This is a genomic window from Rhodovulum sp. YNF3179, from assembly GCF_050586465.1.
In the GTDB taxonomy this organism is placed as follows: Bacteria; Pseudomonadota; Alphaproteobacteria; order Rhodobacterales; family Rhodobacteraceae; genus CAJXYS01.
This window is the reverse complement of the sequence record NZ_JBOCEG010000003.1, coordinates 55,489-165,482: the sequence shown is the minus strand read 5'-3', so window position 1 is coordinate 165,482 and position 109,994 is coordinate 55,489. Positions and strand designations below refer to the sequence as shown.

Sequence of the window (109,994 nt, the reverse complement as noted above, 5' to 3'; positions counted from 1 at the left end):
CCGACGCTCTGCCTCGATCTGGCGCCAGCGCGCGACGTTGCGATTATGCTCGGCGAGCGTCTCGGCGAAGGCATGCCCGCCGCTGCCATCTGCCACGAAGTAGAAATAATCCGTCTGGGCCGGGTTCACCGCCGCCTCTATCGAGGCGCGGCCGGGATTGGCGATCGGTGTCGGCGGCAGCCCGTAGATCACGTAGGTGTTGTAGGGCGTGGCCCCGCGCAGCTCGCTCTGGCGCAGCCCGCGGCCCAGAACGCCCTCGCCCCCGGTAATGCCGTAGATCACCGTCGGGTCGGTCTGCAGCCGCATGCCGGCCTCCATCCGGTTGACGAAGACCGAGGCGACCTGGCGGCGCTCATAGGGCACGCCGGTCTCCTTCTCGATGATCGAGGCCAGGATCAGCGCCTCCTCGGGCGTGTCGACGGGCAGATCGGCCTGGCGCAGCGCCCAGACCTCTTCGAGGATGCGGTCCTGCGCGGCGCGCATGCGCGCGAGGATCTCCGCGCGGTCGGCCCCGCGGCGCACCTCGTAGGTCTCGGGCGCGAGCCGGCCCTCGGGGGGAACATCGGGCACCGCGCCGGACAGGAAATCGGCCTGGCGCAGCGCGTCGGTCACCTGCCAGCTGGTCGTGCCCGGCGCCACCGTGATCCGGTAGGCCACGGCGGCCCCCGAGCCTTCGACCGCGGCATAGGCCTCCGGCACCGGCTCGCCCGGCGCGAAGGCGGCCAGTTCCTCGGTCTCGCCGCTGCCCGGCGTGCGCTCGACCAGGCGCATCTCGATGTCGCCCACGCCGATCAGGTAGTTGGCGACATAGCGGAACCGCGACGCCCCGCCCTCGGTCAGGATCTCGAGGATCGCTTCCATCGAGGTGCCGGCCGGGATCTCGTAATTGCCGAATTTCAAATCTCCCGCCATGTCGGCATAATCGGCGCCGATGCGGAAGATGGGCCCGCTGGTGATCGCGCCGGCCTCCTCCAGGCGGCGCGACACCGCCTGCAGGCTGTCGCCGCGCTGCACCTCGAAGAAGATCGCCTGCTCCAGCGGCCCCGGGCCGGTGAATTGTCGCTGCCCCCAGGCGATCAGAACGCCGAGCGCGATAACCGCGACGATCAGCAGCGTGATCGCGTTCGAGGCGACGTTGCGCCACATCAGCCGTCGACCCGGCCCAGGACGAGCGAGGCGTTCGTGCCGCCGAAGCCGAAGGAGTTCGACAGCGCGATATCGATCTTGCGGTCCCGCGCGGCGTTGGGCGCGAGATCGATCGGCGTGTCGACCGCCGGGCTGTCGAGGTTCAGCGTCGGCGGCGCCACCTGGTCGCGGATCGCAAGGATCGAGAAGATCGCCTCGACCGCGCCGGCGGCCCCGAGCAGGTGGCCGATGGATGATTTGGTCGAGGTCATGGTCGCCTGTCCGGCGGCATCGCCGAGCAGCCGCTCCACCGCGCCGAGCTCGATCACGTCGGCCATGGTCGAGGTGCCATGGGCGTTGATGTAGTCGATATCGGCCGCGGTGATGCCGGCATGCGCCAGCGCCGCGCTCATCGAACGGTAGCCGCCCTCGCCATCCTCCGACGGGGCGGTGATGTGATAGGCATCCCCCGAGAGCCCGTAGCCCAGCACCTCGGCATAGATCGTCGCGCCGCGGGCCCTGGCGTGCTCGTATTCCTCCAGCACGACGACGCCCGCACCCTCGCCCATGACGAAGCCGTCGCGATCGGCGTCATAGGGCCGGCTGGCGGATTTCGGATCGTCCTTGCGCTTGGTCGAGAGCGCCTTGCAGGCGTTGAACCCGGCGATGCCGATCTCGCTGATCGGGCTTTCGGCGCCGCCCGCGACCATCACCTCGGCATCGCCGTAGCGGATGAGGCGCGCCGCGTCGCCGATGGCATGGGCCCCGGTCGAACAGGCGGTGACCACCGCGTGGTTCGGCCCCTTGAAGCCGTAGCGGATCGAGACCTGTCCCGAGGCCAGGTTGATGAGCGCGCCGGGAATGAAGAAGGGCGAGACCCGCCGCGGCCCGCGTTCCTTGAGCGCGATGGCGGTGTCGGCGATCGAGGACAACCCGCCGATTCCCGAACCGATCATGACCCCCGTGCGCAGCCGGCTTTCCTCGTCCTCGGGCGTCCAGCCGGCGTCCTTCACCGCCTGGTCGGCGGCCGCCATGGCATAGAGGATGAAATCGTCGACCTTGCGCCGTTCCTTGGGCTCCATCCAGTCGTCGGGATTGAACGTCCCGTCGCTGCCGTCGCCCTGCGGGATCTCGCAGGCGTAATCGGTCGCCAGGTGACCGGCGTCGAAGCGGGTGATGGTGCCTGCGCCGGACTCGCCCGCGAGCAGCCGTTTCCACGTTTCCTCGACGCCGCAGGCCAGCGGCGACACCATTCCCAGTCCGGTCACGACCACACGACGCATGTTTCTTCCTCGCTGCTCGACCTTCATCAGTCGGCGCCTCTGATACACGGCTTCGCGTCTCAGGGGCAAGGGCGCCGGGGCGGTCCGGGGCCGGTTTTCGCCGGCTCAGAGGAACTCCGCCGTCTCCTCGGGCTCGGGCTGCGCCATCTTCAAGGCGGTCTCGAGATCGACGGTCCGGTTGAAAAGCGCCCGCCCCAGCACCGCACCCGAGACGCCCGGCACGTATTTGAGCCGCGCCACGTCGTCGATACCGTGGATCACGCCGCTGGCGATCACCGGTGTCCGGCAGGCCGCGGCCAGCCCCGAGATCACCCCGATCGAGGCCTCGGTCCCCTCGATGTCGGTGTTGATGTCGGTGATCTTGATCGCCGCCAGCGGCGTCTGGGCAAAGCTCTCGATGAAAGCCTCGGGCGTGATCGCGCAGGACTGGGTCCAGCCCTCGACCATCAGCTTGCCATCCATGACGTCCACCGCCAGCACGATCTGGTCCGGGTAGTACTTGGCGAGCTCCTGCACCAGGGCCGGGTCCTGCACCGCGAGCGTGCCGATCACGACGCGCCCGGCGCCCTGCTCGATCCAGTCCTCGACCCGCTCGCGCGACCGGAAGCCACCGGCCAGTTGCACCGGGATGCCGGCGGCGCGGATGATCTCGATCACCAGCGCGCGGTTGCGGTCGTTCCCCGCGAGCGCGTCGAAATCGGTCAGCTGCATCCAGGACGCACCCGCCTGCGCAAACTCGCGCGCCTTCTCGACCGGATCCACATGCCAGATCTGGGGCTCGTCCAGACGGCCGCGGTAGAGGCTCACGCAGCGCCCGCCCTGAAGCTCGATCGTCGGGTAAAGTATCATTTCCGGACACCCTTGCAGCGGCGCCGCGCCCGGCCTGGCGGGCAAACGGCGCGATGTGACGTTCCGCCGGTCTTTCCCGGCGAGCGGACAATAATCCGGACCGAGCATAACCTATCGGGTGTCACCGACCAAAAACGGTCCTTGCGCGACCCCGCGGCACAACGAAAAACGGCGCCCCGGGGGGCGCCGTTTCCATCACCGCGAAGCGGTCGCGCTTACTGCGCGTCCTTGATGAACTTCACCGCGTCGCCGAAGGTCTGGATGGTCTCGGCCGCATCGTCCGGAATCTCGATGCCGAATTCCTCTTCGAAGGCCATGACCAGCTCGACGGTGTCGAGGCTGTCGGCCCCGAGGTCGTCGATGAAGGAGGCGTTTTCGCTCACCTTGTCCTCTTCGACACCCAGGTGCTCGACAACGATCTTCTTAACGCGATCTGCGATGTCGCTCATGTCTTAAATCCTCACATTCCTGCGGGAGGAATTCCCGTTCAGTTCTCGCTCGTGTGCCCGTTGCGGGCGGTTTGTTGCCCTTTGTGCAGGCGGCGGGTCACCGCAAAGCGTTTAAGCGCCCCCGGCAAAACTGCGCCGCCTATAGCACAAACGTTCCGCTTGGCAAACGGTTTCGACCCCAATTTCCGGCCGGGTCAGATCATCGCCATTCCGCCGTTCACATGCAGCGTCTGGCCGGTCACGTAACCCGCTTCCGGCGCCGCCAGGTAGAGCACGGCTGCGGCGATTTCCACCGGGTCGCCCATGCGCCCGGCGGGGATCTGGCCGAGGATCTTGTCCTTCTGGTCGTCGGTCAGCTTGTCGGTCATGGCCGTGGCGACGAAACCCGGCGCGACCGCGTTGACGGTGATGCCGCGGGTCGCGACCTCGTAGGCGAGCGACTTGGACATGCCGACCATGCCCGCCTTCGCGGCGGCGTAGTTGGCCTGGCCCGGATTGCCCGTCGCCCCGACCACGGACGAGATGTTCACGATCCGCCCCCAGCGCGCCTTCATCATGCCGCGCAGCACCCCGCGGCAGAGCCGCATCGCCGCGGTCAGGTTGACGTCGAGCACCGACTGCCATTCCTCGTCGGACATCCGCATGAACAGGTTGTCGCGGGTGATCCCGGCATTGTTGACCAGGATGTCCACCCCGCCCATCGCCGCGGCCGCCTGTTTCGGCAGCGCCGCGACTGCCTCGGGGTCGCCCAGGTTGCAGGGCAGCACATGGGCCCGGTCGCCCAGCCGGCCGGCCAACTCTTCGAGCGGCCCGGTCCGGGTGCCCGAAAGCCCCACCGTGGCGCCGGCGTCATGGAGCGCGGTGGCGATCGCCCCGCCGATCCCCCCGGAGGCCCCGGTGATCAGCGCGCTCTTTCCCGTCAGGTCGAACATGTTTGTGCCTCTCATTGCAGTGTCTCGGCCGCCGCGGCGGCCTCTTCGGGCGTGCCCACCGTGCGGGTGACGATCGCGCGGTCGATGCGCCTGATCATCGCCGACAGCGCCTTGCCCGCACCGATCTCCCAGGCCTCGGTCACGCCATGCGCGGCCATCCAGGCGACCGACTCGCGCCAGCGCACCGAATGCGTTACCTGCTGGATCAGCAGCGTGCGGATCTCGTCGGGGGCGGTGACGGCGGCGGCCGGAACATTGGCCACCAGCGCCACCTTGGGCGTCTCGATCGCGACCTCGGCCAGCGCGTCGGCCATGACGCGCGCCGCGGGCTCCATCAGACGGCAGTGGAAGGGGGCAGAGACCGGCAGCATCACCGCGCGCTTGGCGCCCGCCTCCTTGGCAAGCTCGGTGGCACGCTCGACCGCGGCTTTGCTGCCGGAGATCACCACCTGTGTCGGGTCGTTGTCGTTGGCGGCCTCGCAGACGGCGCCGGTCTCGCGGGCGGCAGCCTCGGCCACGTCCCGCGCACCGGCGAGGTCCAGCCCCAGCAGCGCCGCCATCGCCCCCTCGCCGACCGGCACGGCCTCCTGCATGGCGCGGCCCCGGATCCGCAGCAGCCGCGCGGTATCGGGCAGGCTGATCGCACCGGCCGCGCAGAGCGCCGAGTATTCGCCCAGCGAATGGCCCGCGACATAGTCGGCCGCGGTGACCGCGACGCCCTCGGCCCCGAGCGCGGCCATCGCCGCCATCGAGGTGGCCATCAGCGCCGGCTGCGCGTTCTGGGTCAGCGTCAGCGTCTCGGCATCGCCCTCCCAGATCAGCGCCGAGAGCTTCTCGCCCAGCGCCTCGTCGACCTCGTCGAACACGGCCCGCGCCTGCGGATAGGCCTCGGCCAGGGCCTTGCCCATGCCGATCGCCTGCGCCCCCTGCCCCGGAAATACGAATGCGCGCGACATCCACGCTCCTCCCGTTGATCCCTGTCCGGCGCATGACTAGCGCTGTCGGGCCGCGCCGTCTAGGCCGGGTGCGCCGGGGTCCGGTTGCATCGTGGGCTGAGCCGTGTATAAGGCCCCATCCTTCCGCAAAGGACATGAACCGCGATGCCTCTCGCGGGCGGGTGCGGAAGGTGGCAGACCCGCCCTTTGAAGCACGCTTGAAAAAGGAACCGACCATGCCGCTCTACGAGCATGTGGTTATCGCGCGTCAGGACATTTCCAACGCGCAGGCCGAGGGCCTTGCCGAGCATTTCGGCACCGTTCTGGCCGACAACGGCGGAAAGCTGATCGACAGCGAGTACTGGGGCCTCAAGACGATGGCCTACAAGATCAACAAGAACCGCAAGGGTCACTACAGCTTCATGCGCTCCGACGCCCCGGCGCCGGCCGTGCAGGAGATGGAGCGCCTGATGCGCCTGCATGACGACGTGATGCGCGTCATGACCATCAAGGTCGACGAACACGAGGAAGGCCCCTCGGTTCAGATGCAGAAGCGCGACGATCGCCGCCGTTGAGGAAAGGACACTAAGTCATGGCAGCAAGACCGTTTTTCCGTCGGCGCAAGGTATGCCCCTTCTCGGGCGAGAACGCGCCGAAGATCGACTACAAGGACACGAAGCTCCTGCAGCGCTACATCTCCGAGCGTGGCAAGATCGTGCCCTCCCGCATCACCGCCGTGTCGGCCAAGAAGCAGCGTGAACTCGCCCGTGCCATCAAGCGCGCGCGGTTCCTGGCGCTTCTGCCCTACGCCGTGAAATAAGGAGAAGAGACATGGACGTCATCCTTCTCGAACGCGTCGCCAAGCTGGGCCAGATGGGCGAGGTGGTCTCCGTCAAGGAAGGCTACGCGCGCAACTTCCTGCTGCCCCAGAAGAAGGCGCTGCGCGCCACCGAGGGCAACATCAAGGTCTTCGAGGCACAGAAGGCGCAGCTCGAGGCCCGCAACCTCGAGACCCGCAAGGAAGCCGAGAAGCTCGCCGAGCAGCTCGACGGCCAGCAGTTCGTGGTGATTCGGGCCGCCGCCGATTCCGGCGCGCTTTACGGCTCGGTCAGCACCCGCGACGCGGCCGATTCCGCCGCCGAGTCCGGCTTCACCGTGGCCCGCAGCCAGGTCGCGCTCGACCGCCCGATCAAGGAGCTGGGCCTGCACAAGGTGACCGTGACCCTGCACCCCGAGGTCGAGGTCGAAATCACCCTCAACGTCGCCCGCAGCCAGGACGAGGCCGAGCTTCAGGCCAAGGGCAAGACGATCCAGGAACTCGCCGCCGAGGAAGAGGCCGAGGCCGAGTTCGAGATCGCCGAGCTCTTCGAGGACATCGGCGCCTCGCAGCTCGACGAGCTGGAAGAAGGGGCCCAGGCCGAGACCGAGACCAGCGACGACGCCGCTGCCGAGGCGACCGGCGACGAGGACGAAGACAAGTCCTGACGCCCGCCCCGGGCCCCCGAGAGACAGGAACCGCGCCGGGCGACCGGCGCGGTTTTTTCGTGCAGCGGGGACGCCGCCGCCGGGCCTGCAGGACCTGCCGCACGCCCCCGCGCGCGGCGCCGGCTCAGTCGTCGGCCAGAAGCAGCTCGATCTTCCGGCGCATCGGCAGTTCCAGGTCGTTTTCCAGCAGCGAGCGGATCAGGACGACCTCGCCAAGGGTCAATGACCCGAAATTCGTGGTGTCGTATCCCTGCGCCTGCAGGTCGGCCTTCACCGTCCGGCGCAGCGAACTGTCCTCGGTACCGCCGGCCGGCACGGGCGGCGCCGCGGCCCCCAGCAGGATGGCCGCGACCAGAAGGGCGGCAAGGCTCCGGTGTCGCATGTCGATGTCCTTTCGGCGTGTGTCCCGGCCGCGACCCGCGCGCGCGGCCGGCGGTCCGGGTCAGCGCGTGGTGTCGCCCTCGTCCCCGTCCGCGGTGTCCTCAGCGCTGTCCCCGGCCTGTGGGCGGCTTTCCGACGACACGACCCAGGGCGTGTCGCGGTCATAGGTGTTCGGATCGCCCTTGGCCCGGATCTCGCCCGAGCTTGGAAAGGCCAGCCGCAGCCCGAAGGCGGCGACGAACCAGCCGACGGCCACGATGGCAGCGATCGCGACCGGGCCGAGGCCGAACGCCCAGGACAGCGCGGCGCCCAGCGCCAGGGCGAGCGAGAGTCCGAGGAAGATGAAGGCCGGCGACACGATCTCGAGCACCAGCGCGATCATGGCCAGGACCAGCAGAACGGCCCAGAGGCTCAGGCCATCGGGGCCGAAAAGACCGATGAGCGTCTCCATCAGCGATCCCTTTCCCAGGGGCCTTCACCCGCCCCGCCCGCCGAGTCGGGCGCGTCCGGGGACGGCCGCGGCGCGGCGGATGCGGGGGCGGTCTCGTCCTGCGGCGGCGCCTCGTCGACGTCGGCCACCTTGTTGGCCTTGGGCGTCGGGATGAGCCCGCTGAACTCCGTCAGCAGCGACGAGAGACCGGCCAGCGTGCCCGTGATGTCCGACGGGATCAGCACGGTCTTGGACGACTCCGACGCGCCGATCTTCTCCATCGCCTTGATCTGGCTGTTGATCAGCTCCAGCCGGATGGGGTGGTCGCCGGCCTCGGCGATCGCGGCCGACACGGTGCGCGTCGCGTCCGCCTCGGCATTGGCGCGCACGATCCGGGCCTCGGCTTCCTTCTGCGCCGTGTAGAGCTCCGCGTCGGCGGTCAGTTCGGCGGCGCGCTTTGCCCCCTCCGCCCGCGTGACGACCGCGCGGCGCTCGCGCTCGGCGTTGATCTGCATCTGCAGCGCGCGCTTGGTTTCCTCGTCGAAGGTCACGTCCACAAGTTCGGACCGGGTGATCTCGATGCCCCATTCCTGCGCCTGTTTCTCCAGCTCCTTCTCGAGGTTCTGGGACACCGACGCCCGGTCGTATTGCAGCGCGTCGAAGTCGATCTTGCCGATCTCGGCGCGCACGATTCCGGTGACGAGGCTCTGGATGGCCTGCTCGATGTTGGCGATGCGGTAGACGACCTGGTGCGAATGGGTCACCCGGAAGAACGTCGCGGCCGTGACCGAGATCGGCGCGTTGTCCTTGGTGATGGCGTCGATCGGGTATTCGGGCAGCTGGCGTTCGAGGATCGAGACCTTGTGGGCGACCTTGTCGACCCCGGGGATGATGACGTGAAAGCCGGATTTCAGCGTCAGCCGGTACTTGCCCAGTCGCTCGACGACCCATTCCTGGCTTTGCGGGACGATCTTCGTCGCCGCGAAGACGAAGACGATCACGAAGACGGCCAGCGCGCCGGTGAGAATCATGCCTTCCACGAGACACTCCCTTTTCAGGCGCCGGGTGCCCCGACGCGCGCCACCGCACGCACCCCCGCGAGACCGGCCCGTGGCCGCCGGCCCCTGCCGCCTATTGCTACTGCGCGCCCGGTGCGCTTGCAAGGGCCGGGCTGCGCCGGGGCCGGGCGCGCCACGCTGCCATCGGCTCTTGCCCCGCCCCGCGGCTTCGCCAATTCTACGCCCGCGAAGGAGGCCCCATGCCAGAGAGTTCCCAGAGACCTGCCGCCGCCCTGCCCGCCGTGCCGCTGCTGGTGGCGATGCAGGCCGCCGTCGCCGCCGCGAGCCTGGTGGTCGAGATCGTCGCCGGGCGGATGCTGGCGCCCTATGTGGGCATGTCGCTCTATACATGGACGGCCGTGATCGCGGTGGTGCTGGCGGGCTTTTCCGCCGGGCACTGGCTGGGCGGCCGGGTGGCCGAGCGCCCCGTGGGCGCCGCCCTCGCCGCCAATGGCTGGGCGATGGTCGCCGCCGCGCTGACCACGGCAGCGGCGGTCTTCGTGCTGCGCGCCGCCGCAGAGCCGGTGATCTCCGCGCTCGGGGCACCCGTCGCCGCGATCACGACGCTGACCATGGCGGTCTTCTTCCTGCCCTCCTTCTTCGCGGGCGTGCCCGCCCCGGTGCTGGCCCATATCGCGGCGCAGGCGGCGCCGGACCGCGCGGGCCGCGCGCTCGGCGCGATGTTCGCCGCCGGGGCGGTCGGGGCCATCCTCGGCACGCTCGCGGCGGGATTTCTCTTCATCTCGTGGCTGGGCTCGGTCGCGACGCTGGCGGTGGTGACCGCGGCCTATGTCGGGCTGGCGCTGCTCTCCTTCGTGCTGGCCGGGCGCGCGGGAAGGCGCGTGGCCCGCGCGCTGGCGGCGGTGCTGCTGCTGGCGCCGCTGGGCCTTGCCGGCGCGGGGCTGAGCCGCGCCGATCCCTGCACCCGCGAAAGCGATTATTTCTGCATCCGGGTGCTCGTCGTCTCGGGCGACCCGGCCGACCCGATCCGGCTGATGGTGCTGGACCACCTCGCCCACGGCATCTCGGCGCGCGCGGCGCCGGAGGTGCAGTTCACCGATCACGCGGCGATGCTGGACGCGCTGGCACGGGCGCGGATGGCCGGGCGCGACTTCAGCGCCTTCTTCATCGGCGGCGGCACCTATTCCATGCCGCGGGCCTGGGCACTGCGCGATCCCGCCCCCGCCGTCACCGTGGCCGAGATCGACCCGGCCGTGACCGCGGTCGCGCGCACGTCCTTCTGGTTCGACCCGGCAACCGCGCGCATCCTGCACAGCGACGCCCGCCGGGCGCTGGCCGCGGACCCGGCGCGCTACGACGTGGTGATCGGCGACGCCTTCACCGACATCGCCGTGCCGGCCCATCTCGTGACCGAGGAATTCTTCCGCCTTGTGCGGTCGCGGCTGACGGCGGACGGGGTCTACCTGATGAACGTGATCGACCACACCGACAACATGCGCGCGGTGGCCTCTATCCTGGCCACGCTGAACGCCGTCTTTCCCGAGGTGGAGGTCTGGACCGAGGCCGTGCCGGTCGCCGGGCCGACGCGCAAGGTCTTCATCCTGGCCGCCGGCGCCCGGCCGAGCACCGTCAGCGCGCTGAGCACGCGCGCGCCCGATCCGCTGCGTTTCGCCCGGCTCTCGGAGGACTGGGAGCGGCGGCTCCTGGCCGGCCACGAGGCCGTGCGGCTGACCGACGACTACGCGCCGATCGACCGGCTCATGCGCTGGACGGACTGAGGCTCACGCGAAGCGGGCGACGGTGACGCCCGCGCGTTCCAGCCGGGCGCGGATATGGCCGGCCATCGCCACCGCGCCCGCGCTGTCGCCATGCACGCAAACGGTCTGCGGCCGGACGGGAATGCGCTTGCCGTTGAGCGACACGACCGCCTGCTCGTCGATCATCCGCAGCACGTTGTCGGCGGCGATGTCGGCGTCGTGGATCATCGCCCCGGGCGTGCCGCGCGGCACCAGCGTGCCGTCGTCGGCATAGGCGCGATCCGCGAAGACCTCGGCCACGTAGGGCCCGCCATCGGCCTGGGCGGCGTGTTCGAATGCCGTGGCCGGCATCGCCACGACGGTCAGATCGGGGCCGGCCGCGCGGGTCGCGGCGACGAGCAGCTCCGCCATGGCGCGATCCTCGGTCGCCATGTTGTTGAGCGCGCCGTGAGGCTTCACATGGGTGACTTCCGCGCCCTCGGCCCGGGCGATCGCCTGCAGCGCCCCGATCTGGTAGAGCATCAGGGTCGTCAGTTCCTCGTCGCTCAGGCCGAGGATACGCCGCCGCCCGAACCCCTCGGCATCGCGGAAGCCCGGATGCGCGCCCACCGCCACGCCCTTCTCGCGGCAGAGCGCCACCGTGCGCCGCATCTCGACCGGGTCGCCGGCGTGAAAGCCGCAGGCGACATTGGCCGAGGTCACGATATCCAGCATCTCGGCGTCGCGCCCCATCCGCCAGGGACCGAAGCTCTCTCCGAGATCGGCGTTCAGGTCGATCGTGGTGCCGGCGGTCGTCATGCGCATGGTCCTTTCCTGGCGGTGGCGTGCCCTGCGGCCGCGGTCCGGCGGAGGTGACGCCGGCCGGCCGGGCGCGGACCAGATAACCGCGCGCCACGGCCGAGAACAAGCCCGTCTTAAGCCGTTGGAAATCCACCCGCGCTAGCACGGGGGGTACCGCCCCCGCAGGAGATCCACGCATGACGGACCAGGCCCCGACCGGCACCGCGCTCCAGACACGGCCCGCGACCGCGCCCCCGGCGCCCCGCCGCGCGGGCCCGCTCACGCGGCGCCAGAAGGCCGCCGTGATCGTGCGGCTGCTGATGGACGAGGGCGAGTTTGCGCCCTTCTCGCGGCTCGAGGCGCCGTTGCAGGCCGACCTGACCGCGGCGATGGCGTCGATGCGCTACGTGGACCGGGACACGCTGCGCGCCGTCGTTCGCGAGTTCCTGGCCGAGCTCGAGGGCATCGGCGTCAGCTTTCCCGGCGGCATCGACCGCGCGCTGGCGCTGCTCGAGGGCCATATCAGCGCCCAGGCCGCCGAGACGCTCCGCCAGGGCACGGGTGTGCCGCCGGACCCCTGGCGGCGGATCGCGACCCTACCGACCGAAGAGATCCTGCCGCTGCTCGACGGCGAAAGCGCGGCGGTGGTGGCGGTGGTTCTCTCGAAGCTCGCCACCGCCCGCGCCGCGGAGATCCTGGAACAGCTGGACGGCACCCGCGCCCGGGACATCGCGCTGGCCATGCCGGCCACGGCCGACACCGCGCCGGAGACCGTCGCGCGCATCGGCGCGACGCTGGTCCACAGGCTCGACACGCGCCCGGCGCGCGCCTTCGCCGCGGATCCCGCGGCACGGGTGGGCGCGATGCTGAACCTGACACCGGCGCGCACCCGGGACGCGCTCTTGGCCGGGATCGACAGCGCCGACCAGGATTTCGCCGAGTCGGTGCGCCGCGCGATCTTCACCTTCCGCGACATCCCCGCCCGCGTCGATCCCCGCGACGTGCCCAAGGCGCTGAAGGGGCTCGACCAGGACCTGCTGGTCACCGCGCTCGCCGCCGCGGGCACCGACGCCCCCGATGCCGCCGACTTCCTGCTCGACAATCTGTCCAAGCGCATGGCCGAGCAGCTGCGCGAGGCGGTGGAAGACCGCGCCCCGGTCAAGCGCCGCGAGGCCGACGCCGCCCACGCCGCCGTGGTCGAGGAAATCCGCCGTCTCGCCGAGGGCGGCGAAATCGACCTGATCACCAGCGAGGAAGAGGACGAGATCTGACCCCGTCAGGCCTGGCCGGATGACCCGGCCTCCGGCGCCGGGGCGTCGGTCTCGGGCGTCGGGGGGCTGGCGTGCCTTCGGCCCGGCGCCCCGATCTTCACCGCGCGGAATCCCCGCAGCTGCCCGAGCCGGCCCGCGAAGACCCCGGCGCGGCCGGGCGCCTCCAGCGCGATCGCGTCGATGGCGCCGGCCGGCAGGTCGATCCGGTCGCCGGGGCCGAGCGCCGCCAGCTTGTCGAGCGACATGTGGAACCGGTGCGCCACCGCCTCGAGCGCGAGCGGCGCCGTCGTCACCGCGTCGCCGAGCCGGCGTTCGGGTGCATCGCCGGCGGCGCGGGCCGCCGCGGCCGGGTCGACGGCGGCGGGCAGGCAGACCGTCAGCGTCCCCGCGCCGGCCGCGTCGCCCGGCTTCAGCGTCGCCACCAGCCGGCGGCAGGCGCCCGGCGGCATCCGGTCGCCCAGCGTCCCGGGCTCGGCACAGAAGCCGCCCGCGCGAAGCGCGGCATCCTCGGCCCGTCCGGTGGCGGCGGCGATCTCGTCGAGCAGCGCCGCCGCGTATCCGCCGAGGATCGCGGCATCGAGATCGGTGGGCGGTCGCGGCCCGGCGCCCCCGGCAGGCACGCGGCCGGTGACCTCGGTCTCGACCAGGGTCGCGGCCAGGCCGGGATCCAGCGCGATCACCCCGCAGGGCGCGCCCGCGGCATCCTCCAGCGTCAGGACCAGGCCGCCGGCCGGCAGATCCGCCAGCACCGCGGCCAGCTCCGCGGGCGCGAGCTCTGCCGCGGTGGGGATGGCCGCGCAGCGCAGGCCACGGCGCGCCGCGCGGGCCAGCGCACGGCGCAGCGCCTCCGTCCCGAGGCCGCCGGACGGCCCATCGCCGCCCGCCGGGGCCAGCTTGCGCCGCAGGATCGGTTCGTCTTGCTCGGCCATGTGCGGACGCGGCTCCTTTCTGGGTCCAGAACTGGCCGGCAATGTTTTAAAAAAGGTGTATCCCCGGCTCAGGCGGCGTGGCGGACGTGGCGCCGCGGCAGGGTCAGGCGGAAGGTCGTGCCGCTGCCCGCGTCGAGATAGGCGATGCTGCCGCCGAGATTGCGCATGATCTCGCGGCAGATCGCCAGGCCCAGCCCGGCACTGCCCGCGGCGGACTGGTCGGAAAGCCGGGCGAACTTCTCGAAGATGATGGATTGCTGCTTTTCCGGGATGCCCGAGCCGTTATCCTCGAAATCGACCTCGATCCGGTCGGCGGTGGTGCGGACCACGATCCGCAGCTCCGGCGCGGCGGCATCGCAGTATTTCCGGGCATTGCCGATCAGGTTGATGAAAACCTGTCGCAGGCGGTCGCAATCGGTGTAGATCGCCACGTTCTCGGCGCTGCGCTCGCGGCGAATGGCGAGCGGGCGTTCCGTGGCCATGGACGCGGTCGCGGTCACCGCACCGTCGAGGATCTCGGCCAGGTTTCCCGGCTCCTCGTGCAGCGTCACCTGGCCGTTTTCCAGCACGCTCAGGTCCAGCAGGTCATCGAGCAGCCGCGTCAGTCGCAGGCTCTCGTCATGGATGATCGAGGCATAGCGCTGGAACTGCGCCGGGCCCAGCTCGCGGGAATCGCGCAGGATCTCGGAGAAGGCCCGGATCGACGACATGGGCGTGCGCAGCTCGTGGCTGATCTGGCTGAGGAAGGCGTCTTTCTGGATGCTGATCTCGGTCAGCTTGTCGTTGGCCTCGCGCAGCTGCGCGGCGGTCTCGGACAGCTCGCGGCTCTTGGCTTCGAGCCGGCTGGAATACTCCATGATCTGCGCGGTCTCGTCGGCCACAGCCAGCAGGTCCTCGACCGAAACCGCGGCGCCGCCGGTGATCTGGCCGACCATCGCATGTGCCGCGGCCGCGCCGACCGATCCCGAGAGTTCGCGTTCGAGCCAGTCGATGAAATCCGGCGTCGGGTCCGGCAGGTTGCCCTCCTTGCCCTGTGCGCGCGCGGCTTCCTGGAAGAGCGCCTGCGCCTGGCGCGGGCCGAGGATGCGCTGCGCCATGACCGACAGATCCTCGGCCGCGGCCGAGCCGCCGACCCAGCCGCCCGGGCCGCTCGAATGCTGGAAGACGTTGACGAATTGCGCGCCCTGCAGCCGTTCCATCGGCGACGGGAAGCTCACCAGCGATATGCCGACGAACAACAGCGTGTTGACCCCGAGGCTCCAGATCATCGCGTGGACCAGCGGGTCGCCGGTGTCGAGCCCCAGCAGCGCGCGCGGGCGCAGCAGCCCGATGCCGAACGGCCCCTCGGCCAGGACGGCGGCCGGCATCAGCCAGGTGCCCTCGAAGCTTGGCAGGAAGAGCGTGTAGGCCCAGAGCCCGAAGCCCGTGACCAGCCCGGCCGCCGCCCCCTTGAGCGTCGCGCCGCGCCAGAAGATCCCGCCCAGAAGCGAGGGCAGCACCTGGGCCAGCCCGGCGAAGGAAATCAGCCCGATGGCGGCCAGCGCCTCGGTGCCGCCGGTGAAGCTGTAATAGGTGTAGCCGAGCAGCAGGATACCCGCGATGGAGAACCGCCTGGCCCGCAGCACCACCGTCCGCACGTCGCCCGAGAAGCTGGCGCCGCCCGTCCGCAGCCGCAGCCAGAGCGGCATCACGATATGGTTCGACACCATGGTCGAGACCGCGATGGCGGCCACGATCACCATCGAGGTGGCCGAGGAAAAGCCGCCGAGGAAGGCCAGCATCGCCAGGCCTTCCCGATCGAAGGCCAGCGGCAGGGTCAGCACGTAGAGATCCGGGTTCTCGCCCGCGGGCAGCGTCGAAAGCCCCACCACCGCGATCGGCAGCACGAAGAGGCTCATCAGGAAAAGATAGAGTGGAAACGCCCAGGACGCGGTGGCGAGATGGCGCTCGTCGGAATTCTCGACCACCGTCACCTGAAACATCCGCGGCAGCGTCAGCACGGCCGCCGCCGACAGGAAGATCAGCGGCGCCCAGCGCCCGCCCCCGCCCTGCCACTCGGCGATGGGCGAGGCGTCGATCCGGTCGAGGATGTCGCCCGCACCCCCGGCCACGCCCCAGACCACGAAGATGCCGACCGAGAGCAGCGCCACCAGCTTGACGACCGCCTCCACGGCGATGGCGGTCACCACGCCGTGGTGGCGTTCGTTGGCGTCGAGGTTGCGGGTCCCGAAGACGATGGTGAAGACGGTCAGGCCGGCCGCGACCCAGAAGGCGGTCGCGGTGCGGTCCGGCACCTGCCAGCCCTCGACCGCGGCGGCGGAAAAGACGTTGAAGCTCAGCGTGACCGACTGGAGTTGCAGCGCGATATAGGGCGTGGTGCCCACCACCGCGAGCAGCGTGACGATCACGGCCAGCAGGTTCGACTTGCCGTAGCGAGACGAGATCAGGTCGGCAATCGAGGTGATCCGCTGCGCCCGGCCGATGCGGACGAGCTTGCGCAGCAGCCACCACCAGCCGACGAAGACGATGGTCGGCCCGAGATAGATGGTCATGAACTCGAGACCCGACCGCGCCGCGTAGCCAACCGCACCGTAGAAGGTCCAGGCGGTGCAGTAGACCGACAGCGACAGCGTGTAGACCAGCGGCGAGCGCAGCCAGCCCAGCCGCCCGGCATCCGCGCGCCGTTCCGCGGCGAAGGCCACGAGGAAGAGAAAGATCACATAGCCGATGCAGACGGCGACGAGCAGGTCGAAGGGGACCATCAGTCCTCCGTCGGGCGGACGCCGCGCAGGCGCCGCGCGAGCAGCGCGGCGGCGAGGATCAGCAGGAACCAGACGCCGAAGAAATAGAGCCCGGCCGCGCGGGTCGATCCGGTCTCGCCCGGCCCGGTGCCGAGACCGACCAGCGGCATCACGAAGAGCACCGCGGCCATGACCGGCAGGATCAGCGCCGCGTCCTGCAGCCGGCGGCGGCGATAGCTGCGCCGCTCGAGGAACAGCGCCCTGCGCTGCGCGGCCCTCACGACGCCACCAGGTCCCGGACCGAGTCCAGGACCTCCTGGTTCGAGAACGGCTTGGTCATGAAGCGGCTGGCGCCGTAGGTCTCGGCCATCTCGCGGTCGCGGCTCTGTCCCTTGGCGGTCAGCAGCAGAACCGGCAGCGCGGCGGTGCCCTCGGCCGCGCGCAGGTCGCGCAGGATGTCGTAGCCGCTCCGGTTGGGCAGCATCACGTCGAGGATCACGATATCCGGCCCCTCGCGGTCGACGATGTCCACGGCGTCGGCCCCGTCCGAGTGGGTCGATACCGTCCAGCCATCGCGTTCCAGGATGAAGCGGATCGCCTCGATGATGTTCGGTTCGTCCTCGATCAGAAGGACATGTTTGCCCATCTGTCGCTCCCCCCTTCGTTTCGCGTTTTCTTGCTTGTTTTGGGGATCATAATGCCCGCTTTCGCAGCCGTGTCAAAATTCCTCTCGCAGGATCGACGGCTCGCGCCGCGCCACGCAGTCGGCGCGGGGACAGATGCGGCAGCTCGTGCCCACCGCGAAGACGGTTTCGCCCGGCGCCGGCGCGGCCTCGCCGGCGTCGAGAAACAGCATGCCGGCCTCCACCACCTGTGGCCCGCCGAACCCCGACGGGGCGACGGGCTGGCACATCGCATAGGCCAGGAAGCGGGTCTCGTCGGGGGTCTCCATCACCGCGCGCACCGGCGCCGTGGGCCGGATCAGCGCCTGGTAGAGCGGCCAGAGCGGACAGGCCGCCCCGTAGCGCGGCAGCGAGAAACCGGGCAGCGGCTTGCGAAAGGTCACGGTCCCCGAGCCGTCGCAGGCGACGAGACCGAACTCCGGCCGCCCCTCGCGCGTTGGCAGGCTGGCGAGCCGGCGGAAGACGGTCAGCAGATCGGTGTCGAAGTCCGCGGCGAGCCGGGCCGGGTCGTAGCCCAGCCGCTCGGCGGCGGGTTCGAACCGGTCGAGCGGCACCGCCCGCGCATCGGCCGCGTAGCGGTCCAGGTAGCCCCGCGCCATGCGCGCGGCCGCCGGGGCGTCCAGCGCGGGCGCCGCCTCGATCAGCGGCTCGGGATCGCCGCCGGCCTCGAGCGCGGGGAAATGGTAGCCATGGGCCTCGGCGAAGGCCGCGGTCGCGTCGGGCGCGGTGGCAAAGCCGGTCTCCTCGCGCGAGAGCCGGTCGAAATGCGCCACCAGCGCCTGGCTGGTCTCGGACAGGCGCTGGCTGTCACGGAAGATGTTGCCGTGGAAACGCTCGCGCCATTCGGGCTCGATGTCGGGGGTCTGCGCCAGGATCGAGGAGGCCGAGCGGATCGCGGTCACGGTCGAGAGGATCTCGTGAACAGACTCGGCCAGGAAAGGGTCGTGGGTCAGGCGATCCGAAAGGCTGTCGACCGCCTCCTCCAGGGCCGAGATCCGGTCGTGCAGCGCCGCGACGCTGCGCGCCCAGCCGGGAAAACGGCCGGCCAGTTCCTCGGCGCGGTCAAGCTCCGCGCCGGCGTCCTCGACCCGCGCGGCGGCGGCGCGCAGCGCCTCGAGCAGCGCGGCCTCCGCCCCCTCGGTCAGCGCCGCGACCTCGACGCCGAGCACGCGCGAGATGTCGATCAGCAGCTTGCCGCCGATTCCCCGGCGGTTGTGCTCGATCAGGTTGAGATAGGAAGGCGAGATCCCGACCTGGCGGGCCAGATCGGCCTGGCGCAGCCCCATGCCGGCGCGCCGTTCGCGGATCCGCGTTCCGGTGAGCGTATCTGACCCCACGTCAAAGCCCCTGATAAAAGGCCGGGAATCCGGCATCGCGTCAATTCGTTTACAGAAGCAGGCCGCTTTCTGTCCATAACTTTACAAAAAAATTGTTACTCTGCAAGCAGTTGTTGCGAAATTTTCGGATCATGCCCGATAATAAGGCGTCCCTGAAAAGGGTCCGGCGCCGTGAGGAGGATGGCGTCGTCAAACTTAGGGAGGATTATATGTCCAATTCGAACTTCACCCGCCGGGGTGTCCTGAAGACCAGCGCGGTCGCCGGTGCGGGGCTCGCCCTGCCGACGATCTTCACGAACCGCGCCAACGCCTTCACCAACGAGCCCACAGGCTCGACGGTCACGCTCGGCTTCAACGTGCCGCAGACCGGCCCCTACGCGGACGAAGGCGCCGACGAGCTGCGCGCCTACCAGCTTGCGGTCGAGCACCTCAACGGCGAGGGCGACGGCGGCATGATCAACACCTTCTCGTCGAAGACGCTGGACGGCACCGGCATCCTCGGCAAGAAAGTCGAGTACGTCACCGGCGACACCCAGACGAAGTCGGACGCCGCGCGCGCCTCGGCCCGGTCGATGATCGAGAAGGACGGCGCCATCATGATCACCGGCGGCTCGTCCTCGGGCGTCGCCGTGGCGGTGCAGGCGCTCTGCCAGGAGGCGGGCGTGATCTTCATGGCCGGCCTGACCCACTCCAACGACACGACCGGCAAGGACAAGAAGGCCAACGGCTTCCGCCACTTCTTCAACTCCTACATGTCGGGCGCGGCGCTGGCGCCGGTGCTGGCCAACGCCTATGGCAACGACCGGAAGGCCTATCACCTGACGGCCGACTACAACTGGGGTTACACCACCGAGGAAGCGGTCCGGAACTCGACCGAGGCGCTTGGCTGGGAAACGGTGGCCGCGGTGAAGACGCCGCTGACGCAGACGGACTTCTCGTCCTACATCGCGCCGGTGCTGCAGTCGGGCGCCGACGTGCTGGTGCTGAACCACTACGGCGGCAACATGGTGAACTCGCTCACCAACGCCGTGCAGTTCGGCCTGCGCGACAAGATGGTCAACGACAAGAACTTCGAGATCGTCGTGCCGCTCTACTCGCGCCTGATGGCGCGCGGCGCCGGTGCCAACGTTAAGGGCATCTACGGCTCCACGAACTGGCACTGGTCGCTGAGCCAGGGCTTCACCACCCCGGACGGCACCGAGGTCGCGCCGGACGCGGCGTCCGCCGCCTTCGTGAAGTCCTTCGGCGAGAAGTACGGCTTCCCGCCGAGCCAGGCCGCGCACACCTGCTACTGCCAGACCATCCTCTACGCGGATGCCGTCAACCGGGCGGGCAGCTTCAACCCCTGCGCCGTGGCCGAGGCTCTCGAGGGCTTCGAGTTCGACGGCCTGGGCAACGGCCCGACGCTCTACCGCGCCGAGGATCACCAGTGCTTCAAGGACGTGCTGGTCGTGCGCGGGAAGGAGAACCCGCAGTCCGAGTTCGACCTCCTCGAGGTCGTCGAGGTCACCCCGGTCGGACAGGTCACCTACGACCCGTCGATCTTCGGCGGCGATCTCGGCTCCTGCAACCCGGGCGCCTGATCCAAACCAGAGCCGGCCGCGCGCATCCCGCGCGGCCGGACCGCTTTCACGAGGCCGCGACGCCCGTGCGCCGGCCGCGTATGTCAAGTCATAGGTGGGGACAATGGACGCCATCCTTCTGCAAATCCTGAACGGCCTCGACAAGGGCAGCGCCTACGCGCTGATCGCTCTGGGCCTTACGCTCATTTTCGGCACGCTGGGTGTCGTGAACTTCGCCCACGGGGCGCTGTTCATGATCGGCGCCTTCTGTGCCGTGACGCTGCAGCGTTTCCTGAGCCTGTCCTTCGAGACGGTGGACCCCACCCAGACGGACTTCCTCGGCAACCCGCTCAAGGTCAAGACGCCGTATGTCGAACACTGGTTCGGCCCCGAGATCGGCGGCGCGATCATAGACTGGTCGGTGCCGCTCGCGATCCTCGTCGCGATCCCGGTGATGGTCGCGGTCGGCTTCATCATGGAGCGCGGCCTGATCAAGCATTTCTATCGCCGCCCCCATGCCGACCAGATCCTCGTGACCTTCGGCCTGGCGATCGTGCTGCAGGAAATCATCAAGTATTTCTACGGCGCCAACCCGATCCCCACCCCGGCCCCGGACATGTTCGCCGGCAGCCTGGACTTCGGCGCGCTCGTCGGCATGGCCGAGAACTCGATCATCTACCCCTACTGGCGGCTGGTCTACTTCGCCTTCGCCGCGGTGATCATCGGATCGGTCTTCGCCTTCCTCCAGTTCACCACCTTCGGGATGGTGGTCCGCGCCGGCATGGCCGACCGCGAAACGGTGGGGCTGCTCGGCATCAACATCGACAAGCGGTTCACCATCATGTTCGGCATCGCCGCCGCCGTGGCGGGCCTGGCCGGCGTGATGTACACGCCGATCAACGCGCCGAACTACCACATGGGGATGGACTTCCTCGTGCTCAGCTTCGTCGTGGTCGTCGTCGGCGGCATGGGCTCGCTGCCGGGCGCCGTGCTGGCGGGCTTCCTGCTGGGCATCCTCGAGAGCTTCGCCTCGATGAAGGAAGTCATCGACCTCATTCCCGGCATCAACCAGATCATCATCTACCTGGTCGCCATCATCATTCTGCTGACACGTCCGCGGGGCCTCATGGGCCGCAAGGGCGTTATGGAGGAATAAGCCATGCTTGGTCTCGGCAAGAAAGACATCGCCCTCTTCATGATCGTCGCGCTGCTGACTCTGCTGGCGCCCTTCATCCTCAACCCCTTCCCCGAAGGCTCGGAACTGGCGCAGTTCAACGCCGGCTATCCCGACCTGATGCAGCGCTTCGTGATCTTCGGGATCTTCGCCATCGGCTTCAACATCCTCTTCGGCCTGACGGGCTACCTCTCCTTCGGCCACGCGGCCTTCCTCGGGGTCGGGTCCTACGCGGCGATCTGGATGATGAAGCTGCTGACGATGAACGTGATCCCCGCCATCATCATGGCGGTGATCGTGGCCGGGCTCTTCTCGGTGCTGGTCGGCTACATCTCGCTGCGGCGCTCGGGGATCTACTTCGCGATCCTGACGCTCGCCTTCGCGCAGATGTCCTATGCGCTGGCCTATTCGGTGCTGACCCCGATCACCGGGGGCGAAACCGGGCTGCAGCCCAAGGTCAGCGATCCGCGCCTTTTCGACGGCGCGCTGGCCGAGGGCGCGACGCCGCAGGCCAATCTCTTCGGGCTCGACATGGGCGCGAGTTACGAGATGGCCGTGGGCAACTGGCTCTTTACCTTCAACGCCGGTTACTACGTCGCGGCCGCGGTGATGCTGGCCAGCTTCTACGTCGCCATCCGGATCTTCCGCTCGCCCTTCGGCATCATGCTGCGCGCGGTCAAGTCGAACCAGCAGCGGATGAACTACACCGGGCTGAACTCCAAGCCCTACACGCTGGCGGCCTTCGTCATCTCGGGCATGTATGCCGGCCTCGCCGGCGGCCTGATGGTGGCGATGGACACCCAGGTCGGCCCCGAGCGGATGTTCTGGACCGCCTCGGGCGAGGTGGTGCTGATGACCATCCTCGGCGGCGCGGGCACCCTGATCGGGCCGGTGCTGGGCGCGGGTATGATCAAGTACATGGAAAACATCGTTTCCAAGATCAACTCGGACATCCTGCACACCTGGTTCGCCTTCCTGCCGGACGGGCTCGAGGACGTGCTGGTGGCCATGGTCTATCCCTTTGTCGGCAAGGGCTGGCACCTGACGCTGGGCATCGTCTTCATGCTGGTCGTCATCTTCCTGCCCGGCGGGCTGGTCGAGGGCGGACAGCGGATCATGAACCTCTTCCGCCGCAAGAAGCGCGCGGGCGACGATTCCACCCCGGCGCCGAAATCGCACCCGGCCGAGTAAGGAGACAGGCTGATGAGCATTCTCGAAATCAAGGGCGTCTCCAAGCGCTTCGGCGGTCTCAAGGCGCTGGACGACGTGAACATCTCGGTCGCCGAGAACGCGGTGCACGCGATCATCGGGCCGAACGGGGCCGGCAAGTCGACGCTGCTGAACTGCCTCGTCGGCAAGCTGATCCCCGATACCGGGTCGGTGACCTTCCAGGGCCAGTCCCTGCTGGGGATCAAACCCCACCAGATCAACCAGATGGGCGTCAGCCGGGTGTTCCAGACACCCGAGATCTTCGGCGACCTGTCGGTCTGGGAAAACGTGCTGATCCCGCTCTTCGCGCGGCGTGACGGCGCGTTCCGGATGCATGCCTTCGAGACGATCGCGAACGAGGCCGATATCTGCGACAAGGCCGAGCAGATGCTGATCGACGTGAACATGCAGGACAAGATGCACATGCACGCCGCCAGCCTCTCGCGCGGGGACAAGCGCCGGCTGGAAATGGCGATGTGCCTCAGCCAGGAGCCGAAGCTGCTGCTGCTGGACGAACCGACCGCCGGTATGGCGCGGGCCGACACCAACAACACGATCGACCTCTTGAAGGAGATCCAGGCCAGCCGCAACATCACCATGGCGATCATCGAGCACGACATGCACGTGGTCTTCAGCCTGGCCGAACGGGTCACGGTGATGGCCCAGGGCACGCCGCTGGTCGAGGACACGCCGGACAACATCAAGGGCCATCCGAAGGTCCAGGAAGCCTATCTTGGCGGCCACTGAGGAGGGGGCCATGAACATGCAAGCACCGCTCGAAAAGAACGCCAACCACGCGGCGACCGCACCCGCCTATTTCTCCGTCTACGACGTGCACGCCTATTACGGCGAGAGCTACATCGTGCAGGGCGTCAGCTTCAACGTGCACGAGGGCGAGATCCTCGCGCTGCTGGGCCGCAACGGCGCCGGCAAGACCTCGACGCTCAGGACCGTCGCCCGGCTGGGCGACCCGGAACTGCGCCGCGGCGAGATCTGGCTCGACCACCAGCACCTGCACTCCATGAAGAGCCACGAGGCCGCCGTGGCCGGGATCGGGCTCGTGCCCGAGGACCGGCGCATCATCCCCGGCCTCACCGTCGAGGAGAACCTCGAGCTCGCCCAGATCGTCGAGCCCACGGGCTGGACCATCGAACGTCTCTACGATCTCTTCCCCCGCCTCGGCGAACGCCGCAAGCAGGAGGGCGTGACCCTCTCGGGCGGCGAACAGCAGATGCTGGCCATCGCCCGGGCGCTGGCGCGCGACATCAAGGTGCTGCTTCTCGACGAGCCCTATGAGGGCCTCGCGCCGGTCATCGTGCGCGAGATCGAGAAGACGCTGCACCATATCCGCGAACAGGGCATGACGACCATCATCGTGGAGCAGAACGCGATCGCGGCCCTTGAACTCGCGGACCGTGCCGTCATCCTCGACACCGGCTCGGTGGCTTTCGACGGCACCGCCAGGGAGGTTCTGGAAAACGAGGATCTCCGCCACGAATACCTGGCCATCTGAGCCGGGAGAAAGCGCCCCGGGCCGCGCGCCCGGGGCCGGACAAGACAGGACAGGACTTACCGACATGACCGACAGTGAAGCCAAAACCTATCCGCCCAGCCCGGACTTCGCCAAGAAGGCGCATGTGGACGCCGAGACCTACGAGACGATGTACAGGGCCTCGGTCGAGGATCCCGACGGGTTCTGGGGCGAGCAGGCGAAGGCACGGCTGGACTGGATCAAGCCCTTCACCACGGTGAAGAACGTCTCCTACGCCTACCCCGACGTGTCCATCAAGTGGTTCGAGGACGGCACGCTGAACGTGGCCGCGAACTGCATCGACCGCCATCTCGAGACGCGCGGCGACCAGACCGCCATCATCTGGGAACCCGACGAGCCGACCGACGAAGCCCTGCACATCACCTATCGTGAGCTGCACGGCCATGTCTGCCGCATGGCGAACGTGTTGAAGGAGCTGGGCGTCCAGAAGGGCGACCGTGTCGTCATCTACCTGCCGATGATCCCCGAAGCCGCCTACGCGATGCTGGCCTGCGCGCGGATCGGCGCGGTCCACTCGGTCGTGTTCGCGGGCTTCAGCCCCGACGCGCTCGGCAACCGGGTCAACGATTGCGACGCCAAGCTGGTCATCACCGCCGACGAGGCCCCGCGCGGCGGGCGCAAGACGCCGCTCAAGTCGAACACCGACGCGGCGCTGCTGCATGCCACCCATGATCCGAAGATGCTGGTCGTCAAGCGCACCGGCGGCCAGACCACCTGGGTCGAGGGGCGCGACTTCGACTATCACGAGATGGCCAAGACCGTCTCCGACGAGTGCCCGGCCGAAGAGGTCGGCGCCGAGGACCCGCTCTTCATCCTCTACACCTCCGGCTCCACCGGCAAGCCCAAGGGCGTGGTGCACAGCTCGGGCGGTTACCTGCTCTATACCGCGATCACCACGCAGCTGACCTTCGACTACCACGAGGGCGACATCTTCTGGTGCACGGCGGATGTGGGCTGGGTCACGGGCCACAGCTACATCGTCTACGGCCCGCTCGCCATCGGCGCGACCACGCTGATGTTCGAGGGCGTGCCGACCTACCCCGACGCCAGCCGCTTCTGGCAGGTCTGCGAGAAGCACAAGGTCAACCAGTTCTACACCGCGCCCACCGCGATCCGCGCGCTGATGGGCCAGGGCGACGAGTTCGTCACCCGCTGCGACCTCTCCAGCCTCAAGATCCTCGGCACGGTGGGCGAGCCCATCAACCCCGAGGCCTGGAACTGGTACAACGACGTCGTCGGCAAGGGGCAATGCCCGATCGTGGACACCTGGTGGCAGACCGAGACCGGCGGCCACCTGATCACCCCCCTGCCCGGCGCCACGCCCACCAAGCCCGGCTCGGCCACCCGGCCCTTCTTCGGGGTGCAGCCGGTGGTGCTGGAACCCGAATCCGGCAAGGAGATCGAGACCACCGCGGCCGAGGGCGTGCTCTGCCTCAAGGACAGCTGGCCGGGGCAGATGCGCACCGTCTACGGCGATCACGCGCGCTTCGTCTCGACCTATTTCGAGCATTACAAGGGCTACTACTTCTCCGGTGACGGCTGCCGGCGCGACGCCGACGGCTATTACTGGATCACCGGCCGCGTGGACGACGTGATCAACGTCTCGGGCCACCGCATGGGCACCGCCGAGGTCGAGAGCGCGCTGGTCGCCCATGCCAAGGTGGCCGAGGCCGCCGTGGTGGGCTACCCGCACGAGATCAAGGGCCAGGGCATCTATGCCTATGTCACGCTGATGCATGGCGAGGCCCCCAGCGACGAGCTGCGCAAGGAGCTGGAGAAATGGGTCCGCACCGAGATCGGCCCGATCGCCAAGCCCGACCTGATCCAGTGGGCGCCCGGTCTGCCCAAGACCCGGTCCGGCAAGATCATGCGCCGCATCCTGCGCAAGATCGCCGAGAACGACCACGGATCGCTGGGCGACACCTCGACGCTGGCCGACCCGTCGGTGGTCGACGACCTGATCGAGAACCGGATGAACAAGTGATCCCCCGGCCCGGCCGGGCACCCTGCCCGGCCGGCGGCCCTGCAACCGGCGCCTCGGCGCCGGTTTTTTTATGGGGGGCGTGCGCGGCGGGCCACGGGTGGCGGTGGAGGGACGGCCACCGGGGCGCGGTCTGACCCATCACCCTATCCGGGGAAAAGGGCCGGAGCGCGAACGGCCCAAAGGAGACATCCAGTGCCGGATCGCGATGCTGCGGTCGCAGCCCGCTAACCGGACGTTCGCCGAATATGAAATGTCAAGCTTGCGGGCCTAAAGTGGAAGGTCCCGAAGATCGACCGCGCCAATGGTTTGTTTGTGGCGAACGTCGACGGGCAGCCCTAGGCAGCAGACAGCAATGGCTGAGTGATCAGCAGGATCGACCATGGGACCTCCCGACAAGCCAATAGTTGCGGGATGCTGAAGAAGGTAACCGCGCTTCTGGTCAATAAAAACATCAGCGGATCGGCATTCGATTTTTTTTCGAACCGCGGAGGTTGGTGCGAATGGGAGAAGAGAACGCTCAAGAGCGAGGTCCTTAACTACAATTCGCTTATCGCTTACTACGCAAGCAAACGGGGCAGTGCTAGCCTCATAACCTAAACACAAACCTTCGGTAACGTCTTCGTGGGCCTTCGTAGACACGGTTAGCCTGGCAGTTGGTGCGCGGCAGTCAATTCGGGCTATGTCGAAGCCTTCAAAGTGTTCGTAGCAGCCGTTTCGGATCAACTCGTGTGATCCGTCAGCGTGCCCGATCCACACGTCAAAGTCGTCGAAGCCATTATGTGGCTTCCATAGCTCGTCGAGATGATGCGACGCTGTCAAAACTATGCCAGTCGAAAGCGTGAATGCGGTCCCGCAAATCCCCCCGATTGCGTTGTTTTTCCCCTCCGCAGGAAGGCCTCGGAAGTTAGTTTTCCACGAAACTTTGATTAGGGCGGAAGGCGCTGCATACATACGAACCTCTACGCGAACATCAATGTTTGAACCGTGTCCACAACGCGGTCTTGACGTCAATAGGTCAAGTCAAGACGCAGCAGAAGCAGCCCACGTCGTAACGGGTTGGGTCTTGCGTGAAAACAACCCTACGAGCGCCCGCTTTCTTCACCTTGTCCATGCCACTTCGTGGCTGCAGCGAATGACCGCTCCCCACTCTTCCATTCGCAGCGTCACGACCGGCCCACCCCCCCAACATGCGCTCCGCACGCATCGCGCCGCGCCCCGCGTCACCCCCCGCCCGGCGGGTCGTCCGGGCGGGGGTCGGTCAGCCCCTCAGCACTGGCCGGAGGGCACCGCCCTGTCGATCTGGCCCAGATCCTTCACGCCGGGCTCGCATGCCTCCGGCGCGGGCGTGCAGGCGGCGAGCGCGGCGGCGGAGACGAGCGCGAGGGCAAGCGCGGCGATGCGGGTCTTCGGTCTGGTCATGGGTAGGCTCCTTTCCCTGTCACTCTCTGCCGGGCGGACCCGGGACGGGCCGAGCCTGCCCCGGCCGGCGCCGCCCCGCCTTGATGGAAATCAACGCCGACGCGGCGTCACTGCGCCGTCCAGCCGCCATCCACCGGGATCGCCGTGCCGGTCACGTTATGGGCCACCGGCGACGCGAGCCAGAGCGCCAGAGCGCCGATCTCCGACGGGTCCGACAGCCGCCGCGAGGGCTGCTTTTCCGACAAGAGGTCCGCCACCCCCTTGTCACGGTCGCCGCCGAAGGCCTTGGCGCGGGCCGCGATCTGGGGCTCGATCAGCACCGTCTCGGTCCAGCCGGGGCAGATGCAGTTGACGGTCACGCCGCCCTTGGCCGCCTCGCCCGCGGCGGCGTATTCCAGCGCCGCCACCTTGGACAGGCCCACCAGCCCGTGCTTGGCCGCGACATAGGGGGCCTTGTTCACCGATCCGACCAGCCCGTGCACGCTGGCGATGTTGACCACCCGGCCATAACCGCGCCGGGCCATCTCGGGCAGCGCGGCCTGCATGGTGTGGAAACAGGCATGCAGGTTGACGGCCATGATCTGCTCGAAGGTCTCGGCGGGCATCTCGCCCAGGGGGGCCGTGTGCTGGATGCCGGCATTGTTCACCAGGATATCCGTCCCGCCCCAGGCATGGACGGCGGCCATCATCTCGCGGATCAGGGTCGGGTTGCGCAGGTCGCCGGGGAAGAATTCCGCCGCGGGCGCGCCGGCCTTCTCCATCGTCTCGCAGGCCTCGCGGGCCTGTTCGTCGCCGGCGAGCCCATGCACCGCGATCCGCGCCCCCGCCCCCGCCAGCGCGCGGGCGATCTCCATCCCGATGCCCTGCACGGACCCGGTCACCAGCGCGGTCTTGCCGCTCAGATCGGTCATTGGCCGTCCTCCTCCAGTCGTTTGCGCAGTTCGGTCTTCAGCACCTTGCCGTAATTGTTCTTCGGCAGCTCGGGCAGCGCGCGGTAGGCCTTGGGCCGCTTGAAGCGTGCGATCTCCGCCAGGCAATGGGCGTCCAGCGCCGCCGGGTCGAGCCCGGCGCCCGGCGCCGGCACCACGAAGGCCACCACCGTCTCGCCCCATTCGGCGTCGGGGCGGCCGACCACCGCGACCTCGTGGACGTCGGGATGGGTCAGCAGCACCTCCTCCACCTCGCGGGGGTAGATGTTCGTCCCGCCGGAGATGATCACGTCCTTGGACCGGTCCTGCAGCGTCAGGTAGCCATCCTCGTCCATCCAACCCACGTCGCCGGTCATCAGCCAGCCGTCGCGGAGCGTCTTCGCGGTCGCCTCGGGGTTCTGCCAGTAGCCCGGCATCACCGGGTCGCCGCGCACCATGATCTCGCCGATCTCGCCCGGCGGCAGCGGGCGGCCCTCGGCATCGCCGATCCGCAGCGCCACCGGCGCCTGCGCCCGCCCGACCGAGCCGAGCCGCGCGCGCCAGCGGGGATGCGCGCGGTCGGCCACCTCGGCGCGCGAGAGCGCGGTGATGCACATCGGGCATTCTCCCTGCCCGTAGATCTGCACGAATTTCGACCCGAACCAGTCGACCGCCTGCTCGATATCGGCGCGGTACATCGGCCCGCCCCCGTAGACCACGGTCATCAGCCCCTCGGCCCGGTCCCCGGCCGCCCGCGCCGTGTCCAGGAGGCGGCGCACCATCGTCGGCGCCATGAACATCGACACCCGCCCGTGCCGGGCGGCAAGCTCCAGAACCTCGCCGGCGTCGAACCCGCCCGAGGCCGGGCAGACATGGCGCGCGCCCTTCAGGACATGGATCATGTTGTAGATGCCCGCCCCGTGGCTCATCGGCGCAGCATAGAGCACCGCGTCCTCCGCCGAGACCGGATCGACATGGGCGAGGTAGGCGAGGCTCATCGTCGCCAGCATCCGGTGGGTCATGCAGACGCCCTTGGGCCGCCCCGTCGTGCCCGAGGTGTAGAAGAGCCAGGCGAGATCCCCCGGGTCGCGCGGCGCGGGCGCGGCGACGGGCGCGCAGCCGGCCAGCGCCTCGAAATCGGCGTCACCGGCGACCAGCACCGGCGTCTCCGGCGCCGCGGCGGCAAGCTCCGCCGCCAGCTCGGGCGTGGCGACGGCCAGCCGCGCGCCCGCGTCGCCCAGGATCCACGCGGCCTCCCGGGCGTGCAGCTTGGCGTTGATCGGCACCACGGCCGCGCCCGCGTACCAGGCGGCGTAGAAAGCCACGAGATAGTCGGGGCCGTTCTTCATGAAGAGCGCGACGCGGTCGCCGGGCGCGACGCCGAAGCGATCCGCCAGGCCGCGCGCCAGCCCCGCGGCCCGGCCCCGGAAGCCGGCGTAATCCGCCATCACCTCGGTCCCGAGATGCAACGCCGGGCTTGCGCCGGCGGTCACCGCGGTCCGGTCGAGCCAGTTCGCCAGGTTCATCTCGCGCCATCCTCCCCGGGACAAGATCAGCAGCAAAACCGGCAGGGTGCAATGCGGCTTTTCGGGATGCCGGCCCGCGCGGCGGGAAATTGGCGGTTTCAATCGGGCCATACATGCTGTTTGCTCGGAGACCGGACCACACGGGAGACGCACCGCCCCATGCCGGGAGAGATCGCCCGCCGCAGCGCGCCCAAGGCGCCGGACGGCAAGACCACCGCCCCGCGACCACGCATGGAGATCGGCTGGCGCGAGGATATCGGCCTGCCGGATCTCGGCATCGGCCGTCTGAAGGCCAAGATCGACACCGGCGCGCGCACCTCGGCCATCCATGCCGAGGACCAGGTGACCTTCGACCGCGAAGGGCAGCGCTGGGTCGCCTTCACCGTGCCCCACGCCGTGCCGTCGCGGGTCGAGGCGCCGATCCTCGACGAACGCGAGATCAAGAACACCAGCGGCCGGCCCGAGCGGCGGATCGTGATCCGCACGACCCTTGTGCTCGGCACGCGTCGCTGGCACATCGACCTGTCCCTGGCGGACCGCGCCGAGATGACCTTCGACATCATCCTCGGGCGGACCGCCATCCGCAAACGCCGCATCCTCGTGAACCCGGGCCGCTCCTTTTTGGCCGGCCCGCCGGGGAAATCCGCCGCCGAGACAAGGAGCTCCGCATGAAGATCGCGATGCTGTCGCGCAGCCCGAACCTCTATTCGCACAAGCGCATCAAGGAAGCCGCCGAGGATCGCGGCCACGAACTCGACATCGTCAACACGACGCGGTGCTACATCAACATGGCGGCGCGCCGGCCCTCGGTCTATTACAACGGCGAGAAGCTGCTGGGCTACGACGCGGTGATCCCGCGGATCGGCGCCTCGGTCACCTTCTACGGGCTGGCGGTGCTGCGCCAGTTCGAGATGATGGGCGTCTACCCGGTCAACGAATCCGTGGCGATCGAACGCTCGCGCGACAAGCTGCGTTCCATGCAGCTGCTGGCGCGCGACGGCATCGGGCTGCCGGTCACCACCTTCGCCCACGACCCGAAGCAGACCGACGAGGTGCTGCGCCTCGCCGGCGGCGCGCCGCTGGTGATCAAGCTGCTCGAGGGCACCCAGGGCATTGGCGTGGTGCTGGCCGACACCGACCGGTCGGCCAAGTCGGTGATCGAGGCCTTCCGCGGCACCGGCGTCTACGTGCTGGTGCAGGAGTTCATCAAGGAAGCCGGCGGCGCCGATATCCGCGCCTTCGTCATCGGCGGGCGGGTGGTGGCGGCGATGCAGCGCCAGGGCGCCGAGGGCGATTTCCGGTCCAACCTGCACCGGGGCGGCTCGGCCAAGGCGATCCGCATCTCGCCCGAGGAACGCTCCACGGCGGTGCGCGCGGCCAAGACCATGGGGCTCAATATCTGCGGGGTGGACATGCTGCGCTCCAACCACGGCGCGGTGGTGATGGAGGTCAACTCCTCACCCGGGCTCGAGGGGGTCGAGAAAGCGACCGGCAAGGACATCGCCGGCATGATGATCGACTACATCGCCAAGAACGCCAAGCCCTGGAAGACCAAGACCAAGGGGCGCGGCTGATGGCGCCACGCGCCGGGTTCGAGATCAACGGCACCACCGTCGCGCCCGGCACGCGGCGCACGGTGGACCTGCCGGTCAGCGTCATGTCCGACCACACGCCGGTGACGATGTCGGTCCACGTGGTCCACGGCAAGCGCCCGGGACCGACGCTCTTCGTCAGCGCCGCGATCCACGGCGACGAGGTGATCGGGGTCGAGATCGTGCGCCGGCTGCTGCGCTCCAAAACGCTGGCAGGGCTGCGCGGCACGCTGCTGGCGGTGCCGATCGTCAACACGCTCGGCTTCATTCACCAGTCGCGCTACCTGCCCGACCGGCGCGACCTCAACCGCTCCTTCCCGGGCACGGTGCGGGGATCGCTCGCGGCGCGGCTGGCCGATCTCTTCGTCACCCAGGTCGTGGCGCGCTCCGATGTGGGGATCGACCTGCACTCGGCCGCGATCCACCGCACCAACCTGCCACAGATCCGGGTGTCGCCGGGCCGCCCCCGCGCACTGGCGCTGGCCGAGGCCTTCGGCGCGCCGGTGATCCTGACCTCCAGCCTGCGCGAGGGATCGCTCCGGGCCGTGGCGGCCGAGCATGACGTGGAAATGCTGCTCTTCGAGGCGGGCGAGGCGCTGCGTTTCGACGAGTACGCCGCGCGCGCCGGCGCGGCCGGCATCCAGCGCGTGATGCGCGAGCTGGGCATGCTGCCGGCCAAGGGCATCGCCCGGGCCCGGGCCCAGCCGCTGCATTCCGTCAGCTCCTACTGGGTGCGCTCGCCGGCCGGCGGGCTGTTCCGGCCCTTCCGGTCGATCGGCGAGGAGGTCGACCATGGCGGGCTGCTGGGCGCGGTCTCGGGACCCTTCGGAGAGGTCGAGGAAGAGATCCGCGCCGACACCGCCGGGCTGATCGTGGGCCGCGCCAACCTGCCCGTGGTCAACGAGGGCGACGCGCTCTTCCACGTCGCCCAGATCAAGGAACACCCCGACCCCGAGGCGACGGTCGACCGGCTCTCCACCCAGCTCGAGGGCGACCCGCTCTTCGACGAGGACGAGATCATCTGACGGGCGTTGCCCTGCCCGCCCCAAGCCGCTAGAGCCGCCCGCAACGGTCCAGAGAAGGAGACGAAGATGCAACTCGACGGTGTGGCGGCGATCGTGACGGGCGGCGGCTCGGGGCTTGGCGCGGCGACGGCGCGGGCGCTGGCGGCGGCGGGCGCGCGGGTGGGCGTGCTCGACCTGCGCGCGGACGCCGCATCCGGCGTCGCCAACGAGATCGGCGGCCTCGCGCTGGGGGCGGACGTGGCCGACGCGGCCGATGCGGAGGCCGCCATCGCCAGGGCCGAGGCGGCGCACGGAACCGCGCGGGTGCTGGTGAACTGCGCCGGCATCGCGGATGCGGGCAAGATCGTCGGCCGCGAGGGGCCGCTGGCGCTCGAGGCCTTCGAGACGGTCCTGCGCGTCAACCTGGTCGGCTCCTTCAACATGCTGCGCCTTGCCGCCGCGCGGATGGCCGCGGCCGCTCCCCTGACGGAGGGCGATCGCGGCGTGATCGTCAACACCGCCTCCATCGCCGCCTTCGAGGGCCAGATCGGCCAGGCCGCCTATGCCGCGTCTAAGGGGGGCATCGCCGCGCTCGGCCTGCCCGCGGCGCGCGAACTCGCCCGCCACGGCATCCGGGTGAACACCATCGCGCCGGGCATCTTCCGCACGCCGATGGTCGCGGCCATGCCCGAGGAGCTCCAGGAAGCGCTCGCCGCCGGCATCCCCTACCCCTCGCGGCTGGGCGACCCGGCGGAGTTCGCCCGCACCGTGCGCTGGATCGTCGAGACGCAATACCTGAACGGCGAGACGATCCGGCTCGACGGGGCGGTGCGGCTGCAGCCGAAGTAAAGCCGCTTCGCGGCGATACGGGCCTCCGGCGGGGATATTTCCGCCACTTGGACGGAGGGGGCGTGTCGCCTGCCCCTCCAAGTGGTCCAAATATCCTCGCGCGCAGCGCGAAACGCGGCCCGGAGGGCCGCTCAGGCCCGCAGCCGCGCGCCCGCGGGATCGAAGGGCGCGGCCTCCAGAAGGCGAGCGCGGTGGGGCCGGCCCAGCACGGCGACGTCGAATTCCGTGCCGGCCGCGGCATGCGCCGCCGCGACATAGGCCAGCGCCAGCGATTTCTCCACGTGGTAGCCATAGCCCCCCGAGGAGACATGCCCGACCGGGGTGCCGTCGGGCAGGAACACCGGTTCGGCGCCGGTAGCGTCGGCCTCATCGGCGTCGATCTCCAGCATGACCAGGCGCTCGCGAGCGGGCCGCGCCAGCGTCTCCGCGACCGCGGCGCGGTTCAGGAAATCGCCCTTGTCGAGCTTCACCAGCCGCTCCAGCCCGGATTCCTGCGGCCAGTATTCGGGCGAGTATTCCCGGCCCCAGCTGCCATAGCCCTTCTCGAGCCGGAGCGACATCAGCGCCCGCGCGCCGACCGGCCCGGCGCCAAAGGGCGCGGCGGCCTCCAGCAGCGCGGCGTAGAGCGCGGCCTGGTCCGCGGTCGCGCAGTGCAGCTCCCAGCCCAGGTCGCCGGTGAAGGAGACGCGGAGCGCGAGGCAGTCGATCCCGGCCACCGCGATCCGGCGCGAGCGCATGAAGGGGAACGCCGCCGTCGAGAGATCGGCGTCGGTCAGCCCGGCGAGGATTTCGCGCGCCCTGGGACCCGCGACGTTGAAGCCGCAGAGCGCCCCGGTCCGGCTTTCCCAGCGGGTGTCCGCGGGCAGCGGCACCGCGTCGAAGAAGCGGCGGTGAAAGCGCTCGGCCATGCCGGAGCCCACCATCATGAATTCCGCGTCGCCCAGCCGCGTCACGGTGAAGTCCCCGGCGATCCCGCCGCGCTTGCCGATCAGCGGCGCGAGGCAGGAGCGGCCTGTCTCGCGCGGCATCCGGTTGGCCAGGAGCGCATTCAGCCAGGCCTCGGCGCCCGGCCCGGCGACGCGGTACCTGGCGAAATTGGAGATGTCGATGATCCCGGCGGCGTCGCGCAGCATCCGCGCCTCGCGCCCGACCGGCGCCCACCAGTCCTGCCGGGTGAAGCCGTAGCTTTCGCGCGCGGCCGCGGGCGTGCCGGCGAACCATTGCGGATGTTCCCAGCCGTAATTGAGCCCGAAGACCGCGCCCATCGCCTTCTGCGTCTCGTAGACCGGGCGGGTGCGCAGGGGGCGGCCGGCGTCGCGTTCCTCGTTCGGGAAGTGGATCTTGAAGCGGTGCGCGTACTGGTCGGCCACCCGCGCGCGGGTGAAGGACCGGTCGGCCCAGTCGCCGAAGCGCGCGAGATCCCAGGCGAAGAGGTCGCGCTCGGGTTCGCCCTCGATCATCCACTGCGCCGACATCAGCCCCAGCCCGCCCGATTGCGAGAAGCCGGGAATGATGCCCGTGCAGCAGAAATAGTTGGACAGTTCCGGCACCGGGCCGAAGAGCGCGGCCGAATCCGGCGACCAGATCATCGGCCCGTTGATCACCCGCTTGATGCCCGCCGCGGCCACCGCCGGCACCCGGTCGATGGCGCGCATCATGTTTTCCTCGATGCGGTCCAGGTCGTCGGGAAAAAGCTCATGCCCGAAGCCCTGCGGCGTGCCGTCCTCGGCCCAGAAGCGCATGTCGCGCTCATAGGCGCCCACCAGCAGCCCGTTGCCTTCCTGGCGCAGGTAATACTCGCCGTCGCGGTCCGCGACCGAGGGCAGCCGCCGGTCGAGCGCGGCGATCTCGGCCATGGTCTCGGTGACGAAATACTGGTGCTCGGTCGGCACGAGCGGCAGGGTGATCCCGGCCAGCGCCGCCACCTCGCGCGCCCAGAGCCCGGCGGCGTTCACCACCCAGCCGGTGTGGATGTCGCCCCTGGGCGTGCGCACGATCCAGCTGCCGTCGGGCTGCTGTTCGGTCGCGGTAACGGGGGTGAAACGGTGGATTTCCGCCCCCCGTGCCCGGGCGCCGGCGGCATAGGCGGCGGTGACGCCCGAAGGATCGACATTGCCGCCCTCGGGTTCGAACATGATGCAGCGCACGCCGTCGAAATCGACCAGCGGGTGCAGGCGTTCGGCCTCGGCGCGGGTGACCTCGTGAAAGTCGATGCCGTAAAGGCGCGCCTTGGCTTCCTGCAGGCGAAGCTGGTGTTCGCGCGCCTCGGTCTGGGCGAGGTAGAGCGAGCCCGGCTGGAACACCCCGCAGCCCTGGCCCGTCTCGGCCTCGAGCGCCTTGTAGAGATGCATCGTGTAGAACTGCATCCGCGAGATGTTGGTGTTGTCGTGCAGCCCGTGGATATTGGCCGCGGCATGCCAGGTGGAGCCGCTGGTCAGCTCGTCGCGTTCCAGCAGCACGACGTCCTGCCACCCGAGCTTCGCGAGGTGGTAAAGGATCGAGCAGCCGACGACCCCGCCGCCGATCACCACTGCCTGTGCGTGGGTTTTCATCGTTGCCCCGTTGCCTCTGTCACGGGGTCCAGCATCGCAGCCCGGCCCCGTCGAAACCGCCAGATCGCGACAAATGGCCGGGGGCTGCTGACGGTTTCTGACCGGCCCTCAGCCGGCCTGTGCGGCGACGATCATGATCTCGACCCTGAGCTCGTCGGTGGCGAGCCGCGACTCTCCGCAGGCGCGGGCGGGCGGGTTTCCGGGGTCGACCCAGGCATCCCAGACGGCGTTCATCTCGGCGAAGTCCTCCATCGAGGCGAGCCAGATCGTGGCCGAGAGGATGCGCGACTTGTCCGAGCCGCAGCGCGCGAGCAGCGCCTCGATCTTCTCGAGGATGGCGGTGGTCTGGGCGGTGACGCTGCCCCCCGGCGCGCCGACCTGCCCGGCGAGATGGACGGTGCCGTTGTGAATGACGGCCTGGCTCATGCGCGGGCCGGGGTCGAGGCGGGTGATGTCGGTCATGTCAAATCCTTGCTTTTTCAGGTGAAATCAGCCGGTCCGGCGCCAGCGCCGCGACCACCTCGGGGGCCAGAACCGGCGCGTGGCCCTGCACCAGATCGGCCGCCAGGCGCGAGAGCGCGGGCGCGGTCTGGATGCCGTAGCCGCCCTGCCCCGCCAGCCAGAAGAACCCCTCGGCGTCGGGGGCGAAACCGGCCACGGGCGTGCGGTCGGGGACGAAGCTGCGCAGACCGGCCCAGCTGCGTTCGACCCGCGTCACCTCGATGGTCACGGCCTGTTCGAAGCGCCAAAGCCCCTCGGCCAGCACCATGTCCTCGGGCCAGGCGTCATGCGGGTCGACCGGGTCTTCGTCGGCCGGCGAGACCATCAGCTTGCCGGCCTCGGGCTTGGCGTACCAGGCATCCGTCACGCTGGCGAAGAGCGGCCATCGGTCGATGCCATGGCCCTCGGGCGCGGGCAGGATCGCCGCCGAGCGCCGGCAGGGCCGGAGCCCGGCCGGCCGCACACCGGCCAGGCGCGCGACATCGTCTGCCCAGGCCCCGGCGGCGTTGACGAGCACCGGCGCCGCGAAGGCGCCGGCCGGCGTCTCGACCCGCCAGGTACTGCCCACCCGCGCGATGGCGGTGACGCCCGCACCGGTCGCGATCCGGCCGCCGCGGCGTTTCAGCAGCCGCGCATATCCTTGCAGGAAGCGGTCCACGTCGATGTCCTGCGCGTCGGGCTCGATGGCGGCGGCGGCGATGGCGCCCGGCCTCAGGATCGGCACGATGGCCGCGGCCTCTTCCGGGGTCAGCCGCTCCATTCCCTCGGCGCCCTCGAGGTAGTCGTCGAGCGCGGCGAGTTCGTCCTCGGCCGCGAGCAACATCTCGCCGCGGGGGCTGAGCAGGCTCTCCTCCGCGATCTCGCCCGGCGAGTCGAAGACCGGGGCCGCGGCCGCGTTGAGCGCGCGCAGCGTGGCGTTACCGTAGTTGCGGATGAAGATCGCCGCCGAGCGCCCGGTGGAATGGCGGCCGATGGCGTGCTCGGCCTCGAGCACGGTGACGCGCGCGGCCCCGGCCATCTCGGCCGCCGCGCCGATGCCGGCAATACCGCCGCCGATCACCAGGATGTCCGCCGTTTCGGTCATGCGCCCTCGTAGCCGGTCAGGAAATGCGTGAGATTGTGCCCGAGTTCCTCGGACAGGTATCCGCCCTCCTGCACCATCAGCGCCGGGAGTCCAAGCCCCGCGATGGCCGCGCCGATCCGGGCAAAGCCCGGCGTCGTGATCGCCAGCCCCTTGAGCGGGTCGTTTTCATAGGCGTCGAGCCCGAGCGCCACCACCAGGACGTCCGCGCCGAAGGCCCGGATGCGGTCCAGCGCGCGATCGAGCGTCTCGAGATAGGCATCGTCGCCGGTGCCCCGCGCGAGCGGCAGGTTCAGGTTCGCGCCGCGCCCCGCACCCGTGCCGCGTTCCTGCGCGTAGCCCCAGAAGAACGGATAGAACCGCTCGGGATCGGCGTGGATCGAGACGGTCAGCACGTCGCCCCGCGACTCGAAGATCCCCTGGGTGCCGTTGCCGTGATGCACGTCCACGTCGAGGATCGCGGGGCGTCGGCCGGCGGCGGCCAGCCGTTCGGCCGCGATGGCCGAATTGTTGAGGAAACAGAATCCCCCGGCGAGATCGGCATAGGCGTGGTGCCCCGGCGGACGCGACAGCGCGTAGATCGCCCGTTCCCCGGCCACCAGGCGGTCGGCCCCGGCGATGGCCGTCTGCGCCGACCAGTAGGCGGCCTCCCAGGTCCCCGACGAGATCGGGCAGGCCGTGTCGGCCTGGTGCCAGCCCGCCTGCCCCACGGCCGATTTCGGGTAGCCGCAGGATCGGCTGTCGGGATGGATGTTCGGGATCACCTCGTCGCCCGCGCCCTCGATCCGGCGCCAGCGGGTATAGATGTTCTGCAGGAACACCAGGTATTCGGGGGTGTGCACCGCCGCGATCGGCGCGATCCCGGCATCCTCCGGCGTCTCGAAGCTGCAGCCGGCGGCCGCGGCCCCGGCCTTCAGCACCTCGATCCGGCGAGGCTGTTCGGGGCTCGGCAGCACGGTGCCGTTGGCCATGAAATGCTTGGGGTCGTGGACCCACTGGCGGTCGTCGAACAGGGCTTTCATGGGTCTCCTTTCAGGGCCTCGAACGCGGCTCCTTGCATGCTCATGTATTGCTCGCGGGCCGCCGGGGTAAAGCCGAGCCGGTCGTAGAAGGCCCGCGCGCGGGGATTGTCCTCGTAGACGGCGAGCTTGATGAAGCCCGCGCGCCAGCGCCGGGCCGCGTCGCGCGCCACCGCCGCCAGCAGCCGCCGGCCAAGCCCCTGCCCCCGCGCGGCGTCGGCGATCCAGAGGTCAGAGACATAGACCCCGGCCTGCCCCCGGGCCGTCGAGACCAGCGGCGAGTAAAGCGCCGCGCCGAGCAGGCCCGTCGTCCCCTCGGCCAGCAGGGCGTGGGCGGCCGGCGCCGCCCCGGATATCGCCCGCGCCAGAAGGTCCGCATCGGCGGCGTGCGGATCGTCGAGATCCGCCGAAAGCGCCGCCAGCGCCGCGTTCAGCCGCCCCGCATCCGCGGGTGTCGCTTGCCGGATCGCGATCCCGTCCATGGCTCAGAACGCGGTCCCGTCGCGGCCCTTGAGCCCCAGCATCGCGCGGGCCTCGTCGGGGGTGGCCACCGTGCGCCCGAGGCCTTCGACGATGCCGCGCACCTTCTCGACCTGCTGGGCATTGGACGTCGCAAGCGCGCCGCGGGCGATCATCAGGCTGTCCTCCAGCCCGACGCGCACATGCCCGCCCATTCCCGCGGACATGGCGGCGAAGGGCATCTGCTGCCGCCCCGCGGCCAGCACCGAGAACTCGTAGCCGTCGCCGAACAGCTTGTCGGCCAGCCGTTTCATGTGCGTCAGGCTTTCGGGATCCGGCGCCATGCCGCCCAGCACGCCGAAAACGAACTGGATGAAGAAGGGCGGCTCCACCAGCCCGCGATCGGCGAAGTGGGCCAGCATGGTCAGGTGCCCCATGTCGTAGCATTCGAACTCGAAGCGCGCGCCGCGCTTCTGCCCCATCTCGGTCAGCACATGCGCGATGTCGCGGGGCGTGTTCTTGAAGATCAGGTCGTCGGAATCGTCCAGGAACGGCTTTTCCCAGTCGTGTATCCAGTCCGTGATCTTCGCCGCCATCGGGTAGAGCGCGAAATTCATCGTCCCCATGTTGAGCGAGCACATCTCGGGCGCGGCCTGTTTCGGCGCGGCGAGACGATCCTCGAGGCTCATCACCGCGCTGCCCCCGGTCGAGATGTTCACGACCGCGTCGGTCTCGCGCGCGATCCGCGGCAGGAAGCCCATGAAATGCGCGGGGTCGGCCGAGGGACGCCCGGTCTCGGGGTCGCGCGCGTGCAGGTGCAGGATCGACGCCCCCGCCCGCGCCGCGTCGATCGCCTGGCCGGCGATCTCCTCGCCCGTGACCGGCAGGTAGGGCGACATGGAAGGCGTGTGAATGGAGCCCGTGACCGCACAGGTGATCATGATCTTCGACATGGGCCTCTCCTCAGCCGGTCGCGGCGGCGACCGGCGTGATCTCGGCGGCGAAGGCATCGAGCGCCGCGGTCAGCCCTTCCATGATCTCGTCGACGTGGGTCTCGGTCGCGATCATCGGCGGGCAGACCAGGAAATGGTCGCCCTCGTAGCCGCCGCGGGTCCGCCGCGAATAGATGATGAGCCCGTTGGCATAGGCCAGTTCCACCACCCGGTCGAAGGCGGCGTAGCCGCGCGGCAGCGGGCGCATGCTGGTGCGGTCCGCGACCAGCTCGAACGCCAGCAGCAGGCCCTTGCCGCGCACGTCGCCCACGAAGTCGTAGCGATCCATCAGCCCGGTCATCCGGGTCTTCAGCATCGCGCCGATCCGGGCCGCGTTCGCCATCATGCCCTGGGTCTCGATCTGCTCCAGCACGGCGAGTCCGGCCGCGCAGGCCAGCGGGTTGCCGGCATAGGTGAAGCCATGGATGAAGCCGCCCGCGTCCAGCACCGGCTCGACGATGCGCTCATGCGCGACCATCGCGCCGAGCGGCGCGTAACCAGCGGCGAAGCCCTTGGAGACGACGAGGATATCGGGCGCGACTCCCCAGTGTTGGGCCGCGAAGAAGGCCCCGGTGCGCCCGCCCCCGGACATCACCTCGTCATGGATCAGCAGCACGCCGTAGCGGTCGCAGATCTCGCGGATGCGCTGCATGTAGCCCGCCGGCGGCACCAGCGCCCCGGTCGAGGCGCCGCCGACCGGCTCCACCATGAAGGCGAGCACGGTCTCGGGGCCTTCCTCCTGGATGCGGGCCTCGAGCATGTCGGCGTAGTAATGGCCGGTCGCCGGATCGTCGGGGTCCCGCCCGTCGAGATAGGCGCGCGGCGCGGGGATCTTGGGCATCGAGCGCATCATCGGGTCGAAGGGCGCGGTCATCGGCGCGTAGCCGGTCAGCGCCAGCGCGCCCAGCGTGCAGCCGTGATAGGACGGGAAGCGCGAGATCACCTTCCAGCGCTGGCTTTCGCCGATGGCGAGCGCGTATTGCCGGGCCAGCTTGATCGCGCTCTCGACGGCCTCGGAGCCGCCCGAGACGAAAAACACCTTCTCCAGCCCTTCCGGCGCCAGCGCGGCGGTCCGGGCGGCCAGTTTCTCGGCCGGTTCGGTTTCGAAGTGCAGCCGGTAGCCGAACGTCGATTTATCCATCTGCCGGCGCATGGCTTCCAGCACGGCGGGGTCGGAATGGCCGATATTGCAGACCATCGCCCCCGAGGAGCCGTCGAGGTAGCGCCGGCCCTCGACATCCCACATGTAGACGCCCCGCGCCTGGTCGAGCATCGGGCGCCGCCGGCGGGACTGGTAGAAGAGATGGCTTTTCGGCGCCTGCGTCATGCCGTGCCTCCCGGAAGCGCGGAACAATCGCGGGGACGCAGGATCACCGACACCGCGTCGCCCTCGTGGAAGGGGTGTCCGTCGATCATGTTGATGGCCTGGAACTGCGCGTCGCCGATACGCAGGAAATAGCGCACCGCCTGGCCCTGGTAGTCCACCGTCTCGACGGTGCCGTCGACCGTGACGGCGTCTTCGGGCGCGGTGCCCGGCTTGGCCAGCGTCAGTTTCTCGGCGCGCAGCACCAGCTTGGCCGGGCCCGCCCCGGCGATCTGCGGCGCGCGCTCGGCGGGCACGCCGATCCGTCCGAAATGCGGCACGTCCAGCGTGACGGTGCCGTTCGCGCGGCCCTCGGCGCTGGCCTCCAGGATGTTGGAGGCACCGAGGAAACGCGCCACGAATTCGCTGGAGGGGGTGTTGTAGACCTCCTCCGGGGGGCCGACCTGTTCGACCCGGCCGTTCGACATCACGACGATCTCGTCGGACATGGCCAGAGCCTCCGACTGGTCGTGGGTGACGAAGATGGTGGTCACGCCGATCCGGTCCTGGATGCGCTTCAGCTCGACCCGCATGTCCTCGCGCAGGTTGGCGTCCAGCGCCGAGAGCGGTTCGTCAAGCAGCAGCACGTCGGGCTCGATCACCACCGCGCGGGCCAGGGCGATCCGCTGCTGCTGGCCGCCGGACAGCGCCTTGGGATAGCGCTCGCCCACGTCGGGCAGCTGCACCAGTTCCAGCGCGTCCTGCACGCGGCGGGCGATGTCGCTCTTCGGCACGTCGCGATACTTGAGTCCGAAGGCCACGTTCTCGGCCACGGTCTTGTGCGGGAACAGCGCGTAGTTCTGGAACACGATGCCAAGGTTGCGCTTGTGGATCGGCACCTCGTTGACGCGCTTGCCCTTGATGGCGATCTCGCCCTCCGACGGGTCGAGAAGACCGGCCACCATGCGCAGCGTCGTCGTCTTGCCGCAGCCGGAGGGGCCGAGCAGCGTGACGAAACCGCCCTCGGGAATTTCCAGCGACATGCGGTGGACGGCGGTGAAATCGCCGAAGCGCTTGACGATGTCGGTGAGCGTGACGGCGCTCATGGCCGGACTCCTCTCGTTGTCTTGGCGCGGCGCCCTTCCGGGGGCGGTCGCGGGCGGCCGCGCGACGGCCGCCCCGGGTGTCGTGGATCGCGCCGTTCCTCCCCCGGGCGGGGGAGGTCGGGACGCGCGCGGGGCTCAGTAGCCCTTCTGGACGCGGCCGAAGGTCTTGGACCACTCGGCCTCGTTGCCGTTCCAGTACTGCGGATCGGCGAAGGTGAGGCCCGACAGCGTGCCGGTCGGGTCGTAGGCCGGCAGGGTCGGGATCTTGTCGCCCAGGTCGACCTTCGTGCCGTCCAGCGCCGGCGGGTAGTTCTGACCCTCGGCCACCGCGATCGAGGTCTCGGGCGCCAGCATGAAGTTGAGCAGCTCCTCGCAGGCCTCCACAGGCGAGCCCTTGATGACGAAGAGGCATTCCTGCCAGCCGAACCCGTTCGGCGGGTCGTAGTAGCCGATGTCGTGGCCCTGCTCCTGCAGGGCGGCGATCCGGCCCGACCAGCCCTCGGTGACGTAGATCTCCTCCTCGGCCAGCAGGCTCATCAGCTCCGCGCCCGAGCCCCAGTATTTCAGCGCCAGGTCGCGGTGCTGGCGGATGGCGTCCCAGACGGCGTCCATGTCCTCGATGTTGTTGGGATCCTGCCCGGTCTGGAGCGCGCCGTACCACACCCGGGTGCGCCAGTCGGACCAGCCGCCGATCTTGCCCTTGTAGGCCTCGTCGATCAGGATCGACGCGCCCTTCTCGCGCATCTCCTCGTCCGAGATGTACTTGCGGTTATAGGCGAGGCCCGTGGTCCCGTAGTCGTAGGGCACGGCCGAGAGCGCGTCCGGCGTGACGGCCCGGTAGGGCTCGATCAGCCGGGTCATCACCAGCTCCATGTTGGGGATGTTGTCGAGATTGAGCGCGGTGGTCAGCTCGAAGTTGTGATACCGCGCGTAGTCGAACACGCCGGACAGATGGGCGATGTTGTACTCGCCGGGCTGGCTGGCGCGGACCTGCGCCAGGTACTCGTCGCCCCCCGAGAAGGTGCCGTCCACCACCTCGATCCCGGTCTCGGCGGTGTAGGGATCGAAGGCGTGCTCGCGGAACGCCTCGGAGACGACACCGCCCCAGCCGTCGAAGCGCACCTGGCTGACCGACTGCGCGTTGGCATATTTGGCGAACGGCGTCTGAACGCCGTAGGCCAGGCCGGCCGCGCCGATCAGGCCGAGGAAAGAGCGCCGGTCGAGATCGCCGTTCTGGTAGCGCTCGCGCAACCGCTCGTAGCGGGTGGTATTGTCCATTTTCTTCATCTTACTCTCCTTGTCGGTGCTGTCTCGTTATGGGTGGGGCGCGGTTCTATCCGCCGCGCTTGGTCGACATGCGTCGGGCGATCGCCAGCCCCAGCAGGGGGAGCCCGACGGTCAGCAGGATCATCACTGTCCCGAGCGCGTTGATCTCCGGGCTGATCGAGTTCCGGAGCATGGCGAAGATCTGGGTCGGAACCGTCTCCACCCCGCCCGGCTTCCAGAACAGCGTCCCGGTGATGTCGTCGAAGCTGATCGTGAAGGCAAAGAGCGCCCCCGCCGCCACCGCCGGCATCATCAGCGGCAGCGTGATCTGGAAGAAGGTCTGGCGCGGGCTGGCGCCAAGGCTCATCGCGGCCTCCTCCACGTCCCGCTTGATGCCCACCAGCCGGGCCTGGACCACGAGGATCACGAACGGCAGCGTGAAGATCACATGCCCCGCCAGCAGCAGGGTGAAGCTCTTGTTCACGTTGAGGAAATTCAGAAACAGCAGCAGCGCGACGGCCAGCACCACCTCGGGCACCAGGATCGGCGCGATCAGGAGCGTCGAGATCATGTTGGCGCCGGGCACCCGGTAGCGCACCAGCGCCAGGCTCGCCAGGACGCCCAGCGTCGTCGAGATCACCGCCGTCATCAGCCCCAGCACGATCGAGGTGCGGAAGGCGCGCAGGATCGCCTCGTTCTGGGCCAGCTCGATGAACCAGCGGAAGGAGAAACCCGTCATCGGGAAGCTGCCGAACTGGCTGGCGTTGAAGCTGAGCAGCACCACCACCGCCACCGGCAGGAACATGAAGGTATAGACCAGGAGGGTCCAGAAACGCACCAGCTGCCAGCCCATCAGCCCAGCCCCTTCATCAGCTGCGCCATCCCGAGATAGCGGTTGTAGATCAGCACCAGCGCCCCCAGCACCGCCAGCAGCATCAGGCTGAGCGCCGAGCCGAGCGGCCAGTTCAGCTGGGTGATGATCGCCTCGTAGACGAGATTGGCGAACATCGCGTCGGTGGGTCCGCCCAGGACCAGCGGCGTGATGTAGGTTCCGGCCCCGAGCACGAAGCAGAGCAGCCCGCCCGCCGCCAGCCCCGGCAGCGACAGCGGCAGCGTGACCTGCGTGAAGGCCTGCCATTTCGTCGCCCCGAGCGAGTTCGCCGCGTCCTCGAGGTTGCGGTCGATCCCGTCGAGGCTGACGAAGACGTTGAGCACCATGAAGGGCAGCAGGAAATGCACGAGCCCGAGGATCACGGTGGTCTCGTTGTAGAGCATCTGCACCGGCTCATCGAGGATGCCGACCGCCATCAGCGCCGAGTTGAACGCCCCCGACACGCCGAGGATGTTGATCCAGCTCATCGTGCGGATGATGTAGCTGATCCAGAACGGCAGCATCAGCAACAGCAGCAGCACCGCCTTGTTGCCGCTCGAGCGGGCGATGAAATAGGCCGCCGGGTAGCCCATCAGCGCGCAGACCAGCGTGGTGATCGCCGCGATCTTCAGCGTGTTGAGCAGGATGTCGCGGTAGAACGGATCGCTGAGTGCTTCCTGCCAGTTGTCGAGGTAGAACCCGACCTGGTCAGCGCCGGCGGCGCTGCGCAGCCAGAAACTGTAGACGACGATGAAGATCAGCGGCACGAACAGCAGCAGCGCCACCGCCGACAAGGCCGGGGAGAGCAGGATCCAGGGCTGCCGCGCCTCGCGCGCTTCGACCGTCATGACCGTCCCTTTGCACTTCTTGCTTGATCGGAGCGTGGCAAAGCCGCACACATTGATCAAATAGATATTCGGAATTGTAGCTATAGGCTGTATCTATGGTCGACGTTCCCCGCACCGAGCTGAACGAACGCCTCGCCCGCGATCTGGACTGGAACCTGCTGCGCACCTTCGTGGTGCTGGCCGAGGCCGAGTCCGTCACCGCCGCGGCCGAGCGGCTGGGACTGACCCAGCCCACCCTCTCGGCCGCGCTGAAGCGGCTGGAGGACCGGCTCGGCAAACGCCTGATCGAGCGCAAGCCGGGCCATTTCGCGCTGACCGAGGCCGGCAAGCTGCTCTACCGCGAGGCGGTGGAGATCCACGGCGCGATCCTGCGCCTCGGCACGCTGGTGCGCGACGTCTCCGACGAGGTGCGCGGCCATGTCCGCATCGCCATGGCCAGCCATGTCGTCTGCCCGGTCTTCGACGCGGCCCTCACGGCCTTTCACCGCCGCCACCCGGCCGCGACGATCTCCATCGACGTCTCCGCCAGCCGCGAGGCGGTGGGCGCCGTCACCGCCCGGCGCGCCTCGCTCGCGGTCTGCCTGGTGCATGACCGCAGCCCCAAGCTCGAATACCGGCGGCTCTACCGCGAGTATTTCGGCCTGTTCTGCGGCCCGCCGCACCCGCTCTTCGGCCGGCGCGGGCTGGCCATGGCCGATCTCGCCGGCCATTCCTCGGTCAGTTTCGTCACGGACCGCATGTCCGACGCGCTGCGCCCGGTGGCCATGATGCGCGCCGAGGCCGAACTCGAGGAGCGGATCGTCGGCACCTCGGCCCATCTCGAGGAGGTGCGCCGGATGATCGTGGCCGGGCTCGGCGTGGGGCCCCTGCCCATGCATGTGGTGCGCCGCGACATCGAGGACGGGCTGCTCTGGCAACTGCCGCCCTACGAGCGGATGCCGGCCATCGACGTGCATATCATCTGGAACCCACGCGCCCGGATGAACCGGGCCGAGGAAGCGCTGCTGGCCGACCTGCAGGCCCGGATCGAGGCCACGCCGATCGAGGCCCGCACCTACAGCTGAGCCCAAAGCCGCGCCACGTCCAGCATCCGGTTCGAGAAGCCCCATTCGTTGTCGTACCAGCCATAGACCCGCAGCATGCCGCCCGCCGTCACCCGCGTCTCGGGTCCGGCCATGATCACCGATTGCGGCAGCTGGCGCAGGTCCGACGAGACCAGCGGCTTGCCGGTGTAGCCGAAGACATGGGCCTCGGGGCCGCCCGCCGCGGCCTGCAGCACGGCGTTGACCGCCTCGGCGGTGACCGGGCGCCGGGGCATCACCGTCAGATCCACCGCCGAGACGCTCGCCGTCGGCACCCGCACCGCCGCGCCCTCCAGCCGGCCGGCGAGTTGCGGCAGGACGAGATCGGTCAGCTTCTCGGCGCTGGTGGTCGTGGGTACCATCGACAGCGCCGCCGCCCGGCTCCGCGCCAGGTCGCCGCGGGGGCCGTCCACCGTCGGCTGGCTGCCGGTGTAGCAGTGGATCGTGGTCATGAAACCGGTCTGGATCCCGAAGGCGTCGTCGAGCAGCCGCGCCAGCGGCGCCAGCGCGTTGGTGGTGCAGGAGGCGTTCGAGACCACGCGCTGATCGCCGCTGAGCCCCGCCGCGTTGGCGCCCAGCACGACGGTATAGTCGGCGTCCGGGCACGGCCCCGAGACCAGGACCCGGCCCGCGCCCACGTCCAACGCGCGGGCCGCGACGGACCGGCTCTTGGCGCGGCCGGTGCAGTCGAACAGCATGTCGACGCCCCCAAGCTCCAGCGCGGTCACGTCGCCCGCCTGGGTAAAGGGGATCGCGCGGCCGTCCACGACCAGGTGGCCCGGCGCCTCTTCCACCGTGCCCGGGTAGCGCCCGAAGACGCTGTCATAGGCAAAGAGATAGGCGCAGGTCTCGAGCCCCGCGATATCGTTGATCGCGACGATCTCGAGCCCCGGCCAGGCCTCCGGCGCCTGCAGCCAGGCGCGCAGGACCGACCGGCCGATACGTCCGAACCCGTTGATGGCGATGCGTGTCGTCATGCCCTGCCCCGCGGCCCTGCGGCGGGGCGGATGGCGCCCCGGCCGCGATTCCTCTGTCGCGCGCAAGATCGACCGACTGCGCCGCGACCGCAAGGTCCCGCGGACCGCGCCCGGTCAGAGCGCCAGCCGCGGGTGCCGGTTCACGTCCTTGTAGAGCAGGTAGCGGAATCGCCCAGGACCGCCGGCATAGCAGGCCTGCGGGCAGAAGGCGCGCAGCCACATGAAGTCGCCGGCCTCGACCTCGACCCAGTCGCGGTTCAGCCGGTAGACCGCCTTGCCCTCGAGCACGTAGAGCCCGTGCTCCATCACGTGGGTCTCGGCGAAAGGGATCACCGCGCCGGGCGCGAAGGTGACGATGTTGACATGCATGTCATGGCCCATGTCGTCTGGATCCACGAAACGGGTCGTGGCCCAGCGCCCCTCGGTTCCCGGCATCGGCACCGGCGCGATGTCGCGCTCGTTCACGACGAATCCGGCGGGGCGGTCGATGCCCGCCACCGGCTCGTAGCGCTTGCGCACCCAGTGAAACCGCGCCGCGGCCGCGCCCGCGTTGCGCACCGCCCAGCGCGCGCCCGGCGGGATGTAGGCATATCCGCCCGGCCCCATCTCGTGGCCCGCGCCGTCCAGGGTCAGCGTCACCGCGCCCTCCATCACGAAGAGCACCGCCTGCGCCTCGGGGTCCGGCTCGGGCCGGTCGGACCCGCCGCCCGGCGCCAGCTCGACCACGTATTGCGCGAAGGTCTCCGCGAAGCCCGAGAGCGGCCGCGCCAGGATCCAGGCCCGCGCGCCGGTCCAGTGCGGCAGGTTCGAGGTCACGATATCGCGCATCGTGCCCCGCGGGATCACGGCATAGGCCTCGGTGAAGACGGCGCGGCCGGTCAGCAGTTCGTGCTGGCCGGGATGGCCGCCCGGCGGCGCGGCGTATCTGGGCTCGTTCATGGTCTCGCCTGTGCTGCGCCGGCCCCGCCCGGCCCGGTCGAAGGGGTGCGGCCCATTATCCAGCTTCGCCCGGCCAAACCAATGCCCGGCGCGCGCCGGGCGTCCGAAAGGGCCTTCTGGCAAAACTTGATAATGCGGCGATCGCGCGAAATCCGATTGAACCCGCCGCTGCCCCCCGTATCATCGCGCGCGAACCCGACACGTCCAATCCGAGAGGCCGCATGAACACGCCCCGCAGCAATTTCCCGCCCACCGCGGAGATGCAGGCGACCGACGCCGCGCACCACCTGCACCCCTTCACCCATGGCGACGCGCTGAATGCCAAGGGGGCGCGGATCATCACGCGGGCCGAGGGCGCCTTCCTGACCGACAGCGACGGCAACGAGATCCTCGACGGCATGGCCGGGCTCTGGTGCGTGAATATCGGCTATGGCCGCGACGAACTGGCCGAGGCCGCCGCGCGCCAGATGCGCGAGCTGCCCTATTACAACACCTTCTTCCAGACCTCGCACCCGCCGGTGATCGCGCTGGCCAAGCGGCTGGCCGATCTCGCGCCCGGCGACCTGGATCACGTCTTCTTCGCCGGGTCCGGGTCGGAGGCGAACGACACCAATATCCGGCTCGCCCGCACCTACTGGGCGGCGCGCGGCAAGCCCGAGAAGCGCGTGATCATCAGCCGCAAGAACGCCTATCACGGCTCGTCGGTGGGCGCGGCCAGCCTTGGCGGAATGCAGGCGATGCACGGGCAAGGCGGGCTGCCGATTCCGGACATCACCCATATCGACCAGCCCTACTGGTACGGCGAGGGCGGCGACATGGACCCCGAGGCGTTCGGCCGCGAACGCGCGCGCCAGCTCGAGGCCGAGATCCACCGGCTGGGCGAGCACAACGTCGCGGCCTTCATCGCCGAGCCGATCCAGGGCGCGGGCGGCGTCATCATCCCGCCCGAGAGCTACTGGCCCGAGATCCAGCGGATCTGCGACGCCCATGACATCCTGCTGATCGCCGACGAGGTGATCTGCGGCTTCGGGCGGACCGGTGCCTGGTTCGGCTCGGAAACCTACGCGATCCGGCCCGACATCATGACCATCGCCAAGGGGCTGTCCTCGGGCTACCAGCCGATCGGCGGCTCGATGGTGACCCGCCACGTGGCCGAGGTGCTGAACGCCCATGGCGAGTTCTACCACGGCTACACCTATTCCGGGCACCCGGTCGCCGCGGCGGTGGCGCTGGAAAACCTGCGCATCCTCGAGGAGGACGGCATCGTCGAGCATGTGCGCGACACCGCCGCGCCCTACCTGGCCGAGAAATGGCTGCAGCTGGCCGACCACCCGCTGGTGGGCGAGGCCCGCGTCAAGGGCATGCTGGCCGCGGTGGAACTGACGCCCGACAAGGCCGGCCGCGCGCCCTTCGCCGCGCCGGTGGGCACGGTGGGCCTGCGAACCCGCGACATCTGCTTCCAGACCGGGCTCGTGATGCGCAACGTCCGCGACAGCATGATCGTCTCGCCTCCGCTGATCCTGGACAAGCCAGAGATCGACCTGCTGATCGAGCGGGCCGTGCAGGCGCTCGACACCGCGAAGAAGGGGCTCGAGGCGGACGGGTTGATGACCGCCGGCTGAGGGCGGCGCCCGTGGACCTGCTGACCGCAAACGACCGGCCCGGCGCCTACCCGGACTCGTGGTACGCCGCGACCGTCGATCCCCTGCCGCCCTTCCCGCCGGCGCGGGGCGAGATCGCCTGCAACGTCTGCATCGTGGGCGGCGGCTATACCGGGCTCTCGGCGGCGCTGCACCTGGCGGAACGCGGCTACACGGTGCGCCTGCTGGAGGCCAACCGCGTCGGCTGGGGCGCCTCGGGGCGCAATGGCGGGCAGATCGCCGTCGGCCAGAGGGTCGAGCAGGACAGGCTCGAGGCCGATCTCGGGCGCGAGACGGCGGCGCGTCTCTGGCAGCTAGGGCGCGAGTCGGTCGAGACCGTGCACGACCTGATCGCGCGCCACGGGATCGACTGCGGCTACCGCCCCGGCATCATCCACGCCGATCACCGCGCGCGCTACGTCGCCCACAGCCACGCCTATGCCGAAAAGCTCCGCCGCGACTACGGCTACGACAAGCTGCGCCCGCTCGACCGCGACGAGATCCGTGCCCTGGTGGGATCGCCGGGCTATCACGGCGGGGCGCTCGACATGGGCTCGGGCCACCTGCATCCGCTGGCCCTGGCGCTGGGGCTGGCGCGGGCGGCGGATGCGGCCGGCGCCACGATCCACGAGGCCAGCCGCGTCACGGCCATCGCCGCGGGGGCGAGGGTCGTGCTGACGACGGCAGAGGCCACGATCCGCGCCGATCACGTGATCCTGGCCTGCAACGGCTATCTGGGCGGGCTCGCGCCGCCGGTCGCGGCGCGCGTCATGCCGATCAACAATTTCGTCGTCGCGACCGAACCGCTGGGCGCGGACCGGGCGCGCGGGCTGATCCGCGACGACCACGCGGTGGGCGATTCCCGCTTCGTGATCAACTATTTTCGGCTCTCGGCCGATCACCGGCTGCTCTTCGGCGGCGGCGAGAGCTATGGCTGGCGCTTCCCCGCCGACATCGCCGCCAAGGTGCGCCGCCCGATGCTCGAGGTCTTTCCGCAGCTTCGCGGGGTGGCGATCGACTACGCCTGGGGCGGGACGCTCGGCATCACGATGCGCCGCCTGCCCCATGTGGCGCGGCTGGCCGGCAACATCTTCAGCGCCGGGGGCTATTCCGGCCACGGGGTCGCGATGGGCACCTTCGCCGGGCGCGTCATGGCGGACGCCATCGCGGGCCAGGCCGAACGCTTCGACGTGATGGCGGGGGTGCCCGCGCCCCGCTTCCCGGGCGGCGCGGCGCTGCGCTGGCCGCTGCTGGTGCTGGCGATGAGCTGGTACGCGCTGCGCGACCGGCTCTGATTCCCCTGTGCCGGCCGGAAAATCGGGCTACACTGGGTCGCGAACGGCAGAGAAAGGCAGGACGGGATGAAAAAGATCCAGGCACAGGGCGTCCATCACATCACCCTCGTCGGCGCCGACCGCAAGACGACCATCGATTTCTGGGAAGGGGTGCTGGGCATGCCCTTCATCTTCGATCAGCCCAATCTCGACAACGCGTCCGAGAGCCATCTCTATTTCGATCCGGGCGACGGGCGGCTCATCACCGTTTTCTGCGACGAGGGCCGCACGCCCGATCCCCGCCGCACGCCGACCGACCCGGGCTGCGTGCATCACCTGGCCTTCGCGGTCAGCGCGGCGAGCTTCGCGCAGGTGGCCGACCGGCTCGACGCCCGCGGCATCGCCCATTCCGGTCCGAAGGACCGCGGCTTCATGGATTCGATCTACTTCAAGGACCCGCTGGGGCTGTTGATCGAACTCGCCTGCTACCGCTTCGAGCCGCCGGCCGGGTCGCGCCATGCCGAGGTGCTGATGGAGGCCCACAAGATCCGCGTCGCGCGCGGCGACGGGCATATCCAGCAGGAACACCTCGCCGACGCGATCGAGGCCATCGCGGAACGGCGGAACGGCAGCCTGTCCGAGGACCGGGGTCCGCGGAACCCCTACTGAGTCGCCGCGCCCAGCGCCGCGCGCTTCCCGGCCACGGCCTCCCTGGCGCGCGTGGCGGCCGTCGCCTTGACCGGGCCGTAGCCGCGGATCTCCAGCGCCTCGGCCAGCAGGTCCTGCCAGGCGGCCGCGGTCCCGGCCGTCAGACCCGCCGCCGCCTCGTCCAAGAGATCCTCGTACCAGCCGATGAGCGCGCGTTCCATGCGCCGCTCGGCGGTGTGGCCGAAGGGGTCGAGCCAGCTGCCCCGCACCCGTTTCATCGGCGCCAGCACGGCAAAGACCCCGCGCATCCAGCCGCCGAAGGCGCGCTTGCGCGGCCGGCCGCGCCGGTCCTTGCCAAGCGGCAGCAGCGGCGGCGCCATGTGGTAGCGGATCTTCGCGCCCGCGCCGAAGGACTGGCGGATGCGATCCGCGAAACCCGGGTCGCGGTGCAGCCGCGCGACCTCGTACTCGTCCTTGTAGGCCATCAACCGGAACAGCGCCTGCGCCGCCGTCCGCGTCAGCGCTTCGCCCCCCAGCCGCGCCTCGGCGGCGCGCAATGGCGCCAGGCGGGCGCGGTAGCGCGCGGCGTAGGCCGCGTCCTGGTAGCCGGCCAGGAAATCCGCCCGCCGATCGATCATCTCGTCCAGCGTTTCCGCCCGTTCCGGCCCCGCGCCCAGCAGCCCGGCGAAGCGGCCGGGATCGGCCGCCGCCAGCCGCCCCAGCGCGAAGGCCCGGCGGTTGGCCTCGGGCGCCACGCCATTCAGCTCGATCGCGCGGTCGAGCGCGGCCAGCGATACCGGCACCAGCCCGCCCTGCCAGGCGAAGCCCAGCATGATGACGTTGGCGAAGACGCCGTCGCCCAGCAGGTCCTCGGCCGCGCGGTTGGCGTCGATGGCCGAGAGGTTCCCCGCCCCCACCGCGCCCGCGATGGCGGCGACCCGGTCGTCCACGCGCAGATCCGCATCACGGTGCAGCACCACGTCGCCGGTCGGCATCCTGGCGAGGTTCACCGCCGCCCGCGTGCCCGCGTGATAGCAGGCCGACGCCTTGGGCGCGGAGGACACCACCACGTCGCAGCCGATCAGCGCGTCGGCCGCCCCCTGGTCGATGCGAACCTGGTTGATCTGCTCCGGGGCCGGTGCAAGACGCACAAAGGACAGCACCGGCCCGAATTTCTGCGCGAAGCCGGTGAAATCCAGCACGCTCGCGCCGCGGCCCTCGAGATGCGCGGCCATGCTCACCAGCGCACCCACGGTCACGACGCCGGTGCCGCCCACCCCGGTGATCAGCAGGTCATAGGGTTTCGTCAGCGCCACCAGCTCGGGTTCCGGCTGTCCCTCCAGCGCCCGGTCGAGATCGCCGCCCGCCTCGGGGCGCCGTTTCAAGCGGTCCGCGCCCTCGACGGTGACGAAGCTGGGGCAAAAGCCGTTGAGGCAGGAATAATCCTTGTTGCAGGAGGATTGGTTGATCCGCCGCTTGGTGCCGAAGGCGGTCTCGACCGGTTCGACCGACAGGCAGTTCGACTCGACCGAGCAGTCGCCGCATCCCTCGCAGACCAGCTCGTTGATCATGACGAATTTCTTCGGGTCCTCCATCGTGCCCCGCTTGCGGCGGCGGCGCTTCTCGGTGGCGCAGGTCTGCTCGTAGATCAGGACCGAGACGCCAGGCACCTCGCGCATCTCGCGCTGCACGGCGTCGAGGTCGCGGCGGTGGTGAATGGTGGTGCCTTTCGGGAAATCCGCCGTCTTGAACTTCTCGGGACGGTCCGAGACCAGCGCGATCCGGGCCACGCCCTCGGCGCGCGAGATATGGGCGATGGCCTGCACGCTGACCGGCCCGTCCACGGGCTGGCCGCCGGTCATCGCCACGGCGTCGTTGTAGAGGATCTTGTAGGTGATGTTGGCACCGGCGGCGATCGCCTGGCGGATCGCCATCGAGCCCGAGTGATACCAGGTGCCTTCGCCGAGGTTCTGGAAGACATGCCCCCGGCCGGTGAAGCGCGAGGACGCCGCCCAGTTCACGCCCTCGCCGCCCATCTGGATCAGCGAGGTGGTGTCGCGGTTCATCCAGCTCGCCATGAAATGACAGCCGATGCCCGCCAGCGCCTTCGAGCCCTCGGGCACGCGGGTCGAGGTGTTGTGCGGGCAACCCGAGCAGAAATAGGGCGTGCGCACCGCGCCCGGCACGCTGATCCGCGGCGGCGCCTCGGCGGCGAGCCGCGCGCCCTTCTCGGCGAAGCCCGCGCCGGGGAAGAGCGCCTCCAGCCGGCGTGCCACGATGGGCGCCAGCAGGTGCGGCGACAGCTCGCCCGTCCAGGGCACCAGGCGGTCGCCCGCCTCGTCGCGCTTGCCGACCATGACCTCGGGCTTCTCGCCGTCCCAGTCGTAGAAATATTCCTTGAGCTGGCTCTCGATGATGCCGCGCTTTTCCTCGACCACCAGCACCTCGCGCTTGCCGCGCACGAAATCGAGCGCCCCGCGGCGCGCGAGCGGCCAGACCATGCCGACCTTGTAGACGTCGATACCGAGCCGGTGGCAGGCGGCCGCGTCCAGGCCCAGCAGGCGGAGCGCCTCCATCAGGTCGAGATGCCCCTTGCCGGTCGTCACGATGCCGAAGCGCGCCCCGGGGATGTCGTGGATCCGCCGGTCGATCGGGTTGGCCTCGGCGAAGGCGAGGACGGCCTCCTTCTTGGCCTCCATCCGGGTCTCGATCTGGAAGCCCGGCAGGTCGGGCCAGCGGTAATGCAGCCCCTCGGGCGGCGCGGTGAAATCGGGCGTGCGAAAGACGCGGTCCGGGCGCAGGTCCACCGAGGCGCCGGACTCCACCGTGTCGGAGACCGCCTTGAAGCCGACCCACATGCCCGAGAACCGCGACAGCGCGTAGCCCCATTCGCCGAATTCCAGGTATTCCGCGACGCTCGCGGGGTTCAGCGTCGGCATGAACCAGGCCATGAAAGCCACGTCGGACTGGTGCGGCATCGAGGACGAGACGCAGCCGTGATCGTCACCGGCGACGACCAACGCCCCGCCGCGCAGGCTGGAGCCGTAGGCGTTGCCGTGTTTCAGCGCGTCGCCCGCGCGATCCACCCCCGGCCCCTTGCCATACCACATGCCGAAGACGCCGTCACAGTCGCGCCCGGGCTCGGTCTCCACCTGCTGGCTGCCAAGGATCGCGGTGGCGGCGAGATCCTCGTTCACCGCCGGCAGGAAGTCGACCCGCGCCGCGTCCAGCCGCGACGCCGCGCGCCAGAGTTCCAGGTCCAACCCGCCCAGCGGCGAGCCGCGATAGCCCGTGACCAGCCCGGCGGTGTTCAGCCCGGCCGTACGGTCGCGCCGGGCCTGGTCGAGCAGGATACGCACCAGCGCCTGCGTCCCCGTCAGGAAAACGCGGCCGCTGCGGCGGTCGTAGCGGTCGTCGAGGGCATAAGCGTCGAGCGGCTGGAACTGATGGGTCATGGCAGGCCTCCTTTTGTCGAGTCTGCCATCCGGCACGGGAAATTTCCTTTCCATTTTGCTGTTCAAGGGGCATCTTGCGGATGATCCTTTCGGGGATTATCCAAAATCTGGAAGAGGTTTCCATCTTATGCAGCTTGACCCGCAGGACCGCCGCCTGCTCGACATTCTCCAGCGCGAGGGGCGCATCTCCAACGCCGATCTGGCCGAGCGCGCGGCGCTCTCGGCCTCGGCCTGCTGGCGGCGGGTACGCGCGCTGGAAGAGGCCGGCGTCATCCGGCGCTACGCGGCCCTGATCGACGCGGCCGAGATCGGGATGGGCTTTCACGCCATCGTCCATGTCCAGCTGACCCGGCACGCGCCCGAGGCGGTCAACACCTTCATCGAGGCGGTGCGCCACCGCGCCGAGGTGCAGGACTGTTTCGCCACCGCCGGAGAGGCCGATTACCACCTGCGCGTGGTCTGCCGGGATCTCGAGGCCTACAACGCCTTTCTCGACGGCTTCCTGTTCCGCCTGCCGGGGATCGCCAATGTCCGCACGAACATGGTGCTGAAACAGATCAAGCACGAGCCGGCGCTGCGCCTCGGCTGAGGGGCGCGGCTCAGCCCTCGAACCGCACCGGCAGCCGGAAGGGGAAACGCTGCCCCGGCAGCCGGTCGGGCGCGGGCGGGAAGGCCCCAGCCCGCTGCACCGCGGCCACCGCCGCGCGGTCCAGCGCCGCGTCGCCCGAGGATTGCACCACCCGCACCCCCGCGAGCCGCCCGCCGCGCGTGACGGTCAGTTCGACCATGGCGCGGCCGCGGCCGCCGCGGATGCCGCGCTTGGCCCGCTCTATCGCGACCCGGATCTGCCCGCCCCAGGCGGCCATCAGCGTCGCGCGCTCGCCACGCGTCAGCGCGGCCTGGCGCGGAACCGTGGCGCCCTCGGTCCGGGCGGCGCCCGGCCCCGCGGCCTTCTGCGGCGCAACCGGGACCGAGGCCTGGCGCACGGGGCGCGGTTTCGGTGCGACCGCGGCCTCCGCGGCCGGGCGGACCTCGGGCGGCGGGGGCGCCGCCGGGGCCGTGTCCAGCCGGGGCGCGGGCTCGGCGCGGGGCGCTTGCATCCGGGGGGTGGCGCGCGCGCCCCCGGGTGCGGGCGCATCGCGCGGTGTGACCCGCGGCGCGGCATCGACGGACGGGGGGGCCGGCGTCGCCAGCCGCGCCATCACGTCGGGCGTGGCGCGGGGCGGCGGCGTCGTCTCGACCGTCGGGCGGGCGGGCTGCGCCGGGGCCGGGGCCAGCACCGACATCCGGCGCGGCGCGGCCGGCGCGGTCTCCGGCGGGCTGACCGTCGGGGCCGCCGCAGGAGCCACGGGCGCGCGCTGCGCCGCCGCGACCTCTGTCGCGGCCGCCGGGCCGCGGTCCCATTCCGCAACGGTTCCCGCCAGCCCGGCCGGCGCGGCGGCCAGGGTGACCCTGGCCCGTCCCTCTGCCCCGGCGCCGGCGCCCCCGCCGGGCGGCGCGGTCAGCGCGAAGACCGCCAGGTGCAGCCCGGCGGCCAGCGACAGGAACCCCGCTATCTCGACGGCCTGCCTCATTGCGCGGTCACCAGCTCTATCCGGTCGACCCCGGCCGCGGTCAGGCGCGGCAGCAGCGCGGCCAGCCGCCCGGCCGGCAGCGCCGCGTCGGCGCGCACCACCAGCGGCCCGCCCCCGTCGCGCCCGGCCAGCGCCCCGAAGACGGCCTCGCCCCGCAGGGCGCCGAAGGCGAGCCGCCCGTCGGCCGCCACGTGCAGCACCCCGTCATCACCGGCCGCCACCTGTCCGCCAGCGGCCGGCGGTGTAACCTCGAAGGGCACGGGCGGCGCGATCTCGGCCGTCATCAGGAAAAAGATCAGCAGAAGGAACACCACGTTGATCATCGGCACGATGTGCTCGCGGCGTGGGCGATCTCTGGGGCTGTCGAACTGCATCGCGTCACTCCACCAGCACGAGGTTGGTGTAGCCGGCGGCCGAGAGCCGCTCCATCAGCGCGACCAGCCGGGCGAGATCGGCGTCCCCGGTGGCCCGCAGCACGACCGGGTCGGCGCGGGTCTCGACCAGGGGCTCGAGCGCGGCGGCCAGTCCCGCCGGGTCGGTCGCCACCCCGTTCAGGCGGACGCCGTCGGCCGCGATCTCGACCAGCCGGGGCGGGCCGGTCCAGTCCCCCGCCCCGCCGCCGAGCGCCAGCGGCAGCGCGCCCTCGGACCCGAACCGCGCGGCCAGCATGAAGAAGACCAGCAGCAGGAACACCACGTCGATCATCGGCGTGAGGCTGGGCCGGCGGGCCCGGCGCGCGGCGGCGAAGTCGAACATCAGCCGCCCCCCTGCCCGGCGCGGGCCACGAAGAGCCGGGTCGCCAGGTCTTCCATGTCGTGCTGCGCCCGTGCCGCGACCGAGGCGAACCAGCCCTCGGCCAGCGCCGCCGGGATCGCCACCGCCATGCCCGCCGCCGTGGTCAAGAGCGCCTCCCAGATGCCGCCGGCCAGCGCCGCCGGGTCGGCCCGCGCGCCGCTCTGCTCGAGGGTCTGGAAGGCCTCGATCATGCCGAGCACCGTCCCGAAAAGCCCCAGGAGCGGCGCGATGGAGGCGATCAGTTCCAGCGCGCGCAGGCCGCGCCGGGCCTCGTCCAGCAAGCCCCGCGCCACCCGCGTCGTCTCTTCGCGGGCCGCGGTCTCGGGCAGCCCGGCGGCCAGCGCGTCCATCGCCGCGCGCACCAGCGCCGCGCGCAGCCCGACGCGTCCGGCCAGCGAGGCGCGCGCCGCGTCCGCATCCCCCCCGAGCCAGAGCGCGACCGCGCGCTCGGCCCGCGCGCCCGCCCAGGCGCCCATCAGGGCCAGGCGCCAGCCCTTCCACAGGATAAGCCCCAGCGTCACCACCGAGAGGGCCGCGATCGCCCAGATCGCCGGGCCGCCCTTGGCCAGGAACTCCGCCAGCGCCGCGTGCCATCCGCCCAGTTCCATCAGCCGTCCCCCTCTCGCGTCTCGCCCCAGAGCGCCGCGCAGATCGCGTCCAGCCCGTCGGTCAGCGCCGCCGGTCCCGGCTGCAGCAGGAGCGGCGACTTGATCTCGTGGATGCGCCCCGCCGCCACCGCCGGCACCGCGGCCCAGCCCGGCCGCGCGGCGATCCGCTCGGCGCGCACCTTCTTGCCGCACCACGAGGCGATGATGACTTCCGGCGCGGCGGCGATCACGTCCTCGGGCGACAGGATACGGTCCGTCGCCGCCGCCGCCCGGGCGCGGTCGGCGAAGACGTCCTGCCCGCCGGCGATCGCGACCAGCTCCGACACCCAGCCGATGCCCGAGATCAGCGGATCGTCCCATTCCTCGATCCAGACCCGGGGACAGGCCGGGCGCGGCGTGGCGCGGATCGTCTCGAGACGCGCCTCGAGCGTCGCCGCCAGCGCCCCGGCCCGGTCTGCCGCGCCGACCAGCGCCCCCAGCGTGCGGATCATCGCCAGGATACCCGCCACGTCGCGCTGGTTGAAGGCATGGACCGCGACCCCGGCGCGGATCAGCTCTGCCGCGATATCGGCCTGCAGATCGGAGAAGGTCAGCACCAGGTCCGGGTCCAGCCCCAGGATCTTGGGGATATCGGCCGAGGTGAAGGCCCCCACGCGCGGCTTCTCGCGGCGCACGCGGGCCGGACGCACGGCATAGCCCGTGACACCGGCGATGCGATGTTCCTCCCCTAGCAGGTAGAGCGTCTCGACGGTCTCCTCGGTCAGGCAGACGATGCGTTCCGGCGGGAAACGGGTCATCGGATCGTCTCCGTCGGCTGGAAGACCGGCCCGGCGGGCGTGTCCGCGTAATGGGCGCGGACATGGAAGACGCGCGCCAGGTTCTCGGGCGTCAGCACCTCCCCCGGCGGGCCGTCGGCCACGAGCCGGCCGCGCTCGAGCATCATCAGACGCGTGCAATGCCGCGCGGCGAGCCCCAGATCATGGATCGAGACGACGACGGCGTGGCCCTCGGCGGCCAGTTCGGCGAAGACCTCCATCGTCATGATCTGGTGGGCCGGGTCGAGCCCGGCGATGGGCTCGTCGGCCAGCAGGAGCGGCGCCTCCTGCGCCAGGGCGCGGGCGATGAGCGCCCGCGCCTGTTCGCCGCCCGAGAGCTGCGTGGCGGTACGGTCGCGGAAGGCGTCGAGCCCCATGCGCGCCAGCGCGTGGTCGACCGCCGCGCGGTCTGCCGCGCCCCAGCGCCCGCCGGGCGGCAGGTGCGGCGTGCGGCCGAGGCGCACCAGCGTCTCGACGCTGACCGGCCAGTTGATCTCGCGCCGCTGCGGCATCCAGGCCGCGGCGCGCGCGCGCTCGGCCGGGGCGAGCCGCGCGAGGCTGCTCTCGCCCGCGGCCGGCAGCAGCCCCAGCGCGCCGCGCATCAGCGTCGTCTTGCCCGCGCCGTTCGGGCCGATCAGCCCGACGCATTCGCCGCGCGCCACCTGGCAGGTGACGTCGTCGACCACCGGGCATGGCCCGCGATAGACCGAGAAGGCATCGAGGCGCAGCATGGCTAAACCCCCTCCCGCCGGGTCTTGTAGATGAGATGCAGGAAGAGCGGCGCGCCCACCAGCGCGGTCAGCACCCCGAGCTTCAGGTCGCGTTCGGGCACCACCACGCGCACGGCGATATCGGCGGCAAGCACCATCGCCGCCCCGCCCAGCGCCGAGGCGAAGAGCAGCCGCGAGGGCTGCGCGCCGACAAGCGGGCGCAGCAGATGCGGCACGACCAGCCCGACGAAGCCGATGGCCCCGGCCACCGCCGTCGCCGCGCCGACCGAGGCCGCGGTGCCGCAGACCAGCAGAAGCCGCATCCGCGCCAGCCGGATGCCAAGCGCGGCGGCCGCGTCCTCGCCCAGCGTCAGCGCGTCGAGCCCGCGCCCCAGCGTCGCCAGCGCCGCCCAGCCCAGCGCCATGAAGGGCAGCGCCAGCCAGACATGGCGGAAGGATCGGTCCGCCACCGAGCCGAGCATCCAGAACATCGTTTCCATCGCGGCGAAGGGGTTGGGCGACAGGTTCAGCGCCAGCGATGTCAGCGCCCCGGCCAGCGCACTGATCGCGATCCCGGCCAGGATCAGCGTGAAGGCACTGCCCCGCGGCCCGGCCAGCAGCAGGATCAGCGCCACCGCGGCCCCCGCGCCGGCCAGCCCGGCCAGCGGCAGCGCCAGCGCGAAGGCCCCCGCCAGCCCGGTCTGAAGCGCGATCACCGCGCCCAGCGCCGCAGACCCGGTCACGCCGATCAGCCCCGGCTCGGCCAGGGGGTTGCGCAGGTAGCCCTGCATCGCCGCGCCCGACAGCCCGAGGCTCGCCCCGATCATCGCAGCCAGCAACGCCCGCGGCAGGCGGATCTCGCGCATCACCAGCGTGACGGCCTCGCCCCGGCCGGTGAGCAGCGCGGCCAGGCTCTCGCCCGGCCCGATGCCGGCCGGCCCCACCAGCAGCGCGGCCAGGAACAGCACCGCGACCAGCAGCCCGAGGCCCGGCAAGAGCACGCGCGCGGTCATTCCAGCGTCTCCCGGATCGCGGCCAGCCCCGCGATGGCGCGCAGCACATGCGGCGTGCCGCAGGCCCAGTCGCCCCCGGTGCGCGCCCCGGCCCGGCGCAGCCCATCCAGCGCCGGGTGCGCCAGCAGCGCCTCGCCGCGCGAGGCGCCGGGATAGCGCGCGCCCTCCACCACCAGCTCGGGGGCGAGCATCACCAGCCGCTCCAGCGCCAGCGCGCCGCCCTGGGTCAGCCCGGCCTCGGTCGCGACATTGGCGAAACCCGCCGCGGCGAGGATCTCGCCGGCCAGCGACCTGTCCCCGGCCGTGTAGCCATTGGCGTAATAGAGCGCGGCGCGCGGCCGCTCGGCCAGCGCGTCCCGGAGCCGGGCGCGCCGCGCCTCGAAATCGGCCGCGAGCCGGTCCGCCGCCGCCGCGCGGCCAAGCGCGGCGCCCACCTGGGCGATCTGGTCGCTCACGGCGTCGAGCGATGTCGCGGGCGGCAGGGTCACGACGGGGATGCCCAGCCGGCGCAGCATGTCGACGGTGGCCGGGGTCGTGTAGCTGCCCGCCAGCACCAGGTCGGGATCGAGCAGGAACACCTCTTCGGCCTGGCCCCGGTTGACGGGGTAGCGCATCGCCTCGGCCACCATGGCCGAGCTTTGCGGCTCGCGTGCCAGCGCCGAGACCGAGACGAGCTGGCCCGGCGCGGCCAGCATCATGGCCAGCTGGTCGGTGCAGAGGTTGATCGACACGACCCGCTCGGGCGGCGCGGCCATCACGGGCCACGCCGCCAGCGCCCAGCAGAGCGCCGCGGCGACTATCCTAGAACGACGCACGCAGCCCCACATAGAACGCCCGGTCGGAGGTGCCGTAGCCGTCGACAAGTTCGTATTGCTCGTCAGTCAGGTTCTGGACCCGCATATAGGCTTCGGTCGCGTTCCCGAGATCGTAGGTGAAGGTCGCGTTCACGGTGGTGTAATCATCGAGCGTCGGCCGGTCGGCCACATGCAGCAGCCCCCAGGACGCAGTGAGCCTGTCGGAAAGGTCGGCGTCCAGGCCCAAGGCAAGCTGATGGCGGCCAAAGCCCGAATTCCAGGTATTGCCTGACGAAAGCGATGGATTCTGGGAATCGGTGTAGGTGTAGGCGCCGGTCAGGCGAACACTGTCCGAGATGGCTGTTTCGCCCTCAAGTTCCAAGCCCTGGCGCCTGGTCGTACCAGCCACCTGGGTGTAGCTGCCGCCGATATAGTCAATCAGGTTATCAGTCTCGATCCAGAACATGGTTGCTCGGGCAAATGCGTCCTGGCCGAACTGCTTCTCTATCCCCAGATCGGCGGAAACGCTTTCCTCAGGTGTCAGGCTCGGGTCGCCATAGGGGCCGAAGAGTTCGTAGCCCGAGGGCGCACGGAACCCGGTTCCAACGGCGCCGCGGAGGATCACGTCACTCGAAATCCGCCACGCAGCGGCTGCTCGACCGGTCAGGAACGTGCCGAATTCCGAATGTTCATCCGCACGGGCTGACAAGGTGAGGTCAAATGTATCCGAAAGCGCCGCTTCCCATTCGGCATAGGCGCCGAGCGTGCGTGAGCTCCCGCCATTCGCCGACGCTCCAAAACCGAAATCGGACACCTGGTCGTAGTTTTCCCACGTGATATCAGCACCAAACGAAAGCTGGGCTTGCCCGGCAGCCACACTCGCAGTCCAGTCCAGCGATTGCCGGCCGCCTTCGTAATCCTGACTAGATGCCCCAAAGCCAGTACTACCACTCAACGTACGGTCGATGGTAAAGGCGCTGGCCGCCACCTCATGCTCGACCCGCCCAGTTTCGAACCGGACGAAACCGCGCAAACCACGCGCGGTCGCCTCTGACACTTCGTCGGGCGACCCATCGGCAATCGAAAATTCGTCATAATCCCCTTTCGAACGCTCGACGAAGCCCGAAAAACCCAAAGTGACGCCCTCGCCCAAGGCCGTCTCCCCCTTCACCGACAAGCGCGTCGCCTCGTAGCCATCGGCCTCAGTATTGCCGTCGGCTTCATTGGCGGCCGAATAACCGTCGGTCTTGACGTGAGACAGGTTGAAACCCAAGGCGTCATCGCCCTTCCGCACGCCGTAGCTGAAATTTCCGGAAAAAGTGCCATAGGAACCCGCTTCAACTTCGACGGCATGCGTCGTGCCGTCCTCTCGCGGCAACGCGGTCTGCAGGTTCACGACCCCAGCGACGGCTTGGCTGCCGTAAACCGCCGATTGCGAGCCCCGCAGGATTTCGACCCGGTCGAGACCGAAACTTGTCAGCCGCCCGAAATCATAGGCGACTTGCGGACCGGAGGGATCCGAGATGTCGATGCCATCAAACAGGACCTTGACGTAGTTCTGACTGACTCCACGGACCGTAATGCCCGTCTGCGTGCCCAACGGCCCTTGCGAACGGATGCCGATGCCGGGCTGGCGAGCCAACAGGTCAGTCAGGCGTGACTCGCTGGTCCGATCGAGGTCCTCCTCGCCCAGAACGGTCACCGAGGTGCCGGTGCGGCTGGCCTCGATCTCCCCCAGATTCGCGGCGAAGACGATCTCGTCGAGAACGAAGGGCTCCTGCGCGGCGGCCGGTGCGGCGGCGGCCAGGACGGTGCCCAGGGCGGTCAGTGTCTTTCTCATGCATTCCCCCGATCCACGCGGCCTCGGCCGCGTTAAGGTCTGTTTACAAGTCCTTGGAAAGGGGTCCTTTCCGCAGACGGTGCCAAGTTGCCGTCACCGCTGCGGATCTTCCGCTTCCCTGGCGCGCCCCGCACCGGGAATGGGTGATCACTTCGGCAGGTCTCCTGGCTCGCGGGTCTCTGCTTGGCTGGCCTTCCCGGGTCGCCCCAGTGGCATGTTCAGCCGCGCTCTCCGCCTACAGTTGCGGGGGCAGCCACGGATTTGGCATGTGCCGTACCGTGTTCCCTTTTCATCCACCGCCCGGGGGCGGCGGAACCGAAGTGGATCGTGCTTAGCGCATCATGCGTGAAAATCAAGGATGATTCCGCGGCGCCGCTCAGAAGGCGGCCAGCCCGTCCCGCGTCAGCTTCACCCCGGCGACGAAGAGCAGCGCCAGGATGATGCGGAAGAACCACGCCTCCGGCACCCGGTGATGCGCCCAGATGCCCGCCGCCATCCCCACCGGCGCCAGCAGCGCCAGGACAGCCGAGACCTGCAGCCGCTCGGGCGTGAACAGGCCCAGCTGCAGGTAGGGCGGCACCTTCACCAGGTTGACGAAGGCGAAGAAGATCACCGTGGCGGCCTGGAATTGCGTCTTGGTGAGGCTCAGGCTCAGCAGATGCACGCCGAGCGGCGGGCCGCCGGCATGGACGGAGAAGCTGGTGAACCCCGCCAGGCTGCCCCAGATCCAGCTGCGCCGCCCCATGCGCCCGCCCGCTTCCGGCAGCCGCGCGCGAAAGATGTAGTAGGTGAAGAAGGACAGCGTCATCAGCCCGATGAAGAGCTTCAGCGTCCCCGCGTCGATGAAGCGGAAGAGCGCCCAGCCCAGGCCCACGCCGACGAGCCCCCATCCCATCACGCGCCGCAGCGACGGCCAGTGCCAACTGCGCCAGTAGGCCCAGACGCCGATCGCGTCCATCAGCAGCAGGACCGGCAGCATGATCGCCGCCGCCTCGACCGGGCCGACCATCATCGCGAAGAGCGGCGTCGAGACCACCCCGGCCCCGGCGCCGAACCCGCCCTTGGAGATTCCGATGATCAGCACCGCCAGCACGCCGACGGCAAAGGCCTCGATCCCGATCCCGGCGATCATCCGCGGGCCTCCGGGGCGGGGCGCGGGGCGGCGCGTGTCACGCGGGCCGGGCCAGCGACAGGGTGCGATAGCGCAGGATCTCCTCCGGCAGCGCCTCGATCCCCAGCCCGTGCAGGTCCGGGATCCGCCAGCACCCGTCCCGCATCCGTGCCCCCGGCGTGCCGAAAGCGTCGCGCAGCGGGTTGGGGTTCACGTCCACCTCCAGGAGCCCCGCGCCCCCGGCCGCGGCCAGCAGATGGGCCGAGGCGGCGAGCCCGACGCCCCCGCCCAGGAAATGCGGGCAGGCCAGCCGCCCGGCCCCGATGGCGGCGCGCATGGCGCCGAGACAGCCGGTCACCCCGCCCCACTTGGCGAGATCGGGCTGGATCACGGCGAGATGCCCCGCCGCCGCCGCGCGTGCGAAGGCCGCCCTCCCGGCGATGTTCTCGCCCCCCGCGAGCGGGATCGGGCAGGCACCGGCCAGCCGGGCCCAGTCAGCATCGGGCGCATCGGCCGGGATCGGCTCCTCAAGCCAGCCGAGCCCGCAGGCGGCCACCTGCCCGGCGAAATCCAGGGCCGTCCGGACGTCCCAGGCCTGGTTGGCATCCGCGAAAAGCCGCTCTCCCGGCGCCAGCGCGGCCGCGGCCGCGCGGATGCCCGCGACATCCGCGTCCATGTCGAAGCCCACCTTGACCTTGAAGGCCGTGAACCCCGCGGCGCGGGCCGCCGGGATCGCCTCGGGCGCGTCGGCGATCTTGATGCCGCTCGCATAGGCCGGGACGGCCCCGGGCGCATCCGCGCGCAGGACCCGGCCAAGCGGCATCCCGGCCCGGCGCGCGAATAGATCCTGCGCCGCGGTGTCGAGCCCCGCGATCCCCTGCGCGAAAGGCCCCCATTCCCCGCATTGCAGGGCGCGGATACGGGTCTCGGCGGTGAGCGCGTGGAAAAGATCGCCCGGCCGCGCGATCTCCCGGCCCAGCAAGAGATCGGCGATGTCCTCCATCACCAGCCGCGCGCGGTGCTCGGCCCCGGCGGCGGGCCAGTTGGCAAACACCTCGCCCCAGCCGAAGGCGCCGTCGGTGTCCTCCAGCCGGACGAAGACGGCGGGACGGTCCCGCATGACGCCGAAGGACGTCTCCACCGGCCGGTCGATGGGCACGCGGAAGACCTCGGCGGCGAGCCGCGCGATGCGGACCGGCGCGGTCAATGGCCGGCGCCGGAGGGCGCCGGCAGGCCGGCGATCCGAACGTTGACGCAGGCCGGCTTGCCGCTGGCCACCGCGCGGGCGAGCGCCGCGTCCAGATCCGCCGCCTCGGTCACGTATTCGCCGTGCCCGCCGAGCGCCGCCACCGCCGCGTCGTAGCGCGCGCCGCTCAGCTCGCATGCGATCAGCCGGTCGGGGCCGTAGTCGCGCAGCTGGATCTGGTGCTCGGCGTTCCAGCACGCGTCGTTGCCGATGACCGCCACGACCGGCAGGCCGGCCCGGGCCGCGGTCTCGAACTCGGCCAGGTGAAAGCCCACCGTGCCGTCCCCCATCAGGGCGAAGACCGGCGCCGCGGGCCGCGCCGCGCGTGCGGCGATGGCATAGCAGATCCCGCCCCCGATCGCGCCCGAGGGGCCGTTGATGACACGTGCCGCCGGGCGCAGGCCCGCCTGCGCCCATTGCCCGAATTCGCCGCCGTCGCAGACCGCGACCGCGCCCGGATGCGCCGCCATCGCGCGCTGCACGGCCGCGGTCAGCTCCGCCGGGGTGACGCGCCCGTCGGGATCGCCCGGATCCGGCGCGCGGGCGGCGGTGCGCCGGGCGGCCTCGTCGCGCCAGCCGGCGCGGTCGGCCGCGGGGCTGCCCCGGGAAAGCGCCTCTGCCAGGGCATGCGGATCGGCCTCCAGCGCGCGGTCGAGCCGGTCGCCAAGATTGGCCCGCGCCATCTCGAGCGCCGGCGTCTCGGCATCGACGACGATCCAGCGCGCGCCCGCGGCGAAAGCCTCGGCCTTGCCGAGCCCGAGGGTGAAATCCACCCGCTTGCCGAGCGCCAGGATCAGGTCCGCCTGCCCCAGCACGCCCTTGAGGTCACCGAGCGCCGGATCGCCCAGCCCGCGCGGGCTTTCCATCGGCAGGACCGGCGCGCCCAGCGCCGCGGCCAGGCGGTCGGGCAGATCGCCCGCGCGCGTGGCCGTCATGGCGGGCCCGGCCAGGATGACGGGCCGCGCGGCCCCGTCCATCGCCACGCGCAGCGCGGCGACGGCCTCCTCCGCAGGGGCCGCGCGGTCGGGCCGGCAGGCGGCCCGGTCGGGGACCGGCGCACCGGTCTCCGCGTTCAGAACGTCGAAGGGCAGCGCGAGATGCACCGGCCCGGGCCGCCCGGCGGCCGCAAGCCGCAGCGCGCGGGCGGTCTCCTCGCCCATGCGGTCGGCGCTGGCAGGCCGCGCGGCGTGCTTCACCCATGGCGCGGAGGCCGCGCACTGGTCCATCTCCTGGAAGCCCCCCCGCCCATCGAGCGCCACGGGCGCGTCGCCCGAGAACAGGAGAACCGGGCTTTCCGAGGCGCGCGCGGAATACAGCGCCCCGAGCGCGTTGCCGAAGCCCGGCGCGGCGGTGACCAGCGCCACCCCCACCTCGCCCGTCAACTGCGCCCAGGCATCGGCCATGAAGACCGCGGCGGCCTCGTGGCGGGTGTGCAGGATGTCGATCCCGGCATCGATGCAGGCGTCGTAGACCGGCATGATCTGGTTGCCCGAGAGGCTGAAGATCCGCCGCACCCCGGCGGCCGCCAGCGTCGCGGCCAGAAGGTCCGCTCCTCGCATGTCGTCTGTCCTTTCCGTTGATCGGCGGTTCAGCCCGCCCGCGTCTCCGCCGCCGCGCGGCGCTGGCGCCGCGCGTCCCGGTGGCCCTTCACCCCGGCGCGGACGATGGCCACCACCGTGATCAGCGTGACCGTCCAGAAGAACCAGGTGATCGGCCCGCGGGCCAGGATCCACGGGGAACTTCCCGACATCAGCATCGACTGGCGGAAATTGTCTTCCAGCAACGGGCCGAGGATGAAGGCGATCAGGAAGGGCGCGGCCGGGATGTTCGCGCGCAGCATGATGTAGCCAAGCCAGCCCATCGCGAACATCACGCCCACGTCGAAGATGTTGTTGTTGACCGCGTAGACCCCGTAGACGCAGAGCACCATCACCGCCGGGAACAGCACGCCGCGCGGGATGTCGGCCACGTAGCGGAACGCCCGGATCGAGATCGAGCCGACGAAGAGCAGCAGCACCGAGCTGATGATCAGCCCCATGAACATGCCGTAGATGATGTCGACGTTCATGATGAACATCATCGGGCCGGGCTGCAGACCGTGGATCATGAAGGCGCCGATGATGATCGCGGTGATCACGTCGCCCGGCACGCCCAGCGCCAGCAGCGGGATCAGCGTGGCGCCGGCGACGCCGTTGTTGCCCGCCTCGGAGGCCGCGACGCCCTCGATCTCGCCCTTGCCGAAATTCTCGCGGTTCTTGGATTTCCGCCGTGCCTCGCTGTAGGACAGGAAGGCCGAGGGCGCGGCGCCGATGCCCGGGATCGAGCCCAGGAAGACGCCGATCAGGCTGCCGCGGATGATCGAGCGGAAGCAGCGCTTGTATTCGGCGAAGGTCACCCATTTGGACCCGAGGCTGCGGGTCTTGCCGTCGGCGCTGGCCGGGTTCCAGACCATGTTGAGGATCTCGGGGATCGCGAAGAGACCGATCAGCACCGCGATGAAGTTGAGCCCGCCCATCAGGTTCGGATCGTTGAAGTTGAAGCGGTTGGTCCCGTAGACCAGGTCGAGCCCGACGGTGGCGAAGAGCAGCCCCAGCACCGCGCTGAAGATGCCCTTGAGCAGGCTGTCTCCCGACACGCCCGCGATGATCGTCAGCGAGAAGAGGATCAGCGTGAAGAACTCCGGCGGGCCGAAGTTCAGCGCGAAGGAGGCGAGGATGCCGGCGAACATGATCAGCGCCATGTTCGAGATCAGGTCGGCCGTGCAGGAGGCGTAGAGCGCCATGCCGAGCGCCTTGCCCGCCTGGCCCTTCTCGGCCATCGGGTAGCCGTCCAGCACCGTCGCCGACGAGGCCGGCGTGCCGGGTGTCTTGATCAGGATCGCGGGGATCGAACCGGCGAAGATGCCGCCCTTGTAGACCCCCAGCAGCAGCAGGATGCCGGTGATCGGCGCCAGCGAGAAGGTGAAGGGCAGCGTCAGCGCCACCGCCATGGTCGCCGACATGCCCGGGATGGCCCCCGCGATCACGCCGACGGTGACGCCGATCGCCAGGGCAAGGAAGCTTTCGACATTCGCGACGAGGGCGAGCCCCGCCATGATGCTGTCAATGAAACTCACGGCAACCTCACGAAATCGCCCTGGGGCACCGCGACGGACGCCACGTGGGCAAAGAAGGCATAGAGGATGAGCGGCACCGCGACGGCCGAGACCAGCGCGGGCAGCGGGTGGCGGGTGCGCATCAGGAAGGCCGCGGCGGCGAAGGCCAGCATCGAGGCCCAGACCATGCCGAGCCGCGGGATCGCCGCGGCGTAGACCGCCATCAGGACCGCCATCGCGCCGAGCCGCATCCAGGCTTCGGTCCCGTGCGCGGGCGCGTCCGCTGCGTCGTCAGGCGCCGCCACGATCTCGCGGCTGCCCATGATCAGAAGTCCCGCGCCCACCAGCGCCAGGACGCCGGACAGCGCGTAGGGCCAGAAGACCGGCGACAGCACGACGTTGGAGACGTTGCCGGGGGTCGTGACCCAGGTCGGAATGGCGAAGAGGAAGAGAAATGCGGAAAGCGCCAGAGACGCGAGCCCGATCGTGAAATGCGACGACTTCAGCATGTAATCCCCCTGAGATCGGGGCCGCGGCGCAGGTCGCCGCGGCCCCGGACCGGATCAGCCTTCGATCCGCATGCCAAGGTCATCCACGAGCTCGCGGAAGACCTCGTACTGGGTCTCGATGAATTCCTGCGATTCCACCGGATCCATCAGCCGGATGACCGAGCCGCGTGCCTCCATCTTGGAGACAAACTCCTCGTCGGAGGTCGCCGCGGCAAGCCATTCACCCCATTTCGCGGCGATGTCGTCCGGCAAGCCGTCCGGTCCCGCGATGCCGGTCCACCCGACGAGCCGCTGGAGCTGCGGCATGTCGAGATCCGCCGAGGTCGGCGCGTCGAAGCCCACCACCGGCTCGGCCGTGGTCACCACGAGCGGCTTCAGCTGCTCGTTGGTGACGAAGCTCGCCAGCGCCGAGGAGTTGGTGCAGATAAAGGTCGCGGTGCCGTTCAGCACGGCGGTCGCCGCCGCCCCGCCGCCCTTGAGCGGGATGTGGATGGCGGATTCGACGGGGTTCTCGACGCCGAACTCCCGCAGCATCATGGCGCCCGCGAGGTGCAGCAGCGAGCCGACGCCGGACGAACTGTAGCTGACGGTGCCGGGGTTCGCGTTCACCTCCGCGACCAGGTCCTCCATGCTGTCGTAACCCGAGTCGGGATGCACGGCGCAGGCCACCGGGTTGATCTCGTAGACGCCGACGAAGCGGAAATCGTCCAGCGTGTAGGGCAGCGTCGCCTTCATCGCCGGGTTCACCGTGTGCGAGCCGACGCGGGCGAACAGCATGGTGTAGCCGTCGGGATTGGCGTTCTGGACCGACACGGAGCCCGTCGCGCCGCCCGCGCCGGTGCGGTTGACCATGACCAGCGGGTTGTCGACCGCCGTGGTCAGCGGCTCGGAAATCGTGCGCGCCGAGATGTCGGTCGCACCACCCGGGCCGTAGGGAATCACCATGGTGATCGGTCGCTCGGGATATTCGGCCACGGCCATCGAGGCCGTTACGCTCACGGCTGCCGCGATGGTGGCGCCTTTCACGAGATGTCGCATTCTAGTCCTCCCAGTTTCGGTTTTCCTTGCGGGCGCCCGTCGCTGCCGTTGGCCGGCGCCCAGATATTGTCATTTGACGGCTTGTTGACACAGGTTAAAAGTAAGATATTTTTAGCGATAGTGATATCTTCTTACCCGGAACGCAATATTTTCTTACAATAAGAGGCGGCTCTCTTGTGTCCATCCGCAATCTCAGAACGCTCATTGCGGTGGCCGATCACGGAACGTTCAGCGCCGCGGCGGAGGCCGTTTTCGTCACCCACGCCGCCGTCAGCCAGCAGATGAAGGCGCTGGAGCAGGAGTGGCAGGTTTCCCTCTTCGACCGCTCGAGCCGGACATCCAGCCTGACCCCGCTCGGCCATGCCCTGGTGGCAGAGGCGCGCAAGGTCGTCGCCGCCTATGACAGCATCGTGCCGGCGGCGCTCGGCGACGGGGGGCTGGCCGGGGAACTCACGCTCGGCGCGGTACCGACGGCGTTGACCGGGATGGTGCCGTTTTCGGTGGCGATGCTCAAGGACGATTACCCGGATCTGCACGTCCGCGTCGTGCCCGGCGCCACCATCGATCTCGTCGAACAGCTCGAGCGCGGCGCGCTCGATGCCGCGGTGATCACCAAGCCGCTCTCGGTCCCGGCCACCACCGACTGGCACGAGATCGCCGTCGAGCCGCTGGAACTGATCGCCGCCGCCGAGACCGAAAGCGAGGATCCGCGCGAGTTGCTGGAGACCAACCCCTTCATCCGCTTTTCCCGCAAGGCCGTGGTGGGCGCGATGATCGATCATTGGCTGCGCGACCGGGGAATCCGCGTCGCCGACAGCATGGAACTTGAGAACCTCGAGGCGATCTCGTCCATGGTCTATGCCAATCTCGGGGTCTCCATCGTGCCGCGCCAGTCGGTCGTCGTGGCCGACCGGCTGCCGCTGCGCCGGATTCCGCTGGGGGATTCGAACGCGGTACGCGTGATGGGCGTGCTCTCGCGGCGGGACCGCGTGAAGGTCCGGGTGCTCGAGGAATTGCGGGCAAAGCTCCAGAAAACCGTCGAAATCGGGCGCTTCGATCCGCGCCGGCAAACACCCGCGGAGACCACCACGGGGGATAGCGAAAGGAAACCGACCAATGACTGAAACCATCCGCTACGACGCCGCCGAGGGCGGCCGGATCGAGGCCGACCTCTATCCGGGCGGCGCCCACGGGGTGCTGCTTGCCCATGGCAAGGTCTTCGACAAGGACAGCTGGGCAGAGCTCGCCACGGGGCTGCAGGGGGCGGGCTACACCGTGCTGGCGCCCAACTTCCGCGGCTACGGCGAATCGACCGGCGACGGCGCGCCCAAGACCTATGCCGCGGACGTGGCCGGCGGGCTGGCCGCGCTGCGCGCCCGCGGCTGCGGGCCGGTCTCGGTGATCGGCGGATCGATGGGCGCCGTCGCCGCGGCCGAGGCCGCGATCGCGGGCCTGGCCGGCGAGGTGGCGCTGCTGATGCTGCTCTCGCCCCGCCAGATGAGCGCGCCGGAAGACCTGGCCGGCGGTCACGTGGCCTTCGTGGTCAGCGAAGACGAGGACTGCGCGGCGGATGTCCGCGCCATGTACGACGCCTGCACCGCCGAAAAGAGCCTCGAGGTCTATCCCGGCGCCGCCCATGCGCAGTTCCTCTTCGACTCCGACCAGGCCGAGGCGCTGAACCAGCTGATCCGGGACCGCCTGCAGGCGGCGAGCACCGCCGCCGCATGACCCTCGAGACCGTAGTGGTCATCCTCCTGGGCGGTTTCTGCGGCGGCTTCGTTACCGGTTTGGCCGGGTTCGGCCTGTCGCTCTTCGCGCTCAGCTGGTGGCTGCAGGTGATGCCGCCCGTCCAGGCGGTGCCCGCGGCGCTGGTCATGTCGGTGGTCAGCGGGCTGCAGGGCGTCTACCTGGTGCGCACCTCGGTCGACTGGCCGCGGCTGCTGCGCTTCCTGTTGCCGGCGCTGCTGGGCATCCCGCTCGGGCTGATGCTGCTCGACGTCATCGACTCGCGGTCGCTCAAGCTGGTGATCGCCGGTTTCCTGATCCTCTATGGCGGCTTTTTCGCCTTTCGCCGCGAGCTGCCGAACCTCACGCGCCCCACCCCGGTGATCGACGGCGGTATCGGGTTCGTCAGCGGCTTCCTGGGCGCGGTGGCCGGGCTATCGGGCGCGCTGCCCACCATGTGGTCGGCCATGCGCCGCTGGGGCAAGTCCGAACGGCGGGCGCTGCTTCAGCCTTTCAACGTGGCGATCCTCGGCATCTCGGCCGCGATCCTGGCGGTCACCGGCGATATCGGGCGGCAATCGCTGATCACCATGGCGCTGGCGCTGCCGGTCACGATCATCGCCACCCAGATCGGGATCCTGGTGTTCAAGCGCGTGTCGGACACGGCCTTCCAGCGATTGGTGATCGTGCTGATGTTCATCTCGGGGCTCGGGCTGATGCTGCGCGAGCTGATGATGGCCTGAGCCTCAGCCCAGCGCACCCTCCGCCCGCAGCGCGGCGATCTCGGCGGCGCTGAAGCCCGCCTCGAGCAGCACGGCCTCGGTGTCGCGGCCAAGCGTCGGCGCGGGCGCGGGCGCGGGCGTCTCCCAGGCGTCGGTCTGCACCGGGCTGCCCGGAACCGCGACCTCCATCCCCAGTTCCGGCACGGGCATCGACCGCATCAGCCCGCCCGCCCGCATCTGCGGATGGGCGAGGATCTCGGCCAGCGTGCGCAGCTTTGCGGCCGGCACATGGACCGCCGCCAGGCGGGCCTCCCAGGCCGCGGCATCGCGCGCCTGGAACGCCGCGCGCAGGGCGGCGGCGATCTCGGCCTCGGGCGCGCCGGGCAGGTCCGGCAGGCCCAGCGCCTCGGACAGGCGGCGGGCCTGCGGCGCCGTGTTCGCGGTGATGACGAGCTGGCCGTCGGCGGTGTCGAAGACGCCCGAGAACGGGCTGTCGGAAAAGGCGCGGTTGCCCTCGAGCCCGCGCAGCGTCCCGGTGGTCTGCCAGTGCACCGCATAGGCCGCCATCATCGCCACGAGACTGTCGAGCATCGGCACGCCGAGATACTGCGCCCCGCCCTGCCCGGCCCGCCGCCGGTGGAGCGCCGCCAGGATGCCGAGCGCCGCCTGCTGCCCGGCGATGTAGTCGACGATCGGGAACCCCACGCGCAGCGGACCGCTTTCCGCGGTCCCGGTCATCGCCATCATGCCGGAGATGCCCTGAAGGATATGGTCATAGGCCGGCGCGCCGGCGAGCGGGCCGTCCTGGCCGTAGCCCGTCAGGCTGCAATAGACGATATCGGGGCGGACCGCGCGCACCGCCTCGAAGCCGACGCCGAGCCGGTCCACCACGCCGGGGCGGAAGTTTTCCATCACCACGTCGGCGCCCGCGGCGAGCCGCAGGCAGGCATCGCGCCCGGCCGCGGTCTTGAGATCGAGCGCGACCGACCGCTTGCCCGCGTTCTGGCTGAGGAAGGACGCCCCGAGCCCCGCGGCCTTCATCGCCTCGGTGCCGCCGTGGCGGCGCACGAAATCGGTGCCGTCGGGATGCTCGATGCGGGTCACCTCGGCACCGAGCAGGGCGAGCTGGTAGGTCGCGAAGGGGCCTGCCAGGACATGGCTCAGGTCCAGCACCCGGATTCCGTCGAGCGGCGGCGCCCCCGCCATGGCTCAGATCAGCTCGTCGGAGCGGTCGTCGGTCTCGCCGAAGCGTTTCAGAACGGCCGGGCGGGTGCCCTCGTAGACCTTGTCGAGATTCTCGGCGATGCGGGCGTTCTCGCGCTCGAAGAGGCTGTTGCCCTCGAGATCGCTCTCGACGATGAACGGCCCGAAATTTTCCACCTCGATCACCCACATCGCCTGGGCGAGGCCCAGTTCCTTGCGCCAGTGGACGGCCTTCACGCCCTTCACCCCGCGCCCGAGCAGCGCGCCAGTCCCGTAGCCCACCGTCGTCAGGTAGATCGCGCCGTTGGGCACGAAATGCTCGCGGTAGTCCTTGGCGCTCATGCCGCCCTTGCCGAGGATCAGCCTGGCGCCGGATTTCTGGAACCAAGCCCCGATCCACTTGCTGAAGCGGAACGAGGCCGTGGCCGTCACCGCGCCCATCTTGACGTTGCCGTCATCGTCCTGGGTCGCGGCGGGCGAGCAGTGGAAATTCGCCGCGCTTTCGGCCGGCAGGTCCAGCGGCAGCGGTTCGCCCTCCTCGAGGGCGCGCTTGTAGACGCCCTCGCGCCCTGTGTAGACCGTGCCGTCGAGATAGACGATGTCGCCGATGCTGAGCTTTTCGAGCTCTTCCCGCGAGGGGTTGGTGCTCAGGCGGATTTGCTTTGGCTTTCCGTCGGCTGCCATGCGACCGTCTCCCTGCGTTGATAATCGGTGAACCACTGCGGATCGGTGCGGTATTCCACCCGCCCGTCGGCGTGGATCCGCGCCACCGCGCGGCGCGAGGACAGGCAGAAAGCGTGGACGCTCATCTGCATGCCGCCGGTATGGCAGTAGCCGACCTCGATATGGCAATCGATCACCATGTTCTTGCCGACGAAGCCCATCGCGCCCATGCCGATGGAATTGCCGAGTTCCTTGAACTCCTCTTCCAGCTTGGCGATCTCGGGGTCGGGGTTGCGGTCGCCCACGGTGCGCAGGCAGGCCGCGCGCTTGCCGAGCACCATGCAGGTGTCCTTTGAGCCCCCGAGCCCGATGCCGATGATCGCCGGCTGGCAGGCCAGCCCGCGCTTGCCGAAGGCCACGAGGCTGTCGAGGTAGAAGCGCTTGATCCCCTCGATCCCGTCGGAGGGGAACAGCATGCGGTAATCGGTGCCGAAAAGCCCGCCCTTGTGCACCGTGATGAGGTCGATCCACTCGCCTTCGGGTTCCGGCTCGAAACCGTATTCGATCTCGGGGGCGTTGATACCGACGTTGTTGTCGTGGTCGGTGCGCCAGAGCGGGTGCACCCGGTTCGGGCGCAGCGGCACGCCGTTGGTGGCGTTGGCCGTGGCCCGGCGGAGCGCCTCTTCCAGCGCGATCGGGCCGCCCTCGACGCGGGCGTCGTTGCTCATCTTGACGTACCAGCGCGGGCAGCCGGTGTCGCCGCACATGGCGCGGCGGTCCTCCTTGGCGGCCTCGTAATTCTCCAGCATCGCCTGGAGCACGAAGGAGGACAGGTCGCCCTCCTCGTCGGCCGCCGCGGCCTGCAACCCGGTCAGGTAATCGTCGGGAATCTCGATCGCGGCCTTGTCCATCAGGGACTCGGCGGTCGTCTGGATCGTGTCTATGGGTATCATTGTGCTGCCACCAGTGTTTCGGCCTCGTCCTCTTTCAGCAGGGTCTCGCCCGGGCGGACGATGCTGAACTCGACCGCCTCGCGGGTGACCTCGGTCTCGCCGTCAACCTGCCGCGCCACGGTGAAGTAGGAGCTTTCCAGGTCGCCCGTCTCGGGGAAGTCCTCGCGGTAATGGGCGCCGCGGGAATTCTCGCGCCAGAGCGCGGCGCGCGCGATAACGTCGGAAATCTCCACCAGGCTCTGCAGGTTCAGCCAGTCGTGCCAGGTGAGGTTGAAGGCCAGGTTGTCGTCGGCGACGCCGATCTCCTTCAGCTCGGCGCCGATCTCGGCCACGCGCGCGGCGCCGCGCTTCAGGCCCTCGGCGTCGCGCAGGACGCCCACGTCTTCCCACATCGCGTCCATCAGCGCCTCGCGCAACGGCTGGATCGGCTGCGCCTTGCGGGTGAGCGGATGACGGGCGCGGGCGATCTCGGCCTCGAGCACGGCCTCGTCGGGCGTGCGCAGCGACGTCATGGCGCGGGCGTCCGCCGCCATCACGTCGCCCGCGACACCGCCATAGACGGTCGAGTTCGCCACCCCGTTGCCGCCCAGCCGGTTGGAGCCATGCGCGCCGCCCGCATCCTCGCCCGCGACGTAGAGCCCGGGAATGGCGGTGCGCGTCTCGGGGTCGACCACGACGCCGCCCATGAAGTAATGCGCCGTCGGCACCACCTCGACCCGGCCGCCAGCCAGGTCGAAGCCGCAATCGGCGCAGCGCTTGACCATGCCCTTGAACTGGCTGGCGACCTTGTCGGGGCCGAGATGGGCCATCGAGATGTAGACCCCGCCATTCGGCGTGGTGCGGCCGGCGCGCATCTCGGCATACATGCCGCGGCTGACCACGTCGCGCGTCGCCCGTTCGCCGTGATCGTCGTAGTCGAACATGAAGCGCTGCCCGTCGCCGTTCAGCAGGTAGCCGCCGGCGCCACGCAGGCCCTCTTCCAGAACGGTGCCGGTCATCCGGGTGCCCAGCCCGGCCAGAAGCCCGGTGGGATGGAACTGCACCATCTCCATGTCGCGCAGCGGCAGGCCGAGGCGCAGCGCCATGGCCAGCCCGTCCATCGTCTTGTCGCCCGAGGGGGTGTGATAGCGGTACATGGTCGGCCCGCCCCCCGTGGCCATCAGCACCGTCTTGGCCCGGACGAAGCGGAAGGCGCCGCGCCGCATGTCGATGAAGAGCACCCCGGCCAGGCCCTCGCCGCCCTTGGCGGGGATCAGGCCGATGGCGCGATGTTCCTCGAGCTTCTCGACCGGGCGGGCGAGAACCTGTTCCATCAGGCGGCTGATGATCTCGATACCGGTCAGGTCGCCCTTGTGCACGGTCCGGTCGGCGGTCTGCCCGGCAAAGGCCTTCTGGTGCAGCGTGCCGTCCGGGTTGCGGTCGAAGAAGCAGCCGATCTCGTTTTCCAGCTCCGTGATCCGCTCGACGGCGGTCTTGCAGAGTTTCCAGGCCATGTCCTGGTCGGGCAGCCACTTGCCGCCCTTGATCGTGTCCATGAAATGCCGCTCGACCGAATCGCCGGTGCCGACGGCCACGTTGTAGCCGCCCTGCACCATGCGGGTGCAGCCGCATTTCCCGATCAGCCCCTTCACCGCGATGGTGATCTTCTGCTCGGGCGCGGCCTGCTGCGCGTGGAGCGCGGCGAAGAGCCCGGCGCCCCCGGTGCCAAGGATAAGGATATCGGTGTCGTGGCGTTCGATCTGCATCAGACGGCCCTCAGAAGGAAGAGCCCCGCGACGAGGAAGGCCAGCGCCGCGGCCGCCGCCGCATAGGCCTTCTGGCGCCCCGACCAGGGCAGGAATTCGAGCGCGATCAGCCGCAGCCCGCCGAACATGTGCACCGCCAGCAGGAAGACGAGGCCGAACTCGGCCAGCTTCACCGCGGGCAGATCGGCCCAGTGCAGGAACCCGTCCAGCCGCGCCGGGTCGGTCAGCGCGAAGGAGAGCACCCAGAAATGCAGCGGCAGGAACAGCGCCAGCAGCAGCCCCGAGACGCGGTGCAGCGCGTAGGCATACCAAAGCGGGTGCGACCTGTGGGTCCGCGCCAGGCTCATGCCGCCGTCACGGCGTAGACCGCCCGTGCCCCCATCGCGAAGAGCCCCAGCCCCGCGGCCCAGGTGAAGATCGCCAGCCCCGTGCCGCGCAGCCCCGCCATCTCGTGCAGGATGGCGCGCAGGCCGATCGCGGCATGGACCGAGACCGCCGCGACGAACAGCCCGTAGAACGCCGCCCAGCCGAGCGAACCCTGCGTGCGCCCGAGGATCTCGGCCGCCGAAAGCCCGCCCTGTATCGCGTAGACCATCACCGCGATATGGGTCAGCACCAGCGGTGCCATCAGGATGGCGGTGATCCGTTGCAGCATGTAGAGCCGGAGATCCAGCATCGCTCAGCGCCTCCACTTGAAGAAGGACTTGGCCGTCTCGCGCTTGAGCCCGGCGATCGAGGCGGTCGGGTTCAGTTCGTTCGGGCAGTGCTGCACGCAGCCCTGCTGCGAATGGCAGTTATGGCAGCCGCCGCCGCCCGAGACCGCGGCGAGCCGCGCGTCGCGCGCGCCGTCCTTCTGATCGTTGACCAGCGTCCAGGCCCGGTTCAGCGCCGCCGGGCCGAGGTAATCGGGGTTCGCCGCCACCACGTCGCAGGCAGCGTAGCAGATCCCGCAATTGATGCATTCGATGGCGTTGTCGATCTCGACGCGCTTTTCCTCGCGCGGGTCGATCTTCGGGATCTCGTGGGTGCGGGTCGCGGTGGGATGAAAGACGCCCTCGGCCGCCACCCACTTGTCGAAGAACCCGCTCATGTCCGCGGCCAGGTCCTTGATGACCGGCATGTTCCGCAGCGGCGCGATTTCCAGGATGCCGCCGTCGAGCACCTTCTGGACATGGGTGCGGCAGGTCCAGCGCGGCTTGCCGTTGACCGTCATCGCGCAGGAGCCGCACATCCCGACCCGGCAGGCGTACCGATAGGAGAGCGAGGGATCGGCGTTCTGCTGGATCCAGGTCACCACGTCGAGAATGGTCTGGTTTTCGCGCTCGGGCACCTCGAAGGACTCGTATCTCCCCTGGTCGCCCTGCCCGCGCCACACGCGGACCGTCATATGCGTTTCACGCTCTGCCACGATATCGACCGCATTTCCCATTTTTGCGTCGCCCTACAGACTAATTCGTTACATTCCCTAACACAACGGAACTAATTCTTACCCGTAGCGTCATATTTGCTTTCACAACGGCGCGGATTGCATGGCTTGCTGCGAAGCCATGCAGAGGGCGCATAGCGACTTTGCGCCGCCGGCTGTTGCTGCAGCGCGGCATACGCGTATGTAACGGGTCAAAGACAGACCGGAGAGACACATGGCCCTCATCGACCGCACCCCCCTGCAGCACGACGCCCCCGTCCTGGCCCCGCTGGCCGCCGCCGCCGCGGCGATTGCCGGGTTGTTCGACGGCGTTCTGCGTGCCGCCCGGCTGGCCGATCGCGCGCGCCTGCTCGCCGCGTCCGACGCCGCGCTCGCCGCGGAAGGCCTTGACCGGGACGCGCTCTGCGACGCGCTGCGCGACGAGATTTCCGGCACCGCCTGAGGCCCCTTGCCCCGGGGCGGGACGCCGCGCCGCGGGGCGGCAAGGCAGAAGATGCTTGCCTTGGACGTCCGGCATCGACAACACTTTCCTATCCGCCGCTATGCTGCCCGGTCCGCGTTGGGGAACGCGCCCGCCTGGCAGAGACGAGGATCGCGATGGAAAAGAAGCTGCTGATTGCGGAAACCGAAGAGAACGGCGCGCTCGCCTGGCTCTGGATGGCCCGTCCCAACGCGGTGCCGCGGGCGGTGTCGCCACACGAGGTGGGGCACCTGCCGCTCGACGAATGGGAAATCCACGGCGCGTCCCGTGACGCGGTGAAGCTCTGGGTGACCCGGCACGCCGAGAACTGAGACCGGCCGCGCGCCCGGACCCGGCCGCCCCCGCGCGGCCCCTGTCGACGCGCCCGGAAAAACCATTGGATCAGGCCCCGTTAGCCCGTCGCCGCGGCCGTGATGCGCCGTGGCCTGGCCCGCGCCCTGCCCGCCCCGGCGCGCGGCGCGGAGGGCCGCGCCCGCGGGCTGACGCTACGGCATTGCGTCCACGCGTTGCCACGGGTGCAGCGATCCCTTGCCCGTCGGCACGGTGCTGTTAATCTAGCGTCACAGTCGAACGGCCCCCGCGAACCGGGGCCGCTACAACAGGGAGACCTAGCCTATGAAACCGACGACCGGCCTTCTTGCCGCCGCGCTGCTCGCGACCACCGCGATCGGCGCCCCGGCCGAAACGCTGCGCTGGGCGCGCGCGGGCGATTCGCTCACGCTCGACCCGCATGCCCAGAACGAGGGCCCGACGCACACGCTGGCCCACCAGATGTACGAGCCCCTGATCATCCGCGACATGACCGGGGCCTTCCAGGCCGCGCTCGCCACCGACTGGGCGCCCAAGGACGGCGATCCGAACGTCTGGGTGTTCAACCTGCGCCAGGGCGTCACCTTCCATGACGGCGCCGCTTTCACCGCCGAGGACGTGGTCTTCTCGATCAACCGCGCGAAATCCGAGAACTCCAACATGAAGGAGCTGCTCTCCTCGATCACCGAGGTGCGCGCGGTGGGCGATCACACCGTGGAATTCGTGACCGACGGGCCGAACCCGATCCTGCCCTCGAACCTCACCAACCTGTTCATGATGGACAAGGGCTGGGCGGAGGCCAATGGCGCGGTCGACGTGCAGCAGGTCGAGGCGGGCGAGACGACCTTCGCTTCCACCAACACCAACGGCACCGGTGCCTACAAGCTCGTCTCGCGCGAGCCGGACGTGAAGACCGTGCTCACCCAGAACGAAGATTACTGGGGCATGGACCAGTTCCCGCTGGACGTGACCGAGATCGTCTACACCCCGATCCAGAACGCCGCGACCCGCGTCGCCGCGCTGCTCTCCGGCGAGGTGGACTTCATCCAGGACGTGCCGGTGCAGGACCTCGGCCGCGTGGCCGACACCGAGGGGCTGGTCGTCAAGACCGCGCCGCAGAACCGGGTCATCTTCTTCGGCATGAACATGGGCGCCGACGACATCGCCAATGACGACGTCGAGGGCGCGAACCCGCTGGCGGACGTGCGCGTGCGCAAGGCCATGTCGATGGCCATCAACCGCGAGGCCATCCAGCAGGTGGTGATGCGCGGGCAGTCGCAGCCCGCGGGCATGATCGCGCCGCCCTTCGTCAACGGCTGGTCGGAAGAGATGGACCAGGCGACCACCGACATCGACGCCGCCAAGGCGCTGATGGCAGAGGCGGGCTACGGCGACGGGTTCTCGATCCAGCTCGACTGCCCGAACGATCGCTACATTAACGACGAGGCGATCTGCCAGGCGGCCGTCGGCATGCTGGCCCAGATCGGGGTGACCGTGAACCTCGACGCCAAGCCCAAGGCGCAGCACTTCCCGCTGATCACCAACGGCGAGACCGACTTCTACATGCTGGGCTGGGGCGTGCCGACCTACGACTCGGAATACATCTTCAACTTCCTCGTCCACACCCGCGGCTCCGAGCGCGGCAGCTGGAACGGGACCGGCTACTCCAACCCGGAGCTCGACGAGATGATCGTGAGCCTTGCCTCCGAGACCGATCTCGACGCGCGCAACGCCACCATCCAGTCGATCTGGGAAGTGGTGCAGGACGAGCAGCTCTACATCCCGATCCACCACCAGGTGCTGAACTGGGGGATGACGGATGCCGTCGGCATCGATGTCAGCCCCGAGGACGACCCGAAGATGAAGTTCTTCACCATGAACTGAAGCATGGGCCGGGCCTACGGGCCCGCCCCGCCGGCGCCGTGCTCCGTTCCGGGGTGCGGCGCCGTCCTGTAACGGAGCCGCCATGCTCGCCTACATCATCCGACGCGTCGCCCAGTCCGTCCTCGTGCTGCTCGTCGTGGGCCTCGTGGCCTTCTCGATGTTCCGCTTCGTCGGCGACCCGGTCGATAACATGCTGGGCCAGGAGCGCACCCAGGCCGATATCGAGCGCCTGCGCGAGACGCTGGGACTCGACCAGCCCTTCCCCGTCCAGTACTGGCGCTTCCTCGAACAGGCGGCGCAGGGCAATTTCGGGCTGAGCTACCGCCAGGGCCGCGAGGTCGGCGACATCCTGCTCGAACGCCTGCCGGCGACGCTGGAACTGGCCTTCGTGTCGGGGATCTTCGCCATGGTGGCGGGGATCGGGCTGGGTGTCTTCACGGCGATCCGGCGCCGCGGCGTCGCGGCCAACGCGATCATGACGCTGAGCCTTGTCGGCGTGTCGCTGCCGACCTTCCTGATCGGGATCCTGCTGATCTACCTCTTCTCGGTCGAGCTCGGATGGCTGCCGTCCTTCGGGCGCGGCGCGGTCACCTCCGTCGGCGGATGGTGGACAACGGGCTTCCTGACCGAAAGCGGGCTGAAGGCGCTGATCCTGCCGGCGATCACGCTGGGGCTCTACCAGATGACGCTGATCATGCGGCTGGTGCGCACCGAGATGCTCGAGGTGCTGCGGCAGGATTACATCCGCTTCGCCCGCGCCCGCGGGCTGCGCGAGCGCGCGATCAATTTCCACCACGCGCTGAAGAACACGCTGGTGCCGGTGATCACCATCACCGGTCTGCAGCTCGGCTCGATCATCGCCTTCGCCATCATCACCGAGACGGTGTTCCAGTGGCCGGGCGTGGGACTCTTGTTCATCAACGCGATCCAGTTCGTCGACATTCCCGTCATGGCCGCCTACCTGATGCTGATCTCGGTCATGTTCGTGGGCATCAACCTGATCGTCGACCTGCTCTATTTCGCCATCGATCCGCGCCTGCGCGTGGACCGCACATCGGGGAAGACGACATGAGCGACACCCCCCTCAGCCCCGTGCGCGAGGCCCGTGCCATGCGCCGGCTCAAGCGCGCCTGGGACAGCGATTTCGCCTATTCCTTCCGCCGCGCGCCGGTGGCGGTGATCAGCTTCCTCGTGGTGCTGACGCTGGTGCTGGCGGCGGTCTTCGCGCCGCTGATCGCGCCGCACGATCCCTTCGACCCGGCGACGCTGAACCTGATGAACGGCTTCACGCCCCCGGGCGAGGCCAACGCCTTCACCGGCGAGTTCTTCCTGATGGGCACCGACGACCAGGGCCGCGACGTCTTCTCGACGATCCTGTTCGGGATGCGGATCTCGCTCTTCGTGGGGTTCGCGGCGGTGCTGCTGGCGATGGTGATCGGCGTCACGCTCGGGCTGGTGGCGGCCTATATCGGCGGCTGGACCGAGACGATCATCATGCGGATCGCCGATGTGCAGCTGACCTTCCCGGCGATCCTGGTGGCGATGCTGATCTTCGGCATCGCCAAGGGCATCACGCCGCCGGAATACCGCGACCAGATGGCGATCTGGGTGCTGATCCTGGCGATCGGCCTGAGCGACTGGGTGCAGTTCGCCCGCGTGGTGCGCGGCGCCACGCTGGTCGAGAAGAACAAGGAATACGTGCAGGCCGCGCGGATGATCGGGCGCTCGGGCCCGGGGATCATGCTGCGCCATATCCTGCCCAATGTGCTCAACCCGGTTCTGGTGATCGCCACGATCAGCCTGGCGCTGGCGATCATCGCCGAGGCGACGCTCAGCTTCCTGGGCGTGGGCGCGCCGCCGACGAAGCCGTCGCTGGGCACCCTGATCCGCATCGGGCAGGAATTCATGTTCTCGGGCGAGTGGTGGATCCTGTTCTTCCCCGCCGTCACCCTGCTCGCGCTGGCGCTCTCGATCAACCTGCTGGGCGACTGGCTCCGCGACGCGCTGAACCCGAGGCTGAGATGACCCAGACCACAGACGCGCCCCCCGTGCTTTCCGTCCGCGACCTCGTGGTCGAGATTCCCACCCGCGCGGGCATCCTGCGCCCGACCGACGGCGTCAGCTACGACATCCGCCGGGGCGAGATCCTGGGCGTCGTGGGCGAATCCGGCGCCGGCAAATCCATGACCGGCAACGCGGTGATCGGGCTGCTGGACCCGCCGGCGCGGATCGCCGGGGGCGAGATCCTCCTCAACGGGCAGCGGATAGACCGTCTGCCGCGGGACAAGATGCGCCATATCCGCGGCGACAAGATCGGCATGATCTTCCAGGACCCGCTGACCTCGCTCAACCCGCTGCTGACCATCGGCGACCAGCTGACCGAGACGATCCTCGAGCATCTGGACGTCTCGCAGTCCAAGGCGCGGGAGCGGGCTATCGCCGCGCTCGAAGAGGTCGGCATCCCGGCGGCGCGGTCGCGCATCGACAGTTACCCGCACGAGTTCTCGGGCGGCATGCGCCAGCGCGTCGTGATCGCGCTCGCGCTCTGCGCCGAGCCGGACCTGGTGATCGCGGACGAGCCCACCACCGCGCTCGACGTCAGCGTGCAGGCGCAGATCATCGCGCTGCTGAAGCGGCTCTGCCGCGAGAAGGGCGTCGCGGTGATGCTGGTCACCCACGACATGGGCGTGATCGCCGAAGCCGCGGACCGCGTTGCGGTGATGTATGCCGGCCGGCTGGTGGAACTCGGCCCGGTGCAGGAGGTCGTCGAGACCGCGCGCCATCCCTATACGGCCGGCCTCATGGCCTCCACCCCGCGGGCGAGCCTCGGCCACCGCCGGCTGCGCCAGATCCCGGGCGCCATGCCGCGGCTGAACGCCCTGCCAACGGGCTGCCCCTTCCATCCGCGCTGCGACCGCGCTGAAGAGAAATGCCGCCAGGAGCCGGCCCCCAGCCTCGGGGCCTGCGGGGGCCGCGCGGCCTGCTGGTTCCCCCTTGACCCCGAGAAAGAGGAAAACGCTGCATGAGCTCGCTGATTTCCGTCCGTGGGCTGACGCGCATCTTCGACGTTTCCAAGCCCTGGCTGAACCGCGTTCTCGAACGCCGGCCCAAGGCCTACCTGACCGCCGTCTCCGACGTCGATTTCGACGTCGAGGAAAAGACCGTCTACGCGCTGGTGGGCGAGAGCGGGTCGGGCAAGTCGACCATCGGCAAGATCGTCGTGGGGCTACTGTCGCCCAGCGGGGGCAGCGTCGAGATCGAGGGCATCGACCTGTCCCATGAACCGGATGCCGCCAAGGTCGACCGGATTCGCTCGGACGTGCAGATGATCTTCCAGGATCCCTATGCCTCGCTCAACCCGCGCTGGCGGGTGCGCGACATCATCGTCGAGCCGGTGAGCCACCGCGGCGGCGATACCGAAGGCCTGGCCGAGAAGCTTCTGGAACAGGTGGGGCTCTCGGCCCATGACGCGTCGAAATTCCCGCACGAGTTCTCGGGCGGGCAACGCCAGCGGATCTGCATCGCCCGCGCGCTCGCCTCCAACCCGCGGGTGATCGTCTGCGACGAACCCACCTCCGCGCTGGACGTGTCGGTGCAGGCACAGGTGCTGAACCTGATGAGCGACCTGCGCGAGGAATTGGGGCTGACCTATCTCTTCATCAGCCACGACCTGACGGTGGTCCAGCACATGGCCGACCGGATCGGTGTGCTCTATCTCGGCCGGCTGGTCGAGGAGGCCCCGCGCGACCGGCTCTTCACCGAGCCGAAGCATCCCTATACCCAGATGCTGTTCGACGCGGCCCCGCGCATGGACGCCTTCGGCCGCGAGGTGAACCCGCCCCAGGGCGAGATCCCCGACGCGATCAACCCGCCCTCGGGCTGCGCCTTTCATCCGCGCTGCCCCATCGCGACGGAACGCTGCGCGCGCGAACGCCCGGAGATGCGCACCATCGGCGACACCCGCGTGGCCTGCCACCTCGCCGAGTGACCGCGCGGGGGCCTGGCGCAAAGGCGCTTTCCCACCGCGGCGCGCGTGCTACCCTTTGCGCATAGCCGCGACGGAGACTGCCATGGCCACGCTTGCCCGGAGATTCGCCTCCCTGACCCTCGCCGCCCTGCTCGCGGCCGCCCCCCCGCTTTGGGCCGACGACACCGAAAGCGTGACGCGCCACGGGATCTCGGCCTTCGGCGGGCTGAAATACGGGCCGGACTTTCCGCATTTCGACTACGTCAATCCCGACGCGCCCAAGGGCGGGACGATGAGCTTCCGCGGCACCGGCGCCTCGCGAACCTTCGACAGCCTCAACGCCTTCATCCTTGCAGGCGAACCCGCGCAGGGGCTGGCGCGGCTCTACGACACGCTGCTGGTTCCCGCCCACGACGAGCCGGACTCGGTCTATGGCCTGCTGGCCGAGACCATCACCTACCCCGAGGACCGCAGCTGGGTGATCTTCCGCCTGCGCGACGGCGCCCGCTTCGCCGACGGCGAACCGGTGACGGCGGAGGACGTCGTCTTTACCCTCGAGACCCTGCAGGCCCAGGGCGCGCCCACCTACCAGATCCGGCTGAAGGACGTGGCCCGCGTCACCGCGCTTTCGGCGCGCGAGGTGCGTATCGACTTCGCCGACGATGCCTCGACGCGGGACCTGATCGCCGATGTGGGCCAGATCCCGGTCCTGCCGGCGCACTACTACGAGACGGTGGAATTCGCCCGCTCGACGATGGAGCCGCCGCTGGGCTCGGGGCCATATGTCGTCGACGGCGCCGATGCCGGGCGGCAGATCACCTATTGCCGCAATCCAGACTACTGGGGCGCCGATCTGCCGGTGAATGTCGGGAAGGACAATTTCGACTGCGTCCGCTACGAGTATTACGCCGACAACACGGGCGCCTTCGAGGCCTTCAAGACCGGCGGATACCTCTTCCACGAGGAATTCACCTCGGCGCTCTGGGCGACGAATTACGACTTCCCCGCGCTCGACCGGGGCTGGATTCTGCGCGAGGAAATCGCCGACGATCGCCCCTCGGGCGCGCAAGGCTTCTGGCTGAACCTGCGCCGGGCGCAATTCGCCGACCCGCGGGTGCGCGAGGCCATCGCGATGATGTTCAACTTCGAATGGTCGAACCGGACGCTGTTTTACGGGCTTTACGAACGCACCGACAGTTTCTGGGAAAACTCCGGCATGCAGGCCGAGGGCCTGCCGGAGGGCGACGAGCTGGCGCTGCTCGAGACCTACCGCGACCAGCTGCCCGAGCGGGTCTTCACCGAGCCCGCCGTCACCCCGCCCGTGCAGAGCCCCGAGCGCGGGCTCGATCGCGGCACGCTGCGCGCGGGCAAGCGGCTGATGGAGGCGGCCGGCTGGCGCCCCGGCCCCGAGGGCCTGCTGCGCAACGCCGAGGGCCAGACCCTGCGCGTGGAGTTCGTCTCGGCCAGCGCCGGGTTCGAACGGATCGTCCTGCCCTTCATCGACAATCTCAAGCGGCTCGGGGTGAACGCGATCTATACCCGCGTCGATCCCGCGCAGATGCAGCAGCGCCAGGAGGAGTTCGATTACGACGTGGTGATCGGCCGCTTCATCCTGCCGCTCAGCCCCTCGATCGAGCTGCGCACGCTCTTCGGCAGCGAAAGCGCCGCGGCACAGGGCAGCCCGAACCTCGCCGGGGTGCAGGATCCGGTCGTGGACGCGCTGATCGAACAGGTGATCGCCGCCCCCGACCGCCGCACGCTGGAGACGCGGGTCGAGGCACTCGACCGGGTGCTGCGCGCCAAGCACATCTGGGTGCCCAACTGGCACAAGGGCTCGCACTGGATCGCCTACTGGGACGTGTTCGGCAAACCGGCCAAGAAACCGCCCTATGACCGCGGCATCGACTACTGGTGGTGGGACCAGGAAAAATACGACGCGCTCAAGGCCGCCGGCGCCCTGCGCTGACCCCTGCCCCGGCCCGGAGCGGCTTCGGATCTGGCCCGTATCGTGCTATCCTCGCGCCAGTTCCGGTGACCTTTCGTGACGTGATCGATCTCGTACTGGCTGGAATTGGGGGAAAATCCATGACCGTAGAACGCAGCATCCTGCTGGTGGTGGGCCTCGTCGTTCTCGCGACGGTTCTGCTCGCCGCCTATCACAACATCAACTGGCTCTGGGTGACGGGTCTTCTCGGCGCGCATCTCGTGCAGGCCTCTTTCACCGGCATCTGCCCGGTGGTGATGACGCTCAAGAAGATGGGGCTGCCGTCGAAGCCCGGCTTCGCCTGACCTGACCGGCTGGGCGCGCCGGGTCAGGAGAGGTCGAAGGGGGTGAAGCTGTCGGCGCGTGCGCGGCGCCAGCGCATGCGATAGCCGAAGCGGTCGTCCTCGCCGCCCTCCTGCAGCAGGAAACCCTCGGGCATGTAGGGGTAGATCTCGTCACCCGTGACCATGTCGCGGTCGCCCTCGCGCATCAGCAGATGGTGCGGCATGAACTCGCCGGGATGCTCCAGGCCGGCCGCACCGGTCATCTCGGCGATGGCGTGGAGCGTGTTGGCGTGGAACCGCGCCACGCGCTCTGACTTGTCCGGCACGTCGAGCGCACGGGCTCGCAGCGGATCCTGCGTCGCCACGCCGACCGGGCAGCAATTCGTGTGGCAGGCCTGCGCCTGGATGCAGCCGATGGCGAACATGAAGCCGCGGGCGGAATTGGCCCAGTCCGCGCCCAGCGCCATGACCTTCAGGATGGTAAACGAGCTGACCAGCTTGCCCGAGGCGCCGATCCGGACCCGGTCGCGCAGCCCCGCCCCCCGCAGCGTGTTATGCGCGAAGGTCAGCCCCTCGATCAGCGGCATGCCGAGGTGATCGGCGAATTCCACCGGGGCGGCGCCGGTCCCGCCCTCCTTGCCGTCGATGACGATGAAATCCGGCACGATCCCGGTCTCGAGCATCGCGCGGACCATGCACATGAACTCGCGCCGGTGCCCGATGCAAAGCTTGAAGCCCACCGGCTTGCCGTCCGACAGATCGCGCAGCCGGCCGATGAACGCCATCATCTCGACCGGCGTCGAGAACTCCGGATGCGCGGCGGGCGAGATGCAGTCCTGCCCCATGGGGATGCCGCGCGCCTCGGCGATCTCGGGGGTGATCTTGGCGGCCGGCAACATGCCGCCATGGCCGGGCTTGGCGCCCTGGCTGAGTTTCAGCTCGATCATCCGAACCTGCGGATCGGCCGCCTGTTCGCGAAAGCGGTCCGGGTCGAAACGGCCCTCGGGCGTGCGGCAACCGTAATAGCCCGAGCCGACCTCGTAGATCAGGTCGCCGCCCCCCGCGCGGTGATAGCGGCTGATACCGCCCTCGCCCGTGTCATGGGCGAAACCGCCCATCTTCGCGCCCTTGTTGAGCGCCAGGATCGCGTTGCCCGACAGCGCGCCGAAGCTCATCGCCGAGATGTTGTAGATCGAGGCCGCGTAGGGCTGGCGGCAATCCGGCCCGCCGATGGTCACGCGGAAATCCGGGTCCGCGACCGTCTTCGGCACCGAGGAATGCGTCAGCCATTCATAGCCGGCGTCGTAGACCCGCTGGCGGCTGCCGAAGGGACGCTTGTCCTCGACGCCCTTGGCGCGCTGGTAGACGAGCGAGCGCTGGTCGCGCGAGAACGGCTCTTCATCCGCGTCGCTCTCGATCAGGTACTGGCGGATCTCGGGGCGGATGCCCTCGAAGAGGAACCGCATATGGCCAAGGACCGGGTAGTTGCGCAGGATCGCGTGCGACCGCTGAAGCACGTCGTAGAGGCCGAGCGCGGAGAGAAACCCGAAGAGCGCCAGCGGCACCAGGAACCAGGCACTGAGCAGAAGCCCGGCGAGCGAGACCAGTGTCAGCGCGACCGCCCCGCCGAAGACCGCGAAGCGTTTCAAGACCGGAGCCCCCCGGCTACGGGGCGCGCGCCGCGCGAGGCGAGATGGGGCATCGCGGATCTCCTCTGTCGCGGCCGCACGGGCCATCCGGGCGAAGCATAGCCCCGCGCCCGCCGGAGGCCAAGCGCCTGCCGCGCGGCCGGCAGAGATGTCTCGACCACCGGTCCGAACAGACTATGTCACCGGGATCAGGAGGCGCCATGCGTATCGCATCATTCATCCTCGCCGCCGCCGTCGCCGCGGCGGCCCCGCCCGCCGCCGCCAGCCCGGTTCTTTTCGACGACGGCTGGCGCGAGCAGAAATTCAATCTCTTCTCGAGCAACAGCTACCGGCGGGACGGCGACAGCCTGGCGATCCGGTCGGACGGCACGGTCTCGTTGCTCTGGAAGGCGCTGCCCAGCGGCTTCTGGCAGGGACGCACCGCGTCGTGGCGCTGGCGTGTCGACGAGACGGTGCCGCCCACCGACCTGACCCGGAAGGGCGGCGACGATCGCAACATCTCGCTTTATTTCGTGTTCCTGCCGCCCGAGCAGGCCGCCGCGGCCGCGGGCAAGAGCATCCGGGCCCTGCTCGACGCGCCCGAAGCGCGGGTGCTGATGTATGTCTGGGGCGGCGCCCATGACCCGGGCGAGATCCTGCCCAGCCCCTATGTCGGGCCGCGCGGGCGCAGCGTGATCCGCCGCGCCGCCGGCACCGGCACGGCGGCGGAACGGGTCGATCTCGCCCGCGACCACCGGCGCGCCTTCGGCAGCGCGCCGGGCAGCCTCGTGGGGATCGCGGTCTCCTCCGACAGCGACGACAGCGGAACGCGGGTCGTCGCGCGGCTCTCCGGCTTGCGGATCGAATAGACCGCGGTCTCGGTTGCCCGGTTTTCGGCGCCACCTGTCAGGTTGTCGGTATCCAGGGCCTAGATCCTGGCCGTTTCCCGGCGTCGGACCTACAGCGACCGGAAAACATAGACCGGGCTGGACCAGGCCTGGGTTCCATCTTCGAGGGTCACGCGAACGAAGAACGGATTATCCCGTCCCGTCCCGGGTGACACTGTCCGCTCGATTCTGACGCAGGTATGAGGGTTTTCATCGGGCAGCCGAAACAGCCGAATGCCGCGCGGCAAGACGCCCGATGCATCCAACACGGTATCCTCGTAGCCGATATCGCCCAATGCGACCGTTTCCTTTATCAACGGCGTTTCCAGCGCGATGTTGCCCGATTTGCCGTTCTCGAGCGTCGCGATGAACCCGGCCAGGTTTCCCGTGGTTACCGATTTCCAGGCCAGATCAGCGGGGCTGCGCAGATCAAGTGTCTTGTCGCGATTGAAGAAGTTCACCGCTTGCGCGGAGGTTACGGCAGCCGCGTCGAAATGCGCAGAACCGTCCCATGGCACGGCGCGAAAACGGCCGCGATATTCTGCCCCTTCCCACAAAACCCCGATGCGGTCGCCCAGGTCGCTTTCGGCATAGGGACGGTGGCATTCCAGATGATCGAGACCGTTGAAGATATCGATGCAGCGCACGGGCGACGCCGCCTCGACGCTCATCGTCAGGTGAGCATCGCCCGACGGAAGATGCACGATGTCACCCATCATCGCCTCTGAACAAGGCTCGGTCGCGCATTCTTCGGTCAACAGGGGATCCTCGAGATACAGCGTCGCCTGTTCATCAAAGGACATCCTGACATCCAACCGGATGCGCCCGCTCGGGCCGCCGGTGGTGGCATAGTGATGTCGCCTGTTGATGCACTCGATCAACCCCTTCCGGGTCAGATCAGGCATCAAAAAGCACGTCAGACCGCCGACCGCACCGAACCACCCCGCGCCGGGATAGCTGGCGCCGGGCCGCCCCTTGTGACCATCCGAATTGCCGATGATCCCGACACGGTAGCCGCTCTTGAAGGCATCCTGCACGATCCACTCAAATGTGCCCCATGCGGAATGAACCTCGACGGATTTTTCGAACCTGCCATCATGTGCCATCGTGATGTCGGCATACCGGCCGCCACAATGGGCAAAACAGATGACATCCCATTCCCCGTTTTCGGCAAAGGCTTCGAACAGTTCACCGGCGGTGTGGCAATCTGTGCCGATGTCGCTTTGATCCTCGATCAGGGCATGCGAAGAGCGTCGCATCGTACGCCCCTCGACCGGGAAGAAAACATTGCGGTCACCGCCCAAAGCCGTGTTGCCCGACCATTCGTAACCGGGCAGCGTGACGAATTCTCCGTCTTGATTGAAATGTTCCGTGACCTTGTTGAGATCCTTCCAAAAGGTGTCGGTCATTTGGAAATCGTTACCCTGGTGCGCGCAGGCATCCAGAAAGGCGCGGTCACGCCCGAACGCGAAGTAATCGGCCGCGCTGTTGGTACCCAGGGTCTCATCGGATTGACCGTGAAGATCGCCCCAGTAGCTCTTGATCGCCGGTGCGGCCGTCACCCTGGCGGGATTGCACGTCGTCACGAGTGATCCGTCCGGCGCGTGAAGCGTGATCCTCAACGGGCCGTTTTCGTGGGCGACCAGCCCGGGCAAGACAGCGGCAAAATCACCTTCCTGGATTTCAAGGGTCTCCGGCAGGTTCTCGACCGGCTGGCTGGCCTTCGGCAACAGCGTCATCGCCGCCTTGTTCGTCGGATTGCCCCAACTGTCCTCGGATTTGATCTTGAGCGAGAAGGGTTCGCCGCGGGCAATCGTCGAGGGCACGACAGCGACCCAGGTCTCCGGGGCGCCGGGAACGATCGAGATGGCTGGTTGCTCAAGCAGCGTCTGGAAATTGTAGGTCGCGATCGGGTCGACCAGAACGCGAAACTCAAACCGGTTTTCGCAGAAGGTCTGCAACCGCATCCCCGGCGATCCGTGATCGGTGACGCCAAAGCGCACGGTGATCGTGTCGCCTTCCTTCATGAAGCCTTTGACGACCTTGATCTGAAGCGTCCGGTCCCATGGACGTATGTTGCCCTTGGGGTCAAACCGCGCCTCGAGAACGGCGTTGTTGGACGCGAAAACCTCGGTGAACCCCGGTGCCTTGGGATCATCGAACTGGGGGTTTGTCTGGTCGGTGGCAAAGCGCCAGACGATCCGCAAGCTGCCACTGTCATCAATGCCGAAACGGCCCGCGGTATAGGTCAGCGTGAAGCTTTGATAACTGCCCGCCTCGAACGCGCCGGATTTGTCGAGCACCGCCGTACCCAGGAGGCTGGGATCGATCGGGGTGCGCAACGTGCCGTTATGCATTTCGAGCGGTGTCATCATCGAGTTCGGATCGGACATGGGCCCCTCTTTTTCGCTTATGGAATCATACGCTTACAAACTGAAACTGATTTTCCGGTTTTCAGGAAAAGAAACGCATTCATTGCTCTTCCAAATCCGATTACTTGAGAAAATCCGCGGATCTCCATTGTGTAAGGAACCCCTTTCAAGGCGCTGCCGATCAAGAGAAGGCGCGCGGGGAATGCCATCGGCGCAAGGTCTTTTGGCAAGCGCTTGGTGCCCGCTAGACATCAGGACCATCCACGCGGATTACCAACTCGGTCCTTGGCCGCTCGGACGCGGTTCGGTGCCGTCCGCTGCGCGGGCATATCCAGGGGCCATCCGCCGCTTCGCGCGCATCCGCTATCCAGAGCCGGCGGCCCCTTCTCTGCAATGCCGGCGTATCGCCGGCGGCGGCCGCCCAGCCACCTTCGGCCGTTTCGACCGCCAAGGTCGCGATCAGCTCTCCGGCAAGCCGCGGGTTGAAGCGGCGGTCGACCAATCCGGTGCGCGTGAAATAGCCTCGGTCGACGTCGTCGAGGGTATCCAGGATGACATCAATGCCAAAGCCCAGCCCCGACATCGCAGCCTCGGCAAACCGTCTCGCATTCGCCACCTGATCCTCGAAAGGCTCGGCGGGGCTGGCTTCGGTCGATTTGACGTAGAGCACGGGCGCGAGTCCCGACCGGCCGGCGAAATCACGCAGGTTTCGCGCCGCCTCCCATGGCGACACGCTGCGTGGGATCGTGAACTGCGCGCCGCCGATCACCCCGGGATGGCGCGCCTCAAAGGCCGTGATCTCATCGGCTTCGGCCAGGGTGAACCCGTGACTGATGAGGTGATTGAAGCGTGCGCCGGTATGCTTCGCCCGATCCTTGCGATTGACACGGGACAGCACGATCGGGAGGCCGGACGCCCGTGCCAGCGCACCGACGTCATCGGCCAGATCATCCGCCTCTTCCCAGTTCAGGATCAGCTCAAGACGCTGTATCAGCGCCGCATTCTCGGTCAGCAAAGCGCGTTCCGAGGCATCCGGCATCCCGTAGAGATAGACCTGAAACCGATGCCCCATGCGCACCATCAAGGCCATGCGTCCCCCGATGCGCGCATCGGCGAGATCCTGGATCGGGACGCGCAACCCTCGGAGCGCCATCTCCCACATCGCCATGAGCGGATAATCGTTCCGGGCGCGTTTTCGCCGGAACTCGTCCACCGCCCCCGAGGGTGCGACCGTCAGTTCCTCGGCCCAGGCGTGGCGAAGGTCCACGAAGACATGGTCCAGTCCCTGGGTCTTGAGATGCGGCCGCCGCGCAACCGGAGGTGCAGGTTCGGCCTGCGGCGGCAACGTCGCGCCATAGCTCCGATGGTACTGCGCGACATGGCCGTTTTCACGGATTTCGAGCGTCACGAACCCAAGCTTGGCAGAATCGTTGCGCCCTTTCTGGTCACCGCCGTCAATCCGGTACATCTCGGAATAGTCGTGCCGGACGAAGCAGGTAGACGGCGTGATGTAATAGTCCGTCTCGCCGATGCGGTCGTACCAGAAATTGTGGACATGCGCGCTGAACAGCGCTTCCGGTTTGTAGCGCCGCAAAAGCTCAAGGAACCAGCTTCGGGCGGGCTCCTCGATATTGTCATAGCTGCCCGGTTCGTCCGGATCGCTGATATAGGGCGGGTAATGACTGAACAGAAACATCCGCTCGCCCTCGTGGCGCGCGAGAAAGTCTTCCAGCCAGGCGGCCTGTTCCGCCTCGGCGGGATCGCCGGAATTCAGCAACGGCGCGTTGATGACCACGAAATGACAGCCCTGGTGTGTAACGGCGTAAAAGTCCTGTCCGAAATGCTGGCGATAGAGCGCGATGAAATCGCTGTTAACCATCCCGGCCGGCATCCACTTGACCGGTTTGTCACCGATATCATGGTTGCCGGGAACAAGGTGAAGTGGTGACTGCAAGCCTTTGGCGATATTGTGGAAGTTTTCCGCGGCAGCAGGGTAGCTGGCCAGTTCCGGAACGGGGTTGACCATGTCACCGAGGTGAATGGTCAGCGCCGGCCCAATCTGGTTGACCTGGGAGAACACATACCTTGCACGCGGGTTGGCCTCGGCGTTGGCCGGGTACGGAGACGCCGAGAAATCCTCCTTCTCGTTCACATGCGTGTCGGAGACGATCGCAACGTTGAACAGAACCTCGCCGATGGGCTGTGTTGGCATACTGCCTCGCTTATGTCTGATGCGAAGGCGGTCCGTGGTTTGCCCGACACGCCGCGCCAAGACATCGGCCGACGATCCCGCCTCGCTCAGGCTCCAGACTAAATTGTTACTTCTCCTAACACAAAGGAACTAATTCTTACCCATAAAGTCATTTTATCTTTTATAATGCGGCCGTTTGCAGGAAATCTTGAGGTCGATGCGCGCCGTGCGACGAGCCAGAAAGCGTCCGCAGCCGGGGATCCGAAAGCGCATCTCTTGACCGTGCCGCATCGCCCCGCGCAGGCGGGTCCCCGCCCCTGTTGTTTCGGGGCCGGCCGGCAGATATCCGGCAGAACCGATCCCAAAGGTGTCAGGCCGTCCCAAGCGTGATCCCGGCGACGGCATCCGTCATTCGGCTCGGTTTGTTATCGTGACCGTTCCGGTCTCCGGCTCGACGATGAGATGATCGCCAGTCCGTATCAGTTCGACGACGTCGCCATCTTCAAAACGGTCACACATGGCGAGACCAGCCAATGCGGCGCCTTGTGCCAGGATCGTATTCGCCGTGTTGAACAGGATGGCCTTGGGAGTGATCCCCTGTGTTTTCATCTCATTGAGCATCCAGGCCGAGGCGACGCCCCCCTTCGCGGTGTTGTGCACCAGGATCTTCCCGTCGTAACTCTGGCCGAACAGTTCATGGTCCGGGCGTGAAAACACGCCTTTTTTTCGATCGAGATCGTAGCGTGCTGAAAAGTTGTCCGGCGCCACCAGGGCTTCGCCCTCGACCTTCTCCCCTATGCCGACATGACACTTGAGTACGATCATCAGACAATCTCCCCCCTGATTGCGGAAGCCACACACTGTTCCATATTCGCGAGCGCCGGCTCATAGCCGTAGCCGCCGAGAATATTGACGATCTTGGCCGAGTTGCTCAGAAGCCGCTTCCACCCGTTCGCTTCGCCTATTTCCCGCGCGAAGCCGTTGTAGAAACAGGTTCCGACGAGGACCTTGCCGCCTGCAGCCTCAATCTTCTCTACAAAGCCCATCCGCTCCGCATCGGGATATACCTGCGGGGCGGTGCACACATAGAGTGGAACCGACAGGTTTTTCCCCTCGCAGAGCTCCGCGACCTGCTTGACTTCAACCAGTGAGAGCTGAGGTGCGGCGAAGACGACGACGTCGACCTTGTCGCCTTTCCCGCCGAAGCGCGATCGCATGGAGTCCATCATCTCCGGCGAAAGGCTTTCGGGCTCGAGACGGTCCCCGCCCACGGAAGACAGCGTCGGGGCTTCCGGCGTAATTCCCACCAGGTGAAAGAGAGGCGTCGAGCCAAAGCTCGCCATGGCCGCGCCCAAATGCTTCATCTGGTCGGAGGTTGGTGTCACGTCGAGCCCTTCTATGACCGGAACTTCCCAATACGATCCGCTCAGCTTGCCAGCCACCGCACCGAGCGTGCCCCAGTCCGTGAGATCCTTGGGCTGTTCACTGACGACGAAGCGTCGGGTTGCCTGCCGGTTTTTCTCGAGGTGCAAGCCGTAACGCGGTGTCCGGCCGGTCAGCCCGGCCGCGAGAGCCGACGGGCCTCCTTCAAAATTGGAACGGGCGCCACATGCGGAGTTGGAATAAATCACCACGCCGGTGTCGCCGAACGCCACGTGTTCGCCGGCTACTGGCGGCATGATCGTTTGGTAATTGATACAGGTGTTCGTCATCATGACGCCCATCCCGGTCAGGGCCGCGATGATGCGGCGCTCCAATTCAGCCATCTCCTCCGTCTGACCGATGGGGCTGTAGTAATTCAGGTCCACGCCTCTTGGGTCCGTGATCGTCGGGACCACCGTTCTGGCGCCCTGATTGGCGAGACGCTCGAGAAACGCCGCCCCGGCGACACCGACGGCTTCGGGATCTCCCATGATGTGAGCCTGGCTGACTGGAACCAGATCCTCGGCGTCGAACATCCGGCCCACCTGCACCTGGTGATCCAATGCCCAACGCTTCACTTCGCCCAATTCACCCGCGAGCATTGCCTGCTCTTCGTCCGTAAGGCGCATCGATCGGAGTCCTCCCTTGTGATAAACCTTGGCGCCGCGTGGACGGAACTTTTCCCGACGACGGACGTGAAGGTTTTCCGTCAACAAGCCAGATATCCGGACGGTATGGAAGGGCCTTTTTCGGAAGGCCGCCGTCTCGTTCCCGGCGCGGCAACCATCGGGCTCGCGGCGGCTGATGGCCGACAGACACGATCGCTGTCACGCCACGGGCTCCGCTCCCACCGGTACCGGCAGCGGAGATTTCCCGGTGGCGCAACGCAGGAATACCGGCGAAAAAACCGCAAATTGGATTGCAGATTTCGACCGGTTAAACTTTCTCATCCTCTGCGGTCCGAACGCGATGTCCGCCAAGACGGACTCCCGCCTCTCGACGCCCGGGAAACGCCCGGACCGCCCCCCAGATTGTCGATCGTCGCGTGGCTCAGAGGCACGCCTCGAAGAGCGCGCGCGTGTTCTCGGCGGTCATCGGCACCGGGTTTCCGCCGACGCTGGGATCGCTCAGCGCCGAGCGGGTCAGCGCGTCGAGATCGGGATCCCGGACGCCCAGCGCGGTCAGCGTCGCGGGAATGCCGAGCCCCGCGTTCAGCTCGTCCACGAAGGCGGCGAAGCCCTCGAAGCCGCCGGAGATGCCCAGATAGGCCGCCGCCCGGCCCAGCACGCCCTCGACCGCCGGGCGGTTGAAGCGCAGCACCGCCGGCATGCAGACGGCGTTGGTCGTGCCGTGATGGGTGTGATGCTGGGCGCCGATCGGGTGGCTGAGCGCATGGATCGCGCCGAGCCCCTTCTGGAACGCGGTCGAACCCATCGCCGCGGCACTCATCATCTGGGCGCGGGCCTCGATATCGGTGCCGTCGGCATAGGCGCGCGGCAGGTAGTCCTTCACCAGCCGCATACCCTCGAGCGCGATGCCCTGGCTCATCGGGTGGTAATGGGGCGAACAGAACGCCTCGACGCAATGGGCAAAGGCGTCGAGCCCGGTCCCGGCAGTGATCGCCGGCGGCATGCCCACGGTCAGTTCCGGGTCGCAGATCACCACGGCGGGCAGCATCTTCGGGTGGAAGATGATCTTCTTCTCGTGGGTCTCGGAATTGGTGATGACACCGGCGCGCCCCACCTCCGATCCCGTGCCGGCGGTGGTCGGCACCGCGACGACGGGCAGGATCGCGTCGGCGTCGGCGCGGGTCCACCAGTCGCCGATATCCTCGAAATCCCAGATCGGCCGGGTCTGCCCGGCCATGAAGGCCAGCACTTTCGCCAGGTCGAGCCCCGAGCCGCCGCCGAAGGCGATCACCCCGTCATACCCGCCCGCGCGCAGCACCTCGAGCCCGGCGGCGACGTTCTTCTCGCTGGGGTTCGGATCGACCTCCGAGAACAGCGCCCGGCCAAGTCCGCCGGCCTCCACATGGTCGAGGGTGCGGGCGGTGATATCCATGCCCGCCAGCCCACGGTCGGTGACCAGCAGCGGTTTCGACATGCCCGCGGCGCGGCAGGCATCGGCGATTTCCGAGATGCGGCCCGCCCCGAAGCGCACCGCCGTGGGGTAGGTCCAGTTCCCGACGAGTTCCATGTCTCAGCCCTTCTTCAGATGGTAGGATTTCGGGCGGGTCAGCGCGTGGTAGCCCAGCACCGACAGCCCGGCGCCGCGGCCCGTGTCCTTGCACCCCGTCCAGCACAGCGCCGGGTCGAGATAGTCGCAGCGGTTCATGAAGACCGTGCCGGTCTCGAGCCTTGCGCCGATCGCCTCGGCGGCGGCGGCGTCACGGGTGAAGATCGCGGCGGTCAGGCCGAACTGGCTGTCATTCATCAGCCGCACGGCCTCGTCGTCGTCCCGGACGGGCATGATGCCCACCACCGGGCCGAAGCTCTCGTCGCGCATGACGCGCATCTCGTGGCTGACGCCGGTCAGGACCTGCGGCGTCAGGTAGGCGCCGCCGTCATCCGCCGGGAAGGTCTCGACATGCGCGGTCGCCCCGGCGGCGACGGCCTCGTCGATCTGGGCGCGCACCTCCGCGGCGAAACGGACATGGGCCATCGGCCCGATGGTCGTGTCGCGGTCCAGCGGGTTGCCCAGCGTCATCTTGCGGACCTCTGCCACGGCCTTTTCGACGAAGGCGTCATAGAGGCTCTCATGGACGTAGATGCGCTCGATCCCGCAGCAGCACTGGCCCGAATTGAAAAAGGCCCCGTCGAGCAGCCCGTCCACGGCCGCGTCGAGATCGGCATCGGCGCGGACATAGCCCGGATCCTTGCCCCCGAGTTCCGTGGCCACCGGCGTGAACGTGCCCGCCGCGGCGCGCTCCATCTCCTGGCCGCCCCTGACCGAGCCGGTGAAGTTCACGAAGTCGAAGGATCGCGCGGCGATCAGCGCGCTGGTGGTCCCGTGGTCGAGGAAGACGTTCTGGAACACCTCCTCGGGCACGCCCACGGCGTGGAAGGCCTCGGCCAGGCGCTCGCCCACCTGCAGCGTCTGCGTCGCGTGTTTCAGGATCACGCTGTTGCCGGCGATCAGCGCCGGCGCGACCGTGTTGATCGCGGTCATCCAGGGATAGTTCCAGGGCGCCACCACGAAGACGAGCCCGTGCGGCTCGCGCGCGATCTTGCGCAGGAAGGCGTCGCTTTCCTCGATGACCAGCGGGGCCAGTGCCTCGGCGGCGATATCGGCCATGTAGCTGGCGCGTTCCTCGAAGCCGCCGAACTCGCCGCCGTAGCGGACCGGGCGGCCCATCTGGTGGGCAAGCTCGGTCGCCATGCGGTCGGTGTCCTTGCCGATCTCGGCCACGGCGGCGCGAACCAGCGCGACGCGCTCGGCCAGCGGGCGCGCCGCCCAGGCCGGCTGCGCGGCGCGCGCGGCGGCCACGGCCGCGTCGGCGGCGGCCCGGTCCAGCACGGGGCGTTCGAGATAGACCGATCCGTCGATCGGCGAGATGCATGTCAGCGTCTTGGTCACGGCAGTCCTTTCCGCGTTTCTCGGTGTGTCGGGGGTCAGGCCCGCTCGAAGCCGCGCGCGATTTCCCAGTCGGTCACGACGCGGTCGAACTCCTCCTGCTCCCAGCGGGCGCAGCGGGCGTAATGGTCGATGACGTCGTCGCCCATCGCCGCGCGCAGCATCCCCGAGCCATCGAGCGTCTCGGTGGCCGCGCGCAGGGTGCCGGGGATCTCGCCGCCTTCGACGTCCTCGTAGACGTCGCCGCGGATCGGCGGGGCCAGTTCCAGCTTGTCCTCGATGCCGCGGATGCCGGCGGCGATCAACCCGGCGAGCGCCAGGTAGGGGTTCATGTCAGAGCCGCCGATGCGGCATTCGACCCGCACGGCCTTGGTGCCCTCGCCGCAGAGCCGGAAGCCGGCGGTGCGGTTATCGACCGACCAGACGGTGCGGGTCGGCGCGAAGGTGCCCTTCATGAAGCGCTTGTAGCTGTTCACATAGGGCGCGAGGAACCAGGTATAGTCGGGCGCATAGGCGATCTGCCCGGCCATGAAGTGGCGCATAATCTGCGACATGCCGTGGTCGCCGTCGGGATCGTGGAAGGCCGGCGCCCCGTCCTGCCAGAGCGACATGTGCACATGGCTGGAGCTGCCGACCTTGTCGGCGTGCCATTTCGGCAGGAAGCTCGCGGCATGGCCCTGCTGCCAGGCGATTTCCTTGGTGGCGTGCTTGGCGATGGTGTGCCAGTCGGCGCAGTTCATCGCGCCCGAATAGCGGATGTTCAGCTCTTCCTGGCCGGTCTCGGCCTCGCCCTTGCTGTTCTCGACGGGAACCCCGGCCGCGTAGAGCGTATTGCGGAGCCGCCGCATGACCGACTCTTCCCGGGTGGTCTGCAGGATGTGGTAATCCTCGTTGTAGCCGCTGATCGGGTCCAGGTCGCGGAAGCCGGATTTGCGGATCTCCTCGTAGCTTTGCCTGAAGAGGAAGAACTCGAGCTCGGTCGAGGTACCGGTCGTGTAGCCCATCTCGGCCAGCCGCGCGACCTGGCGTTTCAGGACCGCGCGCGGGCTGTGCGGCACGTCCTCGTGGGTGTGATGGTCCAGCACGTCGCAGAGCACCATCGCCGTGCCCTCGAGCCAGGGCACGGGCCGCAGCGTATCGAGATCGGGCTTCATCACGTAGTCGCCATAGCCCGCCGACCAGCTGGTGGCGGCGTAGCCGTCGGGCGTCGCCATCTCGAGATCGGTGGCCAGCAGGTAGTTGCAGCAATGGGTCTCGTCATGGGCGACGTCGACGAAATGCTGCGCGTGAAAGCGCTTGCCCATCAGGCGGCCCTGCATGTCGACGAGGCAGACGAGCACGGTGTCGATGTCGCCCCGGGCGACCTGGTCCTTGAGGGTTTCGAATGTCAGAGGCGCGGCCATGGGGGTATCCTGTCTCGGCTGTGGCATGTGGCGAAGGCCCCGGCGGTCACGCGCCGGAGCCTCCGGTCATCGGGACGCGCCGCGCCGGTCGGGCGCGGCGCAGGGGGCGTCAGGTGTCGTAGCGGTAGGGCCGCCCGGCCTTCTGCATCACATCGTTGTATTCCTGGATGATGCCGACCACCTTCTCGCGGATCGGGTCGCCCTCGGTCAGCTCGGCCCAGAACTCCTTGGCCGCGGTCTCGACCTGCGCCCATTCCTCGTCCGGGATCGAGGTCAGCTGCATCTTCTCGCCGTTGACGCGCAGCGCGGCCTCGCCGCCCCAGTACCACCACTGGCGGTAGTAGTGCGACTGCTCCATGCAGACGGTCAGCAGCGTCTTCAGGCGATCCGGCAACTCGTCCCAGCGGGCCTGGTTGGCGAAGAAGTGCCCGATCCAGGCGCCCGAGATGTTGTTGGTGAGGAAGTAATCGGTCACGTCGGCCCAGCCCACCGTGTAGTCCTCGGTGATGCCCGACCAGGCGATCCCGTCAAGCTCGCCGGTCTGCACGGCGACCTCGATGTCCTCCCAGGGCAGCGTCACCGGCACCACGCCGAACTGGCTGAGGAAGCGGCCCGCCGTGGGGAAGGTGAAGACGCGCTTGCCCTTGAGATCCTCGAGCGAGCGGATCGGGTCCTTGGTGGCGAAGTGGCAGGGATCCCAGGAGCCCGCCGAGATATGCTTGACGCCGACCTTGGCGTATTCCTCTTCCCAGATCTCCTTCAGGCCGTACTGGTTGAACAGCACCGGCACGTCGAGCGAGTAGCGCGTGCCGAAGGGGAAATAGCCGCCGAAGACGCGCACGGCCGTCGGCGAGGCCATGGAGTCGTCATCGGACTGCACCGCGTCGATGGTGCCGCGCTGCATGGCACGGAACAGCTCGCCCGTGGGCACCAGCTGATCGGCGAAATAGAGCTCGATCTCCATCTCGTCGCCCGCGATCTGGTTGAACTTGTCGATCGCCGGCTTGACGACATGCTCGGCGAGCGCGGCGCCGGCATAGGTCTGCATCCGCCAGACGATCTTGGATTGCGCGATGGCCGGCGTGGCGAGCGTGGCGCCGACGGCACCGACCCCCGCGGTCGAGAGGAACTTACGTCTTGTCGTGGTCATTGTCTTCTCTCCTATTGGTTGATGGCCCCGTTCGCCGGGGTTCTCGGGTTAATTTCCGTAGACCACCCCGGGCAGCCAGAGCGCGATGTCCGGGAAGGCCATGATCAGTGCAAGCGCGCCCGCCATCACCAGCACGAAGGGCAGGATCGAGCGGTAGATGTCACGCAGCCCGATTTCGGGCGGCGCCATGGCGCGCATCAGGAACAGGTTGTAGCCGAAGGGCGGGGTCATGTAGGCGATCTGCGTGGTGATGGTGTAGAGCACACCGTACCAGATCAGGTCGAAGCCCAGCTGATCGACCAGCGGCACGTAGAGCGGCGCGACGATCACCAGCATCGCCGTGTCGTCGAGGAAGGTTCCCATCAGGATGAAGCTGAGCTGCATCAGGATCAGGATCGTCCACGGGCTGAGCCCCATCTGCTGGGTGAAGAGCCCCTCGATCGCGCGCACCGCGCCCAGCCCGTCGAAGATCGCGCCGAAGGCCAGCGCGGCCATGATGATCCACATGAACATGCACGAGACGCCCAGCGTCTTGCGCACCGAGTTCTCGAAGACCTCGCGCGTCATCCGTCCCTTGAGCACCGCCGCGGCGAAGGCCGTCAGCGCGCCGATCGCCGAGCTTTCCACCAGCGAGGTCCAGCCGTTGACGAAGGGCACCATCATCGCCGCGAAGATGCCCAGCGGCAGCAGGCCCGCGCCCAGCAGCCGGAACTTCTCGGCCCGGCTGATCTGCTCGCGCTCGGACTCGGGCAGGACCGGGCCCAGATGGGGCTGCAGCCGGCAGCGGATCGCCACGTAGAGAATGAACATCGCCGCCATCATCAGCCCCGGCAGCACCCCCGCGAGCCAGAGCTGGCCCACCGGCTGGCGCGCGATCATGGCATAGAGCACCAGCACCACCGAGGGCGGCACGAGGATGCCGAGACTCGATCCTGCCTGGATCACCCCCGTCACCATGGTCTTGTCGTAGCCCCGGCGCAGCAGTTCCGGCAGCGCGATCGTCGCGCCGATGGCCATGCCCGCCACCGACAGCCCGTTCATCGCCGAGATCAGCACCATCAGCCCGATGGTTCCGATCGCCAGCCCGCCCCGCACCGGCCCCATCCAGACATGGAACATCCGGTAGAGATCGTCGGCGATCCGGCTTTCGGACAGGATATACCCCATGAAGATGAACATCGGCAGCGTCAGCAGCGGATACCACTTCATCAGCTTCATCGCCGCCGAGAAGGGTATCGCGACGCCGCCCGTCCCCCAGAGCATGACCCCGGCGATCGCGCCGACGAACCCGATCGCCGCGAAGACGCGCTGGCCGGTCATCAGCATCAGCATCATCGAGGCGAACATCACCAGGGCGATCATGTCGTGCGACATCAGATCTCTTCTCCACGGATACGGAACAGGTCACGGACAAGCTCCGCCAGCGCCTGGAGGATCATCATCACGATGCCGATCATAAGGACCGTCTTGATCGGCCAGAGATACGGCCGCCAGGCGGTCGGGCTGCGCTCCATGTGGCCGAACATCTCGGCGGCGGCGCCCACCCCCTCGGTGACCAGCGTCACCAGAAGATCGCGGAAGAAGGCAAAGGGCTCCATCCCGAAATAGCCCAGCGAATAGGCTGTGGACTCGACCCCGCCGAGGAACAGGATCACGAGATAGAAGAGCAGGAAGAACACCGTGAAGGCATCGACCCAGGCCTTGGTGCGTGGCGTCCAGCTGCCATAGAACAGGTCCATGCGGACATTGGCCCCCTGCTGCAGCGAATAGGGCCCGCCCAGGATGTAATAGGCCACCATGGTGAACTGCGCCGTCTCCAGCGTCCAGAGCGACGGCAGCAGGAAGGTCTTGGAAAAGGACGACCAAAGCAGGATGCCGATCAACACGAAGATCAGGTACATCGCGATCCGCCCGAGCCGGCGGTTCACCGCGTCGACACGGCGCACGTAGCCCCGCGCAACCCGGCCGGGCAGGCTGTGACGCGCGGCCACGCTCATCCGGTGCCTCCCCTGCCGGCGGCGGCATCCGCATCGGCATCGGCGAAACAGGCGGCCAGCGCGGCGCCGAGCATGCCGGCGAGCCCGTCGGCGATGGCCGCGATCCCGCCGGCGTCGCCCAGCAGGCTGTTCTTCACCTCGATCATGACATTGGGCATGCCGCGCGGCACCGCGTGGGCGCGCAGGGTGTGGGTCACCCCGTCCCCGGCGTCGTAGGGGGCGTTGAGCCGGGTGTCGAGCCCGGGCAGATGGGCCGGCGCGGCGGCCAGCATCGCGTCCGCGAGCCGCGGGTCCGCGTCGTGCAGAAGCCCCAGGTCCACCGCGCGCGGTTGCCCGTGATAGACCGGCGTGAAGCTGTGCACGGTAACCAGCACCGTCGGGCCGCGGCGGGCGTCCAGCGTCGCGCGCAGGCAGCGCTCGAAGGGGCGGTAGACGGCCTCCACCCGCGCGGCGCGCGCCGCCGGGCTCAGGCCGCGGTTTCCGGGCACCGCGATCCGCTCGCTCTGCGCCGGGATCGCGTCGGCGGCCTCGGGCGGGCGGTTACAGTCATAGACGAGCCGCGACACCCGCGCCGCGACCAGCGGCGCGTCAAGCGCCGCCGAGAGCCCGCGCGCCAGCGCCAGCGCGCCGATATCCCAGACCGCGTGCGACAGGCGGTCGTCGGGGTGCAGCCCCAGGTCGCCCAGCGCCGCCGGAACGGCGCTGCTGGCATGTTCGCAGACCAGCACGGCGCGGCCCCGTCCCGCCGGGTTCAAGACCTCGACCGGGGGGGCTTCGTCACCATCGAGAAGGGGCGCGTCGGCATCCTGCATGGCACCACGATAAGGGTGTCACCGCCGAGGCTGTCAACGATTTTTTGTAGACGTCGCTACAAGAGATGCCTACGCTATAAAATATTCTACAAAAGAGGCAGCGATGCCCGCGGCCCCGACACTCGTGAAAGAGATGATCCAGGACGAGATGGAGACGCTGACGCGTTCGGAGCGCCAGCTCGCCAACATCCTGCTGCAGGACTATCCCGTGGCCGGGCTGCAATCGATCACCCGCCTCGCCCAGGCCGCCGGGGTCTCGACGCCCACCGTCATCCGCATGGCGCGCAAGCTGGGTTTCGAGGGCTTTCCGGACCTGCAGGAGCGGCTGCGCGAGGAAGTCGCGGAGCAGATCAAGAAGCCGATCTCCAAGCGCGACGCCTGGCAGGCCAAGGCCTCCGACGAGCACGTGCTGAACACCTTTGCCCGGGCGGTCTCGTCGAACCTGCACCACACGCTCGACCGGCTGAACCCGGCGATGTTCGACGAGGTGGCCGCCCTGCTGGCCGACACCGCGCGGCATGTCTACCTCGCCGGCGGGCGCATCACGCGGTCGAACGCGGATTATCTGTTCAACCATCTTCAGATCATCCGGCCGAACGTCACCCATCTGAGCCATTCGGCGAATGTCTGGCCGCAATACCTGCTCGACATGGACGACAGGGCAATCCTCGTCGTCTTCGACATCCGCCGCTACGAGTCCGACCTGTTGAAGCTGGCCCGCCTGGCCGCGGACCGGGGCAGCACCATCGTGCTCTTCACCGACCAGTGGGGCTCGCCCATCAGCAAGGTGACGCCGTTCGTCTTCAACGCGCTCGTGGAGGCCCCGTCGAACTGGGACTCGACCATCTGCATCATGATGATCGTCGAGGCGCTCATCGCAGAGGTGCAGACCGCGCGCTGGGAGGACAGCAAGGATCGCATCGAGGAGCTGGAATCGATGTTTTCCGCCACCAAGCTGTTCCGCAACTTCAACTGAGCGGGCCGCCGCCCGTCGGGTCGCGCCGGCGCCGGCCGGCGGGCCGGGCGATGATGGCTTGCACCGATCATGAAAAATCCGGCACTCTGCCCCCGCTGGCCGACGCGGACGGACCGGGACCGGGACCGGGCGCGGCGCGACCGGGGCCGCGCCGGCATGCCCGCCGGTCCGACGGCCCCGCAAGGAGAAGGAACAGGATGCATCTCGGATACGTCATGACCACCGAGCGCGGCGCGACCGACCGCCTGCTCAGCGCCTTCGCCGCGGCCTGTATCGCACGCGGCGTCCGCGTCTGCGGCGTCGTGCAGACCAATACCGACTGCACCGACTCGCGGCACTGCGACATGGACGTGCAGGTGCTGCCGGACGGCCCGGTCTTCCGCATCTCGCAATCGCTCGGCAAGGAGGCCCGCGGCTGCCGGCTCGATCCGGCCGCGCTGGAGGAGGCCGTGGCGACGGTGACCCGCGGCCTCGACCCGAAGCCGGATCTCCTGATCGTCAACAAGTTCGGCAAGCACGAGGCCGACGGGCGCGGCTTCCGCGATGTCATCGGCCAGTGCCTGACCGAGGGCGTGCCGGTGCTCGCCGGGGTCAACGCGCTGAACCTCGATGCCTTCGAGACCTTCACGGGCGGCGTGGGCGAGGCGGTGCCGGCCAGTCTCGACGGCTGCGCCGCCTGGCTCGAGGCGGCCCTGGCCGACGGCAGCCGCGCCGCCTGAGCGCGCCCCGGTCCCCTGCCCCGCCACCGCCGCCTGGGCGGGGCGCCGCGACCCGGCATTCGCCGTCGGAACCGTCGGCGTCAGTGCATCCTTTCGGTGCAGCCCCGTGGCGCGGGCACCCCGGAAAGAAGCGCCAGCCCCAGCTGTTGCGCCAGGCTGGCGGCGATCGGGGCGATGTCGGGGCGCACCAGCAGGGTGCCGACCAGCATCGCGTCCTCGCGTTCGCCCTCGGTGGCGATCCGGACGAAATGCGCGATGATCGTTTCATCCGACCCGATACAGCGACAGCCGACCCCGTGCAGGACCAGGGGGCGGCGTCCGTGGCTCTGGATCAAGTCAAGGAATTCCTCGAGCGATTTCAGCGCCCGCCGCGCCCGGACCGGGCCAAGCTCGACCGCAAGCGCGTTCCAGACCTCCTGGCGACGGTCCGGGCCGCCATCCCAGCGCCGCACCAGGTCGATGATACGCAGGGACTGCGGATCGACGCTGTCCGTGGTGCCGATCGCCGCGGCGCCGTAGACGTTCGGATCATGGTAGGACAAGGCTTCCCCTCCTGCGACAGCCGGGATCGGCCCTGCCGGTCACGCCGCCCCGTCCCGCGCGCCGCCGCGCGGACCGAAACCGCGGGAAAGACCGGACCGGGTCAGCGGCGAAAAGGCGTCATCCCATTTGCCGACAAAAACCGTCAGAATTCTCTCGGGCAAATCCTTACGAAAACAATCAGGTTTGTCAACGCCGATGGCGGGGGCGTCGCGCCCGGCCTCGAAGGACGGGGATCACCCGCCCCGCAGGCGGGCCGGAGACGCGACGACGGCCGCGGACGCGGCGCGTCCGGCCGGCCGGCCTGTCGCCCGTGCCGTTTCAGATCGCGAGATCGAGCCGCGGCTTCCAGAACGGGCGGAACAACTCGATCTTGGGGCAGCGATCCATGACGACCTTGAGGCCCGCCTCCTCGGCAAGCCGCGCCGCGCGGTCGTCATACACCCCGATCTGGCCCCAGAGCACCTTGGCGCCGATGGCGATGGCCTGTTCGGCGATACCGTAGAACTCTTCCTTGGGGCGGAAGACCTCGACCATGTCGACGGGGCGGTCGATCGCCTCGAGGGACGGATACACCGGGATGCCCCGGATCTCGGTCACGCGCGGATTGGGATTGACCGGGATCATGTCATACCCGGTCTCGTGCAGGACGCGCAGGACGCCATAGCTAAACTTGGTCTTGTCCGCGCTGGCACCGACCATGGCGATGGTTTTCACCGAGCGCAGGATGTCGGACAGGTAGGCCTGCGCGTAGTCATAACGATGGTCGATCTCGGCTTCGGGCATCTAGGTCTCCTTCGGTGTGGCGATATCCGCTTTCAGCTCGTGCGGCTCCAGGGGATCGAGGAAGGGATTGCGATAGAGCGTGTCATGACTCTCGACGCCGATCTCCAGCGTGCAGTCCCCCACCGGCCGCGCCACGCAAAGCAGCACGTAGCCGTTGGACAGCTGGCGATTGTTCAGCGCCACCTGCCGGCGCTGATCCACTTCGCCGGCCTTCAGCTTGGCCGCGCAGGTGATGCAGCCGCCGTATTTGCAGCCATAGGGCAGATCGAGGCCCTGTTCGCGCAGCGTGTCGAGCAGCGGCCGGCGCGCCGCGACCGTGTAGCGCGCCCCGCCGCGGTTGGCGATGGTTATGGTGCAGCTCTCCGTCACAGCCAGATATCGCTGGTGCAGTCGCCGCCGGGATAGCGGGTTTCGTGGCAGCGCGAGGGGCCGTTGGGCTCCTTGCCGAAATCGACGATGAAGTCCGGGTTGATCGACATGCCACCATTCTCGACATCGCAGTCGATCATCACCATGACGCCGCCCTGCGTGCGGATCTCGGGGTAGAACTGGTTGTCCCAGGTGGAGAAGAGCGACGTGGTGACGTAAAGCCGCCGGCCATCCAGAGACAGCTGGAACATCTGCGGCCCGCCGGCGACCTTGACGCCGTTGACCTCGGGCGCGCGGCCGAGCAGCCCGCCCATCCAGACCTGGCCCGTCAGTTTCGGGTTGTGCGGATCGGTGATGTCGTACTGGCGCATGTCGCCGTGCAGCCAGTTGTTGAGGTAGAGATACCTGTCATCCATCGACACGAGGATCGCCGACATCACCCCCGGCACCGGGATCGGCCATTCGGGATGCGGTTCGTTGTCGACGTCGATGACCTTTTCCCATTCCCACTTGCCAGCATCGGACTTCCAGAAATGGATCACGTTGGTCGACAGCGCCGCGCCGCAGAAGCCGTGCGTGCTGTCGGGATCGTGCAGGAACTTGACCTCGAGCGGGATCAGCCCGTCCTCGCCGAGATACATGCTCTCGACCGGCCGCCGCTTCTCGAAATCCCAGACGTGCAGCCGGCGGCCGTATTTCAGGTGACCGACTTCTTCGAGGTCGAAGCCCGGCATGAAGGTATTGGGCGCGGCCCATTCCGAGCTGATCATCACGTTGTGACGCGGCTGGTACCAGAAATCGTAGCCGAAGGGGATATCGCCCATGGTCTCTTCCCAGCGGCCGACGATCTCGAAATCCTTGTTGAGATGCAGGTAGCCGCCCGGCGCCTCGCCCCTGGCGTCGCCGAGGAACGAGATGATGATCTCCGATCCGAGGCAATGCACCGTGTGCGGCCCCGACAGGTCCGCCTTGGCCTTGATCTCGGCCCCGTCGATCACCTTGTGAAGCCGCGGCGCGCGCGGGTCGGTCGCGGTATCGACGACGTGGATGTTGTTCGACCGCACGCCCGGCACCAGCAGGTACTTGCGCGACATGGAACTGTCGTCGTGGCAGGACGAACAGGCATTCCAGCCCATGTGGTGCAACTCGTCCCCGATCCCCGGCATCTCGAGCCGGTGGATCACCTGGCTGTAGGTCGGACTTTCGGGATCCGCGTCCACGGTCGCCAGGTAGTCGGGCTTCTGGATGCCCGTCCCGGTGTAGATCGCGATCGTGTAGAGCAGCTTTTCGCGCGGCGCCTTGATCGCCTCCGCGGGGCTGGCATAGCCCGGTCCGCAACACCCTCCGTCCATGGCGACGCGCCTCCCTTGAATCTGCAGTGATTCCCGTATATCGAAAAAACACTTATCAGGATACGGGAAAATCATGCATCTCGAACGTTTGACGCTGATCCTCGAGATCGTCGGCCAGAAGGGCGAGGCCACGGTGGGCGAGATCT

Annotated in this window: 106 protein-coding genes and 1 riboswitch (2 of these 107 only partly in view); of the genes, 36 read left to right on the top strand and 70 right to left on the bottom strand. The window is 68.9% G+C overall.

The annotated features are described in order from the left end of the window. The 6 genes from mltG to fabD form a co-directional block, all read right to left on the bottom strand. Positions 1-1,146: the 5' portion of an endolytic transglycosylase MltG gene (gene mltG / locus ACQ5SP_RS06095; RefSeq protein ID WP_430937463.1), read on the bottom strand. It extends 12 nt beyond the left edge of the window; 1,146 of the gene's 1,158 nt are visible here — the first part of the coding sequence; it begins with the start codon at positions 1,144-1,146; its stop codon lies beyond the left edge, outside the window. Next, the gene (fabF, locus tag ACQ5SP_RS06090; protein ID WP_430937462.1) at positions 1,146-2,408 is read right to left on the bottom strand and encodes a beta-ketoacyl-ACP synthase II; all 1,263 of its coding nucleotides are present in this window, start codon (positions 2,406-2,408) and stop codon (positions 1,146-1,148) included. The genes mltG and fabF overlap by 1 nt, the downstream gene beginning before the upstream one ends. Positions 2,409-2,513: 105 nt before the next feature. Continuing rightward, entirely contained in the window at positions 2,514-3,257 is a 744-nt protein-coding gene (locus ACQ5SP_RS06085; RefSeq protein WP_430937461.1) for a HisA/HisF-related TIM barrel protein, read from the bottom strand. A gap of 215 nt (positions 3,258-3,472) precedes the next feature. Beyond that, positions 3,473-3,706 (bottom strand): acyl carrier protein, encoded by a 234-nt coding sequence (locus ACQ5SP_RS06080; RefSeq protein WP_430937460.1) that lies wholly within the window; start codon positions 3,704-3,706, stop codon positions 3,473-3,475. A gap of 194 nt (positions 3,707-3,900) precedes the next feature. Further along, positions 3,901-4,638, bottom strand: a complete 738-nt coding sequence (gene fabG / locus ACQ5SP_RS06075; protein WP_430937459.1) for a 3-oxoacyl-[acyl-carrier-protein] reductase — start codon at positions 4,636-4,638, stop codon at positions 3,901-3,903. A gap of 11 nt (positions 4,639-4,649) precedes the next feature. Continuing rightward, on the bottom strand, positions 4,650-5,594 hold the full coding sequence (fabD, locus tag ACQ5SP_RS06070; RefSeq protein ID WP_430937458.1) for an ACP S-malonyltransferase: 945 nt from the start codon (positions 5,592-5,594) through the stop codon (positions 4,650-4,652). 215 nt (positions 5,595-5,809) lie between these two features. Between fabD and rpsF the strand changes: the two genes are divergently transcribed. Genes rpsF through rplI form a run of 3 tightly spaced genes read left to right on the top strand, consistent with a single transcriptional unit; the run spans position 5,810 to position 7,058 of the window. Beyond that, positions 5,810-6,148: a 30S ribosomal protein S6 gene (gene rpsF, locus ACQ5SP_RS06065; RefSeq protein ID WP_430937457.1), complete on the top strand. Its 339-nt coding sequence runs from the start codon at positions 5,810-5,812 to the stop codon at positions 6,146-6,148. Positions 6,149-6,165: 17 nt separating this feature from the next. Continuing rightward, on the top strand, positions 6,166-6,393 hold the full coding sequence (rpsR, locus tag ACQ5SP_RS06060; RefSeq protein ID WP_430937456.1) for a 30S ribosomal protein S18: 228 nt from the start codon (positions 6,166-6,168) through the stop codon (positions 6,391-6,393). A gap of 11 nt (positions 6,394-6,404) precedes the next feature. Then, positions 6,405-7,058: a 50S ribosomal protein L9 gene (gene rplI, locus ACQ5SP_RS06055; protein WP_430937455.1), complete on the top strand. Its 654-nt coding sequence runs from the start codon at positions 6,405-6,407 to the stop codon at positions 7,056-7,058. Positions 7,059-7,182: 124 nt separating this feature from the next. Here the strand turns inward: rplI and ACQ5SP_RS06050 are convergent, their stop codons facing one another. Genes ACQ5SP_RS06050 through ACQ5SP_RS06040 form a run of 3 tightly spaced genes read right to left on the bottom strand, consistent with a single transcriptional unit; the run spans position 7,183 to position 8,900 of the window. Next, the gene (locus ACQ5SP_RS06050) at positions 7,183-7,440 is read right to left on the bottom strand and encodes a hypothetical protein (RefSeq protein ID WP_430937454.1); all 258 of its coding nucleotides are present in this window, start codon (positions 7,438-7,440) and stop codon (positions 7,183-7,185) included. A 60-nt stretch (positions 7,441-7,500) separates the two neighbouring features. After that, positions 7,501-7,890, bottom strand: a complete 390-nt coding sequence (locus ACQ5SP_RS06045) for a hypothetical protein (protein WP_430937453.1) — start codon at positions 7,888-7,890, stop codon at positions 7,501-7,503. Then, on the bottom strand, positions 7,890-8,900 hold the full coding sequence (locus ACQ5SP_RS06040; protein ID WP_430937768.1) for an SPFH domain-containing protein: 1,011 nt from the start codon (positions 8,898-8,900) through the stop codon (positions 7,890-7,892). Before ACQ5SP_RS06040 ends, ACQ5SP_RS06045 begins: the two co-directional genes overlap by 1 nt. A 227-nt stretch (positions 8,901-9,127) precedes the next feature. Between ACQ5SP_RS06040 and ACQ5SP_RS06035 the strand changes: the two genes are divergently transcribed. Further along, positions 9,128-10,666: a fused MFS/spermidine synthase gene (locus ACQ5SP_RS06035; RefSeq protein ID WP_430937452.1), complete on the top strand. Its 1,539-nt coding sequence runs from the start codon at positions 9,128-9,130 to the stop codon at positions 10,664-10,666. Between the two features lie 3 nt (positions 10,667-10,669). Here the strand turns inward: ACQ5SP_RS06035 and ACQ5SP_RS06030 are convergent, their stop codons facing one another. Beyond that, on the bottom strand, positions 10,670-11,449 hold the full coding sequence (locus tag ACQ5SP_RS06030) for a LamB/YcsF family protein (RefSeq protein WP_430937451.1): 780 nt from the start codon (positions 11,447-11,449) through the stop codon (positions 10,670-10,672). Positions 11,450-11,622: 173 nt separating this feature from the next. Here ACQ5SP_RS06030 and ACQ5SP_RS06025 point away from each other — a divergent pair, with 173 nt between their 5' ends. Further along, complete coding sequence (locus ACQ5SP_RS06025) at positions 11,623-12,696, top strand: FliG C-terminal domain-containing protein (protein ID WP_430937450.1); 1,074 nt, start codon at positions 11,623-11,625, stop codon at positions 12,694-12,696. Between the two features lie 5 nt (positions 12,697-12,701). Here ACQ5SP_RS06025 and ACQ5SP_RS06020 read toward each other — a convergent pair whose 3' ends face one another. From ACQ5SP_RS06020 to ACQ5SP_RS06000, 5 genes are all read right to left on the bottom strand, one after another. Next, positions 12,702-13,625, bottom strand: a complete 924-nt coding sequence (locus ACQ5SP_RS06020) for a FliM/FliN family flagellar motor switch protein (RefSeq protein ID WP_430937449.1) — start codon at positions 13,623-13,625, stop codon at positions 12,702-12,704. Positions 13,626-13,693: 68 nt separating this feature from the next. Next, complete coding sequence (locus tag ACQ5SP_RS06015) at positions 13,694-16,387, bottom strand: ATP-binding protein (protein ID WP_430937448.1); 2,694 nt, start codon at positions 16,385-16,387, stop codon at positions 13,694-13,696. Beyond that, the gene (locus ACQ5SP_RS06010) at positions 16,387-16,647 is read right to left on the bottom strand and encodes a hypothetical protein (RefSeq protein WP_430937447.1); all 261 of its coding nucleotides are present in this window, start codon (positions 16,645-16,647) and stop codon (positions 16,387-16,389) included. The genes ACQ5SP_RS06015 and ACQ5SP_RS06010 overlap by 1 nt, the downstream gene beginning before the upstream one ends. Then, positions 16,644-17,012, bottom strand: a complete 369-nt coding sequence (locus ACQ5SP_RS06005) for a response regulator transcription factor (protein ID WP_430937446.1) — start codon at positions 17,010-17,012, stop codon at positions 16,644-16,646. Before ACQ5SP_RS06005 ends, ACQ5SP_RS06010 begins: the two co-directional genes overlap by 4 nt. A gap of 72 nt (positions 17,013-17,084) precedes the next feature. Continuing rightward, positions 17,085-18,386: a short-chain fatty acyl-CoA regulator family protein gene (locus ACQ5SP_RS06000; RefSeq protein WP_430937445.1), complete on the bottom strand. Its 1,302-nt coding sequence runs from the start codon at positions 18,384-18,386 to the stop codon at positions 17,085-17,087. 209 nt (positions 18,387-18,595) lie between these two features. Between ACQ5SP_RS06000 and ACQ5SP_RS05995 the strand changes: the two genes are divergently transcribed. From ACQ5SP_RS05995 to acs, 6 genes are all read left to right on the top strand, one after another. Continuing rightward, complete coding sequence (locus ACQ5SP_RS05995; RefSeq protein WP_430937444.1) at positions 18,596-19,969, top strand: substrate-binding protein; 1,374 nt, start codon at positions 18,596-18,598, stop codon at positions 19,967-19,969. Positions 19,970-20,072: 103 nt separating this feature from the next. Beyond that, the gene (locus tag ACQ5SP_RS05990; RefSeq protein WP_430937443.1) at positions 20,073-21,104 is read left to right on the top strand and encodes a branched-chain amino acid ABC transporter permease; all 1,032 of its coding nucleotides are present in this window, start codon (positions 20,073-20,075) and stop codon (positions 21,102-21,104) included. Positions 21,105-21,107: 3 nt separating this feature from the next. Beyond that, positions 21,108-22,313: a branched-chain amino acid ABC transporter permease gene (locus ACQ5SP_RS05985; RefSeq protein ID WP_430937442.1), complete on the top strand. Its 1,206-nt coding sequence runs from the start codon at positions 21,108-21,110 to the stop codon at positions 22,311-22,313. Positions 22,314-22,325: 12 nt separating this feature from the next. Next, positions 22,326-23,078 (top strand): ABC transporter ATP-binding protein, encoded by a 753-nt coding sequence (locus tag ACQ5SP_RS05980; RefSeq protein ID WP_430937441.1) that lies wholly within the window; start codon positions 22,326-22,328, stop codon positions 23,076-23,078. 16 nt (positions 23,079-23,094) lie between these two features. Then, positions 23,095-23,844: an ABC transporter ATP-binding protein gene (locus ACQ5SP_RS05975; RefSeq protein WP_430937767.1), complete on the top strand. Its 750-nt coding sequence runs from the start codon at positions 23,095-23,097 to the stop codon at positions 23,842-23,844. A gap of 64 nt (positions 23,845-23,908) precedes the next feature. Beyond that, positions 23,909-25,867: an acetate--CoA ligase gene (gene acs / locus ACQ5SP_RS05970; RefSeq protein WP_430937440.1), complete on the top strand. Its 1,959-nt coding sequence runs from the start codon at positions 23,909-23,911 to the stop codon at positions 25,865-25,867. Positions 25,868-27,133: 1,266 nt separating this feature from the next. On the opposite strand, the gene ACQ5SP_RS05965 is transcribed toward acs, so the two are convergent. The 3 genes from ACQ5SP_RS05965 to ACQ5SP_RS05955 all read right to left on the bottom strand — a co-directional run bounded on the left by ACQ5SP_RS05965 (position 27,134) and on the right by ACQ5SP_RS05955 (position 29,720). Beyond that, positions 27,134-27,286 (bottom strand): hypothetical protein, encoded by a 153-nt coding sequence (locus ACQ5SP_RS05965; RefSeq protein WP_430937439.1) that lies wholly within the window; start codon positions 27,284-27,286, stop codon positions 27,134-27,136. Positions 27,287-27,393: 107 nt separating this feature from the next. Further along, on the bottom strand, positions 27,394-28,197 hold the full coding sequence (locus ACQ5SP_RS05960) for a 3-hydroxybutyrate dehydrogenase (RefSeq protein ID WP_430937438.1): 804 nt from the start codon (positions 28,195-28,197) through the stop codon (positions 27,394-27,396). Beyond that, entirely contained in the window at positions 28,194-29,720 is a 1,527-nt protein-coding gene (locus ACQ5SP_RS05955) for a class I adenylate-forming enzyme family protein (RefSeq protein ID WP_430937437.1), read from the bottom strand. Before ACQ5SP_RS05955 ends, ACQ5SP_RS05960 begins: the two co-directional genes overlap by 4 nt. A 159-nt stretch (positions 29,721-29,879) precedes the next feature. On the opposite strand from ACQ5SP_RS05955, the gene ACQ5SP_RS05950 reads away from it, so the two are divergent. The 4 genes from ACQ5SP_RS05950 (at position 29,880) to ACQ5SP_RS05935 (ending at position 33,165) form a co-directional block, all read left to right on the top strand. After that, the gene (locus ACQ5SP_RS05950) at positions 29,880-30,392 is read left to right on the top strand and encodes an ATP-dependent zinc protease family protein (protein WP_430937436.1); all 513 of its coding nucleotides are present in this window, start codon (positions 29,880-29,882) and stop codon (positions 30,390-30,392) included. Then, positions 30,389-31,294 (top strand): 30S ribosomal protein S6--L-glutamate ligase, encoded by a 906-nt coding sequence (rimK, locus tag ACQ5SP_RS05945; protein WP_430937435.1) that lies wholly within the window; start codon positions 30,389-30,391, stop codon positions 31,292-31,294. Before ACQ5SP_RS05950 ends, rimK begins: the two co-directional genes overlap by 4 nt. Then, positions 31,294-32,337 (top strand): succinylglutamate desuccinylase/aspartoacylase family protein, encoded by a 1,044-nt coding sequence (locus ACQ5SP_RS05940; RefSeq protein ID WP_430937434.1) that lies wholly within the window; start codon positions 31,294-31,296, stop codon positions 32,335-32,337. Before rimK ends, ACQ5SP_RS05940 begins: the two co-directional genes overlap by 1 nt. A gap of 66 nt (positions 32,338-32,403) precedes the next feature. Continuing rightward, entirely contained in the window at positions 32,404-33,165 is a 762-nt protein-coding gene (locus ACQ5SP_RS05935; protein ID WP_430937433.1) for an SDR family NAD(P)-dependent oxidoreductase, read from the top strand. Positions 33,166-33,296: 131 nt separating this feature from the next. Here ACQ5SP_RS05935 and ACQ5SP_RS05930 read toward each other — a convergent pair whose 3' ends face one another. The 11 genes from ACQ5SP_RS05930 to ACQ5SP_RS05880 form a co-directional block, all read right to left on the bottom strand. Further along, entirely contained in the window at positions 33,297-35,717 is a 2,421-nt protein-coding gene (locus ACQ5SP_RS05930; protein WP_430937431.1) for a GcvT family protein, read from the bottom strand. A gap of 108 nt (positions 35,718-35,825) precedes the next feature. Further along, complete coding sequence (locus ACQ5SP_RS05925) at positions 35,826-36,179, bottom strand: RidA family protein (protein WP_430937429.1); 354 nt, start codon at positions 36,177-36,179, stop codon at positions 35,826-35,828. A 1-nt stretch (position 36,180) separates the two neighbouring features. Beyond that, entirely contained in the window at positions 36,181-37,302 is a 1,122-nt protein-coding gene (locus tag ACQ5SP_RS05920) for an NAD(P)/FAD-dependent oxidoreductase (RefSeq protein ID WP_430937427.1), read from the bottom strand. After that, on the bottom strand, positions 37,299-38,321 hold the full coding sequence (locus tag ACQ5SP_RS05915; protein WP_430937425.1) for a histone deacetylase family protein: 1,023 nt from the start codon (positions 38,319-38,321) through the stop codon (positions 37,299-37,301). The genes ACQ5SP_RS05920 and ACQ5SP_RS05915 overlap by 4 nt, the downstream gene beginning before the upstream one ends. Continuing rightward, the gene (locus ACQ5SP_RS05910; RefSeq protein ID WP_430937423.1) at positions 38,318-38,800 is read right to left on the bottom strand and encodes a GNAT family N-acetyltransferase; all 483 of its coding nucleotides are present in this window, start codon (positions 38,798-38,800) and stop codon (positions 38,318-38,320) included. The genes ACQ5SP_RS05915 and ACQ5SP_RS05910 overlap by 4 nt, the downstream gene beginning before the upstream one ends. 3 nt (positions 38,801-38,803) lie before the next feature. After that, positions 38,804-39,730, bottom strand: a complete 927-nt coding sequence (locus ACQ5SP_RS05905; protein ID WP_430937421.1) for a 3-keto-5-aminohexanoate cleavage protein — start codon at positions 39,728-39,730, stop codon at positions 38,804-38,806. Positions 39,731-39,740: 10 nt separating this feature from the next. Then, entirely contained in the window at positions 39,741-41,096 is a 1,356-nt protein-coding gene (locus ACQ5SP_RS05900; RefSeq protein ID WP_430937419.1) for an aspartate aminotransferase family protein, read from the bottom strand. Then, positions 41,093-42,178: an ABC transporter ATP-binding protein gene (locus tag ACQ5SP_RS05895; protein WP_430937417.1), complete on the bottom strand. Its 1,086-nt coding sequence runs from the start codon at positions 42,176-42,178 to the stop codon at positions 41,093-41,095. Before ACQ5SP_RS05895 ends, ACQ5SP_RS05900 begins: the two co-directional genes overlap by 4 nt. A 135-nt stretch (positions 42,179-42,313) precedes the next feature. After that, complete coding sequence (locus tag ACQ5SP_RS05890; protein WP_430937766.1) at positions 42,314-43,456, bottom strand: ABC transporter substrate-binding protein; 1,143 nt, start codon at positions 43,454-43,456, stop codon at positions 42,314-42,316. A 55-nt stretch (positions 43,457-43,511) separates the two neighbouring features. Continuing rightward, a complete protein-coding gene (locus ACQ5SP_RS05885; protein ID WP_430937415.1) occupies positions 43,512-44,297 on the bottom strand; it encodes an ABC transporter permease in 786 nt (261 codons plus the stop codon). Next, positions 44,297-45,163, bottom strand: a complete 867-nt coding sequence (locus tag ACQ5SP_RS05880; RefSeq protein WP_430937413.1) for an ABC transporter permease — start codon at positions 45,161-45,163, stop codon at positions 44,297-44,299. The genes ACQ5SP_RS05885 and ACQ5SP_RS05880 overlap by 1 nt, the downstream gene beginning before the upstream one ends. Before the next feature lie 95 nt (positions 45,164-45,258). Between ACQ5SP_RS05880 and ACQ5SP_RS05875 the strand changes: the two genes are divergently transcribed. Continuing rightward, positions 45,259-46,227: a LysR family transcriptional regulator gene (locus ACQ5SP_RS05875; protein ID WP_430937411.1), complete on the top strand. Its 969-nt coding sequence runs from the start codon at positions 45,259-45,261 to the stop codon at positions 46,225-46,227. Here the strand turns inward: ACQ5SP_RS05875 and ACQ5SP_RS05870 are convergent. Together ACQ5SP_RS05870 and ACQ5SP_RS05865 are read right to left on the bottom strand one after the other, a co-directional pair. Beyond that, positions 46,218-47,222: a type I glyceraldehyde-3-phosphate dehydrogenase gene (locus ACQ5SP_RS05870; protein WP_430937409.1), complete on the bottom strand. Its 1,005-nt coding sequence runs from the start codon at positions 47,220-47,222 to the stop codon at positions 46,218-46,220. The genes ACQ5SP_RS05875 and ACQ5SP_RS05870 overlap by 10 nt on opposite strands. A 114-nt stretch (positions 47,223-47,336) precedes the next feature. Then, on the bottom strand, positions 47,337-48,161 hold the full coding sequence (locus ACQ5SP_RS05865) for a bifunctional allantoicase/(S)-ureidoglycine aminohydrolase (protein WP_430937407.1): 825 nt from the start codon (positions 48,159-48,161) through the stop codon (positions 47,337-47,339). A gap of 221 nt (positions 48,162-48,382) precedes the next feature. Here ACQ5SP_RS05865 and ACQ5SP_RS05860 point away from each other — a divergent pair, with 221 nt between their 5' ends. From ACQ5SP_RS05860 to ACQ5SP_RS05850, 3 genes are all read left to right on the top strand, one after another. After that, complete coding sequence (locus ACQ5SP_RS05860; RefSeq protein WP_430937405.1) at positions 48,383-49,783, top strand: aspartate aminotransferase family protein; 1,401 nt, start codon at positions 48,383-48,385, stop codon at positions 49,781-49,783. 11 nt (positions 49,784-49,794) lie between these two features. After that, complete coding sequence (locus ACQ5SP_RS05855; RefSeq protein ID WP_430937403.1) at positions 49,795-51,096, top strand: NAD(P)/FAD-dependent oxidoreductase; 1,302 nt, start codon at positions 49,795-49,797, stop codon at positions 51,094-51,096. A 66-nt stretch (positions 51,097-51,162) separates the two neighbouring features. Continuing rightward, positions 51,163-51,744, top strand: a complete 582-nt coding sequence (locus ACQ5SP_RS05850) for a VOC family protein (RefSeq protein WP_430937401.1) — start codon at positions 51,163-51,165, stop codon at positions 51,742-51,744. Here ACQ5SP_RS05850 and ACQ5SP_RS05845 read toward each other — a convergent pair. Further along, complete coding sequence (locus ACQ5SP_RS05845) at positions 51,738-55,178, bottom strand: indolepyruvate ferredoxin oxidoreductase family protein (RefSeq protein ID WP_430937399.1); 3,441 nt, start codon at positions 55,176-55,178, stop codon at positions 51,738-51,740. The two genes, ACQ5SP_RS05850 and ACQ5SP_RS05845, sit on opposite strands and share 7 nt — an antisense overlap. Positions 55,179-55,305: 127 nt before the next feature. Between ACQ5SP_RS05845 and ACQ5SP_RS05840 the strand changes: the two genes are divergently transcribed. Beyond that, positions 55,306-55,767 (top strand): Lrp/AsnC family transcriptional regulator, encoded by a 462-nt coding sequence (locus tag ACQ5SP_RS05840; RefSeq protein WP_430937397.1) that lies wholly within the window; start codon positions 55,306-55,308, stop codon positions 55,765-55,767. Positions 55,768-55,777: 10 nt separating this feature from the next. Here ACQ5SP_RS05840 and ACQ5SP_RS05835 read toward each other — a convergent pair whose 3' ends face one another. The 15 genes from ACQ5SP_RS05835 to ACQ5SP_RS05765 form a co-directional block, all read right to left on the bottom strand. Continuing rightward, positions 55,778-56,752: a TonB family protein gene (locus tag ACQ5SP_RS05835; protein WP_430937395.1), complete on the bottom strand. Its 975-nt coding sequence runs from the start codon at positions 56,750-56,752 to the stop codon at positions 55,778-55,780. Then, on the bottom strand, positions 56,749-57,126 hold the full coding sequence (locus ACQ5SP_RS05830; protein ID WP_430937393.1) for an ExbD/TolR family protein: 378 nt from the start codon (positions 57,124-57,126) through the stop codon (positions 56,749-56,751). Before ACQ5SP_RS05830 ends, ACQ5SP_RS05835 begins: the two co-directional genes overlap by 4 nt. Before the next feature lie 4 nt (positions 57,127-57,130). Further along, complete coding sequence (locus ACQ5SP_RS05825) at positions 57,131-57,508, bottom strand: ExbD/TolR family protein (protein ID WP_430937391.1); 378 nt, start codon at positions 57,506-57,508, stop codon at positions 57,131-57,133. Then, positions 57,508-58,155: a MotA/TolQ/ExbB proton channel family protein gene (locus tag ACQ5SP_RS05820; RefSeq protein WP_430937389.1), complete on the bottom strand. Its 648-nt coding sequence runs from the start codon at positions 58,153-58,155 to the stop codon at positions 57,508-57,510. Before ACQ5SP_RS05820 ends, ACQ5SP_RS05825 begins: the two co-directional genes overlap by 1 nt. Next, the gene (locus ACQ5SP_RS05815) at positions 58,155-58,952 is read right to left on the bottom strand and encodes a cobalamin-binding protein (RefSeq protein WP_430937387.1); all 798 of its coding nucleotides are present in this window, start codon (positions 58,950-58,952) and stop codon (positions 58,155-58,157) included. The genes ACQ5SP_RS05820 and ACQ5SP_RS05815 overlap by 1 nt, the downstream gene beginning before the upstream one ends. Further along, positions 58,949-59,701, bottom strand: coding sequence for an ABC transporter ATP-binding protein (locus tag ACQ5SP_RS05810; RefSeq protein WP_430937385.1), 753 nt, complete (start codon positions 59,699-59,701; stop codon positions 58,949-58,951). Before ACQ5SP_RS05810 ends, ACQ5SP_RS05815 begins: the two co-directional genes overlap by 4 nt. 2 nt (positions 59,702-59,703) lie before the next feature. Then, positions 59,704-60,693, bottom strand: a complete 990-nt coding sequence (locus ACQ5SP_RS05805) for a FecCD family ABC transporter permease (RefSeq protein ID WP_430937383.1) — start codon at positions 60,691-60,693, stop codon at positions 59,704-59,706. Continuing rightward, positions 60,690-61,508, bottom strand: coding sequence for an ABC transporter substrate-binding protein (locus ACQ5SP_RS05800; protein WP_430937381.1), 819 nt, complete (start codon positions 61,506-61,508; stop codon positions 60,690-60,692). Before ACQ5SP_RS05800 ends, ACQ5SP_RS05805 begins: the two co-directional genes overlap by 4 nt. Then, a complete protein-coding gene (locus ACQ5SP_RS05795; RefSeq protein ID WP_430937379.1) occupies positions 61,495-63,327 on the bottom strand; it encodes a TonB-dependent receptor plug domain-containing protein in 1,833 nt (610 codons plus the stop codon). The genes ACQ5SP_RS05800 and ACQ5SP_RS05795 overlap by 14 nt, the downstream gene beginning before the upstream one ends. A gap of 138 nt (positions 63,328-63,465) precedes the next feature. Continuing rightward, positions 63,466-63,662, bottom strand: a riboswitch (cobalamin riboswitch). 41 nt (positions 63,663-63,703) lie between these two features. Beyond that, positions 63,704-64,459: a sulfite exporter TauE/SafE family protein gene (locus ACQ5SP_RS05790; RefSeq protein WP_430937377.1), complete on the bottom strand. Its 756-nt coding sequence runs from the start codon at positions 64,457-64,459 to the stop codon at positions 63,704-63,706. 37 nt (positions 64,460-64,496) lie between these two features. Continuing rightward, entirely contained in the window at positions 64,497-65,645 is a 1,149-nt protein-coding gene (locus tag ACQ5SP_RS05785; protein WP_430937375.1) for a mandelate racemase/muconate lactonizing enzyme family protein, read from the bottom strand. Beyond that, the gene (locus ACQ5SP_RS05780; protein ID WP_430937373.1) at positions 65,642-67,243 is read right to left on the bottom strand and encodes a thiamine pyrophosphate-binding protein; all 1,602 of its coding nucleotides are present in this window, start codon (positions 67,241-67,243) and stop codon (positions 65,642-65,644) included. Before ACQ5SP_RS05780 ends, ACQ5SP_RS05785 begins: the two co-directional genes overlap by 4 nt. Positions 67,244-67,272: 29 nt before the next feature. After that, positions 67,273-68,799, bottom strand: coding sequence for a tripartite tricarboxylate transporter permease (locus ACQ5SP_RS05775; protein WP_430937371.1), 1,527 nt, complete (start codon positions 68,797-68,799; stop codon positions 67,273-67,275). Further along, positions 68,796-69,287, bottom strand: coding sequence for a tripartite tricarboxylate transporter TctB family protein (locus ACQ5SP_RS05770; protein WP_430937369.1), 492 nt, complete (start codon positions 69,285-69,287; stop codon positions 68,796-68,798). Before ACQ5SP_RS05770 ends, ACQ5SP_RS05775 begins: the two co-directional genes overlap by 4 nt. Before the next feature lie 54 nt (positions 69,288-69,341). Continuing rightward, positions 69,342-70,325, bottom strand: coding sequence for a Bug family tripartite tricarboxylate transporter substrate binding protein (locus ACQ5SP_RS05765; RefSeq protein WP_430937367.1), 984 nt, complete (start codon positions 70,323-70,325; stop codon positions 69,342-69,344). A 176-nt stretch (positions 70,326-70,501) separates the two neighbouring features. Here ACQ5SP_RS05765 and ACQ5SP_RS05760 point away from each other — a divergent pair, with 176 nt between their 5' ends. From ACQ5SP_RS05760 to ACQ5SP_RS05750, 3 genes are read left to right on the top strand one after another with little or no spacing between them, the layout of a single operon-like run. Continuing rightward, positions 70,502-71,449 (top strand): LysR family transcriptional regulator, encoded by a 948-nt coding sequence (locus tag ACQ5SP_RS05760; protein ID WP_430937365.1) that lies wholly within the window; start codon positions 70,502-70,504, stop codon positions 71,447-71,449. Next, a complete protein-coding gene (locus tag ACQ5SP_RS05755; RefSeq protein WP_430937363.1) occupies positions 71,442-72,053 on the top strand; it encodes an alpha/beta hydrolase in 612 nt (203 codons plus the stop codon). Before ACQ5SP_RS05760 ends, ACQ5SP_RS05755 begins: the two co-directional genes overlap by 8 nt. Next, entirely contained in the window at positions 72,050-72,793 is a 744-nt protein-coding gene (locus ACQ5SP_RS05750) for a sulfite exporter TauE/SafE family protein (protein WP_430937361.1), read from the top strand. Before ACQ5SP_RS05755 ends, ACQ5SP_RS05750 begins: the two co-directional genes overlap by 4 nt. A 3-nt stretch (positions 72,794-72,796) precedes the next feature. On the opposite strand, the gene ACQ5SP_RS05745 is transcribed toward ACQ5SP_RS05750, so the two are convergent. Genes ACQ5SP_RS05745 through ACQ5SP_RS05715 form a run of 7 tightly spaced genes read right to left on the bottom strand, consistent with a single transcriptional unit; the run spans position 72,797 to position 78,723 of the window. Next, positions 72,797-73,978: a CaiB/BaiF CoA transferase family protein gene (locus ACQ5SP_RS05745; protein ID WP_430937359.1), complete on the bottom strand. Its 1,182-nt coding sequence runs from the start codon at positions 73,976-73,978 to the stop codon at positions 72,797-72,799. Between the two features lie 3 nt (positions 73,979-73,981). Next, complete coding sequence (locus ACQ5SP_RS05740; protein WP_430937357.1) at positions 73,982-74,659, bottom strand: fumarate hydratase C-terminal domain-containing protein; 678 nt, start codon at positions 74,657-74,659, stop codon at positions 73,982-73,984. Beyond that, positions 74,623-75,591: a fumarate hydratase gene (locus tag ACQ5SP_RS05735; RefSeq protein WP_430937355.1), complete on the bottom strand. Its 969-nt coding sequence runs from the start codon at positions 75,589-75,591 to the stop codon at positions 74,623-74,625. Before ACQ5SP_RS05735 ends, ACQ5SP_RS05740 begins: the two co-directional genes overlap by 37 nt. Next, positions 75,588-77,336, bottom strand: coding sequence for an L-aspartate oxidase (locus tag ACQ5SP_RS05730; protein ID WP_430937353.1), 1,749 nt, complete (start codon positions 77,334-77,336; stop codon positions 75,588-75,590). The genes ACQ5SP_RS05735 and ACQ5SP_RS05730 overlap by 4 nt, the downstream gene beginning before the upstream one ends. After that, the gene (gene sdhC / locus ACQ5SP_RS05725) at positions 77,336-77,683 is read right to left on the bottom strand and encodes a succinate dehydrogenase, cytochrome b556 subunit (protein ID WP_430937351.1); all 348 of its coding nucleotides are present in this window, start codon (positions 77,681-77,683) and stop codon (positions 77,336-77,338) included. Before sdhC ends, ACQ5SP_RS05730 begins: the two co-directional genes overlap by 1 nt. After that, positions 77,680-78,012: a succinate dehydrogenase gene (locus tag ACQ5SP_RS05720; RefSeq protein WP_430937349.1), complete on the bottom strand. Its 333-nt coding sequence runs from the start codon at positions 78,010-78,012 to the stop codon at positions 77,680-77,682. The genes sdhC and ACQ5SP_RS05720 overlap by 4 nt, the downstream gene beginning before the upstream one ends. 3 nt (positions 78,013-78,015) lie before the next feature. Beyond that, the gene (locus tag ACQ5SP_RS05715; RefSeq protein ID WP_430937347.1) at positions 78,016-78,723 is read right to left on the bottom strand and encodes a succinate dehydrogenase/fumarate reductase iron-sulfur subunit; all 708 of its coding nucleotides are present in this window, start codon (positions 78,721-78,723) and stop codon (positions 78,016-78,018) included. 253 nt (positions 78,724-78,976) lie between these two features. On the opposite strand from ACQ5SP_RS05715, the gene ACQ5SP_RS05710 reads away from it, so the two are divergent. From ACQ5SP_RS05710 to ACQ5SP_RS05670, 9 genes are all read left to right on the top strand, one after another. Next, positions 78,977-79,204, top strand: coding sequence for a hypothetical protein (locus ACQ5SP_RS05710; RefSeq protein ID WP_430937345.1), 228 nt, complete (start codon positions 78,977-78,979; stop codon positions 79,202-79,204). 155 nt (positions 79,205-79,359) lie between these two features. Continuing rightward, on the top strand, positions 79,360-79,554 hold the full coding sequence (locus ACQ5SP_RS05705; protein WP_430937343.1) for a hypothetical protein: 195 nt from the start codon (positions 79,360-79,362) through the stop codon (positions 79,552-79,554). Between the two features lie 304 nt (positions 79,555-79,858). Beyond that, a complete protein-coding gene (locus ACQ5SP_RS05700) occupies positions 79,859-81,436 on the top strand; it encodes an ABC transporter substrate-binding protein (RefSeq protein WP_430937341.1) in 1,578 nt (525 codons plus the stop codon). 82 nt (positions 81,437-81,518) lie between these two features. Beyond that, the gene (locus ACQ5SP_RS05695; RefSeq protein ID WP_430937339.1) at positions 81,519-82,508 is read left to right on the top strand and encodes an ABC transporter permease; all 990 of its coding nucleotides are present in this window, start codon (positions 81,519-81,521) and stop codon (positions 82,506-82,508) included. Next, positions 82,505-83,461, top strand: a complete 957-nt coding sequence (locus ACQ5SP_RS05690; RefSeq protein WP_430937337.1) for an ABC transporter permease — start codon at positions 82,505-82,507, stop codon at positions 83,459-83,461. Before ACQ5SP_RS05695 ends, ACQ5SP_RS05690 begins: the two co-directional genes overlap by 4 nt. Continuing rightward, positions 83,458-84,462, top strand: coding sequence for an ABC transporter ATP-binding protein (locus tag ACQ5SP_RS05685; RefSeq protein ID WP_430937335.1), 1,005 nt, complete (start codon positions 83,458-83,460; stop codon positions 84,460-84,462). The genes ACQ5SP_RS05690 and ACQ5SP_RS05685 overlap by 4 nt, the downstream gene beginning before the upstream one ends. Continuing rightward, a complete protein-coding gene (locus ACQ5SP_RS05680; RefSeq protein ID WP_430937333.1) occupies positions 84,459-85,424 on the top strand; it encodes an ABC transporter ATP-binding protein in 966 nt (321 codons plus the stop codon). Before ACQ5SP_RS05685 ends, ACQ5SP_RS05680 begins: the two co-directional genes overlap by 4 nt. Positions 85,425-85,506: 82 nt before the next feature. After that, complete coding sequence (locus ACQ5SP_RS05675; RefSeq protein ID WP_430937331.1) at positions 85,507-87,369, top strand: extracellular solute-binding protein; 1,863 nt, start codon at positions 85,507-85,509, stop codon at positions 87,367-87,369. Positions 87,370-87,488: 119 nt separating this feature from the next. Continuing rightward, complete coding sequence (locus ACQ5SP_RS05670) at positions 87,489-87,692, top strand: YgaP-like transmembrane domain (protein ID WP_430937329.1); 204 nt, start codon at positions 87,489-87,491, stop codon at positions 87,690-87,692. Positions 87,693-87,715: 23 nt separating this feature from the next. Here ACQ5SP_RS05670 and ACQ5SP_RS05665 read toward each other — a convergent pair whose 3' ends face one another. Further along, a complete protein-coding gene (locus ACQ5SP_RS05665; RefSeq protein WP_430937327.1) occupies positions 87,716-89,407 on the bottom strand; it encodes an FMN-binding glutamate synthase family protein in 1,692 nt (563 codons plus the stop codon). Between the two features lie 113 nt (positions 89,408-89,520). Between ACQ5SP_RS05665 and ACQ5SP_RS05660 the strand changes: the two genes are divergently transcribed. Next, the gene (locus tag ACQ5SP_RS05660) at positions 89,521-90,168 is read left to right on the top strand and encodes a DUF3047 domain-containing protein (RefSeq protein WP_430937325.1); all 648 of its coding nucleotides are present in this window, start codon (positions 89,521-89,523) and stop codon (positions 90,166-90,168) included. Between the two features lie 89 nt (positions 90,169-90,257). Here ACQ5SP_RS05660 and ACQ5SP_RS05655 read toward each other — a convergent pair whose 3' ends face one another. The 11 genes from ACQ5SP_RS05655 to ACQ5SP_RS05605 all read right to left on the bottom strand — a co-directional run bounded on the left by ACQ5SP_RS05655 (position 90,258) and on the right by ACQ5SP_RS05605 (position 105,106). Continuing rightward, entirely contained in the window at positions 90,258-92,579 is a 2,322-nt protein-coding gene (locus ACQ5SP_RS05655) for a DUF3604 domain-containing protein (protein WP_430937323.1), read from the bottom strand. A 223-nt stretch (positions 92,580-92,802) separates the two neighbouring features. Next, entirely contained in the window at positions 92,803-94,770 is a 1,968-nt protein-coding gene (locus ACQ5SP_RS05650; protein WP_430937321.1) for a metallophosphoesterase family protein, read from the bottom strand. Positions 94,771-95,157: 387 nt separating this feature from the next. After that, entirely contained in the window at positions 95,158-95,574 is a 417-nt protein-coding gene (locus tag ACQ5SP_RS05645; RefSeq protein ID WP_430937319.1) for an aconitase X swivel domain-containing protein, read from the bottom strand. Continuing rightward, complete coding sequence (locus tag ACQ5SP_RS05640; protein ID WP_430937317.1) at positions 95,574-96,800, bottom strand: aconitase X; 1,227 nt, start codon at positions 96,798-96,800, stop codon at positions 95,574-95,576. Before ACQ5SP_RS05640 ends, ACQ5SP_RS05645 begins: the two co-directional genes overlap by 1 nt. Before the next feature lie 421 nt (positions 96,801-97,221). Continuing rightward, positions 97,222-98,367, bottom strand: a complete 1,146-nt coding sequence (locus tag ACQ5SP_RS05635; protein WP_430937315.1) for an iron-containing alcohol dehydrogenase — start codon at positions 98,365-98,367, stop codon at positions 97,222-97,224. A gap of 3 nt (positions 98,368-98,370) precedes the next feature. Next, entirely contained in the window at positions 98,371-99,747 is a 1,377-nt protein-coding gene (locus tag ACQ5SP_RS05630) for an aldehyde dehydrogenase family protein (RefSeq protein WP_430937313.1), read from the bottom strand. 35 nt (positions 99,748-99,782) lie between these two features. Beyond that, entirely contained in the window at positions 99,783-101,147 is a 1,365-nt protein-coding gene (locus tag ACQ5SP_RS05625) for a glutamine synthetase family protein (RefSeq protein WP_430937311.1), read from the bottom strand. A 109-nt stretch (positions 101,148-101,256) separates the two neighbouring features. After that, positions 101,257-102,297, bottom strand: coding sequence for a TRAP transporter substrate-binding protein (locus ACQ5SP_RS05620; protein WP_430937309.1), 1,041 nt, complete (start codon positions 102,295-102,297; stop codon positions 101,257-101,259). A 48-nt stretch (positions 102,298-102,345) separates the two neighbouring features. Beyond that, positions 102,346-103,671 (bottom strand): TRAP transporter large permease, encoded by a 1,326-nt coding sequence (locus ACQ5SP_RS05615; RefSeq protein WP_430937307.1) that lies wholly within the window; start codon positions 103,669-103,671, stop codon positions 102,346-102,348. Next, complete coding sequence (locus ACQ5SP_RS05610; protein WP_430937305.1) at positions 103,671-104,294, bottom strand: TRAP transporter small permease subunit; 624 nt, start codon at positions 104,292-104,294, stop codon at positions 103,671-103,673. The genes ACQ5SP_RS05615 and ACQ5SP_RS05610 overlap by 1 nt, the downstream gene beginning before the upstream one ends. Beyond that, on the bottom strand, positions 104,291-105,106 hold the full coding sequence (locus ACQ5SP_RS05605; protein ID WP_430937303.1) for an N-formylglutamate amidohydrolase: 816 nt from the start codon (positions 105,104-105,106) through the stop codon (positions 104,291-104,293). The genes ACQ5SP_RS05610 and ACQ5SP_RS05605 overlap by 4 nt, the downstream gene beginning before the upstream one ends. 103 nt (positions 105,107-105,209) lie before the next feature. Between ACQ5SP_RS05605 and ACQ5SP_RS05600 the strand changes: the two genes are divergently transcribed. Together ACQ5SP_RS05600 and ACQ5SP_RS05595 are read left to right on the top strand one after the other, a co-directional pair. Beyond that, positions 105,210-106,082, top strand: a complete 873-nt coding sequence (locus ACQ5SP_RS05600; protein ID WP_430937301.1) for a MurR/RpiR family transcriptional regulator — start codon at positions 105,210-105,212, stop codon at positions 106,080-106,082. A gap of 197 nt (positions 106,083-106,279) precedes the next feature. Next, positions 106,280-106,801, top strand: coding sequence for a DUF2478 domain-containing protein (locus ACQ5SP_RS05595; protein WP_430937299.1), 522 nt, complete (start codon positions 106,280-106,282; stop codon positions 106,799-106,801). 80 nt (positions 106,802-106,881) lie between these two features. Here ACQ5SP_RS05595 and ACQ5SP_RS05590 read toward each other — a convergent pair whose 3' ends face one another. The 4 genes from ACQ5SP_RS05590 to ACQ5SP_RS05575 form a co-directional block, all read right to left on the bottom strand. Continuing rightward, the gene (locus ACQ5SP_RS05590; RefSeq protein WP_430937297.1) at positions 106,882-107,343 is read right to left on the bottom strand and encodes a hypothetical protein; all 462 of its coding nucleotides are present in this window, start codon (positions 107,341-107,343) and stop codon (positions 106,882-106,884) included. Positions 107,344-107,662: 319 nt separating this feature from the next. Beyond that, complete coding sequence (locus ACQ5SP_RS05585; protein WP_430937295.1) at positions 107,663-108,127, bottom strand: CoA-binding protein; 465 nt, start codon at positions 108,125-108,127, stop codon at positions 107,663-107,665. Then, the gene (locus ACQ5SP_RS05580) at positions 108,128-108,496 is read right to left on the bottom strand and encodes a 2Fe-2S iron-sulfur cluster-binding protein (RefSeq protein WP_430937293.1); all 369 of its coding nucleotides are present in this window, start codon (positions 108,494-108,496) and stop codon (positions 108,128-108,130) included. It lies immediately after the preceding gene. After that, the gene (locus tag ACQ5SP_RS05575; RefSeq protein ID WP_430937291.1) at positions 108,493-109,848 is read right to left on the bottom strand and encodes a selenium-binding family protein; all 1,356 of its coding nucleotides are present in this window, start codon (positions 109,846-109,848) and stop codon (positions 108,493-108,495) included. The genes ACQ5SP_RS05580 and ACQ5SP_RS05575 overlap by 4 nt, the downstream gene beginning before the upstream one ends. Positions 109,849-109,921: 73 nt before the next feature. Between ACQ5SP_RS05575 and ACQ5SP_RS05570 the strand changes: the two genes are divergently transcribed. Next, positions 109,922-109,994 carry the beginning of an IclR family transcriptional regulator gene (locus ACQ5SP_RS05570; RefSeq protein WP_430937289.1) on the top strand. The gene runs 689 nt beyond the window's last position, so the window shows 73 of its 762 coding nt (coding positions 1-73); the start codon lies at positions 109,922-109,924; its stop codon lies off the right edge, out of view.

Coding starts and splice junctions, on each gene's coding strand:
- ACQ5SP_RS05805 (WP_430937383.1), bottom strand. CDS start 60,693: ATGACCGCGCGCGTGCTCTTGCCGGGCCTCGGGCTGCTGGTCGCGGTG.
- ACQ5SP_RS05820 (WP_430937389.1), bottom strand. CDS start 58,155: ATGGAACTGGGCGGATGGCACGCGGCGCTGGCGGAGTTCCTGGCCAAG.
- ACQ5SP_RS05810 (WP_430937385.1), bottom strand. CDS start 59,701: ATGCTGCGCCTCGATGCCTTCTCGGTCTATCGCGGGCCATGCCCGGTG.
- rpsF (WP_430937457.1), top strand. CDS start 5,810: ATGCCGCTCTACGAGCATGTGGTTATCGCGCGTCAGGACATTTCCAAC.
- ACQ5SP_RS05605 (WP_430937303.1), bottom strand. CDS start 105,106: ATGCAGGATGCCGACGCGCCCCTTCTCGATGGTGACGAAGCCCCCCCG.
- ACQ5SP_RS05575 (WP_430937291.1), bottom strand. CDS start 109,848: ATGGACGGAGGGTGTTGCGGACCGGGCTATGCCAGCCCCGCGGAGGCG.
- ACQ5SP_RS05720 (WP_430937349.1), bottom strand. CDS start 78,012: ATGCTGGATCTCCGGCTCTACATGCTGCAACGGATCACCGCCATCCTG.
- ACQ5SP_RS05740 (WP_430937357.1), bottom strand. CDS start 74,659: ATGGCAGCCGACGGAAAGCCAAAGCAAATCCGCCTGAGCACCAACCCC.
- ACQ5SP_RS05950 (WP_430937436.1), top strand. CDS start 29,880: ATGCCGGGAGAGATCGCCCGCCGCAGCGCGCCCAAGGCGCCGGACGGC.
- ACQ5SP_RS05770 (WP_430937369.1), bottom strand. CDS start 69,287: ATGCTGAAGTCGTCGCATTTCACGATCGGGCTCGCGTCTCTGGCGCTT.
- ACQ5SP_RS05865 (WP_430937407.1), bottom strand. CDS start 48,161: ATGAACGAGCCCAGATACGCCGCGCCGCCGGGCGGCCATCCCGGCCAG.
- ACQ5SP_RS05625 (WP_430937311.1), bottom strand. CDS start 101,147: ATGGCCGCGCCTCTGACATTCGAAACCCTCAAGGACCAGGTCGCCCGG.
- ACQ5SP_RS05715 (WP_430937347.1), bottom strand. CDS start 78,723: ATGACGGTCCGCGTGTGGCGCGGGCAGGGCGACCAGGGGAGATACGAG.
- ACQ5SP_RS05850 (WP_430937401.1), top strand. CDS start 51,163: ATGAAAAAGATCCAGGCACAGGGCGTCCATCACATCACCCTCGTCGGC.
- ACQ5SP_RS05795 (WP_430937379.1), bottom strand. CDS start 63,327: ATGAGAAAGACACTGACCGCCCTGGGCACCGTCCTGGCCGCCGCCGCA.
- ACQ5SP_RS05650 (WP_430937321.1), bottom strand. CDS start 94,770: ATGCCAACACAGCCCATCGGCGAGGTTCTGTTCAACGTTGCGATCGTC.
- ACQ5SP_RS05995 (WP_430937444.1), top strand. CDS start 18,596: ATGTCCAATTCGAACTTCACCCGCCGGGGTGTCCTGAAGACCAGCGCG.
- ACQ5SP_RS05960 (WP_430937438.1), bottom strand. CDS start 28,197: ATGACCGATCTGAGCGGCAAGACCGCGCTGGTGACCGGGTCCGTGCAG.
- ACQ5SP_RS05840 (WP_430937397.1), top strand. CDS start 55,306: ATGCAGCTTGACCCGCAGGACCGCCGCCTGCTCGACATTCTCCAGCGC.
- ACQ5SP_RS05930 (WP_430937431.1), bottom strand. CDS start 35,717: ATGAAAACCCACGCACAGGCAGTGGTGATCGGCGGCGGGGTCGTCGGC.
- ACQ5SP_RS05685 (WP_430937335.1), top strand. CDS start 83,458: ATGACCCAGACCACAGACGCGCCCCCCGTGCTTTCCGTCCGCGACCTC.
- ACQ5SP_RS06040 (WP_430937768.1), bottom strand. CDS start 8,900: ATGATTCTCACCGGCGCGCTGGCCGTCTTCGTGATCGTCTTCGTCTTC.
- ACQ5SP_RS05585 (WP_430937295.1), bottom strand. CDS start 108,127: ATGCCCGAAGCCGAGATCGACCATCGTTATGACTACGCGCAGGCCTAC.
- ACQ5SP_RS05990 (WP_430937443.1), top strand. CDS start 20,073: ATGGACGCCATCCTTCTGCAAATCCTGAACGGCCTCGACAAGGGCAGC.
- ACQ5SP_RS05980 (WP_430937441.1), top strand. CDS start 22,326: ATGAGCATTCTCGAAATCAAGGGCGTCTCCAAGCGCTTCGGCGGTCTC.
- fabG (WP_430937459.1), bottom strand. CDS start 4,638: ATGTTCGACCTGACGGGAAAGAGCGCGCTGATCACCGGGGCCTCCGGG.
- ACQ5SP_RS05915 (WP_430937425.1), bottom strand. CDS start 38,321: ATGAAAGCCCTGTTCGACGACCGCCAGTGGGTCCACGACCCCAAGCAT.
- ACQ5SP_RS05645 (WP_430937319.1), bottom strand. CDS start 95,574: ATGATCGTACTCAAGTGTCATGTCGGCATAGGGGAGAAGGTCGAGGGC.
- ACQ5SP_RS05695 (WP_430937339.1), top strand. CDS start 81,519: ATGCTCGCCTACATCATCCGACGCGTCGCCCAGTCCGTCCTCGTGCTG.
- ACQ5SP_RS05765 (WP_430937367.1), bottom strand. CDS start 70,325: ATGCGACATCTCGTGAAAGGCGCCACCATCGCGGCAGCCGTGAGCGTA.
- ACQ5SP_RS05615 (WP_430937307.1), bottom strand. CDS start 103,671: ATGTCGCACGACATGATCGCCCTGGTGATGTTCGCCTCGATGATGCTG.
- ACQ5SP_RS06050 (WP_430937454.1), bottom strand. CDS start 7,440: ATGCGACACCGGAGCCTTGCCGCCCTTCTGGTCGCGGCCATCCTGCTG.
- ACQ5SP_RS05600 (WP_430937301.1), top strand. CDS start 105,210: ATGCCCGCGGCCCCGACACTCGTGAAAGAGATGATCCAGGACGAGATG.
- ACQ5SP_RS05750 (WP_430937361.1), top strand. CDS start 72,050: ATGACCCTCGAGACCGTAGTGGTCATCCTCCTGGGCGGTTTCTGCGGC.
- ACQ5SP_RS06005 (WP_430937446.1), bottom strand. CDS start 17,012: ATGGGCAAACATGTCCTTCTGATCGAGGACGAACCGAACATCATCGAG.
- ACQ5SP_RS05735 (WP_430937355.1), bottom strand. CDS start 75,591: ATGATACCCATAGACACGATCCAGACGACCGCCGAGTCCCTGATGGAC.
- ACQ5SP_RS05790 (WP_430937377.1), bottom strand. CDS start 64,459: ATGATCGCCGGGATCGGGATCGAGGCCTTTGCCGTCGGCGTGCTGGCG.
- ACQ5SP_RS05875 (WP_430937411.1), top strand. CDS start 45,259: ATGGTCGACGTTCCCCGCACCGAGCTGAACGAACGCCTCGCCCGCGAT.
- ACQ5SP_RS05620 (WP_430937309.1), bottom strand. CDS start 102,297: ATGACCACGACAAGACGTAAGTTCCTCTCGACCGCGGGGGTCGGTGCC.
- ACQ5SP_RS05890 (WP_430937766.1), bottom strand. CDS start 43,456: ATGGACAATACCACCCGCTACGAGCGGTTGCGCGAGCGCTACCAGAAC.
- ACQ5SP_RS05635 (WP_430937315.1), bottom strand. CDS start 98,367: ATGGAACTCGTCGGGAACTGGACCTACCCCACGGCGGTGCGCTTCGGG.
- ACQ5SP_RS05935 (WP_430937433.1), top strand. CDS start 32,404: ATGCAACTCGACGGTGTGGCGGCGATCGTGACGGGCGGCGGCTCGGGG.
- ACQ5SP_RS05665 (WP_430937327.1), bottom strand. CDS start 89,407: ATGGCCCGTGCGGCCGCGACAGAGGAGATCCGCGATGCCCCATCTCGC.
- ACQ5SP_RS05885 (WP_430937415.1), bottom strand. CDS start 44,297: ATGGGCTGGCAGCTGGTGCGTTTCTGGACCCTCCTGGTCTATACCTTC.
- ACQ5SP_RS05640 (WP_430937317.1), bottom strand. CDS start 96,800: ATGCGCCTTACGGACGAAGAGCAGGCAATGCTCGCGGGTGAATTGGGC.
- ACQ5SP_RS06080 (WP_430937460.1), bottom strand. CDS start 3,706: ATGAGCGACATCGCAGATCGCGTTAAGAAGATCGTTGTCGAGCACCTG.
- ACQ5SP_RS06020 (WP_430937449.1), bottom strand. CDS start 13,625: ATGGCCGAGCAAGACGAACCGATCCTGCGGCGCAAGCTGGCCCCGGCG.
- ACQ5SP_RS05595 (WP_430937299.1), top strand. CDS start 106,280: ATGCATCTCGGATACGTCATGACCACCGAGCGCGGCGCGACCGACCGC.
- ACQ5SP_RS05895 (WP_430937417.1), bottom strand. CDS start 42,178: ATGAGCGCCGTCACGCTCACCGACATCGTCAAGCGCTTCGGCGATTTC.
- ACQ5SP_RS05755 (WP_430937363.1), top strand. CDS start 71,442: ATGACTGAAACCATCCGCTACGACGCCGCCGAGGGCGGCCGGATCGAG.
- ACQ5SP_RS06015 (WP_430937448.1), bottom strand. CDS start 16,387: ATGGTCCCCTTCGACCTGCTCGTCGCCGTCTGCATCGGCTATGTGATC.
- ACQ5SP_RS05860 (WP_430937405.1), top strand. CDS start 48,383: ATGAACACGCCCCGCAGCAATTTCCCGCCCACCGCGGAGATGCAGGCG.
- ACQ5SP_RS06085 (WP_430937461.1), bottom strand. CDS start 3,257: ATGATACTTTACCCGACGATCGAGCTTCAGGGCGGGCGCTGCGTGAGC.
- ACQ5SP_RS05705 (WP_430937343.1), top strand. CDS start 79,360: ATGGAAAAGAAGCTGCTGATTGCGGAAACCGAAGAGAACGGCGCGCTC.
- ACQ5SP_RS05780 (WP_430937373.1), bottom strand. CDS start 67,243: ATGCGAGGAGCGGACCTTCTGGCCGCGACGCTGGCGGCCGCCGGGGTG.
- ACQ5SP_RS05965 (WP_430937439.1), bottom strand. CDS start 27,286: ATGACCAGACCGAAGACCCGCATCGCCGCGCTTGCCCTCGCGCTCGTC.
- ACQ5SP_RS05880 (WP_430937413.1), bottom strand. CDS start 45,163: ATGACGGTCGAAGCGCGCGAGGCGCGGCAGCCCTGGATCCTGCTCTCC.
- ACQ5SP_RS06035 (WP_430937452.1), top strand. CDS start 9,128: ATGCCAGAGAGTTCCCAGAGACCTGCCGCCGCCCTGCCCGCCGTGCCG.
- ACQ5SP_RS05745 (WP_430937359.1), bottom strand. CDS start 73,978: ATGGCGGGGGCGCCGCCGCTCGACGGAATCCGGGTGCTGGACCTGAGC.
- ACQ5SP_RS05700 (WP_430937341.1), top strand. CDS start 79,859: ATGAAACCGACGACCGGCCTTCTTGCCGCCGCGCTGCTCGCGACCACC.
- ACQ5SP_RS05815 (WP_430937387.1), bottom strand. CDS start 58,952: ATGACCCGTTTCCCGCCGGAACGCATCGTCTGCCTGACCGAGGAGACC.
- ACQ5SP_RS05680 (WP_430937333.1), top strand. CDS start 84,459: ATGAGCTCGCTGATTTCCGTCCGTGGGCTGACGCGCATCTTCGACGTT.
- ACQ5SP_RS05985 (WP_430937442.1), top strand. CDS start 21,108: ATGCTTGGTCTCGGCAAGAAAGACATCGCCCTCTTCATGATCGTCGCG.
- ACQ5SP_RS05940 (WP_430937434.1), top strand. CDS start 31,294: ATGGCGCCACGCGCCGGGTTCGAGATCAACGGCACCACCGTCGCGCCC.
- ACQ5SP_RS05955 (WP_430937437.1), bottom strand. CDS start 29,720: ATGAACCTGGCGAACTGGCTCGACCGGACCGCGGTGACCGCCGGCGCA.
- rplI (WP_430937455.1), top strand. CDS start 6,405: ATGGACGTCATCCTTCTCGAACGCGTCGCCAAGCTGGGCCAGATGGGC.
- fabD (WP_430937458.1), bottom strand. CDS start 5,594: ATGTCGCGCGCATTCGTATTTCCGGGGCAGGGGGCGCAGGCGATCGGC.
- ACQ5SP_RS05675 (WP_430937331.1), top strand. CDS start 85,507: ATGGCCACGCTTGCCCGGAGATTCGCCTCCCTGACCCTCGCCGCCCTG.
- ACQ5SP_RS05710 (WP_430937345.1), top strand. CDS start 78,977: ATGGCCCTCATCGACCGCACCCCCCTGCAGCACGACGCCCCCGTCCTG.
- ACQ5SP_RS05610 (WP_430937305.1), bottom strand. CDS start 104,294: ATGAGCGTGGCCGCGCGTCACAGCCTGCCCGGCCGGGTTGCGCGGGGC.
- ACQ5SP_RS05905 (WP_430937421.1), bottom strand. CDS start 39,730: ATGTCGAAGATCATGATCACCTGTGCGGTCACGGGCTCCATTCACACG.
- ACQ5SP_RS05655 (WP_430937323.1), bottom strand. CDS start 92,579: ATGTCCGATCCGAACTCGATGATGACACCGCTCGAAATGCATAACGGC.
- ACQ5SP_RS05900 (WP_430937419.1), bottom strand. CDS start 41,096: ATGACGCAGGCGCCGAAAAGCCATCTCTTCTACCAGTCCCGCCGGCGG.
- ACQ5SP_RS05920 (WP_430937427.1), bottom strand. CDS start 37,302: ATGACCGAAACGGCGGACATCCTGGTGATCGGCGGCGGTATTGCCGGC.
- ACQ5SP_RS06030 (WP_430937451.1), bottom strand. CDS start 11,449: ATGCGCATGACGACCGCCGGCACCACGATCGACCTGAACGCCGATCTC.
- ACQ5SP_RS05910 (WP_430937423.1), bottom strand. CDS start 38,800: ATGGACGGGATCGCGATCCGGCAAGCGACACCCGCGGATGCGGGGCGG.
- ACQ5SP_RS05925 (WP_430937429.1), bottom strand. CDS start 36,179: ATGACCGACATCACCCGCCTCGACCCCGGCCCGCGCATGAGCCAGGCC.
- ACQ5SP_RS05845 (WP_430937399.1), bottom strand. CDS start 55,178: ATGACCCATCAGTTCCAGCCGCTCGACGCTTATGCCCTCGACGACCGC.
- ACQ5SP_RS05670 (WP_430937329.1), top strand. CDS start 87,489: ATGACCGTAGAACGCAGCATCCTGCTGGTGGTGGGCCTCGTCGTTCTC.
- ACQ5SP_RS06025 (WP_430937450.1), top strand. CDS start 11,623: ATGACGGACCAGGCCCCGACCGGCACCGCGCTCCAGACACGGCCCGCG.
- rimK (WP_430937435.1), top strand. CDS start 30,389: ATGAAGATCGCGATGCTGTCGCGCAGCCCGAACCTCTATTCGCACAAG.
- sdhC (WP_430937351.1), bottom strand. CDS start 77,683: ATGAGCCTGGCGCGGACCCACAGGTCGCACCCGCTTTGGTATGCCTAC.
- fabF (WP_430937462.1), bottom strand. CDS start 2,408: ATGCGTCGTGTGGTCGTGACCGGACTGGGAATGGTGTCGCCGCTGGCC.
- ACQ5SP_RS05730 (WP_430937353.1), bottom strand. CDS start 77,336: ATGCAGATCGAACGCCACGACACCGATATCCTTATCCTTGGCACCGGG.
- ACQ5SP_RS06045 (WP_430937453.1), bottom strand. CDS start 7,890: ATGGAGACGCTCATCGGTCTTTTCGGCCCCGATGGCCTGAGCCTCTGG.
- ACQ5SP_RS05825 (WP_430937391.1), bottom strand. CDS start 57,508: ATGTTCGACTTCGCCGCCGCGCGCCGGGCCCGCCGGCCCAGCCTCACG.
- ACQ5SP_RS05830 (WP_430937393.1), bottom strand. CDS start 57,126: ATGCAGTTCGACAGCCCCAGAGATCGCCCACGCCGCGAGCACATCGTG.
- ACQ5SP_RS05835 (WP_430937395.1), bottom strand. CDS start 56,752: ATGAGGCAGGCCGTCGAGATAGCGGGGTTCCTGTCGCTGGCCGCCGGG.
- rpsR (WP_430937456.1), top strand. CDS start 6,166: ATGGCAGCAAGACCGTTTTTCCGTCGGCGCAAGGTATGCCCCTTCTCG.
- ACQ5SP_RS05870 (WP_430937409.1), bottom strand. CDS start 47,222: ATGACGACACGCATCGCCATCAACGGGTTCGGACGTATCGGCCGGTCG.
- ACQ5SP_RS05690 (WP_430937337.1), top strand. CDS start 82,505: ATGAGCGACACCCCCCTCAGCCCCGTGCGCGAGGCCCGTGCCATGCGC.
- ACQ5SP_RS05975 (WP_430937767.1), top strand. CDS start 23,095: ATGCAAGCACCGCTCGAAAAGAACGCCAACCACGCGGCGACCGCACCC.
- ACQ5SP_RS05660 (WP_430937325.1), top strand. CDS start 89,521: ATGCGTATCGCATCATTCATCCTCGCCGCCGCCGTCGCCGCGGCGGCC.
- acs (WP_430937440.1), top strand. CDS start 23,909: ATGACCGACAGTGAAGCCAAAACCTATCCGCCCAGCCCGGACTTCGCC.